Raw genomic sequence first — 111,771 nt, 5'->3', positions numbered from 1 at the left:
CAGCACGATCTCTGTCATCGGCGCCACGTCACCGATCCCGATCCTGACGCAGAGGAATTCGGGATGCGTGTCGCCGCGCTGCCACATCTGTCGGGTGCCGACGAGCGGCCAGAGCGCATCCGGGTCGGGATGGTGGCGGTACATCCACCTGTGCTGGGTGGCGGCACCGCTGTGCACGGCGGCATCGACGGTGTCGAGATAGCGCAGATAATCTGCGCGCTGGGCGTTGATCTCCGCGGTGCGGGCGCCGCCGCGACCGCCGTGGACCAGCATGCCGATCAGCGAGACCAGCATCATGGCGGGTAGCACCAGGAACATCGGGCTGCGCGACGTCGATGCGCCCGACCGCAGGTACAGCGCGCTCATGCCCACCATGGCGACGATCATCGCGACCGGCATCAACCGCGCCACCGGGTTGACCGGTGTCGCCTCGGGCAGCGGCGGTGGCGCCTCGAGCGCGATCCGGCCGCCCGGTCGGCGCAGGGATTCCATGTAGAAGCAGACGCACCAGCACGCGCTGCGGTTCCCTCGGACGCCGGAGAATTTCGGTGCGCTCACCCCTCTGGTGTGCGAGTTACGTTGCTGTGGTGATCGATACGGTGCGTCGAGTGGCTGTCCACCTACCTCGGCAGCAACGCAGCGCTGAGGTCGTGCTCCCCGCCGGGTGCCCGATCGCCGTCCTTCTGCCCTCGCTGGTGGAGTTCGCGCTGGGCGACGACACACACGAAGTGGAGCCCATCCGGTGGGTTCTCGGCCCGGCCGTCGGAATGCCGTTCGACCCGGCGAAGAGTCTGCACGACAACGGGGTTCGCGACGGTGATCTGCTACTCCTGACCGACGAGCCGATGCCACCGCCCCGAATCCGCGCGGGCACACCCATCACCGCGGTCATCACCGCGGGGCGCGAGTCCACTGCGCGTACCGACGGATGGGACGTCGCGGTCACAGTCATCGTGGCGTTGGCGCTTGCCGCGGTACTCGGGTGGGCCGGGCGCGCGACCGGACATGACGCGGCCCTGTGGGTGAGCGCGGCGATCGCAGCGGGTGCCGCGGTGGCCGCTGTCGCGGGCTGGGTCACGCCGCCACTGACCGATGCCCTGGGCATGGGCGCGGTCGGTCACGCCGCAGTCACCGGAGCGCTGGCCGCAGCGGACTTGTCCGGGGCGGCCGTCGCGGTCTTCGCGTCGGGGGCGGCCGTCGCGATGGCGGTGTGCCTGTCGATGTCTTCGAGCCGCACCGCAGTCGGCGTGAGGCCTGCGATGATCGCGTGCGCCGCGGCGAGCGGCGCGGCCACAGCGGCCGCGGTCATCGGTGCGCTGTCGGATCTGGGCGTCGGGGCGGTCGGTGCGCTGGCGACGTGTATAGCGCTCGCCGGACTCGGGGCCGCCGCTCCACTGGCGGCGGCCATATCCGGCATCGGGCCGACACGACACATGGTCGGTCCACACCGCGCACAGGCGGCGCACCGACTGCTCACGGGTATGACGGCGGGCTGGTCCGCGACTGCGGTCACCGGTCTCGCACTCGTCGCTGCCGACGCTGCCGAATCACGGCTCGCGGCAACCGTGTTCGCCGGTGTCGTCGGAGGCGTGCTGCTCCTGCGGCACCGCGTGCACTGCGATCCCGCCCGTCGGCTGATCCTGGGCGGGACCGGTCTCGCGGCGCTGGCGATCGCACTTCTCGTCGCGGTCACGGCCCGCCCGCTCATGGCGCCATGGTGGTGTTGCGGCGTCGCTGCCACCGGAGCAGCTATGATCCGCCTGCGAGGTTGGCATCCGAACCCGTTGCTGCACAGCGCCCTTCGCGCCACCGACTATGTCGCCATCGCCGCCGTCCTGCCGCTGGGCGCCTGGCTCGTCGGGGTGTACGACGCGGCACGCGCAGTGAACCTGCCGTGAGGAGCATCGGTCGTGTCCTCGCAGTCACCGCGCTCACCATGGGTTTGGCGCCGCCGGCGCCGGCGAGCGCGTCGGTCTCTCCCCCGCCGATCGACGACACCCTGCTCCCTCCCTCGGGATCAGCGCGGCCACCGCTGCCCACCGAACAGCGGGTCGACTGCGTGGCCGTGCGCGCCGCGACGACACGCGGCCACCTCCTCGACGACGTGTCGCTGGTGTGGCCGCTGACCCGTGGCGCCGGGCAGACGGTCGCAGTCATCGACACCGGGGTGGCCCGCCATCGCCGCCTTCCGCACGTCATCCCGGGCGGCGACTTCGTCAGCACCGGGGACGGGACCGCGGATTGTGACGGCCACGGCACGATCGTCGCCGGACTCATCGGAGCGAGCCAGGACCCGTCGGATGGCTTCGCCGGCGTGGCGCCCGATGCATCACTGCTGGCGATTCGCCAGTCCAGCAACAAGTTCGACGTCGCCGGCGGCTCGACGGGGTCCGGCGTAGGGGACGTCGAGACCCTGGCCGCGGCGGTCCGGCTCGCGGCGGACCGAGGCGCGACGGTCATCAACATCTCGTCGGTGGCGTGCCTGCCCGCCGATGCCGGCCTCGACGATCGCGCCCTCGGCGCAGCCCTGGCCTACGCCGTCGACGTCGCGAACGCCGTCGTCGTCAGCGCGGCGGGCAACGTGGGCGGCACCGGCCAGTGCCCCCAGCAGAACGGCCGTGACGCGACGGTGGTCGCCAGCCCCGCCTGGTACGACGACTACGTGCTGACCGTCGGATCGTCCCGCGCGGACGGCGCCGCCTCCGACTTCAGCCTCGCCGGGCCGTGGGTGGACGTCGCCGCACCCGGCGAGAACGTCTTGTCCCTGGCAGCCGCCGCCGACGGTGTCGTGGATTCGTCGGTGAGCGGAGCACCGTTGTCCGGCACCAGCTTCGCGGCGCCGTTGGTCTCGGGGCTCGCCGCCCTCGTGCGGTCGCGGCATCCGGAGCTCACCGCGCGCCAGGTGATGGCCCGCATCGAGGACACCGCGCGCCATCCGGCGGCCGGCTGGTCCCCGACGGTCGGGCACGGCGTCGTCGACGTCCTGGCCGCGGTCGGCGACGTGGCTCCGCCGTCGGCGCCACGCGCGGCGACGTCGGTCTCCGGCATGCCGACCCAGGAGCGTCCGCATGAGCCGGTGTCGCCGATGCGCGCGGTGCTGCTGTGCGGCGGGCTCGTCGGCGCGGTGGCTGTCACCGGTGCGGCACTGCGCCGGTCACGGCCCCGCGACGAGGACGTCGCGGGCGACTGACGCGGCCCGCACGCTCAGGTCTGGCCCCCGGGGCAGTCCCGCCAGGAAGACCCAGGGAATCGGTGATTCTGGCGGCGTGAGTCCCAATCGTTGTGCAGTGTCGGTGTTCTCGACGCCGAACACCGCACCGGAGTCGGCCAGCAGGAAGAGCGGCCCCGTATCGGTCTCGCCGCCCAGTGCTACCGAACGCACCAACAGTGCACCGCCACCGGACATCGCGAACGCGTCGACGGCAGGGCCGGCATCATCGGCCTGCGCCAGCGCGACGCCGGATTCCGGTGTCGCGTCGGCGATCACGACGGCACTGTGCACACCGGATTCGTCGGGTCCCGGCTGCCAGCGGGCGCACACCACCCGCGCGGATGTCATGCCGGCACGGTCGGGATACGTGGTGACCGGCAACGTTTCCACCACTGGAAGCGTGCCGAGGACATCGGGCGCCACCGTCGACTCCGTCGCGTCGACCCGACCATCGGTGTAGCGGATCAGATCCGCGGTGACGGGGCTGACCCGCTGCAGACCTCCGCGCAGGACCACGAACTGCGCATCGCTACCGGCGACGTCGATCACTGTTCCCACCGGATGGTCGCGCAGCGGGCCCGGTCCCGGCGCCCCGCGGTCCGGGATCTGTGGGGCCACGACGCGGGGCGCCTCGGGTAGCGCAGCCAGTACGGCCTCGGAGATCGGGCGCGGCGTGACACCGTCGAGGCGCAATGCGCGAACGACGGCAGGGTGGCGCAGGTCGACCCGGGCCTTCGCGGCGCCGTAGAGCAGATAGGTCAAAGCGGGGTTGGCCCCACGGGGCGTCACCAGGATGGGCTGCTGCGGCACTGCGACAGCGGGCTCCGACGCTGCGACGATCACCGTGGTCCGGCCGTCCTCGTCGCACACCATCACCGAATCGGGGGTCGATGCCGGCGAAAGATGATGCGGTGCTCCGGGTATGCCCATCACCGCACCGCGGGCATGAGCGTCGACAGCTGTCTGCGACACCACCCGCGGCGCATCTGAGCGGCCCGTGATCAGCCGCGCCGAGGCCAGATTGAACACCGGGTGCAGGGTGTCGTCGACCTGCACGTAGAGCGCGCCGGTCTCCCGGACCACGACGACCGGCGCGTCCCCGATATCGGTCGCCGGCCCGAGCACTGCGATGACGGCGCACGCGGCGACCCCGGCAACCGCAAGCACTGCGCCGGTGGTGAGCGAAAGCGACTGTGCGCGAAGCGGATCGTCGAGCATCCTGGCGTCTCCGCGGACCAGCGCGTGGGCCATGCGGCGCATCAGGAATCGGTGGCCGCTGACCTGCAGCCGTGTCGTCGGTTGACGCATGACACCCCCGTGGGTCAGCGTAACGGTGCACCGACGGGGGTCAGATCACTTGTTGGAGCGCCGTTCCCGATATGCGGCGACGTGTTGACGGTTGCCGCAGTTGCCGGTGTCGCAGAACTTGCCCGAGCGATTGCGCGAGAGGTCGACCAGCACGGCCTCACAATCCGGTGCCGCACAGATCTTGAGGCGGCGTAGGTCGCCCGCGCGGATCAGGTCCGCCAGCGCCATCGCGAACTCCGCGCCCATGCGCTGCCACAGCGGGTCGTGCACGGAGGCCAGATGCAGGTGCCACTCGGGCATCTCCGGATGTCGAGTCAGCCACGGCGCTGCGCGCGTGTCGGCGAGCAAGGCGTTCACCTGACCCACCGCTCGGGCCTCGTCGTCGGCGATCTCCCAGATCCCGCCCAGCCTGGCGCGCAGCCGATGCACCGACTCCAGCTCGGCGGCGTCGCGATCCCGCCGCCCGGTCCAGCCGAAGCTGTCCAGGTACTCGTCGAGGGCATGCAGGTCGACGAGCTGCTCGCCGTCGACCCGATCGGTGTTGATCAGCACCGCCGCTGCCCGCAGGGTCAGCTCGGTGTCATGACTGAAAATCATTTGACTCGTGACTCCTTCCGGCAGTAGCGTCACGACCAAAGTTCAGTTTACTCATGTCGCCGCAGATCAGACTTGTGGAGGTGCACCCATGGCCGTGCTCACGCCGAGCTCGCAGTTCCGTAGCGGCCTCCTCTTCGCGGTTGCCTCGGCGTTCGCCTTCGGTTGCTCGGGTCCGTTCGGCAAGGCCCTGATGACCGCCGGCTGGAGCCCGACCGCCGCGGTGACCGCCCGACTGGCCGGCGGCGCGCTGGCGATGGCCGTGTTCGCCACCGTTGCACATCCGGGGTGGTTGCGCGAGGCGCGCCACCACGTGCGCACGGTCGTGGCCTACGGGCTCGTCCCCATCGCCGGTGCGCAGCTGTTCTACTACAACGCCGTCGCCCACCTCGCGGTCGGCGTCGCACTGCTGCTCGAGTACACCGCGCCGATCCTGGTCGTGGGCTGGCTGTGGGCGACCACACGGCGGCGGCCCAGCGCGCTGACGCTGTCCGGCGTGGTGTTGGCGATCGCCGGCATCACCGCCGTGCTCGGACTGGTCGGCCCGCACGGCTTCTCCCCGGTCGACTTCGATCTCGTCGGCGTCGCCTTCGGCCTCGCCGCCGCGGTGTGCGCGGCCTGCTACTTCCTGATGTCGGAGAAGGTGTCGGGCCCTGACAGCGAGGCAGGTACACCGCAGAATCCGAGGCTGCACCCGATCACCCTGGCGACGGCCGGTCTGTTCGTCGGCGCCGTGGCGGTGGCCGCGATCGGCGTCACCGGCGTGATGCCGATGACGTTCACCGCCAACGACACCGTGGTCGCCGGCATGACCACATCCTGGGTGCTGCCGGTCGTCGCCCTGGCCCTGTTCCCCACCGCGATCGCCTACACCTTGGGCATCGTCAGCATCGCCCGCCTCAAGCCGCGGTTCGCCTCGCTGGTCGGCCTGTCCGAAGTCATGTTCGCCGTCCTCGCTGCGTGGGTCTTGGTCGGCGAGGCCGTCACCGCGATGCAGGCCGTGGGCGGGGCCATCGTCCTCGCCGGATTGGCGCTGGCCCGTCAGGGTGACCGCGGCGACCTCGCAGAGGTGAATGCCGCGACCTGGCCGGATGCTCCGCTAGGTGAGCTAACATCACCTAGATGATGATCGATCTTGATGCGCGCCGGGTAGCGGCACTTGCTGCGACCGCTCTCACGGTCGCCGCGATGGTCGCGACACCCGCCCTCACCGCGCCCACGGCCGCGGCCCAGGGCTGCCCCGACATCGAAGTCGTCTTCGCCCGCGGCACCGACGAGCCGCCCGGTCTCGGCCGCGTCGGAGGCGCCTTCGTCAATTCCCTCGAGGGACGGGTGGGGGGCCGCTCGGTCGGGTCCTACGCCGTGAACTACCCGGCGTCGTTCGACTTCCTCCAAGTCGCGGCGGGCGCCAACGACGCCAGCGGCCACATCCAGTACATGATCGACAACTGCCCGAACACCCGATTGGTGTTGGGCGGCTACTCCCAGGGCGCCGCCGTGATCGACGTCATCGCCGCCGTTCCCGTGCCGGGCGCCGGCTTCACCGCGCCGCTGTCGCCGAACGCTCCCGACCACGTGGCGGCGATCGCCGTGTTCGGCAATCCCTCGGCGAAGATCGGGCTCCCGCTGACGTCGAGCCCCGTCTGGGGTGGCCGATCCATCGACCTGTGCGCGCCCAACGATCCGGTCTGCTCGGGCGGCGACGACGTCCCCGCGCACAGCACCTACGCGTCGTCCGGGATGACCGACCAGGCTGCCGGATTCGTCGCGGCACTTTTGTAGCTCAGCTATACGTTACGGTGCATTGTGCGATCTGACCGACTGCGCCGCCTCGCTGCGGCCGTTGCCGCCGCGGCCCTGCCCGTCGCCGGCTCCGTTCTCCAGCCTGCGGTACCGACCGCCTCGGCTCAGCCCTGCTCGGACGTCGAGGTGATCTTCGCCCGCGGCACCAGCGAGCCGCCCGGCATCGGGCGCGTGGGGCAGGCCTTGACCGATGCGCTGAGCACGCAGCTCGGCGGACGCTCGATCAGCACCTACGGCGTCAACTACCCGGCCAGCTACGACTTCCTCAACACCGCGGTGGGTGCCACCGACGCCGCGGGCCGGATCGCTACGCTGGCCGCGCAGTGCCCCGGCACGAGGATCGTGCTGGGCGGGTACTCGCAGGGCGCCGCGGTGGTCGACATGCTCGCCGGCGTCCCGCCGCTGGGCAACAAGATCGGCGAAATAGGCTCGGCCCCTCCGCTGGCCGGCGGCCTCGTCAACAACGTCGACGCCGTTGCGGTGTTCGGTAACCCGGCGACGAAGTTCGGCAACCCGGTCTCCGCGGCCGGTTCGTTCGCCGGCAAGGCGATCGACCTGTGCGCCGACGGCGACCCGATCTGCTCGGACGGTCGAAACCCGTTCGCGCACACCCATTACGAGTCATCGCCGTTCATCGCCCAAGCCGCAGGGTTCGCTGCGGGCCGAGTCTGACCTATCATCGGCATGGTGACCGTCTCGCTGCGCCGTGCCGCTACATGGGTGGTGGCCGCGCTGGTCACGGGGCTCGTCCTGCCGGTGGCTCCCACCGCGTCAGCGGAGTCCTGTCCGCAGGCTGAGCTGATCTTCGCGCGCGGACGTCTCGAGCAGCCGGGGGCCGGTCAGATAGGCAACGCCCTGGTGTCGGCGGTGCGGAACAAGACCGGCAAGGACGTCCGCCTCTACGCGGTGAAGTACCCCGCCGACACCGAGGTCGACATCGGCGCCAACGACATGAGCGGGCGCGTCTCGTACATGACGGGCACGTGCCCCGACACCCGGCTGGTGCTGGGCGGTTACTCGCTCGGTGCCGCTGTCACCGACGTCGTGGTGGCCGTTCCGATCGCCGCCTTCGGCTTCAAGAACCCGATGCCCGACGGGGCGGACTCGCACATCGCGGCGATCACGTTGTTCGGCAACGGCAGTCAGTGGGTGGGCCCGATCGCCAATTTCACGAATCCGGCGCTGCGCGACAAGGTCATCGAGCTGTGCCACGGCGACGACCCGATCTGCAACCCCACCGACCCGAACAACTGGCAGGACTACTGGCCCGATCACCTCGCCCCGGCCTACATCAAGGCCGGCATGGTGAATCAGGCCGCCGACTTCGTGGCCGGCCGGATCTAACCCACCTCGTCGGCGGTGCGGACGTCCCGGGTGATCAGGGTGCGCGCGGCGAGTTCCTCGTCCGGCGGGTAGTCCACGCCCACGAGCGTCAACCCGCGCGCCGGCGCCGCCGCGAAATCGCTCGACCGCCGCGTCTCGGACAGCAAGTCCGCACACCACGTCGCGTCGCGCCGGTGCTCACCGACAGCGAGCAGCGCACCGACCAGTGACCGCACCATGTTCCAGCAGAACGCATCGGCGCTGACGTGGATCGCGATGTCGTCTCCAGTGCGCACCACGTCGAGCCGCTGCAGGTCGCGGATCGTGGTTGCTCCGTCGCGGTGTCGACAGAACGCCGCGAAGTCACGCAGCCCCAACAGCTCTCGCGCCGCGGCCGCCATCGCGTCGACATCCAGCGGACGCGGCCATGCCGTGACGAAGCGTGCCTGTGCGGGCAGCACACCCCACGGCGCCGTCGACAACCGATAGACGTAGTGGCGCCGCAGCGCCGAGAACCGCGCGTCGAATCCCGGTGCGGCACGGTCGATGTCCATCACGCGGACATCGACCGGAAGGAGCCGGCCGAGTCGGCGCACCAGCGGCCCGAATTCGGGCTCGCCCGCCCGCAGGGTGCGTGGATACGCGTGCGGGACGGCGTCAGCGGGGATGTCGACGTGTGCGACCTGACCGGTGGCGTGCACGCCGGCGTCCGTGCGCCCTGCAGCGCGGGTCTGCACCGGGGTGCGGAACACCGTCGTCAGCGCCTCGTCGAGGACGCCGGCCACGGTGCGCTGCCCGGCCTGGGTCGCCCACCCTGCGAATTCTGTTCCGTCGTAGGCGATGCCGAGACGCAGACGAACGAGCCCGCCATCGGAATCGATGACGGGCTCGTTCATGGGAGTGCTGTTACTTGGCCCCGTCAGATTCTTCGTCAGACTCCTCAGCCTTGGCCTCCTGGGCCTCCGCCTCGACGTCGGACTCGTCGGCGATCGGCGTCTCCTCCACGGCCTCGACCTCGTCGGCGCTGGGACCTTCGGCCTCTTCGGGTACGACGGCGGCCTGCGGAGCGGCGGCAGCCGCCACCTTCTGCGCACCGTCGGCGCGGCGGGCACGGTTGGCCTCCGACGTCACGGTCTTCTCCCGCACCAGCTCGATGACCGCCATGGGAGCGTTGTCGCCCTTGCGGTTCTCGACCTTGATGATGCGGGTGTAGCCGCCGGCGCGATCGGCGAAGAACGGCCCGATCTCGGCGAAGAGGACGTGCACGACGTCCTTGTCACGGATCTTCTTCATCACCTCACGCCGGTTGTGCAGCGTGCCCTTCTTGGCGTGGGTGATGAGCTTCTCCGCGTACGGACGCAACGCCCGAGCCTTGGGCTCCGTCGTCTTGATGCGGCCGTGCTCGAAGAGCGAGGTGGCCAGGTTGGCCAGGATCGCCTTCTGGTGCGACGACGAACCGCCGAGGCGGGGTCCCTTTGTGGGCTTGGGCATTGCGACTTCTCCTCGATGGGGCCGACCCCCGTATCAGGTAGGGCCGGGACTGTTCTGACTTAGAGCTGTTCGGTTTCGGCGTAGTCGGTGTTGTCGTCGGCCTCGTAGGACGACTCGTAACCGGCGTCGCTGTTCCAGGTGCCGGTGGCGACGTCGTAACCGGCGACCTCGGACGGATCGAAGCTGGCCGGGCTGTCCTTGAGCGACAGTCCGAGCTGGTGCAGCTTGATCTTCACCTCGTCGATGGACTTCTGGCCGAAGTTGCGGATGTCCAGCAGATCGGACTCCGTACGGGCCACCAGCTCGCCGACGGTGTGCACGCCTTCGCGCTTGAGGCAGTTGTACGAGCGCACCGTCAGGTCCAGGTCGTCGATCGGCAGCGCGAAGCTGGCGATGTGGTCGGCCTCGGCCGGCGACGGCCCGATCTCGATACCTTCGGCTTCGACGTTGAGTTCCCGTGCCAGACCGAACAATTCGACCAGCGTCTTGCCCGCCGAGGCGAGCGCGTCACGCGCGGTGATCGAGCTCTTGGTCTCGACGTCGAGGATCAGCTTGTCGAAGTCGGTGCGCTGCTCGACGCGGGTGGCCTCCACCTTGTAGGTGACCTTCAGCACCGGCGAGTAGATGGAATCGACCGGGATACGGCCGATTTCGGCACCCGAGGCCTTGTTCTGCACGGCGGGCACGTAGCCGCGGCCGCGCTCGACGACGAGCTCGACCTCGAGCTTGCCCTTCTCGTTGAGCGTCGCGATGTGCATGTCGGGGTTGTGCACGGTGACCCCGGCCGGCGGCACGATGTCGCCGGCGGTGACCGCACCCGGGCCCTGCTTGCGCAGGTACATGGTGACCGGCTCGTCCTCCTCCGAGGACACGACCAGGCCCTTGAGGTTCAGGATGATGTCGGTGACGTCTTCCTTGACCCCGGGGACGGTGGTGAACTCGTGCAGCACACCGTCGATGCGGATGCTCGTGACCGCTGCGCCCGGGATGGACGACAGCAGCGTGCGACGCAGCGAATTGCCGAGGGTGTAACCGAATCCGGGCTCCAGCGGTTCGATGACGAACTGGGACCGGTTCTCGGCGATGACCTCTTCGCTGAGCGTGGGGCGCTGAGAAATCAGCATGGTGTTTCTGTTCTCCTTCTCGGCAACCGCTATTTGATGCCGTTAGGTGATTCGCGGTCGGGTTCGACCGTGAACTGTTACTTCGAGTAGAGCTCGACGATCAGCTGCTCGGTGAGCGGGACGTCGATCTGCGCGCGCTCGGGCAGCTGATGCACGAGGATGCGCTGACGCTCGCCGACGACCTGCAGCCAACCCGGGATCGGACGCTCGCCGGCGGTGGACCGGGCGATCTCGAAGGGCAGTGTGTTGATCGACTTGTCCTTGATGTCGACGATGTCGTACTGCGACACCCGGTAGCTGGGCACGTCGACCTTCACACCGTTGACGGTGAAGTGGCCGTGGCTGACCAGCTGACGCGCCATGCGGCGGGTGCGGGCCAGGCCGGCCCGGTAGACGACGTTGTCCAGCCGGCTCTCGAGGATGCGCAGCAGGTTGTCACCGGTCTTGCCGGGCTGACGCACTGCTTCCTCGTAGTAGCGACGGAACTGCTTCTCCATGACGCCGTAGGTGAAGCGGGCCTTCTGCTTCTCCTGCAGCTGGGTGCGGTATTCGCTCTCCTTGATCCGCGCGCGGCCGTGCTGGCCGGGCGGGTAGGGACGCTTCTCGAAGGACTGATCTCCACCGACCAGGTCGACGCCGAGGCGGCGCGACTTGCGGGTGACGGGTCCGGTGTAACGAGCCATTTTCTAGTTCTCCCTGTTCCCTAGACCCGGCGCCGCTTGGGCGGACGGCAACCGTTGTGCGGCTGAGGGGTGACGTCGGAAATCGCGCCCACCTCCAGGCCGGCGGCCTGCAGCGAGCGGATGGCGGTCTCGCGGCCCGAGCCCGGGCCCTTGACGAACACGTCGACCTTCTTGACGCCGTGCTCCTGCGCCTTGCGGGCAGCGTTCTCGGCGGCGAGCTGGGCGGCGAACGGCGTCGACTTACGCGAGCCCTTGAAGCCCACGTGACCCGAGCTGGCCCACGCGATGACGTTGCCCTGCGGATCGGTGATCGACACGATCGTGTTGTTGAACGTGCTCTTGATGTGCGCGGCGCCGTGCGGGACGTTCTTCTTCTCCCGGCGGCGGGTCTTGGCGGCACCCTTCTTGGGCGCGCCCTTCTTGGCTTGTGCCATCTCGGGTTACCTGGCCTTCTTCTTGCCGGCGATGGTGCGCTTCGGGCCCTTGCGGGTGCGCGCGTTGGTCTTGGTCCGCTGGCCGCGCACCGGCAGGCCGCGACGGTGCCGCAGGCCCTGGTAGCAGCCGATCTCGATCTTGCGGCGGATGTCGGCCTGCACCTCGCGGCGCAGATCACCTTCCACCTTGAGGTTGCCCTCGATGTAGTCGCGCAGCTGGGTCACCTGGTCGTCGGTGAGGTCCTTGGTGCGCTGGTCCCGGCTGATGCCGGTCGCCTCCAGGATCTCCTGGCTGCGGGTACGGCCGATGCCGTAGATGTAGGTCAGCGCGATCTCCATGCGCTTGTCGCGCGGCAGATCGACGCCCATGAGACGTGCCACAGGGGTGTTTCCTTCTCTATGCGGAGGTCTGGTCCCAGTCCGTTCCCGCACTCTTGGCGGGGTCCGGCCTCCGTGCCGGACGTGGTCGAAGGCCGTATGCCTTCAGTGGTACTGGGAGTTCGTCATTCAGTTGTGGTGCGGGCTTGACCGTCGAGGTCAGCCCTGCCGCTGCTTGTGGCGGGGATCGGAGCAGATCACCATGACCCGCCCATGCCGGCGGATCACCCTGCACTTGTCGCAGATCGGCTTGACGCTCGGGTTCACCTTCACGGCTGTCGTCGATCCTTCTTCTCGTCGGTTGCGGTTACTTGTAGCGGTACACGATGCGGCCACGGGACAGGTCGTAGGGAGAGAGCTCCACCACGACGCGGTCCTCAGGGAGGATGCGGATGTAGTGCTGCCGCATCTTGCCGCTGATGTGGGCGAGGACCTTGTGTCCGTTCTCCAGCTCAATGCGGAACATCGCATTGGGTAGAGGTTCGACAACGCGGCCTTCGACCTCGATGGCACCGTCTTTCTTGGCCATACTGGTTAGCGATCCTTGCTTTTCGTTTCGTATGGGGGCGTGCTGGCCTGGGTTGGTACAGCTCAGGTCCGACTAGCAACGTGGGCCGGAGCTCGGGAATTCCCGACAGGACACGCAAGAAGTCGGCGCGCAAACCGCACCGTCGGTCCATGCTACCTGCTCGGCAGGCAGCCCCAAAATCGCCGAATCGCGCAGCGTGCTAGGCCCAACTGGTCGGAGCCTGACCGGTGCGGCGGTCGAGCCGCGAGACGAACGCCGCCGCCTGGGTGCGCCGCTCCATACCGAGCTTCGCCAGCAGCCGCGACACGTAGTTCTTCACCGTCTTCTCGGCCAGGAACATCCGCGCCGCGATCTGCTTGTTGGTCAGCCCCTCCCCCAGCAGATCCAGCAGTACTTTTTCCTGGTCGCTGAGCCCTGCGAGCGGATCGGAGTGGTCGGCGGCACTGCGCAACTTGGCCATCAGCGCGGCGGCCGCGCGGTTGTCGAGCAGCGAACGCCCGGCGCCCACGTCCTTGACGGCCTTCGCCAGCTCCATGCCCTTGATGTCCTTGATGACGTAGCCGCTGGCGCCGGCCAGGATCGCGTCCAGCATGGCTTCGTCGGAGGTGAACGACGTCAGCATCAGGCAGCGCAGGTTCGGCAACCGGGACAGCAGGTCACGGCACAGCTCGACGCCGTTGCCGTCAGGCAGTCGCACGTCGAGGACCGCCACGTCGGGCTGCACGGCCGGGATGCGGGCCAGCGCCTCGGCCACCGTGCCCGCCTCGCCGATGACCTCGAGTTCCTCGTCGGCGCCGAGCAGGTCGATCAGCCCGCGGCGCACCACCTCGTGATCGTCGACCAGGAACACGCGGACCATCGATCCAGTATGGCCCGATGACCCTGGCGCAAGGCAGCCCCGCGCGGCGATAGTTGGGGCATGAGCGCCCCCGCCCAGCAGCACGCAGCCCCCGTCGTCGTCGGAGTCGACGGGTCCGCGTCGTCGCAGGAGGCGCTGGCGTGGGCCGCCCGTGAGGCCGTCCTGCACGGCGCGGACCTGACGGTTCTGCACGCCGCGCCCCCTCCGCTCGGCGCGTGGCCTGCCGGGCGAGCCCCGGTCGGGGTGCCGCAGTGGCAGCGGGAGTTGGGCAGGCAGCTGCTCGACGACGCCGCCCGGACGGCCCGCGGGCTGACCGGCGGGATGGTCGAGGTGCGGACCGAGTTCGCGTCGACGTCACCCACGACGAGCCTCGTCGACGCGTCGCGGGCCGCGCGCCTCGTGGTGGTCGGGTCGCGAGGACGCGGCGCGCTCTCGCGCACCGTGCTCGGGAGCGTCAGCACGGGGTTGGTGCACCGCGCGCACGGTCCGGTCGCGGTCATCCACGAGGGAGCGTCGACGCGGGATCAGGGACCTGTCGTGGTCGGCGTGGACAGTTCGACGGCCTCCGATCTGGCCCTCGACGCCGCGTTCGGCGAGGCGGCCCTGCGTGAGGTGCCGCTGGTCGTGCTGCACGCGTGGTGGTCGCCCGGCGCCTTCGACTTTCCCGGGTTCGAGTTCGACGAGATACGAGCGGGAGTGGACGCCGAGGTGACCGACCGGCTGTCGGGTTGGCGGCAGCGCCACCCGGAGGTGCGCGTGGAGGTCGCCGTGGTGCCGGATGAGCCGGCGCGTCGGCTCGTCGAACGCGCGGAGTCGGCGCAACTGCTGGTGGTCGGCAGCCACCGCGACGGCGCCGTCGCGAGCGCGCTGCTGGGGTCGGTCAGCAGCGCGGTCGTGCAGGCCGCTCGCGTTCCGGTGATCGTCGCCCGATCGAGCTGACGGCGATCAGACGAGCAGGACCGCGGCGCCGGCGATACGCCCCGAACTCAGATCGGTCAGCGCGGCGTCGGCCTGATCCAAGCGGTAGCGCGGGGTCGTCACCTCGATGCGATGACGTCCGGCGAACGCCAGGAACTCGCGCGCGTCGGCCCGCGTGTTGGAGGTGACCGAGCGCAGCTGGCGTTCCTGGAACAGATGCGCGTGATAGTTCAGCGACGGGATGTCGCTCAGGTGGATTCCGGCGACGGCCAGGGTGCCGCCGCGGTCGAGCGCCTCGAGGGCAGGCAGCACGAGCTCACCCACCGGCGCGAACAGAATCGCCGCATCCAGGGGTACCGGCGGACGGTCGGAGGCGCCCTGCACCGAGGCCGCCCCGAGCGTCACCGCCAGCTCACGCGCCTCGGCGCCGCGCGTCATCACGTGCACCTCGGCGCCTTGGGCCAGCGCCACCTGGGCGGTGATGTGCGCACTGCCCCCGAACCCGTAGATCCCGAGCCGACCACCGGCCGGCAGCTCGGCACGCATCAGCGAGCGGTAGCCGATGATGCCGGCACACAGAAGCGGCGCCACTTCGTCGTCGGTGTATCCGTCGGGCAGCCGATGTACGAAATCGGCTGGCGCCGTGACGTATTCGGCGTAGCCGCCGTCGGCATCCCAACCTGTGTACCGGGACTGCGGGCACAGGTTCTCCTGCCCGCGCACGCAGAAGCGACAGTGACCGCACGTGTGCCGCAGCCACGCCACCCCCACCCGGTCACCGGGCCGCAAGTCGCTCACGGTGTCCGGGCCGAGCGCGACGACCTCGCCGACCACCTCGTGGCCCGGGGTCACCCGGGGGCGGTGCACGGGCAGATCACCCTCGGCGACGTGCAGATCGGTGCGGCACACGCCGCACGCCGCGACGGCGACGAGGACGTCACCGACGGCCGGTTCCGGGACCGGCGCGGTGACCAGTTCGAGCGGATGGGTGGGCATCGCTCCCGGCGCGCGGACCTGCCAGGCCCGCATGGTGGCCGACGTCATGCGGCCCAGTCTGCGCGCTCGGCCAATCGAAGTGCAGACATATCGGCTGGACACCGGGCGCATAATTGGAGTCGATGACAGGCCCGGCCGCTGCGCCCCGTAAACCCGTGATTCTGACAGTCGACGACGATCCCGCGGTCTCCCGCGCGGTGGCTCGCGACCTGCGTCGCCACTATGGCGAGAAGTTCCGCATCGTGCGGGCCGAGTCCGGCCCCGACGCACTGGAAACCCTCAATGAACTGAAGCTGCGCGGCGAGACCGTCGCCGTGTTCGTCGCTGATTACCGCATGCCGCAGATGAGCGGCATCGAGTTCCTCGAAGCGGCGATGGACATCTTCCCGATGGCGCGTCGCGTGCTGCTCACCGCGTACGCCGACACTCACGCCGCGATCGACGCGATCAACGTCGTCGACCTGGACCACTATCTGCTCAAGCCGTGGGATCCGCCGGAAGAGAAGCTCTACCCGGTGATCGACGCGCTGATCGAGGCGTGGCGGGCGACCGGTGAGCGGGCCATCCCGCACACCAAGATCATCGGCCACCCGTGGAACGCCCGGTCGTCGGAGGTGCGCGAGTTCCTCGCCCGCAACCGGCTCTACTACAGCTGGTTCCGGTCCGACGAACCGAAAGGTGCCGCGCTGCTCGAGGCAGCGGGTCAGGACGGGATGACGCTGCCGGTCGTCGTCACCGAGCAGGGCGAGACGCTGGTCGACCCGACCGATGCCGAACTGGCCGCCACCCTGGGGTTGACCACCACGCCGTCCGGCGACTTCTACGACCTCGTGGTCATCGGCGGCGGCCCCGCCGGCCTCGCGGCCGCGGTCTACGGCGCCTCCGAAGGTCTCAAGACCGTGCTGATCGAACGTACCGCCACCGGCGGGCAGGCCGGACAGAGTTCACGCATCGAGAACTACCTCGGATTCCCCGACGGGCTGTCCGGCGCACAACTCGCCGAGCGCGCCCGCAGGCAGGCCGAGAAGTTCGAGGCTGAGCTGATCACCGCCGCCGAGGTCGTGGCGCTCGAGGTGGACGGCAACGCCCGCACCGTGCACCTGTCCGACGGCCGGGCCATCGGGACCCGCGCCGTCATTCTGGCGATGGGCGTGGAGTACCGGCAGCTGACCGCCGAAGGATGCGAGACGTTGACCGGGGCAGGCGTCTACTACGGCGCGACGACGTCGGTGGCATCGGAATGCGACGACGACGAGGTGTACGTCATCGGCGGCGCGAACTCGGCCGGGCAGGCGGCGATGTACCTGTCGCGGACCGCGAAGTCGGTGACCATCGTCTCCCGTCGCACCCTCGAAGACTCCATGTCGCATTACCTGATCCAGCAGATCAGGGCGCAGGACAACATCAAGGAGATGCCGAACACCGTGGTGCACGCGGCCAAGGGCGACGGACACCTGGAAGGCATCTGCCTCGAGCATCGCGACACCGGTGAGCGCGAGGAGTTCGCCTGCGGCCGGATGTTCATCTTCATCGGCGCCGAACCCCGCACCGAGTGGCTCGACGGCGTCGTCGTGCGCGACGACCACGGGTTCATCGTCGCCGGCCCGGACCTGCGCGATATCAGCGGCTGGACGTTGGATCGCCCGCCGCATCACCTCGAATCGAGCGTGCCGGGGGTGTTCGTCGCCGGCGACGTGCGCTCGGACTCGGCGAAGCGCGTCGCCGCGGCCGTCGGCGAAGGGTCGATGGCGGTCATGCTGGTGCACCGCTACCTGGCCGAGACGTAGGCACACATGGCGTCCCCGTCCTGCGACCCCTCCTGCGACATAGGCGAGCTCCGGGATCTGTTCATCTTCGAGGGCCTCACCGACGAGCAGTTGACGACGCTGTGCGCCGGGGGCCGGATCGCGACGTTCCCCACCGGTGAGCTGTGCCGCGAGGGCGAACCCGCCCAGTTCTTCTACGTGCTGCTCGACGGCGAGATCGCGCTGTCGAAACGATCCGGTGCGCGCGACATCCCGATCTGGCGGGCCTGCACCCCCGGCTCGTACTGCGGCGCCTGGTCGGCGTTCCTGCTCGACGAAGAGACCACCTACGAGAACACCGCGACGCTGACCCGACCGTCGCGTCTGTTCGAGCTCGACGCCACCACCCTCGGCACGTTCCTGACGTCGCAGTTCCCGATGCCCACCCATCTGCTCGTCGGACACTCGCACGGCCGGTATCACCAGCACCGCATCCTCGGCCCGCACGATCGGCTCGTGCAGCTGGTGCAGATGACGGCCGGGTTGACCCACGAGCTGAACAACCCTGCCGCCGCCGCGGTACGTGCCGCACGGGGGTTGCGCACCCAGATCGCGGGGATGCGGCACCGCCGGGCCGAACTGCCCGAGCGCTCGCTTCCGCCCGAAGCCATGGCGTCGCTCGTCGAGCTGCAGGACCGGGTCGCCGAGGTCGCGGGCAAGCCGCACGACCTGACCTCGGTGCAGAAGGCCGATCTGGAGGAGGCGCTCGGCGACTGGCTGCAACGCCGCCTGGTGCCCGACGCGTGGGCGTACGCCGCGATTTTCGCCGAGGCCGGCCTGGACATCGACTGGATGGAACGGATCTCGGCGGCGCCGTGCTGCGGCACGCCGAACTCTCTGACGCCGGTGATCCGCTGGCTGGCCAGCACCGCGGAGACCGAGCTGCTGTTGACCGAGATCACCGATGCGACCACCCGGATCTCCACGCTGGTCGACCAGGCCAAGCAGTTCACCCAGCTGGACCGGGCGCCATCCGATGTCGTCGACGTGCACGGGCTGCTGGAGTCGACATTGGCGATGCGCGCGCACCGACTGGCGCCGCACATCACCGTCGTGCGGGAGTTCGACACGAGCCTGCCTCCGCTGCCGTGCTACCCGGCCGAGCTGAACCAGGTGTGGACCCACCTGATCGACAACGCGCTCGACGCTATCGGCGCCTCCCCCGGCACGCTGACGCTGCGTACACGGCGTGACCTGGACCGCATCCGCGTCGAGGTCTGCGACACCGGCCCCGGCATGTCCGACGACGTGCTCGCCCGCATCTTCGACCCGTTCTTCACGACCAAGCCGTTCGGTGAGGGCACGGGATTGAGCCTCGACATCGCCGCCCGCATCGTCGACGGACATTCCGGCAGCCTGTGGGCGGAATCAACTCCGGGCAACACGCGTTTTATTACTTCACTGCCGATCGGGACACCAGGAGGAACCTGACATGGGCGAAAAGTGCCTTCCCGAGGAGTTGCGCACGTTGTTCCTGTTCGAGGCGCTCGACGACGAGCAACTCGCGACGCTGTGCGCCAACGGACACATCGCGACCTTCGAGCCGGGTCCGATCCACGCCGAGGGCGACCCGGCGACCTGTTTCTACGTCCTCATCGAGGGTGAACTCGTGATGTCGAAACGCTCGGGCGGGGTCGACATCGAGACGAACCGGACCTCGCAGCGCGGGGTGTATTGCGGCGCCTGGTCGGCGTACATCCCCGGCGAGGAGCACGTCTATCAGGCGTCGGTGCGGGTCACCCGTCCGTCGAAGTTCTTCGTGCTCGACGCCAACGCGTTCGCCGAGTTCATGCAGAAGGAATTCCCGATGGCCGTGCACCTGCTCGAGGGGCACATGGTCGGTGGCCTGCGGCAGCGCCAGATCCTCGGGCAGCGGGAGAAGCTGCTGGCACTGGGCCAGCTGTCAGCGGGGCTGACCCATCAGCTCAACAATCCGGCGGGGGCGACGGCCCGCGCGGTGGCCGATCTGCGTGAGGGTGTCGGCAAGATGCGGCACAAGCTCGCGATGCTCGCCGACGGCAAGTTCACCCCGGCCGCGCTCAAGGTCCTGATCAGCATCCAGGACGAGGTCGCCGAGCAGGTGGCCAAGTCCAAGTCCCAGGAGCTCACGGCGCTGGAGACCTCGGATCGCGAAGACCAGATCGGTGACTGGCTCGACGAGCACGGCATCGCCAGCGCGTGGGACTACGCGCCGACGTTCGTGGAGGCAGGTCTGGACGTCGATTGGCTGGAGCGGGTGGAGGCCACCATCGACGACGTGGACTGCTCGGCGACGCTGCCCGGCGCGATCGGCTGGCTGAAGTACACGATCGACACCGAGCTGCTGATGAACCAGATCGCCGAGGCGAGCAAGCGCATCTCCGCGCTGTTGGCCGGCGCCAAGCAGTACTCGCAGATGGATCGTGCCGAATACCAGAGCGTCAACATCCACGAGCTGCTGTTCAGCACGGTCAAGACGATCTTCGGCGACAAACTGGGCGGCAAGGACAAGCCGGTCGAGCTGCACTGGGACAAGGACAAGACCCTGCCCGAGCTGCTGTGCTACCCGGGCGATCTGAACCAGGTGTGGACCAACATCATCGACAACGCGATCCAGGCGATGAGCGGGCACGGCAATCTCACGATCCGGACGATGCGCGAGAACGAGTCGACGGTGCGCGTGGAGATCTGCGACGACGGCCCCGGCATCCCCGAGGAGATAGTCGACCGGATCTTCACCCCGTTCTTCACCACCAAGCCGTTCGGCGAGGGCACCGGTCTGGGCCTGGACCTGGCCTGGCGCATCGTCGTCGAGAAGCACCACGGCAACCTGTCGGTGCAATCGCAGCCCGGCGACACGCGGTTCATCGTGTGTTTGCCGCTGGAGGCCCCGGCGCCGGCCGAAACTGCGGCCAGCGCGTGACGCCACAGCTGGGCCGGTTCGGATCATTCGGCCGCGGCGTCACCCCGGCCCAGGCGGCGGAGATCGAGGCGCTCGGCTACGGCGCGGTCTGGGTGGGTGGATCACCGCCCGCCGAGCTCGACTGGGTCGAGCCTCTGCTCGAGGCCACCACCACGCTTGCGGTCGCGACCGGCATCGTCAACATCTGGACGGCCGGGCCCGGCCCGGTCGCCGAGTCCTTCCACCGCATCCAGGCCGCGCATCCGGACCGCTTCGTGCTCGGAATCGGCGTCGGCCACCCCGAGGCACACCAGGAGTACCGCACGCCGATCGAGGCACTGACCGACTACCTCGACAAGCTGGACGAGTACGGCGTGCCACGCGGCCGTAGGGTCGTCGCCGCGCTCGGACCGAAGGTGCTGCAGCTGTCGGCGGACCGCTCGGCCGGAGCGCACCCCTACCTGACCACCCCCGAGCACACCGCCCGCGCCCGCGAGTTGATCGGGCCCGAGGCGCTGCTGGCACCCGAGCACAAGGTGGTCCTGACGACCGACGCCGAGCGGGCCCGCGCGATCGGGCGTGAGGCGCTGGAGATCTATCTCGACCTGACGAACTACCTGAACAACTGGAAGCGGCTCGGATTCAGTGATCACGACGTGGCCAAACCGGGTAGTGACCGTCTGGTGGATGCCGTGGTCGCCTACGGCACCCCCGACCAGATCGCCGCACGTCTGACCGAACACCTCGACGCCGGCGCCGACCACGTGCCCGTCCAGGTGCTGACCTCATCCGACAAGGTTGTGTCAGCGCTGACCGACCTGGCTGGCCCGCTGGGGCTGCGCTGACCACGACTGAAGGGGACTCATGACCAACAGCGAAGGCCCGTCACTGAAGCCCGCACTGGGTCGATACGGGGTGTGGACCGGCCAGCCGGTCACACCCGAGCAGGCCGCCGACATCGAGAAGCTCGGCTACGGCACCGTCTGGGTGGGAGCGTCACCGGCCGCAGATCTGGAGTTCGTCGAACCGATCCTGGAGAAGACCCAGACGCTGCAGGTCGCGACCGGCATCGTCAACATCTGGACGGCCGACGCCAACGAGGTGGCCGAGTCCTACCACCGCATCGAGAAAGCGTTCCCCGGGCGGTTCGTGCTGGGCGTCGGTGTCGGACATCCCGAACATCAGCAGGAGTACGCCAAGCCGTACGAGGCGCTGGTCGACTATCTCGACGTGCTCGACGCCGCGAAGGTACCCACGAGCCGCCGTCTGCTCGCCGCGCTCGGACCGAAGGTGCTGAAGCTGGCTGCCCAGCGCAGCGCCGGCGCGCACCCCTACCTGACCACCCCCGTGCACACCGGGCAGTCCCGCGAATTGCTCGGTCCGACGGTGTGTATCGCGCCGGAGCACAAGGTCGTCCTGACCGACGACGCGGCCAAGGCCCGCGAGATCGGCCGGCAGACCGCCGACTTCTATCTGGGGTTGAGCAACTACGTCAACAACCTGAAGCGGCTTGGCTTCACCGACGACGACCTGGAGCGGCCGGGCAGCGACCGCTTCATCGACGCGGTGGTCGCCTACGGCTCACCGGACCAGATCGCGGCGCGGCTCGACGAGCACCTGCAGGCCGGTGCGGACCACGTGGCGATCCAGGTGCTCGGCGGAGACGACGAGCTGATGTCGACGCTCGAGGAGTTGTCCCGACCGCTGGGCCTCAGCCAGGGCTAGGTGTCGATGGTCGTCTGCTCGTCGATGACGCGCATCGCGTCCATCAGTGCGGGCTGCTGATCCAGCGGCCCCTGCGCATCGAGAGCCAGCAGATACAGGGCTTGCGGCGCGGTGATCACGACGGTCTTGCGGGCGACGAACGTCGGCGCCCCATTCAAGGTGGCAGTGCCCGCGATCTGCACGGCGTCGAATCCGCCCAGGGTGCTGGGCCCGCCGGTGGTGGGGCCGTCCCAGCCGGGGGCTCGAGTCACGGCGTTGGGCGCGTACTCGAGCAGCTTGGCCGTGTCGGCGCTGCCGTTGACGCGGGCCATCCGCGCGATGATCGCCGGCGGATTGGCCGCCTGTTTGGCCGCTTCGAGATAGATCGCGCCGTAGGCGTCCTCGGGGGTGTCGGCGCCGACGTCCGCCCAGCCGGGCGGGATCGGCAGGTTCAGTTGGGGCACGCCGGGTTGGCCGCGGGTGACCATCGTCTGGGTGATGTTGTTCTGCTTGAGGTACTCGGCAATGGTGGGCGCGCCTGCGCTGGGTCCGGCCGGCGCCGGCGAAGACGGTGCTGACGCCTGTGCTGACGTGGACGGTGAGGGTGAGGGCGAGTCCGCGGTGTTCTCCGAGCCGCAGCCGGTGACACCGATCATCACCGCCGCGCATGCGCAGATCAGGGCTGGTATCCGCAAGGCGTTCCTCCTTCGTCCTGCGCATCAGGGAAGCACACCTGCCGGCAGGTCAAGATCGATTACGGCAGATAGAGTCGGTAGCCATGCGATTGCTGGTCACCGGGGGAGCCGGCTTCATCGGCGCGAATTTCGTCCACGCCACGGTGCGTGAGCGAGACGACGTGCGCGTCACCGTGCTCGACGCTTTCACCTATGCGGGGAGCCGCGAGTCACTGGACCCGGTGGCCGGCGACGTCCGCCTGGTCGAGGGCGACATCACCGATGCCGACCTGGTCGGCCGCTTGGTGGCCGAGTCCGATGCAGTGGTGCACTTCGCCGCCGAAACCCATGTCGACAACGCGTTGGCAGATCCGGCGCCGTTCGTGCACACCAACGTGTTGGGGACGTTCACGATCCTCGAAGCAGTTCGCGCCAATGATGTTCGGCTGCACCACATCTCGACCGACGAGGTGTACGGCGACCTGCCGCTGGGCGATCCGGTGCGGTTCACCGAGGCCACGCCCTACAACCCGTCGAGCCCGTACTCGTCGACCAAGGCCGCCTCGGACATGCTGGTGCGCGCCTGGGTGCGGTCGTACGACGTGGCGGCGACGCTGTCGAACTGCTCCAACAACTACGGCCCCTATCAGCACGTCGAGAAGTTCATCCCGCGGCAGATCACCAACATCCTGACCGGACGGCGGCCGCGACTCTACGGCGCCGGAGCCAATGTGCGGGACTGGATCCACGTCGAAGACCACAACAGCGCGGTGTGGCGCATCCTGACCGACGGGGACATCGGCCGGACCTATCTGATCGGGGCGAACGGAGAGCGCGACAACCTCACGGTGCTGCGCACGATCCTGCGGCTGATGGATCGCGCCCCCGACGATTTCGACCACGTCGTCGATCGTGCGGGCCACGACCTGCGATACGCCATCGATCCGGGACCGCTGCGCGACGAATTGGGTTGGGCGCCACGGCACACCGACTTCGAGGAGGGGCTGCGCGAGACGATCGCGTGGTATCGCGACAACGAGTCGTGGTGGGCGCCGCTGAAAGACGCGGTCGAAGCGCGCTATCTGGTACGCGAAGGATGAAGGTTCGCGAGCTCGCGGTTCCCGGTGCGTGGGAGCTGACGCCGACGGTGCACGGCGACTCGCGGGGCGCGTTCTTCGAGTGGTTCACCGACACGTCGTTCACAGCGATGACGGGCCATTCGCTCGATCTGCGGCAGGCGAACTGCTCGGTGTCCTCGGCCGGGGTGCTGCGTGGCCTGCACTTCGCGCAGCTGCCGCCGAGCCAGGCCAAGTACGTGACGTGCATGCGTGGCGCCGTCGTCGATGTCATCGTCGACATCAGGGTCGGCTCGCCGACCTACGGCAGCTGGGACGCGGTGACGCTGGACGACGAGACACATCGCGCGGTGTACCTGTCCGAAGGCCTGGGCCACGCTTTCCTTGCGCTGCAGGACAACTCGATCGTCACCTATCTGTGTTCGGCCGGCTACGATCCCGCGCGCGAGCACACCATCGACCCTCTCGACCCGGAGATCGGCATCGACTGGGCTGCCTGGTTCCCCACGGACGGGTTGGTCCTGTCGGACCGGGACCGGGCGGCACCGTCGCTGGCCGACATGCGTGATCGCGGCATGCTTCCCACCTGGGAAGAGTGCCTGAAGTTCGCCCAAACTCAGCGCGGCTAAGGCCCCTGATCGTCCTCGGGCAGGAGGTGGCGTTCGGGGTGGTGGTAGCCGTTGGTTCGGCGTTGGCCGGTGTCGAGGTCGGGTGGAGGTAGCCATTCTGTCTGGCCCCTGCTGTTGATGCGGGTGGTCCAGCCGGTCTGTTCGACCATCCTGTTGTCGGGGCCGCAGGCGAGGGTGAGGTTGGTGATGTCGGTGGCGCCGCCGGTCTTCCAGTCGTCGATGTGGTGGACCTGGGTCCAGTAGCCGGGCACCGTGCAGCCGGGTCGGGTGCAGCCCCGGGCCGAGGAGTGCAGCATGATCCGCTGCGCCGGGGACGCCAGACGCTTCGACCGACCCAAATACAGCGGCTCATTGGTGTGGCGGTCGAACACCGCCAAGTAATGGTGGGCGTGGCTGGCCATCCGGATCAGATCGGCCATCGGCAACAGCGACCCGCCGCCGGTGACCGCCACCCCCGCACCCTTCTCCAACTCCTGCAGGGTCGTCGACACGATCACTGTCACGGGGAACCCGTTGTGCGAGCCAAGCTCTCGGGAGGACAGCGCCATGCGTCCGACGGCCAGCCACGCATCATGGTTGCGCTGCGCCGCACTACGGGTGTCGCTGCGGCGCTGATCCTCCGACGGCTCACTCTCGACACAGGGCTGCTCGTCGTCGGGATTGCACATCCCCGGCGCCGCTAGCTTGGCTTGGATGGCTTCGTAGTGGGCGCGGGCTTCGGGGGTGAGCCACCCGGTCAGTCGGCTCATCCCGTCGGCCTGCTGGGCGCCGAGCTTGATGCCGCGGCGGCGGGCGCGGTCGGCGTCGGTGGGTTCGGGACCATCCTGGTCGATCATCGCCGCCAACCGATCCGCCGCCTTCTTCAAATCCTCCGGCGTCAGTCCCGCGCCCAGCGACGCCAACTGACGGTCGGAGGCGGCGCGGGTGTCGACATCCACCCACACCGGCAACCCAGCATGGAATTTCGCAATCACTGCGACATGCTCGGCATCCAACGCCCCAGAAGCCTGCGCCGCGGCGGTCGCCTCCCACACCGGCGCCAACGCCTCCCCGGTCAGGGCCTGCCGAGGCCCCAACGCCGCAGCATCGGCCAGGCGGCGATTGGCGTCCTTCTCCGATACCCGCAGTGTGGTGGTCAACACCTTCTTCCACGACGCTTCCCCGAGCCGACGCGGCTCCGTCTCGCTGGTCAGCCGGGCCAGGATCTGATGCTCCAAGACCGGGACCGACCGCACGAACGACGTCACCTCGGCCATCAACGCCACCAGCTCACGATGCGACAGGGAGTCGGAGGCGTCGCGCAGGATCGCCAACTGACCCCGCATCACCTCGATCGCGTCCGCCACCACATCCACATATCGAACACTAGTTCGATGGTCCGACAAGAACAGGGCGCTTGTCACCCCCGCCGAGAATTACTAGGATATCCAAGTATCGACCAGGCGGAAGGCTCCCCATGACCACGCGTATCCCCCACTTCATCGACGGCAAGCGCAGCGAGCTCGCCTCCACGCGGACAGCGGACGTGATGAATCCCAGCACCGGTGAGGTGCAGGCTCAGGTCCTGCTCGCCAGCACGGCCGACGTCGACACCGCGGTCGCCTCGGCTGTCGAAGCACAGAGGGAATGGGCGGCGTGGAACCCGCAGCGCCGGGCGCGGGTGATGATGAAGTTCATCGAGCTGGTCAACGCCAACACCGACGAGCTCGCCGAACTTCTGAGCATCGAGCACGGCAAAACCGTCGCCGACTCCAAAGGCGACATCCAGCGCGGCATCGAGGTCATCGAGTTCGCGATCGGCATCCCCCATCTACTCAAGGGAGAGTTCACCGAGGGCGCCGGCGGCGGCATCGACGTCTACTCCATCCGCCAACCCCTCGGCGTGGTCGCGGGCATCACCCCATTCAACTTCCCCGCGATGATCCCGCTGTGGAAAGCCGGCCCCGCGCTGGCATGCGGAAACGCCTTCATCCTCAAGCCTTCCGAGCGCGACCCGTCGGTCCCGCTGCGGCTTGCCGAGCTGTTCCTCGAAGCCGGCCTGCCCGCCGGGGTCTTCCAGGTAGTCCAGGGCGACAAGGAAGCCGTCGACGCGATCCTGCACCACCCCGACATCCAAGCCGTCGGCTTCGTCGGCAGCTCCGACATCGCGCAGTACATCTACTCCACCGCCGCCGCCAACGGTAAGCGCTCCCAGTGCTTCGGCGGCGCCAAGAACCACATGATCGTGATGCCCGACGCCGATCTCGACCAGGCCGTCGACGCGCTCATCGGCGCCGGGTACGGCAGCGCCGGTGAGCGTTGCATGGCGATCAGCGTCGCCGTCCCGGTCGGCGAAGAGACCGCGAACCGGCTGCGAAACCGCTTGGTGGAGAGGGTCAATCAGCTCCGCGTGGGCCACAGCCTCGATCCGAAAGCCGACTACGGGCCGCTGGTCACCGCCGCCGCGCTCGAGCGCGTGAAGAGCTACATCGCCCAGGGCGTCGAGGCCGGCGCGGACCTGGTGGTCGACGGCCGCGAACGCGCCACCGACGAACTCTCGTTCGACGACCAGAGCCTCGAGCAGGGGTACTTCATCGGCCCCACGCTCTTCGACAACGTGACCACCGACATGAGCATCTACACCGACGAGATCTTCGGACCCGTGCTGTGCATCGTGCGCGCCCACGATTACGAAGAGGCCCTGGCCCTTCCGAGCACGCACGAGTACGGCAACGGCGTCGCGATCTTCACCCGTGACGGAGATGCCGCCCGCGACTTCGTCTCCCGCGTGCAGGTCGGCATGGTCGGCGTCAACGTGCCGATCCCGGTTCCGGTGGCCTACCACACCTTCGGCGGCTGGAAACGGTCCGGTTTCGGCGATCTCAACCAGCACGGCCCGGCGTCGATCCAGTTCTACACCAAGGTCAAGACCGTCACCGAGCGCTGGCCATCGGGCATCAAGGATGGCGCCGAATTCGTCATCCCGACCATGAAGTAGCGACGTGGACTTCTTCAGCCTCGGCGATGACGACCGCGTGATCGCCGAGACGGCTGCGGCGTTCGCCGACAAGCGCATGGCCCCATACGCCGTGGAGTGGGACGAGACGCACCACTTCCCCACCGACGTGCTGCGGGAGGCGGCGGATCTCGGCATGGCCGCGATCTACTGCCGGGACGACGTCGGCGGCAGCGGGCTGCGACGCATCGATGCGGTGCGGATCTTCGAGCAGCTCGCCACCGCCGACCCGACCGTGGCCGCGTTCCTGTCGATCCACAACATGTGCGCATGGATGATCGACACTTTCGGCACCGACGAGCAGCGCAAGACGTGGGTGCCTCGGCTGGCGTCGATGGACGCGATCGCCAGCTATTGCCTGACCGAGCCGGGCGCCGGTTCCGACGCGGCTGCCCTGCGCACCAAGGCCGTTCGCGACGGTGACGGGTGGGTGCTCGACGGCGTCAAGCAGTTCATCTCCGGGGCGGGCAGCTCCGACGTCTACGTCGTGATGGCGCGCACCGGTGCCGACGGACCGAAGGGCATCTCGGCTTTCATCGTCGGGAAAAACACGGCGGGGCTGAGTTTCGGCGCCGACGAGCAGAAGATGGGCTGGAACGCCCAACCCACCCGGCAGGTCGTCCTCGACGGCGCCCGGGTTCCCGCCGACGCACTTCTCGGCGGCGAGGAGGGCACCGGCTTCGGCATCGCGATGAAGGGGCTCAACGGCGGCCGCATCAACATCGCGGCCTGCTCGCTGGGCGGCGCACAGGCGGCCTACGACAAGGCCGCGTCCTACCTCAAGGACCGGCAGGCATTCGGCGGAACGCTGATCGACGAGCCCACGATCCGGTTCACTCTCGCCGACATGGCCACCGCGCTGGAGACGTCACGAATGATGCTGTGGCGGGCGGCAACTGCTCTCGATGAGGACCACCCCGACCGAGTCGAGCTGTGTGCGATGGCCAAGCGGTACGTCACCGACGCCTGCTTCGACGTCGCCGACTCCGCTCTGCAGCTGCACGGCGGCTACGGCTATCTGCGCGAATACGGCTTGGAGAAGATCGTCCGCGATCTGCGGGTGCATCGAATCCTGGAGGGCACCAACGAAATCATGCGCGTAATGGTCGGGCGGGCAGCCGCCGCCCGGGCCCGCGCCTCGTGAGGAGAGAGCTGTCATGACGACGATCGCGTTCCTGGGACTGGGTCACATGGGCGGGCCGATGGCCGCGAACCTGGTGGCTGCCGGGCACACCGTGCGCGGCTTCGACCCGGTGGCCGGCCTGCGTGACGCCGCCGAGGAGAAGGGCGCGGCGGTGTTCCACAGCGGCGCAGAGGCGGTCGGCGGCGCCGAGGTCGTGATCACGTCGCTACCCAACGGCGGCATCGTCAGAGCCGTCTACGACGAAGTGCTGCCCGCCGCGACCAGTTCTGCGCTCCTGATCGACACCTCCACGATCTCGGTCGACGACGCCCGCGCCATCCACACCCAGGCCGTCGAACGTGGTCTCGCTCAGATCGACGCACCGGTGTCGGGCGGTATCAAGGGAGCGACCGCAGGGACCCTGGCGTTCATGCTCGGTGGCGAGACCGACGCCGTCGAGCGGGCCCGCCCGGTGCTGGAACCGATGGCGGGCAAGATCATCCACTGCGGCGACTCGGGCGCCGGACAGGCTGCCAAACTCTGCAACAACATGGTGCTCGCGGTGCAGCAGATCGCGATCGGTGAGGCGTTCGTGCTCGCCGAGAAGCTCGGCCTACCGGCTCAGTCGCTGTTCGATGTGATCACCGGCGCGACGGGAAACTGCTGGGCGGTGCACACCAATTGCCCTGTGCCCGGACCTGTTCCGACGTCGCCGGCGAACAACGACTTCACGCCGGGATTCGCCACCGCTCTGATGAACAAGGACCTCGGTCTGGCCATGGCAGCGGTGGAGTCGACCGGGTCGCAGGCGCCACTGGGCACCCATGCCGCCGAGATCTACGCACAGTTCAACGAGGCCCACGCCGACAAGGACTTCAGCGCTGTGATCGAGTTGCTGCGCGGCTAGACAGGCCCCAGCAGGATCTGCCGAATCACCGGGCGGGCGAAGCGGATCAGCTCGTCGCGGCTCATGTCGGCAACCGCGGGGTTGGCCATCACGTAGCGGGTGGTGGCAAGGCCGATCACGAACGCGCCCATCATGCCGGCCCGCTGAGCGGGATGGTCGGGGGTGATCACCGCCAGCGCCGGGCCGACCTGGGTGGCGAACACCCGCCGCATCGCGTCGACGGCGGACTCACTCGTCATCGCCGCCCGCAGCAGCGCGAGGAACGTGCTGTCGTACTCCCAGATCGTGAAGAACCGGGACAGCAGGACATCGGCGATCTCCTCGGGGGGAACCGCCGTGAGATCGGGGAGATCGAGCGTGAAATCGGCCGCCTCGGCGAACAATTCCTGCTTGCTGCCGAAGTACCGGTTGATCAACGCCGGGTCGACGCCGACGTCAGCAGCCACCGCGCGCATCGTGGTGGCCTGGTATCCCTCGGAGCCGAACCGCGCTCGCGCCGCGGCCAGGATGTCGGCGCGCGTCTTCGAGGCATTGCGTGATCGGGTCGTGCTCACCCGCGCCAGGATAAATCCCGACGTCTCCCCGTGCCGCTAGGCAGCGGTCGGGGTGGGATGAGTGTCGCGCCAGGAGTCGTGGGCCTGCCGGCACTCGGCGACCCGGTGCAGCGCGCCCGCGCCCTCGGAGCTGACCGGGATCGTCGCCATCCCGGTGCCCGTCGCGGATTTACAGCTCGCCGGCGACCCCGCGAACGCCAGAGAACATCGGGCCGACACACCCAGTTCCGCCAACGCTGCCCTGAACAGATCCGCGCCCGGCACGTCCTCGGCGGTGACGATCGCGGTCACCACGCCGTCGCCGACGAGCTGCCGGACCAGCGGCGCCACCCAGGAATGCGAGCCGGAGCTGACGACGGCGACGCTGATGCCGGCCGCGTAGGCCTCGGTGATGAGATCGGCCAGGCCGTCGCGCGCGGTGATGTCCGCGTCGAGGATCGTCTCGGCGAGGATCCGGTTCTTGCGCGCACAGATGTCGTTCACCAGGAGTTCGGCGAGCACGTCGCACTCGGAGCTGATGCCCCTCTTGCGCAGTTCGGCTGCGACCCGGCGGCGCTCGTCGCTCAGCGCCAGCAGCTGCCGATACCTGGCCTCGGACCAGGTGATGCCCAGGCCGAGTTCGGCGAACGCCGCGTTGAATGCGAGGCGGTGGCCGGCGCAGTCGATGTCGGCGATCGCGTCGAGGTCGAAGATCACCGCCTGCAGAGACGGCTGAAGGGTCGGGGTCACGCTGCCGCCGGGACCGGCCGAGTCCCACCAGAACCGACCGGCTCGCCATGCTTTCTGGTGTGAGGTCTCCATGCTCGCAATGGTGGCCCAGGTCACATCGTGGCCGCCTCCCCCATTAGGGGGATTCGTCGGGGATTCCGGCTTCCGCCTCTAAGGTGAGGGCCATGCCCAGCCCGCCGGAGCGCACCGAACCGGTACGAATAGTGCTGGTCGACGACCACGAGATGGTCATCGAGGGTCTCAAGGCGATGCTCACGGCGTTCGCCAGCAGGGTCACCGTCGTGGGGCAGGCAGTCGGGGCGGAGAAGGCCTGGGACGTGATCGCCGAGCTGGACCCCGACATCGTGCTGTGCGACGTCCGCATGCAGGGGTCCAGCGGCCTGGATCTGTGCCAGCGGCTTCGCGAACGCGACCCGGGCCGGCGGGTGGTGATGCTGTCGGTCTACGACGACGAGCAGTACCTGTTCCAGGCGTTGCGCGTCGGGGCGGCCGGCTACCTTCTCAAGAGCATCAGCAGCGAGGAGTTGGTGCGCCAGCTCGAGTTCGTGCACACCGGGGCGACGGCGATCGATCCGGTGATGGCGGCGCGCGCGGTGGACACCGCCGCCCGCCTGCAGCGCGACGAATTCTGGCCCGGTGCGCGCCACGGTCTCACCCAGCGCGAGAGCGAGATCCTGGCGCTGGTGGTCAACGGCCTGTCCAACCGGGCCATCGCGGCCAAGCTGGTGATCGGCGACGAAACCGTGAAGACCCACCTCAGCTCGCTCTACCGCAAGCTCGGGGTCAGCGACCGCACCGGTGCGGTCGCCACCGCGCTGCGCGAAGGCATCTACCAGTGAGCGCGCGGCCGGTCCTGACCGCCGACCGGGAACTCGCGCTGCTGCGCGAACTGATCCAGGCGGCCTCGCGCGGGCCCGGTGTGGAACCTCTGGCAGCCGCAGCGGCCCGGATGATCACCGCAGCCACCGACAGCGACGTCTGCTTCGTCCACGTGCTCGACGACACCGAGCGATCGCTGACGCTGGCCGGCGCCACGCCCCCGTTCGACAGCGAGGTCGGAAAGATCAGACTGCCTCTGGGACAAGGCATCTCGGGCTGGGTGGCCAGCCACCTGGAACCGGTGATCATCCGCCGGGACAAAGAGTCGGACCCCCGCTATCTGCCGTTCCAGTCGTTGCGCGGACGCGATTTCACCTCGATGGTGTCGGTGCCGATGGAGTCGACCCCCGGCGGGCTGGTCGGCGTTCTCAACGTGCACACCGTGGCCGAGCGCGAGTTCGGGGACCGCGACGTCGAGCTTCTGTTGGTGATCGGCCGGCTCATCGCCGGGGCCATGCACCAGGCCCGGTTGCACCGCCAGCTGGTGGCCCGCGAACGTGCCCACGAGAACTTCGTCGAGCAGGTCATCGAGGCCCAGGAGATCGAGCGGCGCCGGCTGGCCGGCGACATCCACGACGGCATCTCGCAGCGGCTGGTCACGCTGTCCTACCGGCTCGACGCGGCCGCGCAGGCCGCCCGCTCCCCCGACGACCGCGCCGCGCTGACCGAACAGCTGGACCGTGCTCGCGAGCTTGCGGACCTGACGCTGCAGGAGGCGCGCGCCGCCATCAGCGGTCTGCGCCCGCCGGTGCTCGACGACCTGGGGCTGTCCGGCGGGCTGGCCAGCCTCGCCAGATCCATCCCGCAGATCGCGATCGACACCGATCTCGCCGACACCCGGTTGCCCGACCACATCGAGCTCGCGCTCTACCGGATCGCCCAGGAGTGCCTGCAGAACGTCGTCAAACACGCGCGGGCGACGGTGGCTCGGCTGACGTTCGGGATCGACGAGCAGACGGCCCGGCTCGAGATCGCCGACGACGGCGTCGGTTTCGACACCCTGGAGCGCCCGCTCGGTAGCGACGAGATGGGCGGCTACGGGCTGCTGTCGATGGCCGAACGCGCCGAGATCGTCGGTGGCCGGCTCAACATCCGGTCCCGCCCCGGCGCGGGCACCACGGTCACCGCGACGATCCCGCTGCCCAGCCGTTAGAAATCGCCGGCCCCGCGGCGCAACGTCTCGATCGCCGACGCCAGCGCCCGTGACTGCTCGCCGGTGATACCGAGATCGGCGAACACCTCGGTGTTCAACGTGACGGTGGCGTCCTCGACCGTGGAGCGACCGAGATCGGTGAGCCGCACCAGGGTGGTGCGCCCGTCGGTGGGATGCGGGACGCGCTCCACCAGACCATCGGCCTCCAGCCGGCGGATCGCATGCGTGACGCTGGTGACGTGCACCTGCAACCGGTCGGAGGCCTTGGTGATCGGCAGCGCCCCGGTCCGGCTGAACGCCAGCAGCCGCAGCAGCTCGAAGCGCGAGAAGCTCAGGTCGTAGGGCCGCAGCGCAGCCTCGACGCGAGCCAGCAGAATCTGGTGGGCACGCATCACCGACGTCACCGCGACCATGCCGTCGGCGACCTCGCCCCACCCCGAGGCCTCCCAGTTGGCGCGGGCGGCAGCGATCGGGTCACGGGGCACGCCTCTTCTTACCGCATCACAGCTGCTTCTCCAGCAGCACCTTTCCGTCGGTCATCGACACCATCTGGACCGCGGCGATGTCGTCGCGCTGCATCGGGGTCGTGCCGCTGGGCAGCGCGGTGGCCCCGGGAATCCCCAGCCACGTCGCGATCTGGGACCGGGTGCCGTCGCGGGCGATGACGACCATCCCGAGATCCTTGGGCGGCGCGGTGTTGTCGCCCCACTCGCCGTAGGAGCAGGACATGTCGATGCGGGTGCCCCAGCCGAAATCGGTCAGCGCGATGCTGGCGTTGATCGGCGTCGGAGCCATTTTGATCATGTCGACCATCTGCGCGGTGTTCTGGGTGTCGGGGGTGGAGCCGAGACCGACGATCGCGGGCCGGGCCACCAGCAGGATTCCCACCGCCAGCACCGCGGCGGCCAACCCGACGACGGCGGAGGTGACCCACCGGCTGCGGCGCCGACGCCACCGCACCTTGGCCAGCACGGAGTCGAGCACCTCGGGGCGCAGCGGCGGATCGGGCTGCTCTTCTTCGAGCGCGGCGAGGTCGTCGTCGGTGAGCAGGCCGAGCAGGCCTGGCATGCCGGACAGTTCGGCCACGGCATCGCGGCACTCGGCGCAGCGGGCCAGGTGGGCCTCGTACTCGAGGCGCTCGTCGCTGCTGAGCGAGCCCAGCACGTACGCGGCGTCCCAGGTCACGTAGCGGTCGTCGTGGTCGATCATCGGGTCACTCCCATCTCCTGGAGTCCCAATCTCAGGGCCCGCATGGCGTAGTGCAGCCGGGATTTCACCGTGCCTTCGGCGATACCGAGGTCGGCGGAGATCTGCGCGGTTGTCCAGCCCTGGTAGTAGGCGCGCCGGACGACGGCGCGGTGTTCCTCGGTCAGCTGGGCCAGCGCGGTGCCGAGCAGGATGCGATTCAGCGCGGTGTCCACCTCGTCAGACGACGCACGATCGGCGACCTCATCGGGTACCGGTCCGGCGGCCTCGTTGCGGAACCGGGCGCTGCGCCGCTCGTCAATGATCATGTTGCGCGCGACGGTGAACAGCCAGGCCCGCGCGGAGCGCTCGGCATCGGCGGTGACCGACGGGTGTCGCCACGCCTTCAGCAGCGTCTCCTGCACCACGTCTTCGGCGCGCGCCCGGTCACCGGTCAATCGCAGCGCATAGCGCCACAGCGCATCGCCGTGTTCGTCGTAGAGCACGCGCATCATGGCGGCCTCCGGATCGTCCATTCCCAACCTCCGTGTACTACACGGTGTCGGCGGCGTTCCGGTTCACTCGCGCACGAATGTCAGAGAGTGAGAATTCTCGGACCGTCGTCGGTGACCGCAACGGTGTGCTCCCAGTGTGCGGCCCGGGAACCGTCCGTGGTGACCACGGTCCACTCGTCGTCGAGGATGCGCGTCTTGGCCGTTCCCAGCGTGAGCATCGGTTCGATCGCGAGCACCGAACCCGGCGCCAGGTGGGGCCCACGCCCGGGAGCGCCCTCGTTGGGCAGGAACGGGTCCATGTGCATCTCGCGGCCGATGCCGTGGCCGCCGTAGCCGGCGACGATGCCGAAGCGCCGGTCGTAGCGCTTCTCGGCGGCCCGGGTGCCGGCTTCGATGGCGTGCGAGACGTCGGTGAGCCGATTTCCCGGCACCATCGCGGCGATCCCGGCCTCCATCGACTCGCGGGTCGCGGCGGAGAGGTTCGCGTCCGCCTCGATGAGGTCGCCGATCCCGAAGGTGAACGCGGAGTCGCCGTGCCAGCCGTCGAGGATCGCGCCGCAGTCGATCGACACCAGGTCACCGGCGGCCAGCGTCTCCGTCGCCGACGGGATGCCGTGCACCACACGGTCGTTGACCGACGAGCAGATCGTGGCCGGGAACCCGTGGTAGCCCAGGAAGGACGGCACTCCGCCTCCGTCGCGGATCACCGCTTCGGCGACGCGGTCCAGGTCGAGCGTCGACATCCCGGGTGCGGCCGCCTCGCGGACCGCCCGCAGCGCCGCCGCCACCAGCGCGCCGGCAGCTGCCATCGCGTCGAGTTCCCCCGCGGTCCGCTGGGGAACGACTTTGCGGCTGCGCAGCCCGGGTAGCGACACCATGTCTAGCGGCCGAGCGCCTTCAGCGCGCGGGCGAACACCTCGTCGAGGTCACCGACCGCGTCGACGGTGGTCAGCGAGTCGCTGTAGTGGTCGAGTAGCGGGGCGGTCTCCTCGCGGTACACCTTGAAGCGGTTGCGGATCACGTCTTCGGTGTCGTCGGCGCGGCCGCGGCCCTGCAGGCGGGACACCAGTTCCTCTTCGGGCACCTTGAACTCGACGACGGCGTCCAGCGAGAGGTTGCGCTTGGCGAGCATCTGGTCCAGGGCCTCGGCCTGCTCCACGGAGCGCGGATACCCGTCGAGGATGAAGCCGGCCTGGGCGTCCTCGTCGTCGAGCCGGTCGTCGACCAGCGCATTGGTCAGAGAGGCCGGAACGAGGTCGCCGGCGTCGAGGTACTTCTTGGCTTCCACACCGAGCTCGGTGTTGTTGCTGATGTTGTACCGGAACAGGTCGCCGGTGGACACGTGCGGGACGCCGAGCTTGTCGGCCAGCTTCTGAGCCTGGGTTCCCTTGCCCGCGCCGGGCGGTCCCAACAACACGATTCTCACTTCAGGAACCCTTCGTAGTTGCGCTGCATGAGCTGGCTTTCGATTTGCTTGATGGTGTCCAGGGCGACGCCGATCGCGATCAGCACGGCGGTACCGCCGAACGGCAGGTTCTGTACCGACCCGGTGTTGCCGATCTCCAGGAAAAGGTTCGGCAGCACCGCGATGACACCCAGGTAGATCGAGCCGGGCAGCGTGATGCGGGAGAGCACGAACCGCAGATAGTCCGCGGTCGGCTTGCCCGGCCGGATGCCCGGGATGAAGCCGCCGTACTTCTTCATCTCGTCGGCACGTTCGTCGGGGTTGAACGTGACCGAGACGTAGAAGTAGGTGAAGAACACGATCAGGCCGAAGTACAGGGCGATGTAGACCGGATCAGCCGGGTTGGTCAGGTAGTCGGCGACGAATGTCTGCCACCAGCCGTTGCCGGGGTTGTCGCTGGCGCTCTGGATCAGCTGGGTGATCAGGTGCGGGATGTAGATCAGCGACGACGCGAAGATCACCGGGATGACGCCCGCCTGGTTCACCTTCAGCGGCAGGTAGGTCGACGTGCCGCCGTACATCTTGCGGCCGACCATGCGCTTGGCGTACTGCACCGGGATTCGGCGCTGGCCCTGCTCGACGAACACGACGCCGACGATGATGATCAGCGCGGCGACGCAGACGAGGGTGAAGACCATGCCGCCACGGCTGTCGAGGATGGTCTTGCCCTCGCTGGGGATACGGGCGGCGATGCCGGCGAAGATCAGCAGCGACATGCCGTTGCCGACGCCACGCTCGGTGACCAGTTCGCCCATCCACATCACCAGCGCGGAACCGGCCGTCATCACCAGCACGATGATGACCAGGCGGAACAGGTTCATGCCCTCGCTCTGGCCGACGATGATGTCGAGGGTGCAGCCCTGCAGCAGCCCGCCGTTGGCGGCCAGCGCGACGATCGAGGTGGACTGCAGGATCGCCAGCGCGATCGCGAGGTAGCGGGTGTACTGGGTGAGCTTGGCCTGGCCCGCCTGGCCTTCTTTGCGCAGCTGTTCGAAGCGTGGGATCACCACGCCGAGCAGCTGCACAATGATGCTCGCCGTGATGTACGGCATGACGCCGACGGCGAACACCGACAGCTGCAGGAGTGCGCCGCCGGAGAACAGGTTGATCAGGGAGTAGATCTGTGCGGAGTCGCCGCCACTGACCTGCGCGATGCACTGCTGCACGTTCGGGTAGTTCACCCCGGGAGACGGGACCGTGGCACCCACCCGATAGAGGATCACGACGCCCAGCGTGAACAGGATCTTTCGCCTCAGATCAGCTGTCCGCAGTGATGAGATGAAAGCCGAGAGCACTCTTTCCTCCTGCACGGCCAGCTGTGGTTCGTGGCGTGCTCATGTGGCTGGCGTGACCCAGCGTCGGTTAAGTCTTGTGCGCGACTGTCCCGGGCAGGCGAAACGGCCTGCGCAGGTCACGCGTTGGAACAGTCTACGAGACTAACAGTTGCATCTTGGTTGCCCCGAATCTGACAGCCCCTCGTGGACCCGACGGATCCTCTCAGTTTCGGGGAATACAGTGCTGACAGAACTTCGTTAACCGAACTAGCTAAATCAGACGACCTCGTTCCCGACGACAGAGGAGGCCTCCGTGGCACGCACCGACAACGACACCTGGGACTTGGCGTCCAGCGTGGGAGCGACCGCGACGATGGTCGCCGCCGCCCGAGCCGTGGCCAGCCGCGCCGGCGAGCCCGTGATCAACGATCCGTTCGCCGAGCCCCTGGTGCGCGCCGTGGGCGTCGACTTCTTCACCAAACTCGCCACCGGCGAGCTGACCGCCGATGATCTCGACGTCGAGGGCCCGAACCCCGTCGGTGTCACCAACTTCGCCGACATGATGGCCGGCCGCACCAAGTTCTTCGACGACTTCTTCACTGCCGCGGCGGCCGCCGGAGTCCGCCAGGCCGTCATCCTGGCCTCCGGCCTCGACGCCCGCGGATACCGCTTGAACTGGCCGGCCGACATGGTGGTCTTCGAGATCGACCAGCCGGACGTGATCGCGTTCAAACGGCAGACACTGGCCGGACTCGGCGCGGAGCCCACCGCCGATCTGAGGACCGTCGCGATCGATCTGCGTCAGGACTGGCCGCGGGCGCTGGCCGAGGCAGGCTTCGACGCGGGCCGCCCCACCGCGTGGATCGCCGAGGGACTGATGGGCTATCTGCCGCCCGACGCGCAGGACCGGCTGCTGGATCAGATCAGCGAGCTGAGCGCGCCGGGCAGCCGGGTGGCCGTCGAGGCGGTGCCCTCGCAGCAGCAGGCCGATCAGGAGGAGATGCGTGAGCGCATGCAGGCCTCCACCGATCAGTGGCGCGAACACGGCTTCGACCTGGAATTCTCCGATCTGGTGTTCTTCGGTGAGCGCGCCGACGTCGCCGAGTACCTCACCGCTCACGGCTGGACTGCGCACGGAACCCCGGCCAACGACCTGCTGCGCAAGCACGGGCTGACTCCCATCGACGCGGATCAGGGTTTCGTCGACGTCTCCTACGTCAGCGCCGAGAAGTAGGACGGCCGGGATGGCGAGCGGCGCGAGGACCGGCGCGAGGACTGACAATGATCAGTGGGACCTGGCGTCGAGCGTCGGCGCCACCGCGACCATGGTCGCGGCCGCCCGCGCCGTCGCCAGCCGGGAACCCGATCCGCTGATCGACGATCCGTTCGCCGCTCCGCTGGTACGGGCGGTGGGTATCGACTTCTTCACCAAACTCGTCGACGGCGAGGTCGAGTTGGCCGACGGCGACCATTCCGGGGTCGCCCAGGTGATGACCGACGTGATGGCCGTGCGGACGAAGTTCTTCGACGACTTCTTCACCGACGCGGCGGCCGCCGGCATCCGGCAGGCCGTGATCCTGGCCTCCGGTCTGGACTCGCGCGCCTACCGGCTGGACTGGCCCGACGGCGCGGTCGTGTTCGAGATCGACCAGCCGCAGGTTCTCGAGTTCAAGGACGCCACGTTGGCGGCGATCGGGGCCCGCCCGTCTGCCGACCGGCGCGCGGTCGCCGTCGACCTGCGCGACGACTGGCCCGCGGCGCTACGCGACCACGGCTTCGACCCGTCGGAGCCGACGGCGTGGACCGCTGAAGGTCTGCTCGTCTACCTCCCACCCGAGGCACAGGACCGGCTGTTCGACGCGATCACCGACCTGTCGGCACCGGGCAGCCGTCTGGCCACCGAATACCACCCCGACGCAGGCGCATCGCTGGGGCAGCGTTCCCGGGCGCTGCGGGAACAGTGGAAGGCGCACGACAAGGACGGCAAGATCCCCGACCTCGGGGACCTCTTCTATCCGGGTGAGCGCACTCCCCCGGCCGACTACCTCGCCGGACTGGGCTGGGCGGTCAGCACCCGGACTCGCCCCGACGTGTTCGCCGCCTACGGGCGCACGTTCGGCAGCGGGGAGGCGTTCGAGACGCTGAAGAACTCGCTGGCACTGACGGCGGTGAAATCGTGAGCCGCACCGACGGTGACAGCTGGGACCTCGCGACGAGCGTCGGCGCGACCGCGACATCGGTGGCGGCGTCGCGCGCGGCCGCCTCCCGCGGTCCCGAGCCGTTGATCGACGACCCGTATGCCCAGCTGCTCGTCGACGCCGTCGGCATGCCCGAATTCACCGCGATGTCTCGCGGTGACGCCGAAGCACTCGACGGTGCCCGCGAATACATCGCCGTCCGGACGCGGTTCTTCGACGATGCGCTCACAGACGCTGCCGCGGCCGGCGTGCGCCAGATCGTGATCCTGGCCTCCGGTCTGGACACCCGGGCCTACCGGCTGGCATGGCCGGCCGGCACGACGGTGTTCGAACTCGACCAGCCGCAGGTCGTCGAGTTCAAGACCCGCGTTCTCTCCGACGCCGGGGTGACACCGTCTGCACAACGCGTCGCCATCGGTGTCGACCTGCGCGACGACTGGCCGCAGGCGTTGCGGGACAACGGTTTCGATGCGACCCAGCCGAGCGCGTGGATCGCCGAGGGTCTGCTGATCTATCTACCACCCGACGCGCAGGACCGGCTGCTCGACAACATCGGCGAGCTGTCCGCGCCGGGCAGCGTGCTGGCCACCGAACACATGGACACCGGCGCGATGACCGCGGAGTGGGCCAAGGAGTTCACCGAGCGGAGTCGCCGACGGGGCAGCACCATCGATCTCTCCGAACTGCTCTACGTCGGCGAGCGCACACCGGCGGGCGATCATCTGGCCCGAGCCGGCTGGCAGATTTCGGTGCTGGCGAACGCCGACGCGTATGCCGCCCACGGCTTCACCCCGCCCACCGACAACCTGCTCGCCATGCTCGGAGACTCCGGGTATCTGACGGCGCGACGCCAGGAACGCCGGTGACACGCAGCGGCAGACAGGACCGGGACTCGTGGGATCTCGCCTCGAGCGTGGGGACGACGGCGACGCTGGTCGCCGCCGGCCGGGCGATGGCCAGCGCCGCGCCCGACCCCCTGATCGACGATCCGTTCGCCGCTCCGCTGGTACGCGCGGTCGGCGTCGAGTTCTTCTCCGCGATGGTCGAGGGCCGGCTGGACATGGCAGCCGCGAGCGCACTGGACCCGGCACGGGCCGAGGCGATGATCGACGGGATGGCGGTCCGTACCAAGTTCTTCGACGACTGCGTGCTCGCGGCGACCGACAAGGGCATCCGCCAGGTGGTGATCCTCGCCTCCGGTCTCGACGCCCGCGCCTACCGGCTCCCCTGGCCCGCACAGACCACCGTGTTCGAGCTCGACCAGCCCGAGGTGATCGCGTTCAAGTCCTCGACGCTGGCCGCACTCGACGCCGAACCCACGGCACAGAGGCGCGCGATCGCCGTCGACCTGCGCGACGACTGGCCGAAGATCCTGCGCGACAACGGTTTCGACACAGGCGTCCGCACCGCGTGGCTGGCCGAAGGCCTGCTGATCTATCTGCCGCCCGAGGCGCAGGACCAGCTCTTCGACCGCATCACGTCGTTGTCGGCGCCAGGCAGCACGATCACCACCGAATACGTGCCCGGCATCGTGGACCTCGACGAGGAGAAGGCCCGTGCGGCCTCGGCGGCGCTGCGCGAACACGGTCTCGACATCGACATGCCCTCGCTGGTGTACACCGGTCCGCGGACCCCGGTCCCGGACTACCTGCAGTCGGCGGGCTGGCACGTCACCGCGGCACCGCGCGACGAGTTGTTCGCCCGGTACGGCAGAGCGCTGCCCGCGGTGGGTGACGCCGGCGATCCGCTCGGCGAGATCATCTACGTGAGCGCAGAACTCAGTAGCGAGACGCCCCCAGCCACAGCACGTTGACGCCGGTCAGCGACCGCTGAGACTGGTCGACCACCTCGGTCAGCGAGCGCATGGCCACCGCACTGAACAGCTCCGGCAGCGACGCCGCCGCGGGCTGTGAAGATGCCTTGGGCCGCAACATGTCCCGCAGTGACGATCCCGGCAGCTGCGTGACGGGGACCTTGGCGCCCTCGGCGATACCGGCCAGAGCCTTGGCCCGGGTGATCGCCGTGCGTAGACCGCCGAGCTCGTCGACAAGACCACGCTCGAGCGCGTCGGCGCCCGTCCACACCCGGCCGCGGGCCACCGCGTCCACCGCTTCGGGGGTCATGCCACGCCCATCGGCGACGCGGTGCACGAAATCGGTGTAGAACAGGTCGGCCTCGGCTTCCACGTGCGCCTGCTGCTCATCGGTGAAGGGCGCGTTGCTCGACCACGCGTCGGCGTTGGCGTTGGTGCGGACGGTGCCGGACCCGACGCCGAGCCGGTCCTTGAGCTCACGGGCCACCAACTTGCCGGTCACGACCCCGATCGAGCCGGTGATCGTCGCGGCGTTGGCGACGATCGCGTCAGCAGCCATCGACACGTAGTAGCCGCCCGAGGCCGCCACCGCGCCCATCGAGGCCACGACCGGCTTGCCCTGCTCACGCAGCCGAACCACCTCACGCCAGATGGTCTCCGACCCGGTGACCGAGCCCCCGGGGCTGTCCACGCGCAGCACGACCGCCGCCACGTCGTCGTCGGCGCCGGCTTGACGCAGCGCGGCGGCGATGGTGTCGCCGCCGGCGCTCGCACCGCCCAGCGGCGAGACCGGACGACCCTTGCCGCTGACGATCGGCCCGGCCAAAGTCACCACGGCGATTCCGCGCCGGCTCCGGCCCGGCAGCGGCGGGGTCGGCATCGAGGGCCGGTTGGTGCGAGCGTAGCGGGACAGGAACAGCCGGGGCGCGGCCTCGCTGTCCTCGGCCGGCGCACCGGCCATCTCGGCGATGCGGGTGTACGCCTCGTCACGGAACCCGATGCGGTCCACCAGCTTCGCGGTCACCGCGTCATCGCGCAGCAGCGGCGCCCGGTCGGCCAGGTCGTCGAGGGCGTCGGTGTCGATGCCCCGCGATGCCGCGACCGCCTCCCACACCTGCGCGCGCAGGCTGTTGACCAGAGCGGTGTCGGCCTCGCGGTGCGCCTCGGTGTACCCGTCCTGGGTGAAAAGGTTTGCCGCGGACTTGTATTCACCGCGCGCGGTGAACTGCGCCTCCACGCCGAGCTTGTCCAGCGCGTCACGCAGGAACAGCGCACTGGTCGCGAAACCGACCAGCCCGACGGTCCCCGACGGCTGCATCCACACCTCGCCGAACGCCGACGCCAGGTAATACGACAGCGTGCCCGGGTAGGTTTCCGCCCACGCCAGCGACGGCTTGCGTTCGGTGAAGGCCGCGATCGCCGCGCGCAGCTCCTGTACGGGTCCCGGTGGGGCGGCGTCGATCTGGACGCGCGCGATCAGACCGGAGACGCGCGGATCCTCGGCGGCGCGGTGGATCGCGGCGACGGTTTCGCGCAGTAGGAGGGGGCGACTCGAGCCGAGGATGCCCGACACCATCGCGATGGGGTCGAACCCGGCCGTCTCCGGCGGCGCCTGCTGCAGATCGATCTCCAGGATGGCGCCGTCGGGCACCCCTTGGTGACGGGCGGTGTCGACCTTACGAACCAACTCGCGGACGTCGTCGAACCCGGGAACGCCGGAAAGCACAGAAGCCATGGGTCCGAGCGTACCGACGCCCGGCGCGACGCTCAGCGCCCGACGAAGCGGGCCTGCTGCGGGCAGTACGCCTGCACCGACAACTTCAGCAGGCTGCCGGCCTGGCCGCGATCGAGGCCCCGGCTGGACAGTTGGCTGACCACTCCGCGCACCGCGGGCACCGGGTTCACGCTGTTGGCTGCCAGGCTCGAGGTCAGCAGCTCGCACACCTGCTTGCCCACCGCGGGCAGGTCGGTGTTGGGCGCGAACGGGATGCCCAGCTTGGTCACCGCGGCGGTGAACGCCTCGTCGGTGGTCTGGGCCGCAGCGGGTGCCGCCATGCCGAGGGCGATCCCGCCGGCGACGATCGCCGCGACTACGCGCCGGTGATTCATTGTCGAGCTGCTCCTTTGGTCTCCCCGTCGGTGACTCCATCGCCCCTGGCCGCCACGACGTTACCGTCCACCAACCAAAAACCCCCGCCGGAGCGGGGGTCATTGGCTGTGTATCGCCTTACAGTTCGGTCGCGCTGCCGCCGGCGGCGGTGATCGCCTCGCGGGCGCTGCCGCTGAACTTGTGGGCGGTGACGTCGACCTTGGCCGACAGCTTGCCGTCGCCGAGAACCTTCACCAGAACGTTCTTGCGGACCAGGCCCTTGGCCACCAGCTCGTCGACACCGATGGTGCCGCCGTCGGGGAACGCCTTGGCGATGTCGCCGACGTTGACCACGCCGTACTCGGTACGGAAGCGGTTACGGAAGCCCTTGAGCTTCGGCAGGCGCATGTGGATCGGCATCTGGCCGCCCTCGAAGCCCACCGGGACGTTCTTGCGAGCGCCGGTGCCCTTGGTGCCGCGGCCCGCGGTCTTGCCCTTCGAGCCTTCACCGCGACCCACGCGGGTCTTCGGCGTCTTCTCCCCGGGAGCCGGCCGCAGGTCGTGCAGCTTGATCGGAGCCATGGGTTAAACCTCCTCCACCGTGACGAGGTGGTGCACGGTCTTGATCAGTCCGCGTGTCTGCGCGTTATCCTCGCGCACCACGGACTGGCGGATCTTGCGCAACCCGAGGGTGCGCAGGGTTTCCCGCTGCTTCCAGCGCGAACCGATGGTGCTGCGCACCTGGGTGATCTTGAGTTCTGCCATGTTCTTAAGCCGTTCCCTCACGCGCGGCGCCTGCAGCTGCAGCCTCGGCCTCACGACGAGCCCGGAGCATGCCGGCGGGCGCCACATCTTCGATCGGCAGGCCGCGGCGGGCCGCGACCTCTTCGGGGCGCTGCAACAGCTTCAGCGCGGCGACGGTCGCGTGCACCACGTTGATCGCATTGTCGCTGCCCAGCGACTTGGCCAGCACGTCGTGCACGCCGGCGCATTCCAGCACCGCGCGGCACGCGCCACCGGCGATGACACCGGTACCGGGGCTGGCCGGACGCAGCATCACGACACCGGCCGCAGCCTCACCCTGCACGGGATGGGTCACGGTGCCGCCGATCAGCGGGACGCGGAAGAAGTTCTTGCGTGCTTCCTCGACACCCTTGGCGATCGCGGCAGGCACCTCTTTGGCCTTGCCGTAGCCGACGCCCACCATGCCCTTGCCGTCGCCGACGATCACCAGCGCGGTGAAGCTGAACCGGCGACCACCCTTGACGACCTTCGAGACGCGGTTGATCGCGACGACGCGCTCCAGGTACTGGCTCTTCTCGCGGTCGTCGCGTCCGCCCCGGCCACCGCGATCATCGCGGCGGCCCCGGCCACCGTCACGGCCGCCGCCGCGATTGTCCTGCGCCGAACCGGCGCCAGCCTGCTCGGCCATCATGCAGTCCTCTCGTTGTACGTCATCAGAACTTCAACCCGCCTTCGCGCGCCGCGTCGGCCAGTGCCGCGATCCGTCCGCCATAGGTGTTGCCACCGCGGTCGAACACGACCTGATCGATGCCGGCGGCCTTGGCGCGCTCGGCGATCAGCTGGCCCACCCGAGTGCTGGCCGCCTTCTTGTCACCCTCGAGAGCACGCACGTCGGCCTCGATGGAGGAGGCCGCCGCCAGCGTGACGCCCTGGGCGTCGTCGACCAGCTGCACATGGATGTGCCGCGACGAGCGGTTGATCACCAGGCGCGGCCGCTCGGCGGTGCCGGCGACCTTCTTGCGCAGCCGCGCATGCCGGCGCGTACGCGCCGTACGGCGGATCTGGGACACGTTCTTGCCAACCGGGGTGTGCCCGGTCGCTGCTGGGGTTTTGGTGTTGGTAGCCATCTACTACTTACCTGTCTTTCCGACCTTGCGGCGGATCTGCTCACCTTCGTAGCGGATGCCCTTGCCCTTGTAGGGATCGCTCTTACGGAGGCGACGGATGTTCGCCGCGATCTGGCCGACGGCCTGCTTGTCGATGCCGGAGATCGAGAACTTCGTGGGCGTCTCGACCGCGAAGGTCACGCCTTCGGGCGCGTTGATCAGCACCGGGTGGCTGTAGCCCAGGGCGAACTCGAGGTCGCTGCCCTTGGCCACCACGCGGTAACCGACGCCGAAGATCTCCATCTTGGTGGTGTAGCCCTGCGTCACGCCGGTCACCAGGTTGGCGATCAGCGTGCGGGACAGTCCGTGCAGCGAGCGGTTGCGCCGCTCGTCGTTGGGCCGGGTCACCACGATGGCGCCGTCGTCGCCGCGTGACACCTCGATCGGCTCGGCCACGTCCAGGGTCAGGGTGCCCTTGGGGCCCTTGACCTCGACGTTGCGTCCGTTGATGGTGACGTCGACACCGGCGGGAACCGGGACCGGCTGCTTTCCAATGCGAGACATGTGACTAGTCCTCCCTCACCACACGTAGGCGAGGACTTCGCCGCCGACGCCCTCGCGGGAGGCCTGGCGATCGGTCCTCAGACCGGACGACGTGGAAATGATGGCCACACCGAGCCCACCGAGCACGCGCGGCAGGTTGGTGGACTTGGCGTACACGCGCAGACCGGGCTTGCTCACCCGGCGCAGGCCGGCGATGCTGCGTTCCCGGCTGGGCCCGTACTTGAGCTGCACGACGAGGGACTTGCCCACGCGGGCGTCCTCGGTGCGGTAGTCGCTGATGTACCCCTCGGACTTCAGGATCTCGGCGATGTTCGCCTTGATCTTGCTGTGCGGCAGGGTCACTTCATCGTGGTACGCCGAGTTGGCGTTGCGCAGACGTGTCAGGAAGTCTGCGATCGGATCCGTCATGGTCATGACAGCCGGTTCACCTTTCTCGCGGCGGTTCCCCTCTTGAATGACTCAAGCGGGGCCTGCCGCAACATGTTCTGGTTGGGTCTGGGGTTACCAGCTGGACTTCTGGACGCCGGGCAGTTCGCCGGCGTGCGCCATCTCGCGAAGGCAGATGCGGCACAGGCCGAACTTGCGGAACACCGCGTGCGGGCGACCGCAACGGTTGCAGCGCGTGTAGCCCCGCACCTTGAACTTGGGCTTCTTGTTGGCCTTGTTGACCAGAGCCTTCTTTGCCATTGCTCAGTTCTCCTTGAACGGGAAGCCCAGCGCACGCAGCAGCGCCCGACCTTCGTCGTCGTTGGTCGCCGTGGTGACGACGGTGATGTCCATGCCGCGCGGGCGGTCGATGCTGTCCACGTCGATCTCGTGGAACACCGACTGCTCGGTCAACCCGAAGGTGTAGTTGCCGGTGCCGTCGAACTGCTTGCCGTTGAGTCCGCGGAAGTCGCGGATACGGGGCAGCGAGATCGAGATGAGCCGGTCCAGGAACTCCCACATGCGGTCGCCGCGCAGCGTGACGCGGGCGCCGATGGGCATACCCTCGCGCAGCTTGAACTGGGCGATGGACTTGCGGGCCCGGCGGATCTCGGGCTTCTGGCCCGTGATCAGCGCGAGGTCGTTGACCGCGCCGTTGATCAGCTTGGCGTCGCGGGCGGCGTCACCGACACCCATGTTGACGACGACCTTGACCACGCCCGGGATCTGCATCACGTTGGCGTAGCCGAATTCCTTCTGCAGCGCCTCGCGGATCTCTTCGCGGTAGCGCTGCTTCAGGCGGGGCAGGGTCTTCTCTGCGTTCTCTACAGTGGTCATCTCGCTCAGATGTCCTTGCCGTTGGTCTTGGCGATGCGGACCTTCTTGCCGGTCTCGTCATCGATGCGGTAGCCGACGCGGGTCGGCTTGCCGTCGGAATCGAGCAGCATCACGTTGGACACCGCGATCGCGGCTTCCTGGGTGACGATGCCGCCGGAGGAGGCGCCCCGCTCGTTGGCGGACTGCGCGGTGTGCTTCTTGATCCGGTTCACGCCCTCGACCAGGACCTTGTTGCGCTCGGGGTAGGCCACGAGGACCTTGCCCTTGGCGCCCTTGTCCTTGCCCGAGATGACGAGCACCGTGTCGCCCTTGCGAACCTTCATCACAACACCTCCGGGGCGAGCGAAACGATCTTCATGAACTTCTTCTCGCGCAGTTCGCGACCGACCGGCCCGAAGATGCGCGTGCCGCGCGGGTCGTTGTCGGCCTTGATGATGACGGCGGCGTTCTCGTCGAACTTGATGTAGCTGCCGTCGGCGCGGCGGCGCTCCTTGACGGTGCGCACGACGACGGCCTTGACGACGTCGCCGCGCTTGACGTTGCCGCCGGGGATGGCGTCTTTGACGGTGGCCACGATGACATCACCGATGCCTGCGTAGCGCCGCGACGAGCCACCGAGAACGCGGATGCACAAGATCTCCTTGGCGCCCGTGTTGTCGGCGACCTTGAGCCGCGATTCCTGCTGAATCACTCGATCTCCTCGACCTGGGTTTTCGTATGCACGCAGGATTACCGACCCTGACGTGCGCGGTCTGTGTCACCTAAAGAGCACGCAGGGTTTTCTCTGGCGCGAGTGAACCCGCGAGATAACCGAGGTCTGCCCTAGGCAACCCCTACATACTAGGTGAGCTCGGCGAATGCACCAAATCGCTGGTCAGGCGGGGCGGTCAGTCCCTGTTGAACGCCCGCGCGAAGTCACGCTCGAGGTCGGTGTACGGCGCGCCGGACACGTCGATCTTCACCTGGGCGATGGTGCCGCCGGTGAAGGGGAACGGCGCGTCGTACGCGCGCGTCACCGGTGAGCCGGTGTTGGCCCCGACACTCAAACTGGCGGCGGCCAGACCGAAGGTGCCCGGGTGCACGTGCATGTCGCCGTAGTCGCCCACCTGGGTGTCGTCGACGTAGAGCGCTGCGTCGCCGACGGGGGTGTGGCTGCCTTCAGCGGTCCCGGTCCGGGTGAACGCGAATCCCAGGACGTGCTGCCCGGGTGTCAGCGGATCGGCTGACGACAGGGTCTGCTCCTGCTCGCCGAGGAAGTTGTAGCTGAAGTGCAGCCGGCCGCCCTGGACGTACATCACGTAACCGCCGTGTGCGCCACCGTGTTTGACGACGACACCGGCAGCTCCGTCTGCCCCGACGGTCACCTCCGCCATCACCGCGAACGAGCGGCCACGCAGCTCCACGACGGCACCCATCCCGACGTCGGCGGTCCCGGGATAGTAGACATAGGACTCTCGTTCACCGGCGATGTACGGTCGCCACCGCGTCATGGTCTCGATCATGTTCAGATCGCTCAGCGGCAGCCCGTTGTATTTCGCCGCCTCGGCAAACCACAGATCGACCATCTCCGAGAGCTTCTCGGGGTGTTCTGCGGCCAGGTCCCGGCACTGGCTGCGGTCGGCCTCGATGTGGAAGAGCTCCCAGCGGTCGGCGTCGAAGTGTGACCATCCGGCCGGCGACGCGGCGTGCACCGTGTTGGCGAACCAGCCCTTGTGCCAGACGCCGCGCGTGCCCAGCATCGTGTAGAACTGGGTCTCCTTGCCCGTGGGAGCGTGCGGATTCTCCAGTGCCACCTTGAAACTCACGCCATCGAGTGGTTTCTGCGGCACCCCGCGCACGATCGCGGGCGGGGTGATGTCGAGCAGGTCGTAGACGGTGGGCGTGATGTCGGAGACGTTGACGTAGTTGTCCCGCACCTCCCCGTGCGCGGCAATACCTTTGGGCCAGGACACGATCGCGGTGTCGGCGATCCCGCCCTCATGGGAGGCGTAGCGCTTGTAGAGCTTGTACGGGGTATTGAACGCCATCGCCCAGCCGATCGGGTAATGGTTGTAGGTCTGCGGCCCGCCCAGATCGTCGAAGTGCTTGAGGCTCTCCTCGACGGAGTCGATGTAACCGTTGAAGAACTTGACCTCGTTGACCGATCCGTTGGGTCCGCCTTCACCGCTGGCGCCGTTGTCGGAGATCACGACGACGATCGTGTTGTCCAACTGGCCCGATTCCTCGAGATAATCGAGGACGCGCCCGATCTGGTCGTCGGTGTAGGACAGGAAGCCGGCGAACACCTCGGCCATCCGGCTGAACAACCGCTTCTCGTCGTCGTCGAGGTCGTCCCACGGCCGCACGGTGTCCTGCGCCGGCCACGCCTCACCGTTCGGGCCCGTCACGTCCGAATACGGGTTCATCGGCGAGAGTTCGGTGTCGGGTGGCACGATGCCGAGTCTCTTCTGGTTCTCCAGCACGATCTCGCGGTAGCGCTCGTAGCCCATGTCGAACGCACCGGCGTAACGGTCTGCCCATTCGGCGAACACGTGGTGTGGCGCATGCCCGGCGCCCGGACACAGGTAGGTGAACCACGGCTTGTCCGGGGCGATCACCTTCGCGTCCCTGATGAACTCGATCGTCTTGTCGGCCAGGTCTTTCGACAGGTGGTAGCCGTCTTCCGGCGTCGCCGGCGGCGGGACCGGATGATTGTCGTAGACCAGCTCGGGATACCACTGGTCGGTCTCCCCGCCCATGAACCCGTAGAACCGTTCGAACCCCCGGCCCAACGGCCAATGACGTTTGGTCGACGCGAGATTGGATTCTTCGAGCGGGGTGAGGTGCCACTTGCCGACGCAGTAGGTGTTGTAGCCGTTCTCGGCGAGCACCTCGGGAAGCAGCGCGGTGTCGAACGGGATTCGACCGTTGCAGTTGGGGAAACCGTCGGTGAACTCCTCGATGGTGGCCATTCCCACCGTCGTGGCGTTGCGACCGGTCAGCAGCGAAGCGCGCGTCGGGCTGCACAGCGCGGTGGTGTGAAATTGACTGAGCCGCACTCCCCGTTCGGCGATGCGGCTCATCGCGGGCATGTTCACCAGCCCGCCGAAGCAGTCCCACGTGGCGATGCCGGTGTCGTCCCAGACGAGGTAGAGGACATTGGGTGCCTCCGGCTGAGCGACCGGCGCCGCGTACGGAGCCCAATCGGGTTCGGAATCCCGGATGTCGAGTTCGATCTTGCCGTTGAATTCCGAGGCCATAGCGCCGGAGAGTACACCCAGCGAAGTGCCCCAGCAGGCAAAACCCCCGCCGCCTGATGGCGTGCGGGGGTTTTGACAGGTCGTGCCGCTTTGCGTTACTTGGCCTTTTCGAGGACCTCGACGAGGCGCCAGCGCTTGGTCGCCGACGTCGGCCGGGTCTCCATCAGCGAGACGCGGTCGCCGACACCGGCATCACCGTTCTCGTCGTGCGCCTTGACCTTGGTCGTGGTGCGAATGATCTTGCCGTACAACGGGTGCGACTTGCGGGACTCGAGCTCGACCACGATGGTCTTCTGCATCTTGTCCGACACCACGTAACCGATGGCGGTCTTGCGACGACCGCGCGGCTCTTCGGTGCGAGGGGTGTGCTTGTCACCCTTCGTTTCTGCCATCAGGAATCCTCACCTCCGGGTCCGGCGGCCAGACCCAACTCACGTTCGCGCAGCACGGTGTACACCCGTGCGATCTCCTGCCGGACGACACGCAGCCGGCGGTTGTTGGCAAGCTGGCCGGTCGCCATCTGGAAGCGCAGGTTGAACAGCTCTTCCTTCGACTCGCGCAGCTTGTCGGTCAGTTCGTCGTCGGTGAGCTCACGAAGCTCTCCTGTCGATACTCCTACAGCCATCAGAAGGTCTCCTCTCTGGTGACGATGCGAGCCTTGATCGGCAGCTTGTGGATGGCGCGGGTCAGAGCGTCCCGGGCGATCTTCTCGTCGGGGTAGCTCAGCTCGAACAGCACGCGGCCCGGCTTGACGTTGGCCACCCACCACTCCGGCGAACCCTTACCGGAACCCATGCGGGTCTCGGCGGGCTTCTTGGTCAGCGGACGGTCGGGGAAGATGTTGATCCACACCTTGCCGCCACGCTTGATGTGCCGGTTGATGGCGATACGAGCGGACTCGATCTGCCGGTTGGTGATGTAGGCGTGCTCCAGGGCCTGGATGCCGTAGTCACCGAAGCTGACGGTGGTGCCGCCGCTGGCGACGCCGCGCTGCCGCGGGTGGTGCTGCTTGCGGTGCTTGACCTTGCGGGGAATCAGCATGACTAGCTCTCCGTGCTTTCCGGGGCAGGTGCGCCCGCGGTCGCTTCCACGGCTGCGGGTGCTTCTGCCGGGCTCTCGGTGGCGGCCCGGCCGGCGTCGGTGCTCGTCGCCGTGGTGCCCGACGCGCCGCTGCGGCGCGGACGGGTACCCGACGGACGCTCGCGACGCGGGCGGTCCGCGGACGGTGCGGCGGCGGTCAGCTCACGCTTGCCACCGACGATGTCGCCCTTGTAGATCCAGACCTTCACGCCGATCCGGCCGAAGGTGGTCTTCGCCTCGTAGAGGCCGTAGTCGATGTCCGCGCGCAGCGTGTGCAGCGGGACGCGACCTTCGCGGTAGAACTCCGAGCGGCTCATCTCGGCGCCACCCAGGCGGCCCGAGCACTGCACCCGGATGCCCTTGACGTTGGGCTGGCGCATCGCCGACTGGATCGCCTTGCGCATCGCACGGCGGAACGCCACGCGGTTGCTCAGCTGCTCGGCCACACCCTGGGCGACCAGCTGCGCCACCGACTCGGGGTTCTTGACCTCGAGGATGTTCAGCTGCACCTGCTTCTTGGTGAGCTTCTCCAGGTCGGCGCGGATGCGGTCGGCCTCGGTGCCGCGGCGGCCGATGACGATGCCGGGGCGCGCGGTGTGGATGTCGACCCGCACGCGGTCACGCGTGCGCTCGATCTCGACGTCGGCGATGCCGGCGCGCTCCAGGCCCGTGGCCAGCAGCTTGCGGATCGCGACATCTTCCTTGATGTAGTCCGCGTACTGCTTGTCGGCGAACCACCGCGACTTCCACTCGGTGGTGATGCCGAGACGGAAACCGTGCGGATTGATCTTCTGACCCACTACTCCGAGCCTCCCTTGTTGCTGGCGGCCTTGCTGGCCTGCGCGCGGCGGGCGCGTGCTGCGGACGCACCCTGCCTGCCTGCGTTCTTGGCCGGCCGGCTCTCCACGATCACGGTGATGTGGCTGGTGCGCTTCCGGATCCGGTACGCACGACCCTGCGCGCGCGGCCGGATGCGCTTGGCCGTCGGTCCCTCGTCGGCCATGATGGCCGCGACCACCAGCGTGCTCGGGTCGAGCCCGTCGTTGTTCTGCGCGTTGGCGGCAGCGCTCGCGATCACCTTGGCGACCGGCTCGCTGGCGGCCTGCGGCGCCCAGCGGAGGATGTCGAGGGCCTCCTCGACGCTCTTCCCGCGGACCAGGTCGATGACGCGGCGGGCCTTGGTGGCCGAGACGCGCACGAAGCGCGCCTTCGCCGACGCGGACGGATATTCGATGGCTGTAGTCATGATTAGCGCCTCTTGGCCTTCCGGTCATCCTTGATGTGACCCTTGAAGGTGCGGGTGGGGGCGAATTCGCCCAGCTTGTGCCCGACCATCGACTCGGTGACGAACACCGGCACGTGCTTGCGACCGTCGTGGACGGCGAAGGTGTGGCCGATGAAGTCCGGGATGATGGTGGACCGGCGCGACCAGGTCTTGATGACCTGCTTGGTGTTCTTCTCGTTCTGCACGTCGACCTTCTTGAGCAGATGGTCGTCGACGAACGGGCCCTTCTTCAGGCTGCGTGGCATCGCTTTACTCCCTAGCGCTTATTCTTGCCGGTGCGCCGGCGACGGACGATGAGCTTGTCGCTCGCCTTGTTCGGCTTGCGGGTGCGGCCTTCGGGCTTGCCCCACGGGCTGACCGGGTGGCGGCCGCCGGAGGTCTTGCCTTCACCACCGCCGTGCGGGTGGTCGACCGGGTTCATCACGACACCACGGACGGTGGGGCGCTTACCCTTCCAGCGCATACGGCCGGCCTTGCCCCAGTTGATGTTGGCCTGCTCGGCGTTGCCGACCTCGCCGACGGTGGCGCGGCAGCGCACGTCGACGCGGCGGATCTCACCGCTGGGCATACGCAGCGAGGCGTAGGTGCCTTCCTTGCCGAGCAGCTGGATGCTGACACCGGCCGAGCGGGCGAGCTTCGCGCCGCCGCCGGGCCGCAGCTCCACAGCGTGGATCACGGTGCCGGCGGGGATGTTGCGCAGCGGCAGGTTGTTGCCGGGCTTGATGTCGGCGTTGGCGCCCGACTCGATGACGGCACCCTGCTTCAGACCCTGCGGCGCGATGATGTAGCGCTTCTCGCCGTCCAGGTAGTGCAGCAGCGCGATGTTGGCCGTGCGGTTCGGGTCGTACTCGATGTGGGCGACCTTGGCGTTGACGCCGTCCTTGTCGTGGCGACGGAAGTCGATGACGCGGTAGGCGCGCTTGTGGCCACCACCCTTGTGGCGAGTGGTGATACGACCGTGTGCGTTGCGACCGCCCTTGCCGTGCAGCGGACGAACCAGCGACTTCTCCGGATGGTCACGCGTGATCTCGGCGAAGTCGGAGACGCTCGACCCGCGGCGACCGGGGGTCGTCGGCTTGTACTTGCGAATTGCCATGATTCTCTAGTTCTCCCTGCCGGCTAGGCCGGCGCTCCGAACAGGTCGATGGGCTTGCTGCCCGCGGCGAGCGTCACGATCGCGCGCTTGGTGTCCTTGCGCTTGCCGAAGCCGGTGCGGGTGCGCTTGCGCTTGCCCTGCCGGTTGGCCGTGTTCACCGAGGAGACCTTGACGTTGAAGATCTTCTCGATGGCGATCTTGATCTGCGTCTTGTTCGAGTCCGGGTGCACGACGAACGTGTACACGTTGTCCTCGATGAGCCCGTAGGACTTCTCCGAGATCACCGGGGACAGGATGATGTCGCGGGGATCGGTCACGTTAGCCATCAGGCCGACACCTCCTCAGTCTTCTTCGTCGCGCCTGCGATGTAGGCGTTGAGCGCCTCGACGCTGAAGACCACGTCGTCGGCCTTGAGCACGTCGTAGGTGTTCAGCTGATCCGGCGAGATCACATGCACGCCAGGCAGATTGCGCACGCTCAGCGCACTGGTCTCGTCAGTGCGGCCGATCACGACCAGGACCTGCTTGCGATCGGTCAGTGTCGCCAGGAACGACTTCGCGCTCTTGGTCGACGGCGCCTGGCCTTCGACGATCTCGGTGATCGCGTGGATCCGGTCGTTGCGCGCCCGGTCCGACAGCGCGCTGCGCAGAGCAGCCGCGATCATCTTCTTCGGGGTGCGCTGGCTGTAGTCGCGCGGCTGCGGGCCGTGCACGACACCGCCACCGGTGAACTGCGGCGCACGGGTCGAACCCTGGCGGGCGCGACCGGTGCCCTTCTGGCGGTACGGCTTCTTGCCGCCGCCGGAGACCTGTCCGCGCGTCTTGGTCGCGTGGGTGCCCTGGCGCTTGGCGGCGAGCTGCGCCGTCACCACCTGGTGCATCAGCGCGATGTTGGGCTCGACGTCGAACAGCTCTGCGGGCAGCTCGATCGAGCCGTCCTTCTTGCCGGCCGGAGTCTGAACATCAATTTTGAGTGTCATGCCTTCTCGCCTCGCTTGATTGCGCTGCGGACAACGACCAGTCCACCGTTACGCCCGGGGACGGCACCTTTGATCAGCAGCACGCCGTTCTCGGCGTCCACCTTGTGCACCTTCAGGTTCTGCGTGGTCACGCGGTCGCTACCCATGCGGCCCGACATGCGCGTGCCCTTGAACACACGGCCCGGGGTGGCACAGCCACCGATCGAGCCCGGCCGACGGTGCACGGCCTGCGCGCCGTGAGACGCACCTTGGCCCTTGAAGCCGTGGCGCTTCATGGTGCCCGCGAAGCCCTTGCCCTTGCTGGTGCCGGTCACGTCGACGTACGCGCCGTCGGCGAAGATCTCGGCGGTCAGTTCCTGGCCCACCTCGTACTCGGCGGCCGCGGCCTCGTCCTCGAGCCGCAGCTCGGCGAGGTGCCGGCGCGGGTTGACGCCCGCGGCGGCGAACTGACCGGTCACCGGCTTGGTGACCTTGCGGGGGCTGATCTCGCCGTAGGCGAGCTGCACGGCGCTGTAGCCGTCGCGCTCCGGGGTGCGGATGCGCGTCACGACGTTGGGCCCGGCCTTGACGACCGTTACCGGCACGACCTTGTTGTTCTCGTCGAACACCTGCGTCATGCCCAGCTTGGTGCCCAGAATGCCTTGTCTAGCCATTGCTCTGGAATTCCTTTACTGGATGTTGACGTCGACGCTGGCCGGCAGGTCGATACGCATGAGCGCGTCGACCGTCTTCGGCGTGGGGTCGAGGATGTCGATCAACCGCTTGTGGGTGCGCATCTCGAAGTGCTCCCGCGAGTCCTTGTACTTGTGCGGGGACCGAATGACGCAGTACACGTTCTTCTCGGTCGGCAGCGGCACCGGGCCGACCACACTCGCGCCCGTCCGGGTGACCGTCTCGACGATCTTGCGCGCCGAGGCATCGATGGCCTCATGGTCGTAGGCCTTGAGCCTGATGCGGATCTTTTGTCCCGCCACGCTTCTCCTACCTCACTACTAACGGGCCCTCGAAAGGGCCTGGCTGTGCCGCCGCTGTTTACCTGTCTGTGGTTCACCGGTCCACGCGGTCGGGTGTGTCGCCCGTAAACCTGGTGGGACCGGACGCGCCCCGCAAGGGGCGCCAGTCGCATGCCAAGGCCAGGCGAACCCGGCTCAAGGCAACCCGAACAGTATGCCTCAGATCGGCGCGTGCTCCAAATCCCTGGTCAGACCGAACTTACCGGCGAGTAAGGTTTTCGTGATGACCACTTCTGCGACCTATCGCGCATGGCAGCGACTCGATCGTGTGCCCGGCGGTTCCAGGATTTTCTCACTGGCCGCGATGGCCAGAGTGCCGTACTTCGCATCGATCCTCCCTCATGTCCGACGCATGGAGCCCGGCGTGGCCGAGGTGTCGGTCCCCAAGTGGTTCTACCTCTACAACCACCTCGGCACGGTGCACGCGATCGCATCCTGCAATGCGGCCGAGGCCGCAATGGGGATGCTGATGGAGGCGACGGTGCCGACGACGCACCGCTGGATTCCCAAGTCGATGAACGTCGCCTACCTGCAGAAGGCGACGACGTCACTGCGGGCGACGGCGCGATTGGAACCGCCGGACTTCACCCAGATCACCGAGGGCGCGGAACTCGTGATCCCGGTGAGCGTCGTCGACGACAACGGCACCGAGGTCGTCCACGCCGACATCACCTGCTGGGTGACGCCCGCCTAGTCAGGCGAGGCTGTCCCAGAAGTCGCACTGATGGACGGCGCGGAAGTCGCCGGACATGCGGCTGCCGTCGGGCTGCAGCGACATCACCCGGTTACCGTCACCGAATGCGTCCCACCGGGGTTGGCCGTCGGTGTTCGGCGAGGCCGTCTTCACGAACGAGGCCCAGTAGTCGATCATCTGGTCGGCGAGCTTCTGCTGTGCGGGGTCGAGCGGTAGCGCGGGCCCCACGTCGAACAGGTAGCGCAGTTCCAGGGAGTGGCTCGCGCCGACGGGGAACGGCAGGGTCTTGAGCGGTTCCGGCGCCGGCGCCCCGCGGTCGTCGAACTCGTAGAAGTAGACGGGCTCGTCGCGGATCGCGCGGGCCATCCGGTCACCGAGACAGGAGAAGACGCCGTCGGTGACGGCTGCGGAATAGGCGAGCGGGACGTCCGGGTAGGCCGAGAGCGGGTAACGCTCCTCGACCGCGCGGGCGTTGGGCCCGAACGCGCCGGTCAGCAGCCGCGGGTAATCCTGCGGGCCGTAACGCACCCCATCACGTAGGTACTGCATGCCGACGAACAGGGTGAACTCGTCGCGGGTGGTGCCGATCAGCACCGGGACCCGCTGCGCGTCGGGGCCGCCGATCACCCGTACGGGGTCCACGGGAAGCGCGGCCGAGCCGGTGACCGGTCCGCTGAGCTGGTCATCGCCGATGCCGTAGAGCCACACCGGCTCCCGCAGCTTGTCGGCGGGAAGCGACCTCAGGCACTGGGCCGCGGCGGCCGGATCGGCGCAGCCCGTATCGGCGGCGTAGGCCAGCGAGCGCTCCTGGCCGACGGGGAGCGTCGCCTGCGCCTGGCACGGCCCGCTCTGGATGATCGCCGCGGAGAACAGGCCCCGCGAGCCGGGCGCGACGAGGTGATCGCAGACCGACATTCCGCCGGCGGACTCCCCCGCGACGGTAACGCGGTCGGGGTCACCGCCGAAGGCGGCGATGTTGTCGCGGACCCACCGCAGCGCTGCCTGCTGGTCGGCCAGCCCGTAGTTGCCGACCTGCCCCGGCGGGCCGAGTGCCGGGTGGGCGAGGAAGCCGAGGGCACCGAGCCGGTAGTTGAGGGTGACGACGACGATGTCGCCGCGCGATGCGAGCCGGTGCGCGTCGTAGATGCGTCCGCTGCCGTTGACGAATGCGCCGCCGTGAATCCACACCATCACCGCACGCGGCTGCGACGTCTGCCGCGCGGGGGTCCAGACGTTGAGGCTCAAACAGTCTTCGGCGGTCTGCCGGCCCAGCTCGAGGTCGCCGCCGAGGCTCTGCATGCACCGCGGACCGAATGCCGTGGCGTCGCGCACCCCCTGCCACGGCGCCGGCGGCTGCGGATCGGCGAATCGCAACGGGCCGACGGGCGGGGCGGCGTAGGGCACATCGGCGAAGAGCCGATGATCCGGCGCGACGACGCCGCGCAGAGTGCCCGACGAGGTCTGCACGAGGGCGGGATCGGTGGGCTGCGGCGCCGCGGCGGGCTGTCCGTCGCTGCGGACGCAGCCGGCCACCAGCATCATCGTCGCCAGGAAGGCTGTCAGGCAGGCCGGCAGCCGCGTCCATCGCACAGTCGCGAGCCTACTGGCGCCGGTAAAGTGCGCCGCGTGACGAAGGACGGCCGCCGGGAGGCCGATCTCGGCGTGATGGCGGGCCGCCTGCTGTTCGCGACCCAGGGCGAACTGTTCCGCCGGCTGCACGACAAGGGATTCGACGACATCGCCCCGCGGCACGGCGTCGTGTTGGCCTATCTGCGGGACGAGGGTGTCCGGGCCACCGACCTCGCTCGCCGCTCCGGTCAGCTCAAGCAGGTGGTGGGTGTGATCGTCGACGATCTCCAGCGACTGGGCTATGTGGAACGCGAGCCCGACCCCGCCGACCGCCGGGCCAAATTGATCGTCCCGACCGAGCGGGGTCGTCGGCAGATGGCGGCCGCGACGGCAATCATGGCCGACATCATGGACCGGCATGCCGAGCATCTCGGCGCGAAGGAGTTCGACCGTTTCATGCGTGATTTCGCGAAGGTCGTCGAGCATCAGCGCGACGCCAAAGACGCTGACTAGCAACTGATCTCATTATGAACCAGATATCAGCGCTTGACACCGTCGTGGACCCGAAGTAGTAATTATCACTGATAGTCATTAATAGTTACTATTTTAGCAGGAGGCCGCCGTGCCCGACACCCGTCGTACACCCTTCACGCAGACCAACACCGCCGTCCTGCTGATCGACCATCAGGTCGGCCTGTTCACGGGCGTGCGCGATATCGACGTCAACGAGCTCAAACACAACGTGGTGGGCCTGGCCCGCGCCGCGCAGGCCCTCGACCTCCCGATCGTGGCCGTCACGACCGCCCGCGACAGCATGTGGGGACCGACCATCCCGGAGCTCCGCGATGCGCTCGATGGGCAGGAGATCCTGGACCGGTCCACCGTGAATGCCTGGGACGACGAGAGATTCGTCGCGCTCGTGGAGCGGACCGCGCGCGATCACCTCGTGATCGCGGGCCTGTCCTTCGAAGTCTGCACCTCACTGCCCGCGATCTCCGCCCGGGACAGGGGCTTTCAGTCGGTGATCGCGCTGGACGCGTGCGGCACGTTCTCCACCCACAAACGCGAGGCGGGTCTGGCACGGCTGACGACGCTGGGTATCGAGGTGTCCGACTACGCCACCATGATGGTCGAGATCATGGGCGACAACGCCGATCCGCGGGCTGCCGCCGTCTACGCCGCACTCGACATGCCGTTCGCGACGCTGATGGGTCAGGTGGCCGGTGCCCTCGTATGACGTGATCTGCGAATAGCGCCGTCAGGCGTTGGCGCCGCCGTCGACCAGGAATCCCGCCCCGGTGATCTGCGCGGCGTCGGGCCCGGCGAGGAACGCCACCATCGCGGCGACCCCCTCGGGCCGTCCGAATCGGCCCAGCGCCGTCTTCTGCACGCGCGCTTGTGCATTCGGCCCGTCGGCGGGGTTCATGTCGGTGTCGGTGGATCCCGGGTGCACGAGGTTCACCGTGACACCACGGGGTCCGAGATCGCGCGCGAGGCCCTGGGTCCATCCGATCCTGGGTCAGGGACCCGGGTGGCCAGATTGCTTCCCGTGGAAATGATTCGACCGCCCGCACCGAGGTGCGGCAGTGCCGCCAGCGTCGCGACCATGACCCCGCGGACGGACAACTGCTCGATCGGTCCACCGCGAAGCACGCCGGCGTTGTTGACGAGGATGTCGAGCCCGCCCAGTGCTGTGACCGCATCGTCCACCGCCTGCCGGACTGACGCGGTCTCCCCCGCCGACATGCGCACGGCGACAGCGCGTCCGCCGTCGCGCGTGATGTCGGAGACGACAGCCTGTGCCGCGTCTGCCGACCGTTCGTAGGTGAGCGCGACCGCAGCACCGTCACCGGCCAGGCGCCGGGCGATCGCCGCTCCGATTCCGCGGCTCGCGCCGGTGACCACCGCCTTCTTGCCGTCGAGTGATCCCATGATTGCCCCCTAGCCAGGATAGTAACTATTGTTTACCAAATGCGAGACGGCACGCTTCCTGTTCCCCTCGACCCCGACGACATCGCGCCCGGGCGCGCTCTCCGGATGTCCTTCGCGCGCTTCTGGTCCACCGAGACCGGCGAACCGCGCGAGGTGTACGACCGGTTCGTCGCTGCGACCCCGGTGGCGGACGGCGTCGCCGTCACCCCGGCCGACGGAGTGCCCGGCCACGGCATCTGGGTGCGGCCTGCCGACGCCAATTCCGAAGGCGCTCTGCTGTTCCTGCACGGCGGCGGCTACGGCCTCGGCAGCGCCGACGCCTACGCGGGATTCGTCAGCCAGCTTGTTGCCCTCACGAAGGTGCCGGCGTTCGTCCTCGACTACCCGCTGGCGCCGGAGGCATCCCTGCCCACGGCGCTCGAGCTGGCCGTCGCGACGCTCCGCCGGCTGCGCCGCAGCCACCCCGCGGTCGCCGTCGTCGGCGACTCCGCGGGCGGCGGCCTCACGCTGGCCACGGTCACCGAGGCAGTCCGGCACGCAGGCATCGACGTGGCGGCCGCCGCGGTCTTCTCGCCGTGGACGGATTCGGGTCTGAGTGGGGACAGCGTCTGGGCCAACGCGATCTCGGATCCGCTGCTCGATCCGGAGTATCTACGCCAGTCAGCTGCGGCCTACCTCGGCGATGTCCCCGCCGACGATCCGCGGGCCTCGCCACTGTTCGGCGCATCGGGCGATCTGCCGCCCGTGTTGATCCAGGTAGGCACCGACGAGATCCTGCTCGATGACTCCGTCCGCTATGCCGACGCCGTACGCGCCGCGGGCGGACCGGTGCAGCTCGAGGTCTACCAGGGCATGCATCACGTGTTCCAGCTCAACGTCGAGCAACTCCGTACCGCCCGCCGCGCGGTGACTTCGGCCGCGGGCTTCCTCGCCGCCCGTCTGCGGGAGAGGATCTCCGCATGACGGCGCGGCACCTGCAGGCAGACCTTGTCACCATCGGCTTCGGCAAGGCGGCCAAGACCCTGGCCGCCGCACTCGGTGCGCAGGGTCGACGCGTCGTGATGATCGAGCACTCCGAGACCATGTACGGCGGCACCTGCATCAACATCGGCTGCGTGCCCACCAAATCGCTGGTGTTCCAGGCAGAGCACGCCGAAGGCGATCCGCCCGATCCGCGGATCTACACCCATGCGGTGCGCGCGACGGCCGACCTGACCGCCGATCTGCGCGCCAAGAACTTCGCGATGCTGGACAGTCTGGCGACCGTCGACGTGCTCACCGGATTCGCCGCGTTCACCGACCCCCACACCGTCACGGTGCAGACCGCCGACGGGGAGGTCACGGTCACCGGCGAGCACATCGTCATCGGCACGGGATCGGAACCCGTCGTGCCGGACATCCCCGGCCTGCACGGCAACGATCGCATGGTCACGAGCACCGACCTGCTCACGACCGAGGACCTTCCGCGGCAGCTCGTGGTTCTCGGCGGCGGTTACGTGGGGCTGGAGTTCGCCGCGATGTACGCCCGCTACGGCGCGGAAGTCACTGTGCTGGAACGTCATTCGGCCATCCTCGGCCAGGAGGACGACGACGTCGCGACGATGGCCGCAGCCCTTCTGGCCGCCGCGGGCGTCCGGATCGTGACATCGGCCACCCTGACGGCCGTCGACGGCGCAACCGTGCACTACGAGGTCGACGGGACATCCGCGTCGGTCCAGGGTGAGCGCATCCTCGTCGCGCTGGGCCGCCGGCCCGTCACCGCAGGCCTGCAGTTGGACAGGGCCGGGGTCGAGACCCGCGCGGATGGCTCCGTCGTCGTCGACGAGCACCTGCGCACGAACCAGCCCCACGTCTTCGCCGTCGGCGACGTCAACGGCGGGCCCCAGTTCACCTACATCTCCCTCGACGACTACCGCGTGGTGCTCGACCAGCTGACCGGGACGGGCCGGCGTAGCACCGCCGATCGGGTGGCGGTGCCCTACGTGCTGTTCATGACGCCGCCGCTGGCCCGGGTGGGCCTGACCGAACGCGCCGCCCGCGCCGACGGCCGCACCGTGAAAGTCGCCGCCCTGCCGGTGGCGAAGATGGCCACGGTGCCGCGCGCGCGGATCGTCGGACACCCCGAGGGGATGATGAAGGTCGTCGTCGACGCCGACACCGACGAGATCCTGGGTGCGGCACTGCTCAGCCATGACTCGCACGAGGTGATCAACACCGTCGCGCTCGCGATCCGCCACCGCATCACCGCGACGCAGTTGCGCGACGAGATCTACACACATCCGTCGATGACCGAGGCGTTCAACCAACTCCTCGGGGCTCTGGCAGAGTCGAGGGTGGCGCCCGTCACATGAACTGCTAAATTGACATGCGTCAAGTAGCCCCCTCGAGGAGATGCGAATGAGCGAGCCCCGCACGATGGACGATGCCGCGAAAGTCCTGGCCGACCCGTCGGCGTACGCCGACGACGCCCGACTGCACGAGGCACTGAAACATCTGCGCGCCAACGAGCCGGTGGCGTGGGTCGACAACGCTCCCTACCGGCCGTTCTGGGCGATCACCAAGCACGCCGACATCATGGCCATCGAGCGCGCCAACGACCTGTGGCTCTCCGAGCCGCGTCCCCTGCTGGCCACCGCGGCCGCCGACGACTACATGGCCCAGCAGATGGAAGCCGGCATCGGCCTGCGCACGCTGATCCACATGGACGATCCGCACCACCGCAAGGTGCGCTCGATCGGCGCAGACTGGTTCCGCCCCAAGGCGATGCGCGACCTCAAGGTGCGCGTCGACGAGCTGGCCAAGCGGTATGTCGACCGGATGCGCGACAGCGGCGGCGAATGCGACTTCGTCACCGACATCGCGGTGCAGTTTCCGCTGTACGTGATCATGTCGCTGCTCGGGTTACCCGAGGAGGACTACGGCCGCATGCATGCGCTGACCCAGGAGATGTTCGGCGGCGACGACGACGAGTACAAGCGCGGCGTCAGCCCCGAGGAGCAGATGGCCGTGCTGCTCGACTTCTTCACCTATTTCTCCTCGCTGACCGCGTCCCGCCGGGAGACCCCGACCGACGACCTCGCCTCGGCGATCGCCAACGGGCGCATCGACGGCGAGCCCCTCTCCGACATCGACACCGCCTCCTACTACGTGATCGTGGCCAGCGCCGGCCACGACACCACCAAGGACGCCATCTCGGGCGGACTGCTCGCGCTCATCGAGAACCCCGACGAGCTCGCCCGGCTGCGCGACAACATGGACCTGATGCCGACCGCGGTCGAGGAGATGATCCGCTGGACCACCCCGGTCAAGGAGTTCATGCGGACCGCCGCGGAGGACACCGAGGTGCGTGGTGTGCCGATCGCCAAGGGTGAATCGGTGTATCTGGCCTACGTGTCGGGCAATCGGGACGACGAGGTCTTCGACGAGCCGTTCCGCTTCGACATCTCCCGCGACCCCAACCGGCACGTGTCGTTCGGCTACGGCGTGCACTTCTGTCTCGGCGCCGCACTGGCTCGCATGGAGATGAACAGCCTGTTCACCGAGCTGGTGCCCCGGCTGGAGTCGATCGAGCTGGCCGGCGAGCCGGAACTGGCCGCGACCACGTTCGTCGGCGGACTCAAGCACCTGCCGATCCGCTATTCCGTGCGCTGACCGCAAGGAAGCCGTCCACTGCCGCGACAGCTGTTGCGCGGTAATCGAATTCAGTCAGTGTGCTGATCCGACCGAACACCAGCGGGCCAATCAGCAGAGCGAACGTGGTCGTCCTGTCGACGCGTCCGAGAGTCTCTACCGCGTCGGGGTGCTCGAAGATCGCGTCGAACGGCGCCGAATACTGCTCGGCGATCCGCTCCCGCAGCGTGCCCACGACACCGCCGGCGGTCGGCACTTCGGCGATATCGGGCCCCAGCGACAGCCACGCCATCGCTGTCAGCAGGGTCGGGGCGTCGGCGATGGCGTCGGCCCACTCCCCCACGACGGCGATCAGTCGATCCCGCAGCGTGCCGTCCTTCGGCGGCATCGGCGGCGGCGGGATGAGGCTCATGAATGCCGCTGCGACAAGATCATTGGAGCTCGGGAAGTGCCGGTAGAGGGTTGCGCGCGCGACGTTGGCGTGCCGGGTCACCGCGTCGATCGTCACCGCACCCGGACCGCCCGCGCGGAGCAACGTCGTCGCGGCCTCCAGCAGTCGCGCGCGCGAGCGGGCCGGTCTCGGATCACCACCGCCGGCCGTCATGGTGTGCCCTTTCTCGTCGACGGGTACAGGGGACGGATATAGAGACTATCGGTCTTGCACCGAGACTGTTAGTCTCGAAATCCCGGTGAGAGAGAATCCATGACCGATACCCGCACGTCGTCCGATCAGGATATCGACGCCGAGATCGCCGCACTGTCTCCGCGCGGTCGGCGCTGGCTGCTCACCGTCGCCAGCCTGGCGCTGCTCCTGGTGATCTCCTCGATGGTCGCCCTCAACGCCGCACTGCCCGACATCGCTCTCGAGACGACGGCGACGCAGGCACAGCTGACGTGGATCGTCGACGCCTACACGCTGGCGATGGCCTGCCTCCTGCTCCCAGCCGGTGCTCTCGGTGACCGCTACGGCCGCCGGGGCGCCCTGCTCGTCGGACTGGTGATCTTCGGGGTGGCGTCGGCGGCCCCCATCGTGTTCGACACACCCACCCAGCTCATCGCCGCCCGGGCGCTCACCGGTGTCGGCGCAGCGTTCGTGATGCCGGCAACGCTCTCGCTGCTCACCGCGGCGTTCCCGAAATCCGAACGCCACAAGGCAATCGGTATCTGGGCGGGGGTCGCAGGCTCCGGTGCGATCGTCGGATTCCTCGGTACCGGCCTGCTGCTGCAACACAATCCGTGGCAGTCGGTGTTCATCGCGCTGTCCGCGGAAGCGGTGCTGGTGTTCGCGCTCGCCGCCACGATCGGCAGCTCGCGCGATCCTGAGGCGACGCCGATCGACTGGCTGGGCGCCGCGCTGATCGGGACTGCGCTCGCGATGTTCGTCGTGGCAGTCGTCGAGGCGCCGATGCGCGGCTGGACCGATCCGCTGGTGCTCGCCGGGCTGGCCGGCGGCATCGTGCTCGCGGTCGCCTTCACGGTCGTCCAGTTGCGCCGTCGCCACCCCCTGCTCGACGTACGACTGTTCGGCAGGCCCGATTTCGCCACCGGCGCCATCGGCGTCACGATGCTCTTCCTGGCCAACTTCGGGTTCTTCTACCTCGCCATGCAATTCCTGCAGCTGGTCATGGGCTACTCGGCGCTGGGCACGGCGTTCGCGCTCGCGCCCCTGGTGGTGCCGGTGATGGTGCTCAGCGTGACGGTGCACCTCGTCCTGCCGAAGATCGGCTTCCGATGGACGGTCACCGTCGGGCTGCTGCTGATCGCCACCGGCTTGTACTGCATGCGGTTCGCCGACGCGGACGCGGTGTATCTGGACGTCATGTGGCCGATGTTGATCATCGCCAGCGGCGTCGGACTCTGCACCGCCCCGACGACGTCAGCCATCATGAACGCCGTCCCGGACGAGAAGCAGGGCGTGGCATCGGCGGTCAACGACGCGACGCGCGAACTCGGCGCCGCGGTCGGCATCGCCGTGGCCGGATCGATCCTCGCCGCCACCTACCGCTCCTCGTTGGCCCCGCAGCTGTCCGCGTTTCCGCCGCCGGTGCGCGACACCGCCACCGACTCCCTGGCCTACGCGCTGTCCCTTTCCGATCGGATGGGCCCGCAGGGTGAAGCGCTGCGCGAGGCGGCTCGCTCGGCGTTCGTGCAGGCCTCCGATCACGCGATGCTGGCACTCGCCGGAATCGTCCTGGCTGCAGCAGTTCTCGTCGCGGCATGGGCACCGGGCCGCGACGGCAAGCAGCTGTTCAGGAAATGAACTCGGCCGCGCGGTGTGCGGCCATCACGATCGTCGCGTGCGGCCCCCGGCTGGGGATGGCCGGCAGGATCGATCCGTCGACCACCCACAGGCCGTCCACACCGAGCACCCGGCACCGACTGTCGAGGACAGCCGTCGGGTCATCGTCGCGCCCCATCCTGGCGGTGCCGCACAGGTGCTGCGACGTCGCCCACGACGGTCTCGATTGCACTGTGCCCCCGGCGATCTCGACGGCGATCTCCGCCCCTTGCGCCAGCAGCTCCACGTCGGCGGGCGCCGTGTCGTAGCGCTGCTCGATCAACGGGTCGACGAGCGGGTCGGCCGACACCAGCGTGACCCGACCGCGGGAGGCCGGTCGCATCAGCGTTACCCCCAGGTGCGGTTGGTCGGTCGGATCGTCGCGCCGGTCGCTCGTCATGGCACCGAAACCCGCAGTGTAGGGCCGGATCTCGATACCCTCGGCTGTCGTCAGCACCGCCTCCAGTGGAGGTAGTCCATGGGTGGCGGGCCAGCTGACGGGAAGCACCCACTCCGGGTGGTCGACCGTGTCGACCCCCACCGGCAGATCGGCCACCACCGGCACCCCGAGTCGACTCGACGCCGACGCGGGTCCGATGCCCGAGAGCATCAACAGGTGCGCCGATCCGATCGCTCCCGCGCTGACCACCACCCGGTCGGCGTGCAGCACCACGGGTCCGTCGGGCCCGACGCACTCGGCGCCGACCGCGCGCCCTCCGTCGAAGAGCAGGCGCACCACCCGGGTGTCGGTGAGCACCGTGAGGTTGGGCCGCTGCATCGCCGGCTCCAGGAAGGCGCCGCCCGGCCCGACCCGGGTACCCCGATCGATGTTCAGGGGCACCGCGCCCACCCCCGGCGGCACCGGCGCCTGCGGCGTCGACCCGTTCAGATCGTCCACCCGCGCAAATCCGGCGTCGAGCGCCGATCGCACGAAAGAGGCTGTGCACCCGTCGAATTCGGCCACCCGCCGCACCGTGATGGGTCCGCTGTCACCGTGCAGTTCCCCGGTGAAGTCCAGGTCCCGCTCGATCGCGACGAAGTGGCCCAGCACGTCAGTCCACGCCCATCCGGACAAGGCCCACCCGTCGATGTCGGATGGCAGCGCGCGGCAGAAATACCCGCCGTTGACCGCGCCCGACCCTCCCACCACGGCGCCCCGCATGATCTCGGCGATGCGGCGCGGCGCCTCGGTGAGCACGGCCGAGTACCGCCGCACCACCCCGCTGGCCTCGCCGAGCGGCAGCCGTAGCGCATCGGTGATCTGGCGACGCACCCGCGGATCGCCGGGCGACGGACCCGCCTCGACGACGGTGACCGAGCAACTCTCGTCGGCGGAGAGTCGCTCCGCCAGAACGGAACCGGCGCTGCCGGCCCCGATGATCAGCACATCATCCACGGCGGCGGCCAACGCGGCGTCAGGTTCTGATCTGCGGCTTGAGCGCCCCGGCGTGGCGTTCGCGGATCACCCCGGTCCACAGGCCGAGGCCGTACGCGATGTCGTCGAGGCGCTTGAGCAGCAGGAAGGTGACGATGCCGACCCGCTTGGTGTCGTCGTCGATGCCGCTGTGGCTGCGGGTGGCCCAGTCGAACACGCCGTCGAGGACGGCGGCCACCAGGACCACCTGTCGGCAACGCCGGGAGCACACGGCGGCCACCAGGGCCACCGGCCAGTAGTGCCGGCAGATCGCAGAGGCCAGCTGCAACGCAGCCGACCACAGCCCGTGTGCGGCGACGACCGCGACCTCCATCGGTTCGGTGCGCACACTCGCCAGTGACCTGGCGAGCCGGCGGCCGGTGAACACCGCCACCGCCACCGAACCCAGGTAACCGAGGCGCGATCCGAGGGCGACCAGCAGCCAGACCACCAGCGTCCACCCCGAGATCACCAGCGGCGCCGTCTTCCCGGGGTGCCGGATGGACAGCGGCGCCGCCGATCCGCCGTAGAAAGACTTGCGCGCGAACCACTTTCGCAGTTCGACCCGGTGGTCGTGGGCCACCAGCGCGATCGGTTCATAGCGCAACCGGGCGCCGGCCTCGTTGAGTCGCCAGCACAGGTCGACGTCCTCGCCGGAGGTCAACGTCTCGTCGAAGCCACCCACGTCGAGCAGCGCGCTCCGGCGGCAGATGATCGCGGCACTGGGCACGTAGGAGACGGTGCCGAACGGCACCACCGGCGCCTCCCGCAATCCGAGGTCCAGAGACGACCGAACCGCCTCGTAGCGCGCCACCACGCTGTCGGAGGGCTGCAGCGCGACGATGCGCGGCGCGGCAAGAGCGACCGCGGGGTCACAGAAATGCCCGAGCAGTGCCTCCAGCCAGCCGCGCCGCGGCACGACGTCGGAGTCCAGGAACGCCACGAAGTCGGTGCCGCACGCCTTGAGCCCGGCGTTACGCGCCGCAGCGGGACCGCGATTGCGCTCCAACCGGAGCAGGCGAACATCGCCGTGGACATCGCAGAAATCGTTGTCGCGCAATGGAATCGTGGAGCCGTCGTCGACGACCACGACCTTCAGCCCGCGCACGGCGCCGAGCAGACGGACCAGTCCGGACGGGTTGTCGCGCACCGGGATCACCACGGTGACGTCGCGGTGCGACGGTCCGCTCAGCGGTCGCGGGTGAGCGACCATGGCGTCGAGCAGGGTGCGCGCCAGCTGCGCACTGACGGCGTCGTGCACCTCGAGCCGCCCGCCGTTGAGCATGGTCTGGGCTGCGGGCGCCAACCGCAGCAGGCGCGTCGGCGAGCCGCCGAGAAGCGCTGCCCCCTCCCCGAGGACGCGCACACGTCGATCGACTTGAACGGCGAAACCATCGGGCAACCGCTGTCCCGTCACCTCAACATCCCCTGGCCGTCAGGCGCCCAGCGGGTGATCCGGTCAACCCCGGTGTCGACCATCCCAGCAAAGATCCTGCCCCCTTCTGCCGCCGTCGCCGTCGTCGGATCTCCGAGGATACCCAGCGAACTCACGGCGGCGACTCCCCCTCGGCGCATCTGCGGCATCAACTCCGCCAGCGACCCCTGATTACCCGGAACCCTCAGATTCTCACGAACCGCACCGGGCGAAATATGTAGCAATACAGACGTTTCGGTGTGACCGGCGTGGGCGTCGCCGCCGGGGGCGACGCACGAGCACCATGCGACGTCGCGCGCCTCGTAACGCAGCAGCGACACCGCCTCGCGCAGCGCGGCGACATTGCCACCATGGCCGTTGACGAACACGACCCGCGAGGCCCACCGACACGCCGAACGGGCGAATTCCACCAGAAGTTTTGACACAGCCGGTGTGCCAATGGAGATGGTTCCGGCGAATCCCTCGTGCTCACCGCTGGCGCCGTAGGCGATCGCGGGAGCAACCAGCCACTGACCCGTCAGGCGATTGACGAGAGCGTCAGCCACGGCGGTGGCGATGCGGGTGTCGGTGTCCAACGGCAGATGAGGTCCGTGCTGCTCGGTGGATCCGACGGGAACGATGAGCGCGGACGCGCAATCCTGCAGCTGTCTCGACGTCGAGTTCCCGAGCTCGTGGGGTGAAGCCACGCGAGCATGGTAGGCCGAATTCACCTGCCGTGCGCCAGTTGTTGGCGCATGCGTGGCAAGAGATTTCCCGTGCCGGTCAGCCCGTCACCTCGCGCCCCGTCCGTCACACCCCCAGCGTGCGGGTGAAGCCGTCGGGAATCAGGACGTCGTCGCGGGTCAGATCGTGGATCGACGATTTCCCCATTCCCATCAGCGCGGAGTCGATGCCGCCGCGCATGATGTCGAGGACGTTCTCCACACCCGCCTGCCCGTTGGCCGCCAGACCCCACAGGTAGGCACGCCCGATCATGACGGCGCGGGCACCCAGAGCAACCGCCTTGACGACGTCGCTGCCCCGCCGCACGCCGCCGTCCAGCAAAACCTCGACCTGGTCGCCGACGGCGTCGGCGATCGCGGGGAGGCAGCGGATCGCCGCGGGAGTGCCGTCGAGGTTGTTGCCACCGTGATTGGACACCGTGATGGCCGAAACACCAGCGTCCACAGCACGTTTGGCGTCATCGACACGCACGGTGCCCTTGAGCAGGAACGGGCCGCCCCACTGTTCGCGCAGCCAGGCCACGTCCTCCCAGGTCGGCGGCGGAGTGCCCATCCACTGCCCGTAGGCCTCGAAGAACGTCGGGCCGGTCTCGCCGCGTCGACCCTGGTTCGGAACCCGCAGGTCAGGCGGGCGCAGATGCTTGGCGAAGCTGTAGAACCAGCGGGGCTTGGTGACGACCTCCGGGGACATCCGGATCATCGTCTTCAGATCCATCCGCTCCGGGATCTTCGGGCTGCCCCAGTCGCGGCCGTGCGCGAAACTCCAGTCGGTGGTCAAGATCAGGCCCTTGGCGCCGGCGGCGCGGGCCCGCTCCATCCGGGCGAGGATCTCGTCGCGGCTGCCGAGCCAGTAGATCTGGAAGAAGATCTTGTCGTTGACCGCGGTGACCTCTTCCATGGGCTTGCTCGCGAACGACGACAGACCCATCGCGGTTCCGCGGGCAGCGGCAGCGCGCGCCACGGCCACCTCGCCGTCGGGATCGATCGCCTGCACGCCCGTCGGGGAGATGATGACGGGCAGCGAAATGTCCTGCCCCATCACGGTTGTCGCCATGTCACGCTTTTCGGTGGCACCGATGACGTGGGGGGCGAAGCCGAGCTCGGAGAAGGACTCGACGTTGGCGCCGACCGTCACCCCCTTCTCACTGGCGGAGATCAGCGACGAGTACGCCGATTTCGGCAGGCGCTTCTTGGCGCGCTGCTGGGCGATGGCGACGGTTTCGAACCAGGTATCACGGGCCATGATGGGCTATACCGGACTTTCGTTGCAGAACTTCTTCGGAGGGGCGCTGAGCAGGGTGAGCGGAACGGGACCCTTGGAGGTGCGGCCGCCGCTGCGGGAGTGGTCGACGCTGGACTTGGGCTTGTTCCGGTCGGCGGCCAGGGCGGGTTCGCCGTAGCCCTGCACGCATTCGGGGTCGGGACCGTCGAGCGGCAGACCGGTGAAGAACTTCGCCGCCATGCAGCCACCGCGGCACGCGTCGTAGTGTCCGCAGCTGCCGCACGCGCCGGCCGACTGCGGCTCTCGGAGCTCGCGGAACAGCTCGGAGTTCTGCCACACGCTCTGGAAACCAGTCCCAAACCCATTGTCGGTCAGTATGTTTCCGGCCAGGAACTGGTCGTGGATGGCGAACGGGCAGGCGTAGACGTCGCCGACCGGGTCGATCAGGCAGACCACCCGGCCCGCGCCGCAGAGGTTGAGTCCAGCCAGTGCGCCGGGCTCGCCGAGACCGGACAGGTGGAAGAACGAATCACCGGTGAGCACGCGCTCGCCATGCGCGACGAGCCAGTCGTAGAGCTGGACCTGCTGCGCGGCGGTGGGGTGCAGTTCGTCCCAGACATCGGCGCCGCGGCCCGAGGGGCGCAGCCGGGTGATGCGCAGGGTGGCGCCGTAGCTGTCGGCCAGGGCCTTGAATTCGTCGAGCTGGTCGACGTTGTGGCGGGTGACGACGACGGAGATCTTCGCATCCTTGAAGCCCGCGGCGCGCAGGTTCTCCAGCGCGCGGGTGGCCATCGCGAAGCTGCCGGGGCCGCGAACCGCGTCGTTGACCTCGGCGGTGGCACCGTCGAGGGAGATCTGCACGTCGACGTAGTCGCTGGCCGCGAGCTTCGCGGCGACCTCTTCGGTGATGCGTACGCCGTTGGTGGAGAACTTGACCCCGACGTGGTGGGCGGTCGCGTAGTCGACGAGCTCCCAGAAGTCCGAGCGCACGGTCGGCTCGCCGCCGCCGATGTTGACGTAGAACACCTGCATGCGCTCGAGCTCGTCGATGATGTCCTTGCACTGCTGGGTCGTCAGCTCGCGCGGATCACGCTTACCCGAGGAGGACAGGCAGTGCACGCAGGACAGGTTGCACGCGTAGGTGAGCTCCCACGTCAGGCAGATCGGGGCGTCGAGGCCGCGTTCGAACTGGTCGACGAGCCGGGGCACGGGGGCGGTGACGGTCATCGGTCCTCTCCTGAGATGAGCATGTTCGACGAGACCAGCACACCCATCGCGTGCAGGTACGGCGTCAGTTGATCGTCTTCGAGTCCTGCTGCGCGGCAGGCGGATCGAACGTCGGGGTGATCAGACAGCGAGTTGATCACCTCGACGATCGTCCGGTTCTTCAGGAACGACAGCTTGCGGGTCCCGAAGTGGTAGAGCAGCGCGCCGAACGGCTCGGGCCGGACGGCCACCTGCGGATGCAGCCGCCAGCGCTGGTCCGGATCGAAAGTCGGCGCGGTCATGATCAGTAGACCCCGCACATCCCGTCGATGGACACCTCTTCGACCAGACTCTCGGTGACGAGCTCGTCGTTCTCGGTGTGCTGACTCGGCTCCATGGCACTGCCTTTCTGTTCGGTGGGGCTCGACATTTGTGACGCAGATCGCAACAATAAGGCACTGGGTGCCTAAATGGAAGGGGGACGTCGATGCAACCCGCCAAGGCACGAGTCGGGCGCCGTCGGTCGACCAGCTGGGAGCACATCAGCGCGGTCGCGATCGACCTGTTCACCGAGCGCGGGTTCGACGACGTCAGCGTCGACGACGTCGCGACGGCCGCGGGCATCGCCCGCCGGACGCTGTTCCGCTACTACCCGTCGAAGAATGCGCTGCCGTGGGGAGATTTCGACGCCCATCTGGGTCGGATGAAGGGGCTGCTGGCCGCCACCGATCCGGCAGCGCCAATTCACGAGGCGCTGCGGACCGCATTGTTGGCATTCAACGATTTCGACGACGCCGACCGACACCGTCAGCGCATGCGGCTCATTCTGGAAACCGAAGCGCTGCAAGCATATTCGATGACCATGTATGCGGGCTGGCGGGCTGTGGTCGCCGCCTACGTCGCGCGCCGCCTCGAGGTCTCCCCCGACGACCTGATCCCGCAGACGGTCGCGTGGACGATGCTGGCGGTGGCGCTGACGGCGTATGGGCAGTGGCTCGCCGACGAGTCGGTGTCCCTGGCCGCCGCGCTCGGCGGAGCCTTCGATCTGTTGGCCGGCGGGCTGGCCGGCCTGGACGCTCAGAACGGGGCGTGACCGGCGCTGCCATCGCCCGCGCCCGCAGCCGCGATCACCGCGGCGCGGAGCTCACGGTTCTGCGCACGTTCGGCCTTCACCCGCGCGGCGACCTCAGCGCTCCGTAGGCGGCGTCTGCGCGGAACCGTGACTCTCTTCGCCGCGGCGTCGGGCGGCACGGGCGGTGGCGGTGGCAGGTCGGCGGTGGCCACAGCGAAGCGTGGGAAGAACAGCGTGCTGCCCGGCCTGGTGGTGTAGCTGCGGCCGTCGGGGGCCGTGAACGTCACTGTGCCATCGGCTGATTGCACCTCGGTCCAACCGTCGACATCGAAGCAGAAGGTCTTCATGAGGTGATGAGTTCTGCACTTGGCGTTGAGGTTCGACGCGTGTGTGGGACCGTACGGCCACGGCACGCAATGGTCGATGTCGCACCGATCGGCGGGCACATCGCAGCCGGGGAACCGGCAGAACATGTCGCGGAGTCGAACGAACTGCGCCAGCTTGGCCGAGGGCCGGTAGTTCGGTTCCGGATCTGGCCCGGGTATCCACAGCGGCCCGACCTTCGCGCCGCCGGCGATGGCGTCGGCCAGCGCAACAGCCGGCATGACCTTCAGCCCGGGCAGCAGCGCCACTCCGGTATCAACTAAAGATGTCGGCGCACAATCGGTTTCAGGATCAGGACCATGCTCTACCGTCAAGTCGCACTCTGCGGCGGCCGGTTTCCCGGCGGCCTGCTCCGTTGAGGCGGGCTTTGTCGCGGCGTCGACCGTCGCATCAGGACCATGCTCTACCGACTCGTCGCACTCAGCGGCGGCCGGCTTCTCGGCGGCCTGCTCCTTTGAGACGGGCTTTGTCGCGGCGTCGACCGTCGCATCGAGGCCAACGTCTGACTGCTCCCCGGCGGTCTGCTGCGGTGATGCGGACCGCTGAGGTGAGTCCTCCTTGGTCGCGGCCCCGACTGCCGCCTGGTCGGCGATCACGTGGATCACGACATTCGACGCAGGCGCCGGCACATCCGTCTTCGGGCAGTCCGGCGAGCCGCAGCGGCAGGGCATGTGCTCGCGGCCGTTGAGCAGCGCGCCGGCGGCATCGGAGCGGCGCTCGCCGACGCTGCGCGGATCGTTCTCGCACACTCCGTTGATCATCGCGAGGATGCGCCGTTCAGCAGCGATACCGTCGGCAGCCATCAACCTGCCCCACGCCGAGGTGGTCTCCGCGCCGTCCTCGCGGGCTCCGATCCGGAAGTCACGTTCCTGCTCGATGTCTTTGGTGAACCGCACCGCATCGGGGTCGTAGCGTTCTATCAGTGCGTTGACGGCCCCGGTCAGCTTCTCTTCCGAGAGGGCTCCCCAGGACACCGCACGCTCGGCGAGCGCGGCATCGATCTCTGCCAGCACTCGGTCGTCGTCGACCAGATGGGTACGCCACGTCAGTTCGCTGATCACACGCATGCTGATGCGGCCCTCGCAGAACAGCGCCGCCACCCGGGGCAGCCGGTCCCGCAGCGCCATCGCAATGCGCATCTGCGCCGATGCCCGCCGCTGACCGATGGTGAGCGCCGCGCCGATCCGCGCGGCGGTCAGGGCCCACGGGTCGAACGTCCAGTGCGCGCGCTCGTCGTCGTCATCGACGCTGCGCCGGGTCAATTCAGCGATGGCGGCCAGCCGCCGCGCGCACGCCTGGCCCTCCTCGACCGCCGCCTGTTCGATCGCGCCCACCAACGCCTCGTCGGCAACATCGGCGAACATGTGTTCGAACATGTTTCCGAGTATGCCGCTCCGCTCCGACGAACCAGCCTGCGAGAAGCGTCCCCGGCGGCCGCCTGTGGATGGAATCGGATGTGGGGATAACTACCGCGGCGAAGCTCAGCCCAGCAGGTCGCCGATCGGCGCACCCGCGGCGATCTTGGCCCGCACCTTCATGACCTTGCCGGGAAAGCCGCCGCCCACCACGCCGACCACGACCCCGTCGCGCTCGTAGTAGGCCAGGAACTTGCGCCCGTCGTCCTCGACCAGGTGCACGGTGTCGGTGGCCTCCGGCTCACCCAGGGCCTGGATCTTGACGTCGTACTGATCGCTCCAGAAGTACGGCACCGACACCGCCGCCGGCGCATCCTGGCCCAGCAGAGCAGGCACCAGCGCACGCGCCTGATCGGCGACATTGCTCCAGTGCTCTACGCGCACTTGACCTTTCACCTCGTCCCGCCAGGAAGCGACATCGCCGATGGCCCACACGTGAGGCTCGCTGGCGCGGCCGGCGTGATCGCACACCACTCCGTTGTCCACCGCGATGCCACTGCCGTCGAGCCAATCGGTGGCCGGATGGGACCCGATGCCCACCACGACGAGGTCGGCGTCGATCTGCTCACCGTCTGACAGGGTCACCGACTGCACCCGGCTGTTCCCGCTCACGGCGTCCACGCCGACGCCGCAGCGCACGTCCACTCCTTCGGCCTGGTGCAACCGCGTCACCAGGGCGCCGATCTGCTCACCCAGCACTGACGCCAGCGGCGCCGGCTGCGGTTCGACCAACACCACGTCGACGCCCTTGGCTCGCAGGCTCGCTGCCACCTCGCAGCCGATGAAGCCCGCGCCGATCACCACGGCGCGGCGCGCATCGGCCGACTCCTGGCGCAATGCCAGGCTCTCGTCGACGTTGCGCAGCACGTGAATGCCCGCCAGGTCAGGAAACGATCGAATCCGCTTGGGCACCAACCCGGTCGCGATCACAAGCTCGTCATAGCCGAGCTGCGACCCGTCGGCCAGCGTGATCGTCTGCGCCGCGGTGTCCACCGTGCGTGCAGCGTTACCGAGGACGAGCGTGATGTCCTTCTCGGCATAAAAGTCGGCCGGCTTCAGCGTCGTCTCGTCGAGCTCCGCGCGCAGCACCTCCTTGGACAGCGGCGGGCGGTCATAGGGCAGGTGCTCCTCGTCGCTGACGATGGTCACCGGTCCCGCGTACTCCGCGCGGCGCAGCTGTTCAGCCGTCCGCGCCGCCGCCAAACCGCCCCCGACGATCACGACACCAGAAGTGCTCATCTGGGTTTTCTACCGCATCGGCAGGCGTCGCCGAGCGCCACCCTCAGCTCAGGGCCCGCTCGATGATGTTCGACAACACCACGATGCTCTCGCTGCGCTCGATGTCGGCGCTCGACCGGATGCGTTCCAGCGCCTCCTCGAGGTGGCGCATGTCGCGAGCCAGGACGTGCAGCATCGCGTCTGCCGTGCCGGTCACGGTGGCGGCGCTGACCACCTCCGGGATGTCCTGCCACGCAGCACGCAGCTGATCCGGCGCGATCGTGCCGTGGCAGAACACCTGCACGTACGCCTCGGTGGTCCAGCCGAGTGCGGTCCGATCGACGACAGTCGTGAAGGTGCGGATCACCCCGTTGTCGAGCATCCGGTCGACGCGGCGTTTGACCGCAGGCGCCGAGAGATTCACGCGCTGCCCGATGTCGGCGAACGTCGCTCGAGCGTTGTCGGCCAACTCCGCGAGGATCAGTTCGTCGGTCTCGTCCAGCCGGTCGGCCACGTTTCGCCTCCTGTGCGCAACAAATCATCGGCAGAACCACTTTCGCACAACAAACCACGTATAGACACGCAACAAGCGAAGATTGATTGCGCGGGGCCCGACAAAATATCGTGCAGACATGACGATGGACATCGCCGCGACCGCCCTCCCCCGGCCTCGCACCCGGCCTCACGAGAAGGTCGACCGCACCGCCCGGCCGCGCCGCTTCGTGATGGTCCGCCCCACCCATTTCGCCGTCGACTACGTCATCAACCCCTGGATGGACCTGTCGACCCCCGTCGACACCTCACGTGCGCTCGCCCAGTGGGAAGCCTTGCGGCAGGTCTACATCGACCTCGGCCACACCGTCGACGAAGTCGGCTCACTCCCCGGTCTGCCCGACATGGTGTACGCGGCCAACGGCGCCATGGTGGTCAACGGCCGCGCGGTGGTGGCGCGCTTCGCCCACCCCGAACGCGCCGGCGAGGCACCGGCGCACGCGGACTGGCTCCTCGACCACGGCTTCGTCAGCGTCCACACCCGCCACACCAACGAAGGACAGGGCGATCTCCTGCTCGTCGGCTCGACGATCCTTGCCGGCTACGGTTTTCGCACCGACCGACGCGCGCACCAGGAGATCGCCGACCATCTCGACATGCCGCTGGTCGGCCTGGAGCTGGTCGACCCGCGGTTCTACCACCTCGACACCGCCCTGGCCGTTCTCGACGACACGACCATCGCCTACTACCCGCCCGCGTTCGCCGAGCACTCACTGGCCACGCTGCGGCAGATGTACCCGCAGGCCATCGAGGTCGCCAGCGCAGACGCCTACGTGTTGGGCCTCAACGTCGTCTCCGACGGTCTCAACGTCGTGATGCCCGCCGCGGCCACCGGTTTCGCCGAGCAGTTACACCACCATGGTTTCCGCCCGGTCGGAGTCGACCTGTCCGAGCTGCTCAAGGGCGGCGGCTCGGTGAAATGCTGCACCTTGGAGGTTCATTCATGACTGCGATGCAGGCCCCCACCCGCACCGAGGATGCCATCGCCCTCGACAGCCGCTGCGTCGCACACAATTACGCGCCGCTACCCGTCGTGGCCGCGCACGCCGACGGTGCCTGGATCACCGACGTGGAGGGCAGGCGCTATCTGGACTGCCTGGCCGCGTACTCCGCCGTGAACTTCGGCCACCGCCACCCGGCCATCATCGCCGCCGCCCACGCGCAATTGGACCGGGTGACGTTGGTGAGCCGCGCCTTTCACGCCGAACCGCTCGCACCGTTCTGCGCCGCACTGGCCGCGCTCGCCGGCAAGGACATGGTGCTGCCGATGAACAGTGGCGCCGAAGCTGTCGAGAGCGGTATCAAGGTGGCCCGCAAGTGGGGCCACGACGTCAAGCACGTGCCCGCCGGTGAGTCGAACATCATCGTGGCGCGCAACAACTTCCACGGCCGCACGACGACGATCATCAGCTTCTCCGACGACGAGACGGCCCGGCGCGGATTCGGCCCGTACACCCCAGGCTTCCGGTCGGTGCCCTTCGGTGACGCCGACGCACTGACTGCCGCGATCGACGACCACACCGTGGCGGTCCTGCTCGAACCGATCCAGGGTGAAGCCGGCATCATCGTGCCGCCCGACGACTACCTGCCGCGGGTGCGCGCCCTGTGCACCGAACGTGACGTGCTGATGATCGCCGACGAGATCCAGTCCGGCCTGGCCCGCACGGGTGCGACGTTCGCCTGCGACCACTGGGGCGTCGTCCCCGACATCTATCTGCTCGGCAAGGCGCTCGGTGGCGGGGTGGTGCCGCTGTCGGCCGTCGTGGCCGACCGCGACGTGCTCGGTGTGCTGAATCCGGGCGAGCACGGGTCGACGTTCGGCGGGAACCCGCTGGCCACCGCGATCGGCCACACCGTGGTCGACCTGCTGGCGACCGGCGAATTCCAACGCCGTGCAGTCGAACTCGGCGCCGTCCTGCACGCCCGGCTGACGGACCTCATCGGCCACGGCGTACTCAGCGTGCGCGGCAAGGGACTGTGGGCCGGGGTGGACATCGACCCGGTGCACGGTACCGGCAAGCAGATCAGCCTGCGCCTGGCCGAGCGCGGCGTACTCGTCAAGGACACCCACGGTTCGACGCTGCGCTTCGCTCCCCCGATCGTCGTCACTGCCGACGAGATCACCTGGGCTACCGAGCAATTGGCCGAGGTGCTGGCTTAGTACTTGGCCGTGCCCCGGTCGACGGCGATCTGCGAGCCGGAGATGGTGGCCGAACCGTCCCCGGCCAGCCACGCGACCACATCCGACACCTCCTCGGGAGTCATGAACTCCTTGAGGCCCTTCTTGCCCGCGTGATGCACCGGCTGATACGGCATCGGCGAAAAGCTGTGCAGGAACGCGGGATACTTGCCGAAGATCTCCATCATCGCCTCGGGCTGCACCATCGGCGTGTCGATGGAGTACGGATGGATGGAGTTCACCCGGATGCCGAACTCACCGGCCTCGATCGCGAGCGCGTTCGTCAACGCCACCAGACCGTGCTTGGACGCCGAGTAGTGGGCGTTGCCCGGGGTGGCTTTGGTCCCGGCCGACGAGCTGACGATGATGATCGATCCGCCGTTGCCCGCCTCGATCATCGCCGGCACCGCCGCCCTGATGGTGCGCCACGTCCCGTTGAGGTTGACGTCGATGACGGTGTCCCACTGCTCTTCCGACATCTCCCAGATCCGGCCCCAGCTCAAGATGCCGGCGTTGGCCACCACGATGTCGAGCCTGCCGAACTGCTCGATACTGTCGGCGACGAGCTGCTGCTGGGCCGCGAGGTCCCGGATGTCGACTTCGCGGGTGAGCACCTTGCGGCCGGCCTCTTCGACCAGCCGCGCCGTCTCGGCGAGATCCTCGGCGGTCGGCATCGGATAGGTGACGGTGTCGGTGACCGCCCTGCAGACGTCGATCGCGATGATGTCGGCGCCCTCGGCGGCCAATCTGACGGCATGCGCGCGGCCCTGCCCTCGCGCCGCCCCGGTGATCAGCGCGACGCGCCCTTCCAGTGATGTCACCGGCTCAGGCTAACAGCAGAACTAGAACGCGTTCTAGTCCCTAGAGTTCGGCGATGATCTGTTGCCGCTTGGCGGTGTACTCGGCTTCGCTGATGGTGCCGGTGGCCCGCAGCGTCTCGAGTTCCTGGAGTCGCTGCGCGACGGTCGGCGGGGCGGGGGTCATCGGCGGCGCGGTCGAGGCGACCGCGACGGGCGGCGGCGCCTGCTGCGCGGCTGCTCGCCGGACGATGGCCTGCACCTGCTGGCGTGCAGCGGGATTCGAGCGCAGATCGATCATGCTGTTGATGCTGATCCCATTCGCCTTGAGGACGTGCAAGATCTCCATCAGCGGCTCGACCTGACCGGTCAGGTCGTAGGTCCGGTTGTCTTCGGCCACCGAGAAGGTCGCCGGCATCAGCCCACTGATCAGGGAGCTTCGTTCCCAGTCGATCTGGTAGTCATTGGTCACCGGGTTGACCAGCGCGACCAGCTTGCGACTCATGATCATCGGCTGCCGTCCCATCGACGCGACGACCTTGTCCTGCGTCGAGAACGGTGTGATGCCCGGCCCCGAAATCTGCAGATCGAGCTTGACCAGGGGCTGGTCGTTGATCTGGGTGTTCGTCTCGTGAATCCCCACGACCTGCGCCAGCGCCAGCACGCCGCTGGCCTCCAACTCCTGCGTCTTCGCGGCCGCCTTGGCCCCGAAGCCGGTGATCCCCAGCGCGATCAGGATGTCGATCGCGGTGATGATCAGGCCACCCCAGAACAGCCAGCTCATCATCGGGTCGCGACCGCTCGCGAAGTAGATCACCAGGAAGATCGGCCCGACGATGCCGCACAGCAGAACGAACAGCTGGACCTTGATGTAGCGCCAGAGGGTCGACACGGGTCAGATTATGACCCGAACACTCAGGATACGGGCGGGACCTGCACAGGATTGGCGTCGGGAACCGGGACCGGACGCTGCTGGACCAGCTGGAACAGCGGCGCCACCCACTCGTCGGCGGACGACGGGGTCCGCGCGTAACTGGTGTGCACGGCGACCGCCGCCGGGTTCATGTCGTCCGCGGCGTCGGGGTCGTAGTCGCAGACCGCATCCCCGAGATCGCAGACGCTGATCGTGCGGGCACCCATCGCCGGAGTCAGCGCGGGCGGCGTGTGCGCCAGGATCGGCCAGTCCTGCGCGACGCCCTTGCCGCGCCCCGGAACGGCCGTGACCGAACCCAGGTTCAGCGTCGGGTCCGTCGGCAGACGGTCACCGTCGGCGACCAGGAGGGCGGCCGAGAGATTGGGGCTGGGTTCCAGCGCGGCGAGGTTGCGGTGCACCACCATTGCGCCCTGCGAGTAGCCGGCGAGCACCACCTGCGTCGTCGGGCACTGCGCCACGAACGCGGCGTACTGCGCGCCGAGAGCCGTCGCGCCGGTGTCGACGCTGCCCATGAAGCCCAGCCATTCCATCGCGCCGCCGTCGGGAGGCACAGGGACGGCCGGGTAGTTGACCGCTTCGGCGGTGATCGTGCGCCCGCTCTGATGTACCAACTGCGCGAAGTCGCGGTAGGAGGTGTTCACGACGCGGCCCATACCGTTGTCGGCGGCGATGTCGGCGGGCGTGCGCTCCCCGGAGCCGGCCGCACCGATCCAGTGCACGTCAGGGCACCCTGGTTGGGCGGCGGCCGTGCCGGCGGACAGACCGATCATGGCTGCACCACCGACGAGGGCGGCGGCCGCAGCTGCAGAGAACGAACGAAGACTCACGAAATCCCAACCTTTGACCAGATGAAAGCGGCGGACCCCTCGACCGCCGCCATGAAGTACATCGGCAGGAACTGCCGCGGCGTTACGTGCACAGACAAAAGTGGCGCCCACCCTTTCGGGTGAGCGCCACTTTCGTATGGCTGGATGCCTAGATCACTTGATGATCTTCGACACGCGGCCGGCGCCGACGGTACGGCCGCCCTCGCGGATCGCGAAGCGCAGGCCCTCGTCCATGGCGACGGGCTGGATCAGCTTGACGGAGATGTCGGTGTTGTCACCGGGCATCACCATCTCGGTGCCCTCGGGGAGGGTCACCACGCCGGTCACGTCCGTGGTCCGGAAGTAGAACTGCGGACGGTAGTTGTTGAAGAACGGCGTGTGGCGGCCACCCTCGTCCTTGGACAGGATGTAGACGCTGCCCTCGAACTCGGTGTGCGGGGTGGTCGTGCCGGGCTTGACGATGACCTGGCCGCGCTCGACGTCCTCGCGCTTGATGCCACGAACCAGCAGACCGACGTTGTCACCGGCCTGGCCCTGATCGAGCAGCTTGCGGAACATCTCGACACCGGTGACGGTGGTCTTGGTGACGCCCGGGCGGATGCCGACGATCTCGACTTCCTCGTTCACGTTGATCACGCCGCGCTCCACACGACCGGTGACCACGGTGCCGCGGCCGGTGATGGTGAAGACGTCCTCGACGGGCATCAGGAACGGCTTGTCGGTCTCGCGAACCGGGTCCGGGATGGACTCGTCGACGGCCGCCATGAGCTCCTGGACCGACTGGACCCACTTCTCGTCGCCCTCGAGCGCCTTGAGCGCCGAGACGCGCACGACCGGGGCGTCCTCGTCGAAGTCCTGGGCGGCCAGCAGTTCGCGGACCTCCATCTCGACGAGCTCGAGGAGCTCCTCGTCGTCGACCATGTCGGACTTGTTCAGCGCGACCAGGATGTAGGGCACGCCGACCTGACGGGCGAGCAGCACGTGCTCGCGGGTCTGCGGCATCGGGCCGTCGGTAGCGGCGACCACGAGGATGGCGCCGTCCATCTGGGCGGCACCGGTGATCATGTTCTTGATGTAGTCAGCGTGACCGGGGGCGTCGACGTGCGCGTAGTGACGCTTCTCGGTCTGGTACTCCACGTGGGAGATGTTGATCGTGATACCGCGCTGACGCTCCTCGGGCGCATTGTCGATCTGGTCGAATGCGCGCGACTCGTTCAAATCGGGGGTACTGGTCGTGCAGCACCTTGGTGATTGCTGCGGTCAGCGTGGTCTTGCCGTGGTCAACGTGACCGATGGTCCCGATGTTGACGTGCGGCTTCGTCCGCTCGAACTTCGCCTTCGCCACTTCTGTGTCCTCCTGGACTTGTTGGTGCTCTTACTTAAGCAGTTGATGTGTTCAGTTGTGCGGTCCTCGCGAGAGGCTACCGGTTACTGTCCGGTCGCCTTCGCTGACCCGGATTGCTCGCCTCCGGCTCAGCTCCGCTCCTCAGCGCTGGCGCGCCTCGATGCTCACTGACCCGTCGCCTTCGCGATGATCTCCTTCGACACGTTCGCCGGAACTTCGGCGTACGAGTCGAACACCATGGAGTAGTTGGCCCGGCCCTGGGTCTTCGACCGGAGGTCGCCGACGTAGCCGAACATCTCCGACAGCGGCACCTGCGCCTTGACGACACGCGCACCGCTGCGCTCCTCCATGGCCTGGATCTGACCACGGCGGGAGTTCAGGTCGCCGATCACGTCACCCATGTAGTCCTCGGGGGTGGTGACCTCGACGGCCATGATGGGCTCGAGAATGACGGGCTGCGCAGCCTGCGCGGCCTTCTTGAGCACCTGCGAGCCGGCCACCTTGAACGCCATTTCCGACGAGTCGACCTCGTGGAATGCGCCGTCGAGCAGGGTGACCTTGATGTTCACCAGCGGGTAGCCGGCTAGCACGCCGTACTGCATGGCGTCCTGCGCACCGGCATCCACCGACGGGATGTACTCGCGCGGGATGCGGCCACCGGTGACCTTGTTCTCGAACTCGTAGGTCGCACCGTCCTCGCCGCTGAACGGCTCGAGGTCGATGAGAACCTTCGCGAACTGGCCGGAGCCACCCGTCTGCTTCTTGTGGGTGAACTCGACCTTCTCCACCTTGCGGCGGATGGTCTCGCGGTAGGCCACCTGCGGCTTGCCGACGTTGGCCTCGACCTTGAACTCGCGACGCATCCGGTCGACGAGGATGTCGAGGTGGAGCTCACCCATACCGCCGATGACGGTCTGGCCGGTCTCCTGATCGAGGTGCACCTTGAAGGTGGGATCCTCTTCGGCGAGCTTCTGGATCGCGGTGCCCAGCTTCTCCTGGTCGCTCTTGGTCTTGGGCTCGATGGCGACCTCGATGACCGGATCCGGGAACGTCATCGACTCCAGGACGATCTGGTTGTTCGGGTCGCTCAGGGTGTCACCGGTGGTGGTGTCCTTGAGCCCGATCACGGCGTAGATGTGGCCTGCGGAAGCCGTCTCGACCGGATTCTCCTTATTGGAGTGCATCTGGAACAGCTTGCCCAGCCGCTCCTTCTTGCCCTTGGTCGAGTTGACGACCTGCGAGCCCGAGTCGACCTTGCCGGAGTACACGCGGACGTAGGTCAGCTTGCCGAAGAACGGGTGGGTGGCGACCTTGAACGCCAGACCCGAGAACGGCTCGTCGGCCGACGGCTTGCGCGAGATGACCTCGTCTTCCTTGCCGGGGACGTGTCCCTCGGCGGCCGGCACGTCCAGCGGGTTCGGCAGGTAGTCGATGACGGCGTCGAGCATGGGCTGCACACCCTTGTTCTTGAACGCCGAACCGCACAGCACCGGGTAGCCCTGGCTGGAGATGGTCAGCTTGCGCAGACCGCTCTTGATCTCGTCGACCGTGAGCTCTTCTCCGCCCAGGTACTTCTCCATGAGGTCGTCGTCGGTCTCGGCGACGGCCTCGATCATGGCGGTGCGGTACTCCTCGGCCTTCTCCTGCAGATCGGCCGGGATGTCGACGGTGTCGTACTTCTCGCCGAGCTTCGTCTCGCCGCGCCACACCTTGGCCTTCATCTCGACCAGGTCGACGACGCCCTCGAAGTCACCTTCGGAGCCGATCGGCAGCTGGATCGGGACGACGTTCGCGCCGAGGCGGTCCTTCATCGTCTGCACCGAGAAGTAGAAGTCGGCGCCCAGCTTGTCCATCTTGTTGACGAAGCAGATACGCGGGACGTCGTACTTGTCGGCCTGGCGCCACACCTGCTCGGACTGGGGCTCCACGCCCTCCTTGCCGTCGAACACGGCCACGGCACCGTCGAGCACGCGCAGCGAACGCTCCACCTCGACGGTGAAGTCGACGTGGCCGGGGGTGTCGATGATGTTGATCTGGTTGTCGTTCCAGAAGCAGGTGGTCGCGGCCGAGGTGATCGTGATACCCCGCTCCTGCTCCTGCTCCATCCAGTCCATCGTGGCCGCGCCGTCGTGCACCTCACCGATCTTGTAGCTGATACCGGTGTAGAAGAGGATGCGCTCGGTCGTCGTCGTCTTGCCGGCATCGATGTGCGCCATGATGCCGATGTTGCGGACCTTCGTGAGGTCGGTCAGCACGTCCTGTGCCACGGCTAGATTCCCACTCTTTCGCTTGCTCGGTTGCTGTCGTCTTGCACCACCCTCGGCACCACTGCCGGGGGTGCTAAATCACCAGCGGTAGTGCGCGAAGGCGCGGTTGGCCTCGGCCATCTTGTGGGTGTCCTCGCGGCGCTTGACCGCGGCACCCAGGCCGTTGCTGGCGTCGAGGATCTCGTTGGCCAGGCGCTCGATCATGGTCTTCTCGCGGCGAGCCTTCGAGAAGCTGACCAGCCAGCGCAGCGCCAGCGTCACCGAGCGGTCCGGGCGGACCTCGACGGGGACCTGGTAGGTGGCACCACCGACGCGGCGGCTACGCACCTCGAGCGAGGGCTTGACGTTGTCCATGGCCCGCTTGAGCGTGACCACCGGATCGGTGCCGGTCTTCTCGCGGGCCTGTTCGAGCGCACCATAAACAATGCGTTCGGCCAGCGATTTCTTCCCGTCCAACAGGACTTTGTTGACCAGCTGGGTGACCAGCTGCGACCCGTAGACCGGATCGTTGACCAACGGACGCTTGGGCGCGGGTCCCTTGCGCGGCATCAGCTCTTCTCCTTCTTCGCGCCGTAGCGGCTGCGGGCCTGCTTGCGGTTCTTGACGCCCTGGGTGTCAAGCGACCCACGGATGATCTTGTAGCGCACACCCGGGAGGTCCTTCACACGACCACCACGCACCAGCACCATCGAGTGCTCCTGCAGGTTGTGACCCTCACCGGGGATGTAGGCGGTGACCTCGACCGAGCTGGTGAGCCGGACGCGGGCGACCTTGCGCAGCGCGGAGTTCGGCTTCTTGGGGGTCGTGGTGTACACGCGAGTGCACACGCCGCGACGCTGGGGGCTCCCCTTCAGCGCCGCGGTCTTCACCTTGGCGACCTTGTCGTGGCGACCCTTGCGGACCAGCTGGTTGATCGTTGGCATGTACCGGCTTCCTGTGTTGCTTTCGTCTTCTTGAAGTTCATGTCGCGGGCTACCCCGCATCCGGGCGTGTCGCATGCGGCCGCCGCGTGATCTCGGAGTATTTTCCAAGCACCGCAGCACTAGACATGCGAAGTGGCCCGGCGCGCAGGTGTGCTTGCGACTCGATTTCAGCCGCAGGCGCCTAGTCTGCCAGGCACGACGGTCCACGATACCAGGGCGCGCGACCTCGACAAAACCCGCTGACCTGCGTAAGCGCTGTCACCGGTGGCGCATACCGGCGGCCAGCCGCATGACCATATCGCTGAACACCGCGTCGGTGTCGATGCCGCTCATCACCCCGGTCATCTCGAGAAGCACGAAGCCGTGCATGGCCGACCAGAACTCCAGCGCTGCGAAGAACGCCGATTCCTCGGTCAGCCCGTAGGTCGACAGAACAGAGATGACCGGGGCCGCGGCGGCGTGGGTGGCGTCGGTGAATTCCGGATCGTCACCGCCCAGCGGCATGCGGGGTGAACGCCGAGTAGCGGCCCGGGTGGTGGTGGGCGTAGCTGCGGTAGGCGCCGGCCATCACCATCACCGCATCGTCGGGGGTCCTGCCCTGTCCGACGGTGTTGAGCATCTCGATGATGTCGCCGACCACCCGCATCCGCACCGAGCGACGCAGGTCGTCGAGGCTGTGCACGTGGTTGTACAGCGACGGGCCCTTGGTGCCGAGCTGGTTGGCCAGGGCGTTGATGGTCAGCGCGTCCCAGCCTTCGCGGTCGAGGAAGGTCAGTGCGGCGTTGACGATGGCTTCACGGCTCAGCCTCGCCGTACGCGGCGGCCGAGTAGCCATCTCGTCGTTCCCCCTTCACAGCCCGTGCATCCGGGTAGACGAGAGACTCTAGTTCACGCGCTCCTGGCTGAGCTGGGCAAGCTGCCCGACGATGGTGCACAGGTCGGGCAGGGTCTCCGAGTTCAGGGTCTGGATGGACCAGGTGATGACGTCGCTCCCCTTGGCCACGTAGATGCTGCACGCCGAATCGTCGGACGCCTTGAAGCCCTTGTTTCCGTCCAGCGACATCTCGGTCAGGGTGCGGCCGGCCTGCTGCTCGAGTGCGCGCTCGGTGTCCATGTCGCTGCCGCGGTACCACCAGGTCGAGATGCCCATGCCGGCGCCGACGTCGCCGATCATCGTGTTCTCCTGCCAGAAGCACCCGGCGTCGCTGACGACGGCGCGGGTGAACAGGTTCACCCCGGCCGCCGCGGCGACGTCGGAGTCGGTGATGCCGTTGCAGTCGGCGCTGCGGAACCCGCCACCCGGGGCGGAGCCGGCACCGGTGGACGGCGTGGCAGGACCGGACGGCCCGCCACAGGCCGTCATCGAGATGCTCAGCGTCAGGCCCAGCCCGGCGATCATGCGCACGGTGCCCATGTCACATGTCCGAGCGCAGGGTCGCCGTCAGCAGCTTCACCGCGTCCGCGCAGGGGTCGCCTGCCTTCTGGTTGCGGTACTGCACCCACCAACTCAGCACTCCGGTGCCGGCGGCAGCGGTCGCCGAGCACGCCGCGCCGGTGACATCGCGGCGGGCCGAGAACGCCTGGTGCCGCTCGATCACCGTGTCCTTCACGACGGCGCCGCGCGCGACTGCCACCTCGTGTTCCCGTGCGAGAGAGCCGGTGTCGAACCAGGAGAACGTCACGTCGACGGTGACCGCCCCGGGCCGGGCCAGGATGTACTGGCACACCGCGCCGCTGTAGGGCCGGATCACGTCGTCGGCGCCGAGCGTCGCCTGCACCGTGCTGTCGTCGAGCAGACCGCACCGATCGTCGACGTATCCGTACGACCGGTCGGGGTCGGGAACCGACCCCTCCGCGCGCTGGGCGGTACCGCCCACCGTGTGCGCGCAACCCGCTGCCGTCGCCGTCGCGAGGACACCGGCGACAGCGACGGCGAGGGCATCCATCGCACGGTGGCTCACGGGTTGGCGCATCGCAGCTCACGGTACCCAGCGCAACTCGCTGTGGCGACTCGCTCGACGTCGTACGCTGCCGAGGTGACCTCTTCACCACGAGTGCTGGCCGCGGGCGTTCTCACGGTGTCCGCCGTGTTGATGGTCGCGCCGACCGCGCAGGCCAAGAACGGTGACACCCACATCACCGGGCAGGGCGTGAGCAGGACCATCGACTGCAACAACGCGACGCTGATCGTGGTGGGCACCGGGAATCAGATCAACGCGCTCGGAACCTGCTGGGCGGTGACCGTCCAGGGATCGAGCAACACGATCGTCGCCGACAACGTCATCAACGACATCACGGTGTACGGATACGACCAGGCGGTCTTCTACAAGAACGGATCGCCGGTGGTGTGGGATCGCGGACGCGAACTGGGGATGACAAATCGCGTCGATCGGGTACCCGCCTAGCCGTGAATCGACTTCTCCTCGGCGGTGCGGCGCTATGCGCGGCCGCGCTCGGAATCTCGGCATGCGGCTCCACCAGCTCCGACACCGATCAGCCCACAGCGACGGCCGGCTCGTCGGGCGCACAGATCGAGATCGGCAACACGATCAACTACGGCTCACTGGGTACGACGGCCGATTTGGATTGCGCGGACGGCAAGTCGCTGAACGTCGGAGGGTCGAACAACACCCTCACGATCGCAGGAACCTGCGCGAACGTGAACATCGGCGGGGCCGACAACAAGATCACCTTCGACAAGGTCGACAAGGAACTGTCGGTGGTCGGCATCAACAACACCGTCACCTACCGCGACGGCGACCCGAAGGTCAACGACACCGGCAGCAACAACACCATCAGCAAGGGCTGACGCCGGCTCAGGTCGCGCTGGCTCCGTGCCTGCCCGCGCCGGCGGCGAAACGTGCCGCGCCGTCGAGGGATTCGGCGGCGACCCGGGACATGCTGCCGAACTCCACGTCCATCGCGTCGGCCTCGGAGAGCCCCCACTGGTGCAGCGCCGAGAGCCGGTCGCTGCGCATGCACTGCTGCGGGAGGCGGGCGAGCTCGGCGGCCAGCCCCTCGGCCGCGGCGCGGGCCTGTCCCGTCGGCACCACGCGGTTGGCCAGCCCGATCGCCAGCGCCTCATCGGCATCGACTGCCCGCCCGGTCAGGATCAGATCCATCGCCCGGCTCTGGCCGATCAGCCGGGGCAGCCGCACCGTGCCGCCGTCGATGAGCGGCACCCCCCAGCGACGGCAGAACACGCCCATCACCGCGTCCTGTTCGACCACCCGCAGATCGCACCACAGCGCCAGCTCCAGTCCCCCGGCCACCGCGTAACCGCTCACGGCGGCGATCACCGGCTTGGACAACACCATCCGGCTCGGGCCCATCGGCCCGGGCCCGCTGCGGTGCACGGCGTTGGCCTCCGGGGTGCCGAAAGCCTTGAGATCGGCTCCGGCACAGAAGGTTCCGTTGTCGCCCCACAGCACAGCCACCGCAGCGTCGTCGTCGCGGTCGAACTCGTCGAAGGCGGCGTGCAGCGCGGCCGCCGCCGGCCCGTTGACCGCGTTGCGGGCCTGCGGGCGGTTCATGATCACCGTGGTCACCGGGCCGCTCTTCTCGACCCGAACTCCGTGTTCGCTCACCGTGCCTCCATGATCTCGTCGTCACGCCGCGCCGCCAGTTCCGCGGCGAAGTCCTGGTAGACCGCCCGCAACGCCGCACCGGGCCAGCCCGCCGGCATCAGCTCCCCGGGCAGCACGGGGTCGGCGCGCAGGTGCCGAACGATGCCCGCGGCCGCAGCGAAACGGCCGGGAACATCAGCGGCTCCGGCCATCTCGGCCAGCAATTCAGTGCCGGCGGCCATCCATGCCGGCAGATCCCACAGCGCCGTCGCGAGTCCGGCCGGATCGTCGTCGTGCACCCGCAGCACCCGGATGTGCGGGTGCACGTCATCCGGCAGCGTGATGTCGAGGTTGGCCGGACGCAGCCACAACCCCTCGCGGAGTTCACCGAACCTGCTGTCGTGCAACGCTGTTCGCATCGTCGATCGAGTGCGGGCGCCGTTGCCGACGCTGGTCACCGCAACCCCGATCCAGGAACCGTCCCACGGCACGGTGCGGGGGTCGATCGCGTCGTCCTGGCGGCGCTGCCGCGCCAGCAGTCGGTCGGACAGACGGTAGCCGTCGCGGGAACGCACCAGGTCACCCGCACTCACCATCCTCGTCAACGCGACTCGAACCGTGGGCTCCTTGAGGTCGAAATCCGCTGTCAGACGCAGCAATTCACTCGCGGTGGCCCAGGCCGGATGCGCACCCAGCAGCACGCTCAGCACCACCGAGCGGGCCGTCATCCGCCTCACCGGCTGCGGCATTCACACCCCCGAGGTGGCGCGCCCGTAGTCGCCGAACGGTTCGTCGCGGCCGCGTACCGCCTCCCGGAACCCGTGCTCGCGGGCCTCCGCCACGAAGGCATGGCCCTCCGGGGTGTGCCGAGCAATGCCGTCGAACACCGTCGAGACCATCGCACTGGTGGCGACGCCCTGGTTGATCAGCGCGCTGTTCATCGCGAGCTTGATCATGATGAGCTGGTTGACCGGCATCGCGGCGATCCGCTCGACCAGGCGTTCGGTGCGCTCGTCGAGGTCCTCGAGCGCGGGCGCCTCCACCGCGAGTCCCCACTCCGCGGCCTGCGCGCCGGTGATGCAATCTCCGGTCAGCAGAAGCCTTTTCGCGCGCTGGTCACCGAGGCGGTGCGCCCACAGGCCCGCCGCAGGCACACCCCAGACCCGGGTGGGCGGATAGCCGATCTTCGCGTCCGCCGCGGCGATCACCTGGTCGGCGTGCAGCGCGATGTCGGTGCCGCCCGCCACGCAGTAGCCGTGGATCTTCACCACGGTCGGCTTGTCGGCGTGCATCAGGGAGGCGAAGCCGCGCACGAACCGGCTCATCATCTGGTAGTCGATCATCGGATCCCACGGCTGATCCGGGAGATGGTTGATCGCCTGCGTCTTACCCGACAGCACGGTGTCGCGGTACGGGCTGCCGCCCCCGGCCGACGACGAGCCCTCGGCGTAGGCCGAGAGGTCGAAGCCGGCGCAGAATCCCTCGCCGCGGCCCGAGACCAGGATGACGTGGACATTCGGGTCGAGGTCGGCGCGTTCGACGAGTGCCGACAGCTCGAGCGGGGTGTCGGCGACGATCGCGTTGCCCTTTTCGGGGCGGTTGAACGTGATGCGCGCGACGCGGTCGGTGACTTCATAGGTCATCGTCTTCAGGTCGTCGAAGTCCACCGGCCTGATCGAATGGGTCATGCCTTGACCATCGCGCGCTCGAGGATCGGCGAGAGATCGAGCCCGGTGGGCAGCGTGCCGAACGCGCCGCCCCACTGCCCGCCCATCCGGGTGGCGAGGAACGCCTCGGCGACCGCGGGGTGGCCGTGGCGGACCAGCAGCGCGCCCTGAAGTGCGAGCGCGATGTTCTCCGCGACCTGCCGCGCGCGGTACTGGATCGTCTCGAGGTCACCGAGCTGCGGCCGCAACGCGTTCACGTGCGCGTCCAACCGCGGATCGTGCCCTGCCGTCGCGCCCAGCTCGTCGAACAGCACGTCGATGCACTCCGGCCGGGTCACCATGGCGCGCAACGTGTCCAGCGCGCTGACATTGCCCGAGCCCTCCCAGATGCCCATCAGCGGCGCCTCGCGGTAGAGCCGCGGCATGCCGGAATCCTCGACATAGCCGTTGCCGCCCAGGCACTCCATCGCCTCGGCGGCGTGCGGTGTCGCCCGCTTGCACACCCAGTACTTGGCGGCGGCCAGCCCGATTCGGCGTAGCAGCGTCTCGCGCTCGTCGCCCCGCACGGCGTGATCGGTGGCACCGGCCATCCGCATCGCCAGCATCGTCGCCGCCTCGGCCTCCACGGCCAGATCGGCCAGCACGTTGCGCATCAGGGGCTGGTCGATCAGGTAGTCGCCGAATGCCGAACGGTGCTGGGCGTGGTGGATGGCCCGCATCAGCCCGGTCCGCATGCTCGTGGCGCTGCCCAGCGTGCAGTCCAGCCGGGTGAGGTTGACCATCTCGATGATGGTCGGCACGCCGCGCCCCTCCTCGCCGACCAGCCACGCCGTCGCACCGTCGTACTCGACCTCGCTGGACGCGTTGGCGTGGTTGCCGAGCTTGTCCTTCAGCCGCTGCAGGAACATCCGGTTGCGGGTGCCGTCAGGCAGCACGCGCGGCAGCAGGAAGCAGCTCAAGCCGGCCGGAGCCTGAGCGAGCACCAGGAAGACGTCGCACATCGGCGCCGAAGTGAACCACTTGTGCCCGCGCAGCGAGTAGCTGCCGTCGCCGTTCGGCGTCGCTTCAGTGGTGCCGGCGCGGACATCGGAGCCGCCCTGCTTCTCCGTCATCGACATGCCGGCGGTGATGCCGGCCTTGGTGGTCGGCACCTTCAACTCCGGGTCGTAGGTGCGGCTGGTGAGCAGCGGCTCGTAGATCGCCGCCAGCTCGGGATTGTGCCGCAGCGCGGGCACGACGGCGTAGGTCATCGAGATCGGGCAGATGTGGCCGGGCTCGGGGGTCCACACCGACGTCTTGGCGGCACGCACCACGTGGGCGCCGGGCCGGTCGTCGGCCCACGGGGCGGCGTGCAGGCCGTGGCCGACGGCCACGGTCATCAGCTGGTGATAGGCGGGGTCGAACTCGATCTCGTCGACGCGATGGCCCACCCGATCATGGGTGTGCAGCACCGGCCGGTTGCGGTCGGCGAGCTCGCCCCAGCGCTGCGCCTGCGCGGAGCCGCCGAGAGCGCCCAGCTCGTGCACCTCGTCGATGCCCCACTGTCCGCCCTCCCGGATCAGCGCTTCGGCGAGGACGGGCGAGGCGGCGGGGTTGAAGTCCGTCAGGGGCGGGACCTGATTGGTGACGACGTGCGTGTCCATCCCCACACTGTTACATCTTTTCGACGGTCATACAAGATCTGTAACAGCGCGATGGCGCCGCCACGCGTCGTAGCGATGCAACGCGACCATCACCACCGCGGCCAGCGCCCACCCCAGCAGGAGGTCGACCACGTAGTGCTCGGCGCTGTACACCAGCGTGAACGCCATGACCAGCGGATACGCCACCAACAGGGGACGCCAACGCCGCTGCACCCGGGTCCACAGGAACGCGGCGAGTGCCGCCGACATCCCCGCGTGCAGCGACGGGATCGCGGCCACCAGGTTCACGCTGGCCTGCCCCTGGTCCAGCAGCGCGGTCGCCGAGTGGAGGTTCAGCTTGCCCCAGCCCCGCCCGACGATGCGCTCCACCCAGTCGTTGGCGCCGTCCTGGGTGAACTGCATCGAGCCGAGCAGACCGCCGTCGGGCACCCCGCGGGCCGGCCGGAACATGCACCCCGGCCCTGACGGCCCGCCGGACACATCACCTGGCGTGCACCGCGCCGCGGCCCAGGGTGGGGCGGCGGGCAGGAGCGCATAGATCAGCAGCGCGACCAGGTTCAAGCCGACGAACAGCCGGACGAACGCCTTCCACTCCTGGCGGTCACGCAGCCACAACACCGCCGCGATCACGTACGGGAGGATGAAGAACGACATGTAGACGCCGCTGATCACGACCTCCCACCAGGGCGGGGTGGGCATCTTGAGGCGTTCCTGCAGCCACACCGTCGGCATCGCGCCGTCGAACATCGCACGGTCGGCGTCGGCCTGCCAATGCCACAGTGTGGGCCGGCCGATCAGCGTGGCCGCCCCCCGGCTCAGGTCGTAGGCGATGAGCACCAGCGCGAACGGCAACCAGTCGCGGATCACCGCGATCATCCGCCGGCCCTGACCGATGCTCGCCGCCAGCAGTCCGGTGCAGATGTAGACCAGCAGCAGTTCGCGATTGAACGCAAGACCGTCGGTCACCGTCCGGTAGGCCACGACGGCGGCCCAGACGGCGACGGCGATCCACCGCAAAATGCGGAGCCGGCTGATCCGGCGCCGCGGCGGGACACCGGGCGCGGGCGCGACCGCAATCGACGACTGTTCGATTGCGGACACATGAGCCTTTCGACACGGGAAGGGCAAGGATTCCCGGCGTCAGACTAATTAACCTCGCGGCCAGCTGCCGTTCAACATGCGTTCGGCTACGAAGTTGTGACCGTGTCAGAGGTTGTCGGGCAGGTTGTCGCGCAGGAACGCGATGTCGTCCTTGCGGCCCTCGTCGGCGGTCTCGCAGATCACCGGCGCGCCGGCCGCGGACACGACCGCGACCAGCAGCTGCGGGTCGATCTGCCCCGTGCCGAAATTCGCATGCCGGTCCGCGCCGGAACCGGCGGCGTCGCGGGAGTCGTTGCAGTGCACCAGGTCGATGCGGCCGGTGATGGACTTGATCCGCTCCACGGCATCGACCAGCGCCTCGCCGGCCGCCCAGGCGTGGCAGGTGTCGAGGCAGAAGCCGATGCCCGTGTCCCCGATGCGGTCCCACAACCGGCCGATGGTGTCGAAGTGGCGGGCCATCGCATGGTCACCGCCGGCGGTGTTCTCCAGATACACGGGCACCTCGGTCTCGAGATAGTCCAGGGCCTTCACCCACCGCTCGAAGCCGGCGTCCATGTCGTTGTCGTCGGCGTGCCCGCCGTGCACGATCACCGCGGTGGCACCGACGTCGGCGGCCGCGTCGCAGGTGTCCTGCAGGATCTTGCGCGACGGGATGCGCACCCGGTTGTTGGCCGACGCCACGTTGATCAGGTACGGCGCGTGCACGTAGATGGGTGTGCTCGCGGCCCGCAGCACCGCGGCGTCCTCCCGCGGTTTCGGCTTCTTCCAGCTCTGCGGATTGCCGAGGAAGAACTGGACGACGTCGGCGCCGTCAGCGGCCGCCGCGGCCAGGGGGTCGTCACCGTGAACGTGGGATCCGATCAGCACGCCGCCGAGTCTAAACGCGGCGTCAGACAGGGGTGCGAAGCGACGAAATGGGGAAAGGTAGGGGCATGGCGTCGCAGACGGAATACGACCTGGTGGTCATCGGCTCGGGCCCGGGAGGGCAGAAGGCCGCGGTGGCCGCGTCCAAACTCGGCAAGTCCGTCGCCGTCATCGAGCGGGGCTGGATGCTGGGTGGGGTGTGTGTCAACACGGGCACGATCCCGTCGAAGACACTGCGCGAGGCCGTCATCTACCTGACCGGCATGAACCAGCGCGAGCTGTACGGCACCAGCTACCGGGTCAAGGACCACATCACGACCGAAGACCTGCACATGCGCACCTCCCACGTCGTCACCCGGGAGATCGACGTGGTCCGCTCGCAACTGATCCGCAACCGCATCGACCTGTTCACCGGGCACGGTCGGTTCGTCGACCCGCACACCGTCATCGTGGAGAACGACAACGACAGCGAGCACATCACCGTCACCGGCGAGAACATCGTGATCGCGACCGGCACCAAGCCCGCCCGGCCCGACGACATCGAGTTCGACGACGAGAAGGTGCTGGACTCCGACGGGATCCTCGGGCTGAAGAAGGTGCCGCTGTCCATGGTGGTGGTCGGCGCCGGAGTCATCGGCATCGAGTACGCCTCGATCTTCGCTGCGCTGGGCACCAAGGTGACCGTCATCGAGAAGCGGCCCTCGATGCTGGAGTTCGTCGACTCCGAGATCGTCGAAGCACTCACCTTCCATCTGCGCGACCTCGCGGTGACGTTCCGGTTCGGCGAGGAGGTCACCGGGGTCGAGATCGGCGAGGACACCACGCTGACGACGCTCGCCTCGGGCAAGCGCATCGCCGCCGACACCGTCATGTACTCCGCCGGCCGGCAAGGGCTCACCGAAGGTCTTGACCTGAAAACGGCGGGCCTGGAGGCCGACAAGCGGGGACGTCTGGAGGTCGATGACGACTTCCGCACGTCGGTCGACCACATCTTCGCCGTCGGCGATGTCATCGGCTTCCCCGCCCTGGCCGCCACGTCGATGGACCAGGGGCGGCTGGCGGCCTACCACGCGTTCGACGAGCCGGCCAACGACATGACTGCCTTGCAGCCGATCGGGATCTACACGATCCCCGAGGTGTCCTTCGTCGGCGCCACCGAGGCCGAGCTGACCGAGAAAGCCGTGCCGTACGAGTTCGGGGTGGCCCGCTACCGCGAGCTGGCCCGCGGTCAGATCGCCGGCGACTCCCACGGCATGCTCAAGCTGCTGGTCTCCACCGAGGACCGAAAGCTGTTGGGAATCCACATCTTCGGCAGCAATGCCACCGAATTGATTCACATCGGGCAGGCCGTGATGGGGTGCGGCGGCACGGTCGACTACCTCGTCGACGCGGTCCTGAACTATCCGACGTTCTCCGAGGCCTACAAGATTGCCGCGCTCGACGTCACCAACAAGCTGCGCGCCGTCGAGGAGTTCCAGAAATAGAAAGAACCCCCACCCTCTGTCGAGAGTGGGGGTTCTTCTCTGTCTGACTAACGGTCAGCGCTACCGGTAATCCGAGTAGCCGTAATCGTCCAGCGGCACCGCGGCACCGGTGGCCTGGCCGAAGTCCGGGCTGTAGTACTGATCCTCGTAGGACGGGATCGTGTACGCCGCAGCGCGGGCCTCCTCGGTCGGCTGAACCTGGATGTTGCGGTACCGGTTGATGCCGGTACCGGCCGGGATCAGCTTGCCGATGATCACGTTCTCCTTCAGACCCTGCAGCTTGTCGCTGCGGCAGTTGATCGCCGCATCGGTCAGCACGCGAGTGGTCTCCTGGAACGACGCCGCCGACAGCCACGAATCCGTGGCCAGCGATGCCTTCGTGATGCCCATCAGCACCGGACGGCCCGCCGCGGGCTCGTTGCCCTCGGCGACGACCCGACGGTTCTCCGTCTCGAACTCGCCACGCTCGGTCAGCGAGCCGGGCAGGAACTCCGTCGCACCCGAATCGATGATCGTGACGCGACGCAGCATCTGCCGGACGATGACCTCGATGTGCTTGTCGTGGATCGACACACCCTGCGCGCGGTACACCTCCTGGACCTCCTTGACGAGGTGGATCTGCACCTCGCGGGGACCCTGGACGCGCAGCACCTCGTGCGGGTCGGCCGAGCCTTCCATCAGCTGCTGGCCGACCTCGACGTGGTCGCCGTCGGTCAGCAGACGCTCGGAGCCGTCGTCGTGCTTGAACACCTTCAGGCGCTGACGCCGCGAGAGCTTGTCGTACACGACCTCTTCGCCCCCGTCATCGGGAACGATGGTGATCTTGTAGAACTTGTCGCTCTCCTCCAGGCGAATCCGCCCGGTGACGTCGGCGATCGGGGCGCGGTTGCGGGGCACGCGGGCCTCGAACAGCTCCTGCACGCGGGGCAGACCACCGACGATGTCCTGCCCGCCGGTGACACCACCCTGGTGGAAGGTACGCATCGTCAGCTGCGTGCCGGGCTCACCGATCGACTGCGCGGCCACGATACCGACGGCCTCGCCGATGTCGACCAGCTTGCCGGTCGCCATCGAACGGCCGTAGCACATCGCGCACACGCCGGTGCCCGTCGTGCACGTCAGCACCGACCGCACCTTGACCTCGGTGATGCCCGCGGCCAGCAGTGCGTCGATCGCCGGGTCGCCCAGGTCGTGACCACGCTCCACGACGACGTTGCCGTCGGCGTCGACCGCGTCGGTCGCCAGGGTGCGGGCGTAGGCCGACGTCTCGATGTGCTGATCGCGCACCAAGGTACCGTCGTCCTGCTTCTCGGCCAGCGTGACGTTGATGCCACGCTCGGTTTCGCAGTCGTTCTCGCGAACGATGACGTCCTGCGACACGTCCACCAGACGGCGGGTCAGGTACCCCGAGTCGGCGGTACGCAGCGCGGTGTCGGCCAGACCCTTACGAGCACCGTGGGTGTTGATGAAGTACTCCAGCACCGTCAGGCCCTCGCGGAACGAAGACTTGATCGGACGCGGGATGAACTCACCCTTGGGGTTCGTCACCAGGCCTTTCATGCCGGCCAGAGTGCGGGTCTGCGTGAGGTTACCCGTCGCGCCGGACTTCACGATCGTGATGATCGGGTTGTCCTCGGGGTAGTAGTCCTCCAGCGCCTTACCGACCTCTTCGGTCGCGTCCTGCCAGATCTTGACCAGGGCCTCGTTGCGCTCGTCGCGGTTGAGCGCGCCGCGCTGGTACTTCTTCTCGATCCCGTCGGCTTCGCCTTCGTAGCGATCGAGGATGGCCGCCTTCTGCGGCGGCACCAGCACGTCGGCCATCGAGACCGTCACCCCGGAACGCGTGGCCCAGTAGAAGCCGGCGTCCTTGAGCTTGTCGACGGTCTGCGCGACCACGATCATCGGGTAGCGCTCGGCCAGATCGTTGATGATCCGGGCCTGCACCTTCTTGTGCATCTGCTCGTTGATGAACGGATAGCCCTTGGGCAGCAGCTCGTTGAACAGCACGCGGCCCAGCGTCGTGTCGGCGGTCCAGGCATCGCCCGGCGTCCAGCCGTTCTCGAACAGTTGCGCCTCCAGATCGGCCGGCGGACGCTGCTGCGTCAACCGGACGCGGATCTTCGCGCGCACCGACAGCGCACCGCGGTCGAGGGCCATGATGGCCTCGGCCGGGCTGCTGTACACACCGGACTCCGGCTGATCCTTGGCGGCCGGCGTGTACTCGCCGGTGTCGCCCTCGATCTCGGTGGTCAGGAAGTACAGGCCGGTCACCATGTCCAGACGCGGCATGGCCAGCGGGCGGCCCGACGCGGGAGACAGGATGTTGTTCGACGACAGCATCAGGATGCGCGCCTCAGCCTGCGCCTCCGCACTCAGCGGGAGGTGCACGGCCATCTGGTCACCGTCGAAGTCGGCGTTGAAGGCCTCACACACCAGCGGGTGCAGCTGGATGGCCTTGCCCTCGACCAGCTGCGGCTCGAAGGCCTGGATGCCCAGGCGATGCAGCGTAGGTGCGCGGTTCAGCAGCACGGGGTGCTCGCCGATGACCTCTTCGAGGACGTCCCACACCTGCGGACGCTGACGCTCCACCATCCGCTTGGCGCTCTTGATGTTCTGCGCGTGGTTCAGGTCGACGAGACGCTTCATCACGAACGGCTTGAACAGTTCGAGAGCCATCAGCTTCGGCAGACCGCACTGGTGCAGCTTGAGTTGCGGACCGACCACGATGACCGAACGGCCCGAGTAGTCGACACGCTTGCCGAGCAGGTTCTGGCGGAACCGGCCCTGCTTGCCCTTGAGCAGATCGGACAGCGACTTGAGCGGACGGTTGCCCGGTCCGGTGACCGGACGGCCGCGGCGGCCGTTGTCGAACAGCGCGTCCACCGACTCCTGGAGCATGCGCTTCTCGTTGTTGACGATGATCTCGGGTGCGCCGAGGTCGATCAGCCTCTTGAGCCGGTTGTTGCGGTTGATGACGCGGCGGTACAGATCGTTGAGATCCGAGGTCGCGAAGCGGCCACCGTCGAGCTGCACCATCGGGCGCAGCTCCGGCGGGATCACCGGCACCGCGTCGAGGACCATGCCCATCGGCGAGTTCCGGTTCGTCTGGAACGCCGCGACGACCTTGAGCCGCTTGAGCGCACGCAGCTTCTTCTGGCCCTTGCCGTTCTTGATCGTGTCGCGCAGCGACTCGGCCTCGGCGTCGATGTCGAAGGTCTCGATGAGCTTCTTGATCGACTCGGCACCCATGGCGCCTTCGAAGTACTCGCCGTAGCGGTCCTGCAGCTCGCGGTAGAGCTGCTCGTCGACGATCAGCTGCTTGGGAGCCAGCTTGGTGAACGTCGTCCAGATCTCCTCGAGCCGGTCCAACTCGCGCTGGGCCCGGTCGCGCAGCTGACGCATCTCGCGCTCGCCGCCGTCGCGGACCTTGCGCTTGACGTCGGACTTGGCGCCCTCGTCCTCGAGCTCCTTCATGTCGGCTTCGAGCTTCTGCGCCCGGGCCTCGAGGTCGGCGTCGCGCTGATCCTCGAGCGCCTTGCGCTCGACGGCCATCTCGGCCTCGAGCGTGGACAGCTCGTTGTGCCGCATCTCGTCGTCGACCGCGGTGATGACGTACGCCGCGAAGTAGATGATCTTCTCGAGATCCTTCGGGGCGAGGTCGAGCAGGTAGCCCAACCGCGACGGCACACCCTTGAAGTACCAGATGTGCGTGACGGGCGCGGCCAGCTCGATGTGGCCCATCCGCTCACGGCGCACCTTGGCGCGGGTCACCTCGACGCCGCAGCGCTCGCAGATGATGCCCTTGAAGCGCACGCGCTTGTACTTGCCGCAGTAGCACTCCCAGTCGCGAGTCGGTCCGAAGATCTTCTCGCAGAACAGGCCGTCCTTTTCCGGCTTGAGCGTGCGGTAGTTGATGGTCTCCGGCTTCTTGACCTCACCGAACGACCAGTTGCGGATGTCGTCCGCGGTCGCGAGACCGATGCGGAGTTCATCGAAGAAGTTGACGTCTAACACGTAACTCCCTTTCCCCTTTCGGGACTAGAAATCTTAAGCAAGATCTTCGACAGAGGCGGATTCGTTGCGCGACAGGTTGATTCCGAGGTTGGCAGCAGCGCGCTCCAGGTCCTCGTCGTCGCCGTCACGCATTTCGATCGCCGCGCCGTCCGAAGACAGCACCTCGACGTTCAGGCAGAGCGACTGCAGCTCCTTGAGAAGCACCTTGAACGACTCCGGAATGCCCGGCTCGGGGATGTTCTCGCCCTTGACGATCGCCTCGTAGACCTTGACGCGACCGACCGTGTCGTCGGACTTGATCGTCAAGAGCTCCTGCAGCGTGTACGCCGCGCCGTAGGCCTGCATGGCCCAGCACTCCATCTCACCGAAGCGCTGACCACCGAACTGCGCCTTACCACCGAGCGGCTGCTGGGTGATCATCGAGTACGGACCGGTCGAGCGGGCGTGGATCTTGTCGTCGACGAGGTGGTGCAGCTTCAGGATGTACATGTAGCCGACCGTCACCGGGTACGGGAACGGTTCACCACTGCGGCCGTCGAACAGCTCGGCCTTGCCTTCGGCGTTGACCATGACATCGCCATCGCGGTTGGGCAGCGTCGAGCCGAGCAGGCCTTCGAGCTCCTTCTCCTGCGCACCGTCGAACACCGGGGTGGCCACGATGGAATCGGCCGGAGCCGACTGCATGCCCTCGGGCAGCTTCGCCGCCCACTCGGGTGCACCCTCGATGTTCCAGCCGGCCTTGGCGACCCACCCGAGGTGGGTCTCCAGGATCTGGCCGATGTTCATACGACGCGGCACACCGTGGGTGTTCAGGATGATGTCCACCGGGGTGCCGTCAGGCATGAACGGCATGTCCTCGACAGGCAGGATCTTGCCGATGACGCCCTTGTTGCCGTGGCGTCCGGCGAGCTTGTCGCCGTCGGAGATCTTGCGCTTCTGGGCCACGTAGACGCGGACCAGCTCGTTGACACCGGCCGGCAGCTCGTCGTCGTCCTCACGGGAGAACACGCGGATGCCGATGACCTTGCCGGACTCACCGTGGGGCACCTTGAGCGACGTGTCGCGAACCTCGCGGGCCTTCTCACCGAAGATGGCACGCAGCAGGCGCTCTTCCGGGGTCAGCTCGGTCTCGCCCTTCGGGGTGACCTTGCCGACCAGGATGTCGCCGTCGCGGACCTCGGCGCCGATGCGGATGATGCCGCGCTCGTCGAGATCGGCCAGCACCTCATCGGAGACGTTCGGGATGTCCCGGGTGATCTCCTCGGCGCCCAGCTTGGTGTCGCGGGCATCGATCTCGTGCTCCTCGATGTGGATCGAGGTCAGCACGTCCTCTTCAACCAGACGGTTGGAGAGGATGATCGCGTCTTCGTAGTTGTGCCCTTCCCACGGCATGACGGCGACGAGCAGGTTCTTGCCCAGCGCCATCTCACCGTTCTCGGTGCACGGACCGTCAGCCAGCACCTGGCCGGACTCGACGCGCTGCCCGGCGTCCACGATCGGGCGCTGGTTGGCGCACGTGCCGTGGTTGGAGCGGGCGAACTTGCGCATCCGGTAGGTGTGCCGGGAACCGTCGTCGGCCATCACGGTGATGTAGTCGGCCGACACCTCTTCGATGACGCCCGCCTTCTCCGCGACGATGACGTCGCCGGCGTCGATGGCGGCACGCAACTCCATGCCGGTGCCGACCAGCGGGGCCTCGCTGCGGACCAGCGGAACGGCCTGGCGCTGCATGTTGGCACCCATCAGGGCACGGTTGGCGTCGTCGTGCTCGAGGAACGGGATCATCGCCGTCGCGACCGACACCATCTGGCGCGGCGAGACGTCCATGTAGTCGACCTCGGCCGCCGAGACGAACTCGACCTCGCCGCCCTTGCGTCGGACCAGGATCTTCGCCTCGGTGAAGCGACCGTCATCGTCGAGCGGCGAGTTGGCCTGCGCCACGACGTGGCGGTCCTCCTCGTCGGCGGTCAGGTAATCGATCTGGTCGGAAACCTGGCCGTCGATGACCTTGCGGTACGGCGTCTCGATGAAGCCGAACGGGTTGACCCGCGCGTACACCGACAGCGAACCGATCAGGCCGATGTTCGGGCCTTCCGGGGTCTCGATCGGGCACATGCGGCCGTAGTGGCTGGAGTGCACGTCGCGGACCTCGAGGCCGGCGCGCTCACGGGACAGACCGCCGGGGCCCAGCGCCGACAGGCGGCGCTTGTGGGTCAGACCCGACAGCGGGTTGTTCTGGTCCATGAACTGGCTCAGCTGCGACGTGCCGAAGAACTCCTTGATCGCCGCCACGACGGGACGGATGTTGATCAGGGTCTGCGGCGTGATCGCCTCGACGTCCTGGGTCGTCATGCGCTCACGCACGACGCGCTCCATACGCGACAGGCCGACCCGGATTTGGTTCTGGATCAGCTCGCCGACGGTGCGCAGGCGACGGTTGCCGAAGTGGTCGATGTCGTCCACCTCGACCGGCACCTCGACACCGCCGGGCACCGTCATCGCGGTCTGGCCGTCGTGCAGACGGACCAAGTACTCGATGGTCGCGACGACGTCCTCTTCGGTCAGCGTCGAGCTGGTGATCGGCTGGCCGGCGTTGAGGCCCAGCTTCTTGTTGACCTTGTAGCGGCCCACGCGGGCCAGGTCGTAGCGCTTCTCCTTGAAGAACAGGTTCTCCAGCAGGGTCTGCGCGGACTCCTTGGTCGGGGGCTCGCCCGGCCGCAGTTTGCGGTAGATGTCGAGCAGCGCCTCGTCGGTGCCGGCGGTGTTGTCCTTCTCCAGCGTGCCCATCATGATCTCGGAGAAGCCGAAGCGCTCGGTGATCTGCTCGTTGGTCCAGCCCAGCGCCTTCAGCAGCACGGTGACGGGCTGGCGGCGCTTGCGGTCGATACGCACACCGACGGTGTCGCGCTTGTCGACGTCGAACTCCAGCCACGCACCGCGGCCGGGGATCACCTTGACGCTGTGCAGCGTCTTCTCGGTGGACTTGTCGATCGTCTCGTCGAAGTACACGCCCGGCGAGCGGACCAGCTGGCTCACCACGACACGCTCGGTGCCGTTGATGATGAAGGTGCCCTTCTCCGTCATCATCGGGAAGTCACCCATGAACACCGTCTGGCTCTTGATCTCGCCGGTGTTGTTGTTGATGAACTCGGCCGTGACGAACAGCGGAGCCGCGTACGTCATGTCCTTGTCTTTGCACTCGTCGACGGGCGCCTTGACCTCGTCGAAGCGGGGGTCGGAGAAGGACAGCGACATCGACCCCGAGAAGTCCTCGATCGGGGACAGCTCCTCGAGAACCTCCTGCAGACCACCCTTGGGGTCCACGTCGCCGCGGTCGACGGCCCGCTGGAACCAGTCCTGCGCGCCGACCAACCACTCGAACGATTCGGTTTGGACGTCGAGGAGTCCGGGAACCTCGAGGGGCTCATGGAGTTTCGCGAAAGAAATCCTGTTTGGTGCTCCGGGAACGGAGTTGTTGGTTACTGACTCGATCTGGCGGGACCCTGCCAAGATGCATCCTTCCAGCACCTCATGCGACCGTGGAGACCGGAGGAGACCGGACCATCGTGCCGCGATTCTGCGTCGGTTCGGCTGGCTCCACGAGCCGCCCCCGGCGCACGGCACGCGTCGAGATCGCTGAGCAGAACTCAGGCTTCGACTACGTGGGCGGTGCGGATGAGGTGGGCAGGATGCAGCCAGCGCAACGTCCAACGATAGCGCAGGACGGGCTATTCCTCAACATCCAGGCACAGATCGCATGCCGTGAAGGCTTGGTCGCTGGCTGGCGTCCTCATCCCGTGCAAACATGCTGGCCAATAGATTGGCCCGGTTTCGCTGTTCCGTCAAGAGACAACGCGGTGTTTGGGAGTAATTGGAACATCAGGTCGGCTCAGACGCGCGTCAGAGAGTCACGGTGCGCACGCGCCGAGGCGATGACGAGGTCAGCTGATCCCACCACCAGCCGGTGACGACGCTCCACGCCGAGGCGTCGCTGTCGTAGAGCCGGTCGGTGTGCGTGCCGTCGAGCATGTCGTTGATCCAGCCCGCGGCCAGCACCTTGTTCGCCATCACATCCAGCGGCGACGAATGCCCCATCGCCATGTAAGCGAAGTACTGCACGATCGGCGCCGTCGTCTGCATGCCGTCGGCGTGCGATCCGTCCCGGAAGGTGACGCCGGTGAACATGCCCGGCCGGACGGAGCTGAGCTTGCGGTTGGTGTCGCCGTACCAGTTCCAGGAGCTCGGCCCCGCCGCGATGTTGTACACCGGGATCGACGTCGGGATGGCCGCGATGTCCTGACTCATGAAGCTGAGCGTGCCGACCCCGTCGAACATGATCAGTCCAGCGAGATCGTCAGCGTTACCCGTCTCGACCATGTATCTGCCGACCATGGCCACCAGGCCGCCGCCGGCCGAGTGCCCGGCCAGCACGACCCGTTCGGGCAGCACCCCGTCGTATCCGGCGGCGCGCGCGCTGGCCGTCAGAGCCGCACGGTCACCGGCGAACAGCGCCGCGATCGCCCGGCCGGTGCTCGGCCACTCGAGCGGGTAATTCTCGACGTCGAACGGATTCCACGTCAGCGACGGCACCACGACGATGCTGTCGGTCTTCTCGGCCAGGTACGCCGCGGTCGCGCTGTAGAACGAGGCGTTGGCCAGGAAGCCGTGCTGCAGGTAGATCAACCCGGCGGGGGTGTCGGTGTCGGGGAAGTACCAGTCGGCAGGGACGTCCTTGTGGCCGCCGATGGTCAGCGTCGACGACTCGACCCGCACGGTGCTTCCGAACGGCACACGCACCGGGCCCGCGAAGAACTGCATGGTGTCGGTGTAGAAGTCGTAGAACTTCTTGCCGATGGTGTTGAGGACGTCGAGCAGGGTCGTCGTCTGCGCCGGCGGCGCCTCGGCTGCGGCCAGCCGCATGACCATGGCCCCGTCCGGCGCTCCGAGATCGGTCTCGATGCCGGTGGCGAAGGTGCTCGGACGCACGAGGCGACGGGGTTGCGCGACGGTCTCGGACGACGACGACGGTGCCACGACGGGCGTCTCGGCTACAGCCGTCTCGGTGGGCGTCTCGATGGGCTCGGCGGCTTGTCCTGCCGTGTCCTCGGCCTCGGAGCGTGCGTCGGGCTCCGGCGCACGGTGCTTACCGCCGCCGAACAGGTCCCGCAGCGGTGTGCGCACCGGCTTGTCGGTCACGGACTCCGTCGTGTCGGGTGAGGACTCCGTCGCCTCGGGCGGGGTCACCTCTGGCTGCGACACCTCGGGCTCGGGGGTGTCCGACCCGGACTCGTCCTGGTCCGGTGTGTTCGACCGGTGCGGCTTCAGCCCGAACGGGCGATCCCGCTTGGTCGCTATTTTCGGGGTCTCCGCTTCGGAGGTCTCGGTCTTCGAGGTCTCGGTCTTCGAGGTCTCCGCTTTCGACGTCTCGGTCTTCGACGTCGTCGCATCGTCGTTGCCACCACGGGCGGTCGACGACGCCTGGGTGTCCGCACCGGACGACGATCCGTCGTCAGCTGCTGCGACACCTGCACTCGTCAGCATCGCAGCTGACATTCCCCCCGCTAGTACGCCTGCCCCAACCCAGACCCGATAGCGGTCGACCATTATTCTCCTGTTTCAGAAAGCCTAGAGAAACCGCATTTCCATGCCCTAAGTGCGCTTTTCCGCACGGCAACGCGATTCTGGCAAACTGTATAGCCACCGAGGCGGGCCCGCAAGAGAACGAACGGTGAAAACTTGACGGGCGCCACAAAGGGGCGCTGAACAGGCCTTTTCAGAGCACGCGAAAGCGACTCATATCAGGATGAGGGTGCGCCCGCGGAGCGGGCGGTAAATCAGCGGTCGCCGCCGACGGGGATGCGCCCGGTGGGCGCGTCATCCTCGTCACGACGCGAGGACGACTCCGCGTCGTAATCGCGGGCAGAGCCGTTGTTCGAGCCATCCAGATCGGCCCGGATGGCTTCTTGCGCGGCCGGGGGCAGCGTGTGCATGATCTCGCGCACACGGGCCTGACGACGACCCACGGCCTTGCGCTCCGGCATACCGGGAGTCGCCATGACCTGCGGCGGCACGCCCTCGATCTCCTCGGTGCCACCGTCGTGGTGACCCGCGTCGACCATGGCCTGCTCTTCGGCCATCGTCGACTCGTCCTTCTCCTCCGACATACCGATCGGCCCGATCCGGCGGCCGTTGAGGAACTGCTTGACCACCGGCTCGTCGCTGGTCAGCAGCACCTCGCGGGGACCGAACATCACCAGGTGCTTGCGGAACAGCATGCCCATGTTGTCGGGGACGGTGCGGGCGATGTTGATGTTGTGCGTCACGATCAGGATCGTGCAGTCGATCTGGGCGTTGATGTCGATCAGCAGCTGCGACAGGTAGGCCGTACGCACCGGGTCCAGACCCGAGTCGGGCTCGTCGCAGAGGATGATCTGCGGGTCCAGCACCAGCGACCGGGCCAGCCCGGCGCGCTTGCGCATACCACCGGAGATCTCACCGGGGAACTTGTCCTCGTCGCCGCCCAGACCCACCAGGTCGAGCTTCTCCATCACGATCTGACGGATCTCGGATTCCTTCTTCTTCGTGTGCTCACGAAGCGGGAACGCCGTGTTGTCGTACAGGCTCATCGAGCCGAACAGCGCGCCGTCCTGGAACATCACGCCGAACAGCGTGCGGATCTCGTAGAGCTCCTTGGCCGAGCACTCGATGATGTTGGTGCCGTCGACGATGATCTTGCCGCGCTCCGGACGCAACAGACCGATCAGCGACTTGAGGAACACCGACTTACCGGTACCCGACGGGCCCAGCAGAACGCTCACCTCACCGGCGGGCAGATCGAACGTGACGTCTTCCCAGATTCGCTGCGAGCCGAAGGACTTCGTCAACCCCTCGACCTGGATACCAATACCCACGCGAATTCCTCTCGCCAATCCAGCATCTGCTCACCACTCACCACGGGTCCCCGCCTGTGGTTTGAGTCACTGTAACCTACCCGATCACGCCGCCGGGGCCGGACCGGACCTGAACGTAGCGTGGGGCTGGTCTGTTTGCCAGACCAGCCCCACGACTGACGCTGCCGTCAGATCGACGGCTACGCGACTACTACTTGACCGACACCGATGCGCCGGCGGCCTCGAGCTTGGCCTTGGCGTCCTCGGCAGCCTCCTTGGTGACCTTCTCGAGCAGCGGCTTGGGGGCGCTGTCGACCAGATCCTTGGCTTCCTTGAGGCCCAGGCCGGAGACGATCTCGCGGACGACCTTGATGACGCCGATCTTCTTCTCGCCGGCGCCTTCGAGGATGACGTCGAACTCCGACTGCTCCTCGGCGGCCTCGGCGGGGGCACCGCCGGCGGGGCCGGCAGCGGCGACGGCGACCGGAGCCGCAGCGGTGACCTCGAAGGTCTCCTCGAACGCCTTCACGAACTCGCTCAGCTCGAGCAGGGTGAGCTCCTTGAACGCGTCGAGCAGCTCTTCAGTGGACAGCTTGGCCATGATGGTCCTTCCTTCGTTACTTCGTGGATGTCGATGGGTGTGTGCAGAACGTGCGGGAGCCGCTATGCGGCTTCCTCAGCGGCCTTCTTCTCTTGCAGCGCGGCAGCCAGACGTGCGACCTGCGACGCCGGAGCGTTGAACAGGCCGGCAGCCTTGGTCAGATTGCCCTTCATCGCGCCGGCCAGCTTGGCCAGCAGCACCTCGCGCGACTCGAGGTCCGCGATGCGGTTGACCTCGTCGACGGACAGCGCGCGGCCGTCCATGTAGCCGCCCTTGATGACCAGCGCCTTGTTGTCCTTGGCGAAGGTCTTGATCGCTTTGGCGGCGTCGACGGCCTCTCCCGTGACGAACGCGATCGCGGTGGGACCGGCGAACAGTTCGTCGAGACCTTCGATGCCTGCCTCTGCCGCCGCACGCTTGACCAAGGTGTTCTTGGCAACGGTGTAGGTGGCGGAGTCGCCGAGCGAACGGCGCAGCTGCGCGAGGTTGGCGACCGTCAGTCCGCGGTATTCGGTGACGAGCGTCGCCGTCGCCTCCTTGAACTGTTCGGCGATGTCGGCGACCGCGGTGGCCTTGTCAGCCTTGGCCATGCATGCCTCCTCGTGGTGGGTGTACGGATGTCCCGTCGAGGAGCGCCGGCCGGACGCAGGAGAGAAGGTCTTATATGTCGTGAAACGACGAACGCCCCGACGCAGACAGGTCGGGGGCGCACTCATGTGAGGTACGTGCCTCGTCCTCCTGCGTGGGCCGCCGGGTGAAACCCGGACCTTCAACCATGTGACTGGTGACCGACGGTCTTCGGTGGAACGCCAGCAAGAATAGCCTGCTGCGCCCCGATCAGCCAAAACGGCCGAGGGGCGGCGGCGCCGATCAGTCCGGCGTCACCTCCCAGGCGGGCCGGCACGACCTGCAGGCCGCGCAGGAAACTCAGCCCCGCGTACCGGTGCAGCGCGGTCCGCAGCGGGTCGAACAGCAGCTCCCCCGCGCGGGAAACACCGCCGCCGATGACCACGCGGTCCAGGTCACAGACCGCGCCGACGGAGGCGATCATCCGGGCCAGCGCGTCGGCGCCGCGGCCGAATGCCTGCAACGCCACCGGGGTCGCCCAGGCGCGCGTCCGCGGCCAACTCCTTGGCGCCGGCCTCGAGCGGGGCCTGCCATCCGTGCTCGCGCGCCCATCGCGCAAGCCACGGACCGGCGGCCACTGTCTCCACGCAGCCGTGCCCGCCGCACGTGCACGGCGCACCGCCGGGTTCCACCACCACGTGACCGACGTGGCCGGCGTTACCCGTCCGTCCGTGACTCGGGCGCGCCGTCGAGAACGAGGCCACCGCCGACACCGGTCGAGACCACCATCCCGAGCAGGAACCGGGCGCCGACGGCCGCGCCGCGCCACTGTTCCCCCAACGCCATGCACAACCCGTCGCCGCCCAGTCGCACGGCGGAGCCCGTGCGTTCGGCCACTCGCTCCACAAGTGGAAAGTGTTTGCCAGCCAACGATATTGATCGGACTCACGGTCCCCGCGGGGACGTCGATGGGTCCGGCTCGACGCGATGCCGGCGGCATCCACAGCGCCACCGGCGGCGGCCAGAGCGTCGACGAGCAGAGTGTCGGCCACGGCCCACACCGACTCGGCGTCGGCGCGCGGGGTCGGCAGTTCGGCGCGGTAGCGCAGCGCACCGGCGTCGTCGACCAGTCCGACCGCCAGCTTTGGTACCGCCGACGTCGAGGGCGAGCGTGACCATCACGTCATTCTCGCGTGTGGTGTGGCGCGCCGCAGCCGCTCGCCCATCACGGCCATCGCATCGGCCAGTTCGGCGGACTCCAGGATCTCGAAGTCTGCGTCGACCATCGACAGCCAGGGGACCATCTGCCGGGGATCGTCGGCGCCGGCGGTGACGATGGTGGCGTCTGGGCCGTCGGCTTCGATGTCCCACCGCGCCGGGCGGGAAGTACGGGGCGACGGTGTCGATGGGAGCGTGGTACCGAACCCGGGCCACGTACCGGTAAGGCGACGTGCTGATGGATCGGCGCACGTAGGCGGCCGCGTCGGGAGCGTCGCGGGCGGGTGAACGTGGTGCCGACGGCCTCGACGTCGGACATCCGGTCCAGCCGCAGGCTTCGCCAGTCCTTCCGGTCGCGGTCGTAGGCCAGCAGGTACCAGCGGCGTCCCGTCGTCACCAGCTGGTAGGGCTCCAAGCGGCCCGTCGCGTCGCGGTGCCGCCCCGGTCCACGTATCCGGCGGTGACGTGTTCCCGGTCCCGGCTGGCCCCGCGCGAGTGTCATCAGCACCTCGGGGCTCGACGACGGATTGGGAGGGCGCCCGAGGTCAACGTGACCGTGGCCTCGTGGACGGCGGAGACCTGGGAGCGCAGCCGGCCGCGGCATCACCTGGTCGAGCTTGCTGAGCGCCCTCAGCGCCGATTCGCCGACCCCGGCGACGCTGCCGCCCGCGGCGAGCCGCAGGCAGACCGCCATCGCGACGGCCTCGTCCGGGTCGAGGAGCAGCGGCGGCAGGGCGGCGCCGGCGCCCAGCTGATAGCCGCCGCCGTGACCTCTGCTGGCGGCGACGGGGTAGCCGAGCTCGCGCAGCCGTTCGACGTCGCGGCGCACGCTGCGGGTCGTGACGCCCAACCGGGGCGGCCAGCTCCTCCCCCGACCAGACCCGTCGTGACTGCAGCAGGCCGAGAAGCTGCAGCACGCGGCTCGTCGTCTCGGACACCTCGTCAGGGTGACACAGTCTTAGGACAGGAATTGTCCTATCGCGGAGTGGCGTCGGCGACTGCGCGCCAGATGATCTGGCAGGTTCGACTGGTGTCGCCGATCGCCTCGGCGGAGATCTTCGACGCCTGGTAGAAGTTGCGTTCGATCATCCAGCAGAGCGCGCGGGCGAGTGCCTCGGCGCCGTCCCGGACCGTCATGAGACGGGACATCGCAGCGCTGGAGGACCTGGGCGATCACGTCGATGGATTCCTCGGCCGCCGCGGACCACATCTGCCCGATGTCGGGCACGGTCGTACCAAGGTCGACGGCCATTCTCATCACCGGGCCGTGGGGCGAGCCACAGCGCTGCCGTGCGCTCGACCGCGCCCGCGATCACCTCGTCGACCGACCCGCTGTCGGTGCGGGCCAGACCGGCCTCCTCGGTCAGGACCTGCGCCGTGCGGGCCACCAGCGCCGCGAGGACGTCGTGTTTGGAGCCGAAGTAGAAGTACAGCGCCGCTCGGGTGAGCCCGGCGGCCTGCGCGATGTCTCCGACGGTCATGGCGGCGTAACCGACCGTGGACAGCAGGTCCTCGGCGGAGTCGAGGATCTGCCTGCTCGCGCAGATCGCCCTTGCGCACAGTTGGCGCCGCCCGCCTGGACTGCCACGGCTTGCTCATACGGCCGGACCCACGGACATGGCCGAACGCTACCGTAGCCACATGGCGAGCGAGCGCGGCAAGTCGAGCGACGCGGGCGCCCGGATCCGGCCCGTCGTGCTGTCCCATGCCGCCGATCTGTTCGCCGAACGGGGGCCGGCAGCCACCAGCCTGCGGGATATCGCCGATCGCTCAAAAGTCAACGCGGGACTTATCTTTCGCCACATCGGCAACAAAGAGGCCGTCGTGGCCGCAGTCTTGGAGCATCTCGCCGATCAGCTCGAGGCGGCCCGGTCCACTGCAGCGGCGCCCCGAAGACGTGGAAGCCCTGGCGCACCGCAACTGGACGGTGATCGCCCGCGCACTGCTCGACGGTTTCGACGTCGGCCGCCCCTTCAGCACCGATTCCCGAACGTGGAGCAGTTGGTCAGTGTCGCCCGGGACCGCCCTCGGCGACGAGGAGGCTGCGCGGGTGGCCACTGCCGACGCGTTGGCGCTCCAACTCGGGTGGCACCTTTTCGGTCCGTTCTTGCGAGCGGCGACGGGTCTCGACGACCACGTACTGACGGGACCCGCCGAGCGGTGGGGTGCTCACCGACCAGCTGACCGATCCCCGGGGCGGTCAGCGCCTGCGCCGTGCCGAGACCGCGAGCCAGCCCGCCGACAGGACGAAGTAGAGAGCGCCGAACGCGGCGTACGGCGCGATGTCGGCCACACTCGGCGATTGCGCACCGCCGGCCTTCACCAGGAACATCGCTCCGGCGGCCACGGATTGCGCTCCGCTGACCACCATGACCCACTGCCCACCGGCACGGGTACGGCGACGCAGTGCGGTCGCGAGTTTGCAGCGCGCCGGCCAGTGCAGCCCAGACGCCGAACACCGCAGAAGAACGGC

General features: G+C 68.1%; 118 protein-coding genes and 7 pseudogenes (1 of these 125 only partly in view). 37 read left to right on the top strand and 88 right to left on the bottom strand.

Annotation, left to right across the window (positions count from 1 at the left end; translation table 11 throughout):
• A protein-coding gene (gene eccCa, locus PGN37_RS16440; protein WP_335332114.1) for a type VII secretion protein EccCa crosses the window boundary here: on the bottom strand, positions 1–492 show its start. The gene continues 3,009 nt to the left of window position 1, outside the view; only the first 492 of its 3,501 coding nucleotides appear in the window; the start codon lies at positions 490–492; its stop codon lies beyond the left edge, outside the window.
• A gap of 116 nt (positions 493–608) precedes the next feature.
• Between eccCa and eccD the strand changes: the two genes are divergently transcribed.
• Positions 609–1,898: a type VII secretion integral membrane protein EccD gene (eccD, locus tag PGN37_RS16435; protein WP_335332066.1), complete on the top strand. Its 1,290-nt coding sequence runs from the start codon at positions 609–611 to the stop codon at positions 1,896–1,898.
• 38 nt (positions 1,899–1,936) lie between these two features.
• Positions 1,937–3,190: a type VII secretion-associated serine protease mycosin gene (mycP, locus tag PGN37_RS16430; protein WP_335332113.1), complete on the top strand. Its 1,254-nt coding sequence runs from the start codon at positions 1,937–1,939 to the stop codon at positions 3,188–3,190.
• Here mycP and eccB read toward each other — a convergent pair.
• Positions 3,155–4,519 (bottom strand): type VII secretion protein EccB, encoded by a 1,365-nt coding sequence (gene eccB, locus PGN37_RS16425; RefSeq protein WP_335332065.1) that lies wholly within the window; start codon positions 4,517–4,519, stop codon positions 3,155–3,157. The genes mycP and eccB overlap by 36 nt on opposite strands.
• A 45-nt stretch (positions 4,520–4,564) precedes the next feature.
• A complete protein-coding gene (locus PGN37_RS16420) occupies positions 4,565–5,116 on the bottom strand; it encodes a CGNR zinc finger domain-containing protein (RefSeq protein ID WP_335332064.1) in 552 nt (183 codons plus the stop codon).
• Between the two features lie 88 nt (positions 5,117–5,204).
• Here PGN37_RS16420 and PGN37_RS16415 point away from each other — a divergent pair, with 88 nt between their 5' ends.
• Genes PGN37_RS16415 through PGN37_RS16400 form a run of 4 tightly spaced genes read left to right on the top strand, consistent with a single transcriptional unit; the run spans position 5,205 to position 8,260 of the window.
• Positions 5,205–6,239, top strand: coding sequence for an EamA family transporter (locus PGN37_RS16415; RefSeq protein WP_335332063.1), 1,035 nt, complete (start codon positions 5,205–5,207; stop codon positions 6,237–6,239).
• The gene (locus PGN37_RS16410) at positions 6,236–6,895 is read left to right on the top strand and encodes a cutinase family protein (protein ID WP_335332061.1); all 660 of its coding nucleotides are present in this window, start codon (positions 6,236–6,238) and stop codon (positions 6,893–6,895) included. Before PGN37_RS16415 ends, PGN37_RS16410 begins: the two co-directional genes overlap by 4 nt.
• Before the next feature lie 24 nt (positions 6,896–6,919).
• Entirely contained in the window at positions 6,920–7,588 is a 669-nt protein-coding gene (locus PGN37_RS16405; protein ID WP_442932942.1) for a cutinase family protein, read from the top strand.
• Between the two features lie 12 nt (positions 7,589–7,600).
• A complete protein-coding gene (locus PGN37_RS16400; protein WP_335332060.1) occupies positions 7,601–8,260 on the top strand; it encodes a cutinase family protein in 660 nt (219 codons plus the stop codon).
• On the opposite strand, the gene truA is transcribed toward PGN37_RS16400, so the two are convergent.
• The 9 genes from truA to dosR form a co-directional block, all read right to left on the bottom strand.
• On the bottom strand, positions 8,257–9,135 hold the full coding sequence (truA, locus tag PGN37_RS16395) for a tRNA pseudouridine(38-40) synthase TruA (protein WP_335332059.1): 879 nt from the start codon (positions 9,133–9,135) through the stop codon (positions 8,257–8,259). The two genes, PGN37_RS16400 and truA, sit on opposite strands and share 4 nt — an antisense overlap.
• A gap of 10 nt (positions 9,136–9,145) precedes the next feature.
• Complete coding sequence (gene rplQ, locus PGN37_RS16390; protein WP_335332058.1) at positions 9,146–9,730, bottom strand: 50S ribosomal protein L17; 585 nt, start codon at positions 9,728–9,730, stop codon at positions 9,146–9,148.
• 59 nt (positions 9,731–9,789) lie between these two features.
• A complete protein-coding gene (locus tag PGN37_RS16385; RefSeq protein WP_046362733.1) occupies positions 9,790–10,854 on the bottom strand; it encodes a DNA-directed RNA polymerase subunit alpha in 1,065 nt (354 codons plus the stop codon).
• Positions 10,855–10,931: 77 nt separating this feature from the next.
• Positions 10,932–11,537, bottom strand: a complete 606-nt coding sequence (gene rpsD, locus PGN37_RS16380; protein WP_335332057.1) for a 30S ribosomal protein S4 — start codon at positions 11,535–11,537, stop codon at positions 10,932–10,934.
• 20 nt (positions 11,538–11,557) lie between these two features.
• Complete coding sequence (gene rpsK / locus PGN37_RS16375; RefSeq protein ID WP_043405918.1) at positions 11,558–11,971, bottom strand: 30S ribosomal protein S11; 414 nt, start codon at positions 11,969–11,971, stop codon at positions 11,558–11,560.
• Positions 11,972–11,977: 6 nt separating this feature from the next.
• Entirely contained in the window at positions 11,978–12,352 is a 375-nt protein-coding gene (rpsM, locus tag PGN37_RS16370) for a 30S ribosomal protein S13 (RefSeq protein ID WP_014814332.1), read from the bottom strand.
• 156 nt (positions 12,353–12,508) lie between these two features.
• Positions 12,509–12,622 carry a 50S ribosomal protein L36 gene (gene rpmJ / locus PGN37_RS16365; RefSeq protein ID WP_003879483.1) on the bottom strand — a complete coding sequence of 38 codons (114 nt, stop codon included), beginning with the start codon at positions 12,620–12,622 and terminating at the stop codon, positions 12,509–12,511.
• A 34-nt stretch (positions 12,623–12,656) separates the two neighbouring features.
• Positions 12,657–12,878, bottom strand: a complete 222-nt coding sequence (gene infA / locus PGN37_RS16360; RefSeq protein ID WP_003418601.1) for a translation initiation factor IF-1 — start codon at positions 12,876–12,878, stop codon at positions 12,657–12,659.
• Positions 12,879–13,077: 199 nt separating this feature from the next.
• Complete coding sequence (gene dosR / locus PGN37_RS16355; RefSeq protein WP_335332056.1) at positions 13,078–13,737, bottom strand: hypoxia response regulator transcription factor DosR/DevR; 660 nt, start codon at positions 13,735–13,737, stop codon at positions 13,078–13,080.
• Between the two features lie 60 nt (positions 13,738–13,797).
• Between dosR and PGN37_RS16350 the strand changes: the two genes are divergently transcribed.
• Positions 13,798–14,676: a universal stress protein gene (locus tag PGN37_RS16350; protein ID WP_335332055.1), complete on the top strand. Its 879-nt coding sequence runs from the start codon at positions 13,798–13,800 to the stop codon at positions 14,674–14,676.
• Between the two features lie 6 nt (positions 14,677–14,682).
• Here PGN37_RS16350 and PGN37_RS16345 read toward each other — a convergent pair whose 3' ends face one another.
• Positions 14,683–15,699: a zinc-binding alcohol dehydrogenase family protein gene (locus tag PGN37_RS16345; protein WP_335332054.1), complete on the bottom strand. Its 1,017-nt coding sequence runs from the start codon at positions 15,697–15,699 to the stop codon at positions 14,683–14,685.
• Positions 15,700–15,773: 74 nt separating this feature from the next.
• On the opposite strand from PGN37_RS16345, the gene PGN37_RS16340 reads away from it, so the two are divergent.
• From PGN37_RS16340 to PGN37_RS16320, 5 genes are read left to right on the top strand one after another with little or no spacing between them, the layout of a single operon-like run.
• Positions 15,774–17,438 (top strand): FAD-dependent oxidoreductase, encoded by a 1,665-nt coding sequence (locus PGN37_RS16340; RefSeq protein WP_335332053.1) that lies wholly within the window; start codon positions 15,774–15,776, stop codon positions 17,436–17,438.
• A 6-nt stretch (positions 17,439–17,444) separates the two neighbouring features.
• Entirely contained in the window at positions 17,445–18,887 is a 1,443-nt protein-coding gene (locus tag PGN37_RS16335) for an ATP-binding protein (RefSeq protein ID WP_335332052.1), read from the top strand.
• A gap of 1 nt (position 18,888) precedes the next feature.
• The gene (locus PGN37_RS16330) at positions 18,889–20,358 is read left to right on the top strand and encodes an ATP-binding protein (RefSeq protein WP_335332051.1); all 1,470 of its coding nucleotides are present in this window, start codon (positions 18,889–18,891) and stop codon (positions 20,356–20,358) included.
• The gene (locus tag PGN37_RS16325) at positions 20,307–21,182 is read left to right on the top strand and encodes an LLM class F420-dependent oxidoreductase (RefSeq protein WP_442932941.1); all 876 of its coding nucleotides are present in this window, start codon (positions 20,307–20,309) and stop codon (positions 21,180–21,182) included. The genes PGN37_RS16330 and PGN37_RS16325 overlap by 52 nt, the downstream gene beginning before the upstream one ends.
• Positions 21,183–21,201: 19 nt before the next feature.
• Positions 21,202–22,062, top strand: coding sequence for an LLM class F420-dependent oxidoreductase (locus tag PGN37_RS16320; RefSeq protein WP_335332049.1), 861 nt, complete (start codon positions 21,202–21,204; stop codon positions 22,060–22,062).
• Here the strand turns inward: PGN37_RS16320 and PGN37_RS16315 are convergent.
• Positions 22,059–22,736 carry an LpqN/LpqT family lipoprotein gene (locus PGN37_RS16315; RefSeq protein ID WP_335332048.1) on the bottom strand — a complete coding sequence of 226 codons (678 nt, stop codon included), beginning with the start codon at positions 22,734–22,736 and terminating at the stop codon, positions 22,059–22,061. The genes PGN37_RS16320 and PGN37_RS16315 overlap by 4 nt on opposite strands.
• Before the next feature lie 83 nt (positions 22,737–22,819).
• Here PGN37_RS16315 and rfbB point away from each other — a divergent pair, with 83 nt between their 5' ends.
• Complete coding sequence (rfbB, locus tag PGN37_RS16310; protein WP_335332047.1) at positions 22,820–23,815, top strand: dTDP-glucose 4,6-dehydratase; 996 nt, start codon at positions 22,820–22,822, stop codon at positions 23,813–23,815.
• Entirely contained in the window at positions 23,812–24,420 is a 609-nt protein-coding gene (locus tag PGN37_RS16305; protein WP_335332046.1) for a dTDP-4-dehydrorhamnose 3,5-epimerase family protein, read from the top strand. The genes rfbB and PGN37_RS16305 overlap by 4 nt, the downstream gene beginning before the upstream one ends.
• On the opposite strand, the gene PGN37_RS16300 is transcribed toward PGN37_RS16305, so the two are convergent.
• A complete protein-coding gene (locus tag PGN37_RS16300) occupies positions 24,417–25,775 on the bottom strand; it encodes an HNH endonuclease signature motif containing protein (protein ID WP_335332045.1) in 1,359 nt (452 codons plus the stop codon). The two genes, PGN37_RS16305 and PGN37_RS16300, sit on opposite strands and share 4 nt — an antisense overlap.
• 101 nt (positions 25,776–25,876) lie before the next feature.
• Here PGN37_RS16300 and PGN37_RS16295 point away from each other — a divergent pair, with 101 nt between their 5' ends.
• From PGN37_RS16295 to mmsB, 3 genes are read left to right on the top strand one after another with little or no spacing between them, the layout of a single operon-like run.
• Positions 25,877–27,397: a CoA-acylating methylmalonate-semialdehyde dehydrogenase gene (locus tag PGN37_RS16295; protein WP_335332044.1), complete on the top strand. Its 1,521-nt coding sequence runs from the start codon at positions 25,877–25,879 to the stop codon at positions 27,395–27,397.
• A 4-nt stretch (positions 27,398–27,401) separates the two neighbouring features.
• The gene (locus PGN37_RS16290; protein WP_335332043.1) at positions 27,402–28,559 is read left to right on the top strand and encodes an acyl-CoA dehydrogenase family protein; all 1,158 of its coding nucleotides are present in this window, start codon (positions 27,402–27,404) and stop codon (positions 28,557–28,559) included.
• Between the two features lie 13 nt (positions 28,560–28,572).
• Positions 28,573–29,445 (top strand): 3-hydroxyisobutyrate dehydrogenase, encoded by an 873-nt coding sequence (gene mmsB, locus PGN37_RS16285; protein ID WP_335332042.1) that lies wholly within the window; start codon positions 28,573–28,575, stop codon positions 29,443–29,445.
• Here mmsB and PGN37_RS16280 read toward each other — a convergent pair.
• On the bottom strand, positions 29,442–29,999 hold the full coding sequence (locus tag PGN37_RS16280) for a TetR/AcrR family transcriptional regulator (RefSeq protein WP_335332041.1): 558 nt from the start codon (positions 29,997–29,999) through the stop codon (positions 29,442–29,444). The genes mmsB and PGN37_RS16280 overlap by 4 nt on opposite strands.
• 36 nt (positions 30,000–30,035) lie before the next feature.
• The gene (locus PGN37_RS16275; protein ID WP_335332040.1) at positions 30,036–30,800 is read right to left on the bottom strand and encodes an HAD family hydrolase; all 765 of its coding nucleotides are present in this window, start codon (positions 30,798–30,800) and stop codon (positions 30,036–30,038) included.
• 92 nt (positions 30,801–30,892) lie between these two features.
• Between PGN37_RS16275 and PGN37_RS16270 the strand changes: the two genes are divergently transcribed.
• Both PGN37_RS16270 and PGN37_RS16265 read left to right on the top strand, forming a co-directional pair.
• On the top strand, positions 30,893–31,567 hold the full coding sequence (locus PGN37_RS16270) for a response regulator transcription factor (RefSeq protein WP_335332039.1): 675 nt from the start codon (positions 30,893–30,895) through the stop codon (positions 31,565–31,567).
• A complete protein-coding gene (locus PGN37_RS16265) occupies positions 31,564–32,760 on the top strand; it encodes a GAF domain-containing sensor histidine kinase (protein WP_335332038.1) in 1,197 nt (398 codons plus the stop codon). The genes PGN37_RS16270 and PGN37_RS16265 overlap by 4 nt, the downstream gene beginning before the upstream one ends.
• Here PGN37_RS16265 and PGN37_RS16260 read toward each other — a convergent pair.
• The 6 genes from PGN37_RS16260 to secY are packed head-to-tail and all read right to left on the bottom strand — an operon-like array spanning position 32,757 to position 37,220.
• Positions 32,757–33,245, bottom strand: coding sequence for a MarR family transcriptional regulator (locus PGN37_RS16260; RefSeq protein WP_335332037.1), 489 nt, complete (start codon positions 33,243–33,245; stop codon positions 32,757–32,759). The two genes, PGN37_RS16265 and PGN37_RS16260, sit on opposite strands and share 4 nt — an antisense overlap.
• A 16-nt stretch (positions 33,246–33,261) precedes the next feature.
• Positions 33,262–33,969, bottom strand: coding sequence for a zf-HC2 domain-containing protein (locus PGN37_RS16255; RefSeq protein ID WP_335332036.1), 708 nt, complete (start codon positions 33,967–33,969; stop codon positions 33,262–33,264).
• Complete coding sequence (locus PGN37_RS16250) at positions 33,966–34,481, bottom strand: sigma-70 family RNA polymerase sigma factor (RefSeq protein ID WP_335332035.1); 516 nt, start codon at positions 34,479–34,481, stop codon at positions 33,966–33,968. The genes PGN37_RS16255 and PGN37_RS16250 overlap by 4 nt, the downstream gene beginning before the upstream one ends.
• A 59-nt stretch (positions 34,482–34,540) precedes the next feature.
• A complete protein-coding gene (gene map, locus PGN37_RS16245; protein WP_335332034.1) occupies positions 34,541–35,338 on the bottom strand; it encodes a type I methionyl aminopeptidase in 798 nt (265 codons plus the stop codon).
• A gap of 2 nt (positions 35,339–35,340) precedes the next feature.
• Complete coding sequence (locus PGN37_RS16240; RefSeq protein ID WP_335332033.1) at positions 35,341–35,886, bottom strand: adenylate kinase; 546 nt, start codon at positions 35,884–35,886, stop codon at positions 35,341–35,343.
• Positions 35,883–37,220: a preprotein translocase subunit SecY gene (gene secY, locus PGN37_RS16235; protein WP_335332032.1), complete on the bottom strand. Its 1,338-nt coding sequence runs from the start codon at positions 37,218–37,220 to the stop codon at positions 35,883–35,885. The genes PGN37_RS16240 and secY overlap by 4 nt, the downstream gene beginning before the upstream one ends.
• A gap of 292 nt (positions 37,221–37,512) precedes the next feature.
• Here secY and PGN37_RS16230 point away from each other — a divergent pair, with 292 nt between their 5' ends.
• The 4 genes and pseudogenes from PGN37_RS16230 (at position 37,513) to PGN37_RS16215 (ending at position 41,210) form a co-directional block, all read left to right on the top strand.
• A complete protein-coding gene (locus PGN37_RS16230; RefSeq protein WP_335332031.1) occupies positions 37,513–38,433 on the top strand; it encodes a class I SAM-dependent methyltransferase in 921 nt (306 codons plus the stop codon).
• Positions 38,434–38,443: 10 nt separating this feature from the next.
• A pseudogene (locus PGN37_RS16225) lies at positions 38,444–39,280 on the top strand (SAM-dependent methyltransferase); the annotation flags it as partial.
• A 95-nt stretch (positions 39,281–39,375) separates the two neighbouring features.
• A complete protein-coding gene (locus tag PGN37_RS16220) occupies positions 39,376–40,263 on the top strand; it encodes an SAM-dependent methyltransferase (protein ID WP_335332029.1) in 888 nt (295 codons plus the stop codon).
• Positions 40,260–41,210, top strand: a complete 951-nt coding sequence (locus PGN37_RS16215) for a class I SAM-dependent methyltransferase (protein WP_335332028.1) — start codon at positions 40,260–40,262, stop codon at positions 41,208–41,210. Before PGN37_RS16220 ends, PGN37_RS16215 begins: the two co-directional genes overlap by 4 nt.
• Here the strand turns inward: PGN37_RS16215 and sppA are convergent.
• The 24 genes from sppA to rpsJ form a co-directional block, all read right to left on the bottom strand.
• On the bottom strand, positions 41,176–42,945 hold the full coding sequence (sppA, locus tag PGN37_RS16210) for a signal peptide peptidase SppA (protein ID WP_335332027.1): 1,770 nt from the start codon (positions 42,943–42,945) through the stop codon (positions 41,176–41,178). The genes PGN37_RS16215 and sppA overlap by 35 nt on opposite strands.
• A gap of 32 nt (positions 42,946–42,977) precedes the next feature.
• A complete protein-coding gene (locus PGN37_RS16205) occupies positions 42,978–43,319 on the bottom strand; it encodes a DUF732 domain-containing protein (protein ID WP_335332026.1) in 342 nt (113 codons plus the stop codon).
• A 118-nt stretch (positions 43,320–43,437) separates the two neighbouring features.
• The gene (gene rplO / locus PGN37_RS16200; protein WP_335332025.1) at positions 43,438–43,881 is read right to left on the bottom strand and encodes a 50S ribosomal protein L15; all 444 of its coding nucleotides are present in this window, start codon (positions 43,879–43,881) and stop codon (positions 43,438–43,440) included.
• 3 nt (positions 43,882–43,884) lie between these two features.
• Positions 43,885–44,064 (bottom strand): 50S ribosomal protein L30, encoded by a 180-nt coding sequence (gene rpmD, locus PGN37_RS16195; RefSeq protein ID WP_046362692.1) that lies wholly within the window; start codon positions 44,062–44,064, stop codon positions 43,885–43,887.
• Between the two features lie 4 nt (positions 44,065–44,068).
• Positions 44,069–44,731: a 30S ribosomal protein S5 gene (rpsE, locus tag PGN37_RS16190; protein ID WP_048425044.1), complete on the bottom strand. Its 663-nt coding sequence runs from the start codon at positions 44,729–44,731 to the stop codon at positions 44,069–44,071.
• Positions 44,732–44,756: 25 nt separating this feature from the next.
• A complete protein-coding gene (gene rplR / locus PGN37_RS16185) occupies positions 44,757–45,170 on the bottom strand; it encodes a 50S ribosomal protein L18 (protein ID WP_335332024.1) in 414 nt (137 codons plus the stop codon).
• 3 nt (positions 45,171–45,173) lie between these two features.
• A complete protein-coding gene (gene rplF / locus PGN37_RS16180; protein WP_046362689.1) occupies positions 45,174–45,713 on the bottom strand; it encodes a 50S ribosomal protein L6 in 540 nt (179 codons plus the stop codon).
• Positions 45,714–45,728: 15 nt separating this feature from the next.
• Positions 45,729–46,127, bottom strand: coding sequence for a 30S ribosomal protein S8 (gene rpsH, locus PGN37_RS16175; protein WP_011895861.1), 399 nt, complete (start codon positions 46,125–46,127; stop codon positions 45,729–45,731).
• Positions 46,128–46,214: 87 nt separating this feature from the next.
• The gene (locus PGN37_RS16170) at positions 46,215–46,400 is read right to left on the bottom strand and encodes a type Z 30S ribosomal protein S14 (RefSeq protein WP_011778599.1); all 186 of its coding nucleotides are present in this window, start codon (positions 46,398–46,400) and stop codon (positions 46,215–46,217) included.
• 3 nt (positions 46,401–46,403) lie between these two features.
• Positions 46,404–46,976, bottom strand: a complete 573-nt coding sequence (gene rplE / locus PGN37_RS16165; protein ID WP_335332023.1) for a 50S ribosomal protein L5 — start codon at positions 46,974–46,976, stop codon at positions 46,404–46,406.
• A 5-nt stretch (positions 46,977–46,981) separates the two neighbouring features.
• Positions 46,982–47,299 (bottom strand): 50S ribosomal protein L24, encoded by a 318-nt coding sequence (rplX, locus tag PGN37_RS16160; RefSeq protein WP_143818580.1) that lies wholly within the window; start codon positions 47,297–47,299, stop codon positions 46,982–46,984.
• Positions 47,299–47,667 carry a 50S ribosomal protein L14 gene (gene rplN, locus PGN37_RS16155; RefSeq protein WP_024440402.1) on the bottom strand — a complete coding sequence of 123 codons (369 nt, stop codon included), beginning with the start codon at positions 47,665–47,667 and terminating at the stop codon, positions 47,299–47,301. The genes rplX and rplN overlap by 1 nt, the downstream gene beginning before the upstream one ends.
• 196 nt (positions 47,668–47,863) lie before the next feature.
• Entirely contained in the window at positions 47,864–50,215 is a 2,352-nt protein-coding gene (locus tag PGN37_RS16150) for an arylsulfatase (RefSeq protein WP_335332022.1), read from the bottom strand.
• Between the two features lie 95 nt (positions 50,216–50,310).
• Positions 50,311–50,607 (bottom strand): 30S ribosomal protein S17, encoded by a 297-nt coding sequence (rpsQ, locus tag PGN37_RS16145; protein ID WP_335332021.1) that lies wholly within the window; start codon positions 50,605–50,607, stop codon positions 50,311–50,313.
• Complete coding sequence (rpmC, locus tag PGN37_RS16140) at positions 50,607–50,840, bottom strand: 50S ribosomal protein L29 (RefSeq protein ID WP_046362683.1); 234 nt, start codon at positions 50,838–50,840, stop codon at positions 50,607–50,609. Before rpmC ends, rpsQ begins: the two co-directional genes overlap by 1 nt.
• Positions 50,840–51,256 (bottom strand): 50S ribosomal protein L16, encoded by a 417-nt coding sequence (rplP, locus tag PGN37_RS16135; protein ID WP_046362682.1) that lies wholly within the window; start codon positions 51,254–51,256, stop codon positions 50,840–50,842. Before rplP ends, rpmC begins: the two co-directional genes overlap by 1 nt.
• A gap of 2 nt (positions 51,257–51,258) precedes the next feature.
• Positions 51,259–52,095 carry a 30S ribosomal protein S3 gene (gene rpsC, locus PGN37_RS16130; protein ID WP_046362681.1) on the bottom strand — a complete coding sequence of 279 codons (837 nt, stop codon included), beginning with the start codon at positions 52,093–52,095 and terminating at the stop codon, positions 51,259–51,261.
• Positions 52,095–52,541 (bottom strand): 50S ribosomal protein L22, encoded by a 447-nt coding sequence (gene rplV / locus PGN37_RS16125; RefSeq protein WP_335332020.1) that lies wholly within the window; start codon positions 52,539–52,541, stop codon positions 52,095–52,097. The genes rpsC and rplV overlap by 1 nt, the downstream gene beginning before the upstream one ends.
• Before the next feature lie 2 nt (positions 52,542–52,543).
• A complete protein-coding gene (rpsS, locus tag PGN37_RS16120; protein WP_006245110.1) occupies positions 52,544–52,825 on the bottom strand; it encodes a 30S ribosomal protein S19 in 282 nt (93 codons plus the stop codon).
• Positions 52,826–52,836: 11 nt separating this feature from the next.
• Positions 52,837–53,676: a 50S ribosomal protein L2 gene (gene rplB, locus PGN37_RS16115; RefSeq protein ID WP_335332018.1), complete on the bottom strand. Its 840-nt coding sequence runs from the start codon at positions 53,674–53,676 to the stop codon at positions 52,837–52,839.
• 23 nt (positions 53,677–53,699) lie between these two features.
• A complete protein-coding gene (gene rplW, locus PGN37_RS16110) occupies positions 53,700–54,002 on the bottom strand; it encodes a 50S ribosomal protein L23 (protein WP_335332017.1) in 303 nt (100 codons plus the stop codon).
• Positions 54,002–54,655 (bottom strand): 50S ribosomal protein L4, encoded by a 654-nt coding sequence (rplD, locus tag PGN37_RS16105; protein ID WP_335332016.1) that lies wholly within the window; start codon positions 54,653–54,655, stop codon positions 54,002–54,004. The genes rplW and rplD overlap by 1 nt, the downstream gene beginning before the upstream one ends.
• A complete protein-coding gene (rplC, locus tag PGN37_RS16100) occupies positions 54,652–55,308 on the bottom strand; it encodes a 50S ribosomal protein L3 (RefSeq protein WP_335332015.1) in 657 nt (218 codons plus the stop codon). The genes rplD and rplC overlap by 4 nt, the downstream gene beginning before the upstream one ends.
• Before the next feature lie 15 nt (positions 55,309–55,323).
• Complete coding sequence (gene rpsJ, locus PGN37_RS16095; RefSeq protein WP_003883485.1) at positions 55,324–55,629, bottom strand: 30S ribosomal protein S10; 306 nt, start codon at positions 55,627–55,629, stop codon at positions 55,324–55,326.
• Positions 55,630–55,891: 262 nt separating this feature from the next.
• Here rpsJ and PGN37_RS16090 point away from each other — a divergent pair, with 262 nt between their 5' ends.
• Positions 55,892–56,362 (top strand): hotdog fold domain-containing protein, encoded by a 471-nt coding sequence (locus PGN37_RS16090; protein ID WP_335332014.1) that lies wholly within the window; start codon positions 55,892–55,894, stop codon positions 56,360–56,362.
• Here PGN37_RS16090 and PGN37_RS16085 read toward each other — a convergent pair whose 3' ends face one another.
• Positions 56,363–57,901, bottom strand: coding sequence for a carboxylesterase/lipase family protein (locus tag PGN37_RS16085; protein ID WP_335332111.1), 1,539 nt, complete (start codon positions 57,899–57,901; stop codon positions 56,363–56,365).
• Positions 57,902–57,988: 87 nt separating this feature from the next.
• Here PGN37_RS16085 and PGN37_RS16080 point away from each other — a divergent pair, with 87 nt between their 5' ends.
• Positions 57,989–58,444, top strand: a complete 456-nt coding sequence (locus PGN37_RS16080; RefSeq protein ID WP_335332013.1) for a MarR family winged helix-turn-helix transcriptional regulator — start codon at positions 57,989–57,991, stop codon at positions 58,442–58,444.
• A 109-nt stretch (positions 58,445–58,553) separates the two neighbouring features.
• Positions 58,554–59,168, top strand: coding sequence for an isochorismatase family protein (locus PGN37_RS16075; protein WP_335332012.1), 615 nt, complete (start codon positions 58,554–58,556; stop codon positions 59,166–59,168).
• A gap of 21 nt (positions 59,169–59,189) precedes the next feature.
• Here PGN37_RS16075 and PGN37_RS16070 read toward each other — a convergent pair whose 3' ends face one another.
• Together PGN37_RS16070 and PGN37_RS16065 are read right to left on the bottom strand one after the other, a co-directional pair.
• Positions 59,190–59,384 (bottom strand): SDR family oxidoreductase, encoded by a 195-nt coding sequence (locus PGN37_RS16070; protein ID WP_335332011.1) that lies wholly within the window; start codon positions 59,382–59,384, stop codon positions 59,190–59,192.
• A gap of 5 nt (positions 59,385–59,389) precedes the next feature.
• Positions 59,390–59,863, bottom strand: coding sequence for an SDR family NAD(P)-dependent oxidoreductase (locus tag PGN37_RS16065; RefSeq protein ID WP_335332010.1), 474 nt, complete (start codon positions 59,861–59,863; stop codon positions 59,390–59,392).
• A 39-nt stretch (positions 59,864–59,902) separates the two neighbouring features.
• On the opposite strand from PGN37_RS16065, the gene PGN37_RS16060 reads away from it, so the two are divergent.
• Genes PGN37_RS16060 through PGN37_RS16050 form a run of 3 tightly spaced genes read left to right on the top strand, consistent with a single transcriptional unit; the run spans position 59,903 to position 63,514 of the window.
• On the top strand, positions 59,903–60,826 hold the full coding sequence (locus PGN37_RS16060; protein WP_335332009.1) for an alpha/beta hydrolase: 924 nt from the start codon (positions 59,903–59,905) through the stop codon (positions 60,824–60,826).
• A complete protein-coding gene (locus PGN37_RS16055) occupies positions 60,823–62,214 on the top strand; it encodes an FAD-dependent oxidoreductase (protein WP_335332008.1) in 1,392 nt (463 codons plus the stop codon). Before PGN37_RS16060 ends, PGN37_RS16055 begins: the two co-directional genes overlap by 4 nt.
• Positions 62,215–62,260: 46 nt before the next feature.
• Positions 62,261–63,514: a cytochrome P450 gene (locus PGN37_RS16050; protein WP_335332007.1), complete on the top strand. Its 1,254-nt coding sequence runs from the start codon at positions 62,261–62,263 to the stop codon at positions 63,512–63,514.
• Here PGN37_RS16050 and PGN37_RS16045 read toward each other — a convergent pair.
• Positions 63,480–64,097 carry a TetR/AcrR family transcriptional regulator gene (locus PGN37_RS16045; protein WP_335332006.1) on the bottom strand — a complete coding sequence of 206 codons (618 nt, stop codon included), beginning with the start codon at positions 64,095–64,097 and terminating at the stop codon, positions 63,480–63,482. The genes PGN37_RS16050 and PGN37_RS16045 overlap by 35 nt on opposite strands.
• Positions 64,098–64,196: 99 nt before the next feature.
• On the opposite strand from PGN37_RS16045, the gene PGN37_RS16040 reads away from it, so the two are divergent.
• Complete coding sequence (locus PGN37_RS16040; protein WP_335332005.1) at positions 64,197–65,753, top strand: MFS transporter; 1,557 nt, start codon at positions 64,197–64,199, stop codon at positions 65,751–65,753.
• Here PGN37_RS16040 and mftG read toward each other — a convergent pair.
• The 7 genes from mftG to mftA all read right to left on the bottom strand — a co-directional run bounded on the left by mftG (position 65,743) and on the right by mftA (position 72,167).
• Positions 65,743–67,167, bottom strand: a complete 1,425-nt coding sequence (gene mftG / locus PGN37_RS16035; protein ID WP_335332004.1) for a mycofactocin dehydrogenase MftG — start codon at positions 67,165–67,167, stop codon at positions 65,743–65,745. The two genes, PGN37_RS16040 and mftG, sit on opposite strands and share 11 nt — an antisense overlap.
• A gap of 19 nt (positions 67,168–67,186) precedes the next feature.
• Positions 67,187–68,602: a mycofactocin biosynthesis glycosyltransferase MftF gene (gene mftF, locus PGN37_RS16030; RefSeq protein WP_335332003.1), complete on the bottom strand. Its 1,416-nt coding sequence runs from the start codon at positions 68,600–68,602 to the stop codon at positions 67,187–67,189.
• Positions 68,599–69,330, bottom strand: coding sequence for a mycofactocin biosynthesis peptidyl-dipeptidase MftE (mftE, locus tag PGN37_RS16025; RefSeq protein ID WP_335332002.1), 732 nt, complete (start codon positions 69,328–69,330; stop codon positions 68,599–68,601). Before mftE ends, mftF begins: the two co-directional genes overlap by 4 nt.
• Before the next feature lie 79 nt (positions 69,331–69,409).
• Complete coding sequence (mftD, locus tag PGN37_RS16020; RefSeq protein WP_335332001.1) at positions 69,410–70,585, bottom strand: pre-mycofactocin synthase MftD; 1,176 nt, start codon at positions 70,583–70,585, stop codon at positions 69,410–69,412.
• A gap of 6 nt (positions 70,586–70,591) precedes the next feature.
• Positions 70,592–71,791 (bottom strand): mycofactocin radical SAM maturase, encoded by a 1,200-nt coding sequence (gene mftC / locus PGN37_RS16015; protein WP_335332000.1) that lies wholly within the window; start codon positions 71,789–71,791, stop codon positions 70,592–70,594.
• Positions 71,788–72,072, bottom strand: a complete 285-nt coding sequence (gene mftB, locus PGN37_RS16010; RefSeq protein WP_335331999.1) for a mycofactocin biosynthesis chaperone MftB — start codon at positions 72,070–72,072, stop codon at positions 71,788–71,790. Before mftB ends, mftC begins: the two co-directional genes overlap by 4 nt.
• A gap of 2 nt (positions 72,073–72,074) precedes the next feature.
• The gene (gene mftA, locus PGN37_RS16005) at positions 72,075–72,167 is read right to left on the bottom strand and encodes a mycofactocin precursor MftA (RefSeq protein ID WP_073682527.1); all 93 of its coding nucleotides are present in this window, start codon (positions 72,165–72,167) and stop codon (positions 72,075–72,077) included.
• A gap of 90 nt (positions 72,168–72,257) precedes the next feature.
• Here mftA and mftR point away from each other — a divergent pair, with 90 nt between their 5' ends.
• Positions 72,258–72,863: a mycofactocin system transcriptional regulator gene (gene mftR, locus PGN37_RS16000; protein ID WP_335331998.1), complete on the top strand. Its 606-nt coding sequence runs from the start codon at positions 72,258–72,260 to the stop codon at positions 72,861–72,863.
• Here mftR and PGN37_RS15995 read toward each other — a convergent pair.
• The 3 genes from PGN37_RS15995 to PGN37_RS15985 form a co-directional block, all read right to left on the bottom strand.
• Positions 72,848–74,602: an HNH endonuclease signature motif containing protein gene (locus PGN37_RS15995; protein WP_335331997.1), complete on the bottom strand. Its 1,755-nt coding sequence runs from the start codon at positions 74,600–74,602 to the stop codon at positions 72,848–72,850. The two genes, mftR and PGN37_RS15995, sit on opposite strands and share 16 nt — an antisense overlap.
• Positions 74,603–74,707: 105 nt before the next feature.
• The gene (locus PGN37_RS15990) at positions 74,708–75,880 is read right to left on the bottom strand and encodes an NAD(P)/FAD-dependent oxidoreductase (protein WP_335331996.1); all 1,173 of its coding nucleotides are present in this window, start codon (positions 75,878–75,880) and stop codon (positions 74,708–74,710) included.
• 43 nt (positions 75,881–75,923) lie between these two features.
• The gene (locus PGN37_RS15985) at positions 75,924–76,373 is read right to left on the bottom strand and encodes an Lrp/AsnC family transcriptional regulator (protein WP_335331995.1); all 450 of its coding nucleotides are present in this window, start codon (positions 76,371–76,373) and stop codon (positions 75,924–75,926) included.
• 118 nt (positions 76,374–76,491) lie between these two features.
• On the opposite strand from PGN37_RS15985, the gene ddaH reads away from it, so the two are divergent.
• Together ddaH and rocD are read left to right on the top strand one after the other, a co-directional pair.
• A complete protein-coding gene (gene ddaH / locus PGN37_RS15980) occupies positions 76,492–77,358 on the top strand; it encodes a dimethylargininase (protein WP_442932940.1) in 867 nt (288 codons plus the stop codon).
• Positions 77,355–78,572: an ornithine--oxo-acid transaminase gene (rocD, locus tag PGN37_RS15975; protein ID WP_335331994.1), complete on the top strand. Its 1,218-nt coding sequence runs from the start codon at positions 77,355–77,357 to the stop codon at positions 78,570–78,572. The genes ddaH and rocD overlap by 4 nt, the downstream gene beginning before the upstream one ends.
• Here the strand turns inward: rocD and PGN37_RS15970 are convergent.
• From PGN37_RS15970 to PGN37_RS15925, 10 genes and pseudogenes are all read right to left on the bottom strand, one after another.
• On the bottom strand, positions 78,569–79,402 hold the full coding sequence (locus PGN37_RS15970; RefSeq protein WP_335332109.1) for a mycofactocin-coupled SDR family oxidoreductase: 834 nt from the start codon (positions 79,400–79,402) through the stop codon (positions 78,569–78,571). The two genes, rocD and PGN37_RS15970, sit on opposite strands and share 4 nt — an antisense overlap.
• A 49-nt stretch (positions 79,403–79,451) precedes the next feature.
• A complete protein-coding gene (locus PGN37_RS15965; RefSeq protein WP_335331993.1) occupies positions 79,452–80,279 on the bottom strand; it encodes an SHOCT domain-containing protein in 828 nt (275 codons plus the stop codon).
• 23 nt (positions 80,280–80,302) lie between these two features.
• Entirely contained in the window at positions 80,303–81,091 is a 789-nt protein-coding gene (locus PGN37_RS15960) for a cutinase family protein (protein WP_335332108.1), read from the bottom strand.
• Between the two features lie 210 nt (positions 81,092–81,301).
• Positions 81,302–82,493 (bottom strand): annotated as a pseudogene (gene tuf / locus PGN37_RS15955) (elongation factor Tu).
• A 164-nt stretch (positions 82,494–82,657) separates the two neighbouring features.
• A complete protein-coding gene (fusA, locus tag PGN37_RS15950; RefSeq protein WP_442932945.1) occupies positions 82,658–84,709 on the bottom strand; it encodes an elongation factor G in 2,052 nt (683 codons plus the stop codon).
• A gap of 129 nt (positions 84,710–84,838) precedes the next feature.
• Positions 84,839–85,309, bottom strand: coding sequence for a 30S ribosomal protein S7 (gene rpsG / locus PGN37_RS15945; protein ID WP_011895901.1), 471 nt, complete (start codon positions 85,307–85,309; stop codon positions 84,839–84,841).
• Complete coding sequence (gene rpsL / locus PGN37_RS15940; RefSeq protein ID WP_046361107.1) at positions 85,309–85,683, bottom strand: 30S ribosomal protein S12; 375 nt, start codon at positions 85,681–85,683, stop codon at positions 85,309–85,311. The genes rpsG and rpsL overlap by 1 nt, the downstream gene beginning before the upstream one ends.
• A 258-nt stretch (positions 85,684–85,941) precedes the next feature.
• Positions 85,942–86,518: pseudogene (locus PGN37_RS15935) on the bottom strand (TetR/AcrR family transcriptional regulator).
• Between the two features lie 48 nt (positions 86,519–86,566).
• On the bottom strand, positions 86,567–87,097 hold the full coding sequence (locus PGN37_RS15930; protein ID WP_335331991.1) for a DUF3558 domain-containing protein: 531 nt from the start codon (positions 87,095–87,097) through the stop codon (positions 86,567–86,569).
• A gap of 1 nt (position 87,098) precedes the next feature.
• Positions 87,099–87,629 (bottom strand): DUF3558 domain-containing protein, encoded by a 531-nt coding sequence (locus PGN37_RS15925; protein ID WP_442932944.1) that lies wholly within the window; start codon positions 87,627–87,629, stop codon positions 87,099–87,101.
• A gap of 147 nt (positions 87,630–87,776) precedes the next feature.
• On the opposite strand from PGN37_RS15925, the gene PGN37_RS15920 reads away from it, so the two are divergent.
• Positions 87,777–88,088, top strand: coding sequence for a DUF3060 domain-containing protein (locus tag PGN37_RS15920; RefSeq protein WP_335331176.1), 312 nt, complete (start codon positions 87,777–87,779; stop codon positions 88,086–88,088).
• A 2-nt stretch (positions 88,089–88,090) separates the two neighbouring features.
• The gene (locus PGN37_RS15915; protein ID WP_335331989.1) at positions 88,091–88,492 is read left to right on the top strand and encodes a DUF3060 domain-containing protein; all 402 of its coding nucleotides are present in this window, start codon (positions 88,091–88,093) and stop codon (positions 88,490–88,492) included.
• A gap of 7 nt (positions 88,493–88,499) precedes the next feature.
• Here the strand turns inward: PGN37_RS15915 and PGN37_RS15910 are convergent, their stop codons facing one another.
• The 6 genes from PGN37_RS15910 to PGN37_RS15885 form a co-directional block, all read right to left on the bottom strand.
• Positions 88,500–89,270, bottom strand: coding sequence for a crotonase/enoyl-CoA hydratase family protein (locus tag PGN37_RS15910; RefSeq protein ID WP_335331988.1), 771 nt, complete (start codon positions 89,268–89,270; stop codon positions 88,500–88,502).
• On the bottom strand, positions 89,267–89,977 hold the full coding sequence (locus PGN37_RS15905) for a PaaX family transcriptional regulator C-terminal domain-containing protein (RefSeq protein WP_335331987.1): 711 nt from the start codon (positions 89,975–89,977) through the stop codon (positions 89,267–89,269). The genes PGN37_RS15910 and PGN37_RS15905 overlap by 4 nt, the downstream gene beginning before the upstream one ends.
• A 21-nt stretch (positions 89,978–89,998) precedes the next feature.
• On the bottom strand, positions 89,999–90,937 hold the full coding sequence (locus tag PGN37_RS15900; RefSeq protein WP_335331986.1) for a crotonase/enoyl-CoA hydratase family protein: 939 nt from the start codon (positions 90,935–90,937) through the stop codon (positions 89,999–90,001).
• Positions 90,934–92,559, bottom strand: coding sequence for an acyl-CoA dehydrogenase family protein (locus tag PGN37_RS15895; RefSeq protein WP_335331985.1), 1,626 nt, complete (start codon positions 92,557–92,559; stop codon positions 90,934–90,936). The genes PGN37_RS15900 and PGN37_RS15895 overlap by 4 nt, the downstream gene beginning before the upstream one ends.
• Before the next feature lie 27 nt (positions 92,560–92,586).
• Positions 92,587–93,660: a phosphatase PAP2 family protein gene (locus PGN37_RS15890; RefSeq protein ID WP_335331984.1), complete on the bottom strand. Its 1,074-nt coding sequence runs from the start codon at positions 93,658–93,660 to the stop codon at positions 92,587–92,589.
• Between the two features lie 105 nt (positions 93,661–93,765).
• Positions 93,766–94,527: a deoxyribonuclease IV gene (locus PGN37_RS15885; protein WP_335330984.1), complete on the bottom strand. Its 762-nt coding sequence runs from the start codon at positions 94,525–94,527 to the stop codon at positions 93,766–93,768.
• A gap of 65 nt (positions 94,528–94,592) precedes the next feature.
• Here PGN37_RS15885 and sthA point away from each other — a divergent pair, with 65 nt between their 5' ends.
• The gene (gene sthA / locus PGN37_RS15880) at positions 94,593–96,008 is read left to right on the top strand and encodes a Si-specific NAD(P)(+) transhydrogenase (RefSeq protein ID WP_335331983.1); all 1,416 of its coding nucleotides are present in this window, start codon (positions 94,593–94,595) and stop codon (positions 96,006–96,008) included.
• 60 nt (positions 96,009–96,068) lie between these two features.
• On the opposite strand, the gene PGN37_RS15875 is transcribed toward sthA, so the two are convergent.
• The 10 genes and pseudogenes from PGN37_RS15875 to PGN37_RS15830 all read right to left on the bottom strand — a co-directional run bounded on the left by PGN37_RS15875 (position 96,069) and on the right by PGN37_RS15830 (position 110,779).
• Complete coding sequence (locus PGN37_RS15875) at positions 96,069–100,022, bottom strand: DNA-directed RNA polymerase subunit beta' (RefSeq protein WP_335331982.1); 3,954 nt, start codon at positions 100,020–100,022, stop codon at positions 96,069–96,071.
• 33 nt (positions 100,023–100,055) lie between these two features.
• Positions 100,056–103,550, bottom strand: coding sequence for a DNA-directed RNA polymerase subunit beta (gene rpoB / locus PGN37_RS15870; protein WP_335331981.1), 3,495 nt, complete (start codon positions 103,548–103,550; stop codon positions 100,056–100,058).
• A gap of 372 nt (positions 103,551–103,922) precedes the next feature.
• Positions 103,923–105,563, bottom strand: a complete 1,641-nt coding sequence (locus tag PGN37_RS15865; RefSeq protein ID WP_335331980.1) for an alpha/beta hydrolase — start codon at positions 105,561–105,563, stop codon at positions 103,923–103,925.
• Between the two features lie 293 nt (positions 105,564–105,856).
• Positions 105,857–106,933, bottom strand: coding sequence for an ABC transporter ATP-binding protein (locus PGN37_RS15860; RefSeq protein WP_335330988.1), 1,077 nt, complete (start codon positions 106,931–106,933; stop codon positions 105,857–105,859).
• A gap of 190 nt (positions 106,934–107,123) precedes the next feature.
• On the bottom strand, positions 107,124–107,513 hold the full coding sequence (gene rplL / locus PGN37_RS15855) for a 50S ribosomal protein L7/L12 (protein ID WP_046361092.1): 390 nt from the start codon (positions 107,511–107,513) through the stop codon (positions 107,124–107,126).
• Between the two features lie 62 nt (positions 107,514–107,575).
• Entirely contained in the window at positions 107,576–108,103 is a 528-nt protein-coding gene (gene rplJ / locus PGN37_RS15850; protein WP_046361091.1) for a 50S ribosomal protein L10, read from the bottom strand.
• Positions 108,104–108,282: 179 nt separating this feature from the next.
• Positions 108,283–109,259: pseudogene (locus PGN37_RS15845) on the bottom strand (ROK family protein).
• Positions 109,259–110,236: pseudogene (locus tag PGN37_RS15840) on the bottom strand (helix-turn-helix transcriptional regulator). Before PGN37_RS15840 ends, PGN37_RS15845 begins: the two co-directional pseudogenes overlap by 1 nt.
• A gap of 37 nt (positions 110,237–110,273) precedes the next feature.
• Positions 110,274–110,435: a hypothetical protein gene (locus tag PGN37_RS15835; RefSeq protein ID WP_335331979.1), complete on the bottom strand. Its 162-nt coding sequence runs from the start codon at positions 110,433–110,435 to the stop codon at positions 110,274–110,276.
• On the bottom strand, positions 110,432–110,779 hold the full coding sequence (locus PGN37_RS15830; protein WP_335331978.1) for a TetR/AcrR family transcriptional regulator: 348 nt from the start codon (positions 110,777–110,779) through the stop codon (positions 110,432–110,434). The genes PGN37_RS15835 and PGN37_RS15830 overlap by 4 nt, the downstream gene beginning before the upstream one ends.
• A gap of 160 nt (positions 110,780–110,939) precedes the next feature.
• Between PGN37_RS15830 and PGN37_RS27340 the strand changes: the two are divergent.
• Positions 110,940–111,447 (top strand): annotated as a pseudogene (locus PGN37_RS27340) (TetR/AcrR family transcriptional regulator); the annotation flags it as partial.
• 51 nt (positions 111,448–111,498) lie between these two features.
• On the opposite strand, the pseudogene PGN37_RS15815 reads toward PGN37_RS27340, so the two are convergent.
• Positions 111,499–111,771, bottom strand: a pseudogene (locus PGN37_RS15815) (hypothetical protein); the annotation flags it as partial.

The organism is Mycobacterium kyogaense (assembly GCF_036946525.1).
Taxonomy (GTDB): domain Bacteria; phylum Actinomycetota; class Actinomycetes; order Mycobacteriales; family Mycobacteriaceae; genus Mycobacterium; species Mycobacterium kyogaense_A.
The sequence above is the reverse complement of the archived record's forward strand: the minus strand, read 5'-3'. Positions and strand labels throughout refer to the sequence as shown.

Excerpts from the sequence above, each read along its gene's own strand:
- mycP (WP_335332113.1), top strand. The coding sequence starts at position 1,937 with ATGGGTTTGGCGCCGCCGGCGCCGGCGAGCGCGTCGGTCTCTCCCCCG.
- eccB (WP_335332065.1), bottom strand. The coding sequence starts at position 4,519 with ATGCGTCAACCGACGACACGGCTGCAGGTCAGCGGCCACCGATTCCTG.
- PGN37_RS16420 (WP_335332064.1), bottom strand. The coding sequence starts at position 5,116 with ATGATTTTCAGTCATGACACCGAGCTGACCCTGCGGGCAGCGGCGGTG.
- PGN37_RS16415 (WP_335332063.1), top strand. The coding sequence starts at position 5,205 with ATGGCCGTGCTCACGCCGAGCTCGCAGTTCCGTAGCGGCCTCCTCTTC.
- PGN37_RS16410 (WP_335332061.1), top strand. The coding sequence starts at position 6,236 with ATGATGATCGATCTTGATGCGCGCCGGGTAGCGGCACTTGCTGCGACC.
- PGN37_RS16400 (WP_335332060.1), top strand. The coding sequence starts at position 7,601 with ATGGTGACCGTCTCGCTGCGCCGTGCCGCTACATGGGTGGTGGCCGCG.
- truA (WP_335332059.1), bottom strand. The coding sequence starts at position 9,135 with ATGAACGAGCCCGTCATCGATTCCGATGGCGGGCTCGTTCGTCTGCGT.
- rplQ (WP_335332058.1), bottom strand. The coding sequence starts at position 9,730 with ATGCCCAAGCCCACAAAGGGACCCCGCCTCGGCGGTTCGTCGTCGCAC.
- PGN37_RS16385 (WP_046362733.1), bottom strand. The coding sequence starts at position 10,854 with ATGCTGATTTCTCAGCGCCCCACGCTCAGCGAAGAGGTCATCGCCGAG.
- rpsD (WP_335332057.1), bottom strand. The coding sequence starts at position 11,537 with ATGGCTCGTTACACCGGACCCGTCACCCGCAAGTCGCGCCGCCTCGGC.
- rpsK (WP_043405918.1), bottom strand. The coding sequence starts at position 11,971 with ATGGCACAAGCCAAGAAGGGCGCGCCCAAGAAGGGTGCCGCCAAGACC.
- infA (WP_003418601.1), bottom strand. The coding sequence starts at position 12,878 with ATGGCCAAGAAAGACGGTGCCATCGAGGTCGAAGGCCGCGTTGTCGAA.
- dosR (WP_335332056.1), bottom strand. The coding sequence starts at position 13,737 with ATGGTCCGCGTGTTCCTGGTCGACGATCACGAGGTGGTGCGCCGCGGG.
- PGN37_RS16350 (WP_335332055.1), top strand. The coding sequence starts at position 13,798 with ATGAGCGCCCCCGCCCAGCAGCACGCAGCCCCCGTCGTCGTCGGAGTC.
- PGN37_RS16345 (WP_335332054.1), bottom strand. The coding sequence starts at position 15,699 with ATGACGTCGGCCACCATGCGGGCCTGGCAGGTCCGCGCGCCGGGAGCG.
- PGN37_RS16340 (WP_335332053.1), top strand. The coding sequence starts at position 15,774 with ATGACAGGCCCGGCCGCTGCGCCCCGTAAACCCGTGATTCTGACAGTC.
- PGN37_RS16335 (WP_335332052.1), top strand. The coding sequence starts at position 17,445 with ATGGCGTCCCCGTCCTGCGACCCCTCCTGCGACATAGGCGAGCTCCGG.
- PGN37_RS16330 (WP_335332051.1), top strand. The coding sequence starts at position 18,889 with ATGGGCGAAAAGTGCCTTCCCGAGGAGTTGCGCACGTTGTTCCTGTTC.
- PGN37_RS16320 (WP_335332049.1), top strand. The coding sequence starts at position 21,202 with ATGACCAACAGCGAAGGCCCGTCACTGAAGCCCGCACTGGGTCGATAC.
- rfbB (WP_335332047.1), top strand. The coding sequence starts at position 22,820 with ATGCGATTGCTGGTCACCGGGGGAGCCGGCTTCATCGGCGCGAATTTC.
- PGN37_RS16305 (WP_335332046.1), top strand. The coding sequence starts at position 23,812 with ATGAAGGTTCGCGAGCTCGCGGTTCCCGGTGCGTGGGAGCTGACGCCG.
- PGN37_RS16295 (WP_335332044.1), top strand. The coding sequence starts at position 25,877 with ATGACCACGCGTATCCCCCACTTCATCGACGGCAAGCGCAGCGAGCTC.
- mmsB (WP_335332042.1), top strand. The coding sequence starts at position 28,573 with ATGACGACGATCGCGTTCCTGGGACTGGGTCACATGGGCGGGCCGATG.
- PGN37_RS16275 (WP_335332040.1), bottom strand. The coding sequence starts at position 30,800 with ATGGAGACCTCACACCAGAAAGCATGGCGAGCCGGTCGGTTCTGGTGG.
- PGN37_RS16270 (WP_335332039.1), top strand. The coding sequence starts at position 30,893 with ATGCCCAGCCCGCCGGAGCGCACCGAACCGGTACGAATAGTGCTGGTC.
- PGN37_RS16255 (WP_335332036.1), bottom strand. The coding sequence starts at position 33,969 with ATGATCGACCACGACGACCGCTACGTGACCTGGGACGCCGCGTACGTG.
- PGN37_RS16250 (WP_335332035.1), bottom strand. The coding sequence starts at position 34,481 with ATGGACGATCCGGAGGCCGCCATGATGCGCGTGCTCTACGACGAACAC.
- map (WP_335332034.1), bottom strand. The coding sequence starts at position 35,338 with ATGGTGTCGCTACCCGGGCTGCGCAGCCGCAAAGTCGTTCCCCAGCGG.
- sppA (WP_335332027.1), bottom strand. The coding sequence starts at position 42,945 with ATGGCTTCTGTGCTTTCCGGCGTTCCCGGGTTCGACGACGTCCGCGAG.
- PGN37_RS16205 (WP_335332026.1), bottom strand. The coding sequence starts at position 43,319 with ATGAATCACCGGCGCGTAGTCGCGGCGATCGTCGCCGGCGGGATCGCC.
- rplO (WP_335332025.1), bottom strand. The coding sequence starts at position 43,881 with ATGGCTCCGATCAAGCTGCACGACCTGCGGCCGGCTCCCGGGGAGAAG.
- rpmD (WP_046362692.1), bottom strand. The coding sequence starts at position 44,064 with ATGGCAGAACTCAAGATCACCCAGGTGCGCAGCACCATCGGTTCGCGC.
- rpsE (WP_048425044.1), bottom strand. The coding sequence starts at position 44,731 with ATGGCCGAGCAGGCTGGCGCCGGTTCGGCGCAGGACAATCGCGGCGGC.
- rplR (WP_335332024.1), bottom strand. The coding sequence starts at position 45,170 with ATGGCTACCAACACCAAAACCCCAGCAGCGACCGGGCACACCCCGGTT.
- rplF (WP_046362689.1), bottom strand. The coding sequence starts at position 45,713 with ATGTCTCGCATTGGAAAGCAGCCGGTCCCGGTTCCCGCCGGTGTCGAC.
- rpsH (WP_011895861.1), bottom strand. The coding sequence starts at position 46,127 with ATGACCATGACGGATCCGATCGCAGACTTCCTGACACGTCTGCGCAAC.
- PGN37_RS16170 (WP_011778599.1), bottom strand. The coding sequence starts at position 46,400 with ATGGCAAAGAAGGCTCTGGTCAACAAGGCCAACAAGAAGCCCAAGTTC.
- rplE (WP_335332023.1), bottom strand. The coding sequence starts at position 46,976 with ATGACCACTGTAGAGAACGCAGAGAAGACCCTGCCCCGCCTGAAGCAG.
- rplX (WP_143818580.1), bottom strand. The coding sequence starts at position 47,299 with ATGAAGGTTCGCAAGGGCGACACGGTGCTCGTCATCTCGGGCAAGGAC.
- PGN37_RS16150 (WP_335332022.1), bottom strand. The coding sequence starts at position 50,215 with ATGGCCTCGGAATTCAACGGCAAGATCGAACTCGACATCCGGGATTCC.
- rpsQ (WP_335332021.1), bottom strand. The coding sequence starts at position 50,607 with ATGGCAGAAACGAAGGGTGACAAGCACACCCCTCGCACCGAAGAGCCG.
- rpmC (WP_046362683.1), bottom strand. The coding sequence starts at position 50,840 with ATGGCTGTAGGAGTATCGACAGGAGAGCTTCGTGAGCTCACCGACGAC.
- rplP (WP_046362682.1), bottom strand. The coding sequence starts at position 51,256 with ATGCTGATTCCCCGCAAGGTCAAGCACCGCAAGCAGCACCACCCGCGG.
- rplV (WP_335332020.1), bottom strand. The coding sequence starts at position 52,541 with ATGACTACAGCCATCGAATATCCGTCCGCGTCGGCGAAGGCGCGCTTC.
- rpsS (WP_006245110.1), bottom strand. The coding sequence starts at position 52,825 with ATGCCACGCAGCCTGAAGAAGGGCCCGTTCGTCGACGACCATCTGCTC.
- rplB (WP_335332018.1), bottom strand. The coding sequence starts at position 53,676 with ATGGCAATTCGCAAGTACAAGCCGACGACCCCCGGTCGCCGCGGGTCG.
- rplW (WP_335332017.1), bottom strand. The coding sequence starts at position 54,002 with ATGGCTAACGTGACCGATCCCCGCGACATCATCCTGTCCCCGGTGATC.
- rplD (WP_335332016.1), bottom strand. The coding sequence starts at position 54,655 with ATGACACTCAAAATTGATGTTCAGACTCCGGCCGGCAAGAAGGACGGC.
- rplC (WP_335332015.1), bottom strand. The coding sequence starts at position 55,308 with ATGGCTAGACAAGGCATTCTGGGCACCAAGCTGGGCATGACGCAGGTG.
- PGN37_RS16090 (WP_335332014.1), top strand. The coding sequence starts at position 55,892 with ATGACCACTTCTGCGACCTATCGCGCATGGCAGCGACTCGATCGTGTG.
- PGN37_RS16085 (WP_335332111.1), bottom strand. The coding sequence starts at position 57,901 with ATGCTGGTGGCCGGCTGCGTCCGCAGCGACGGACAGCCCGCCGCGGCG.
- PGN37_RS16065 (WP_335332010.1), bottom strand. The coding sequence starts at position 59,863 with ATGGGATCACTCGACGGCAAGAAGGCGGTGGTCACCGGCGCGAGCCGC.
- PGN37_RS16060 (WP_335332009.1), top strand. The coding sequence starts at position 59,903 with ATGCGAGACGGCACGCTTCCTGTTCCCCTCGACCCCGACGACATCGCG.
- PGN37_RS16055 (WP_335332008.1), top strand. The coding sequence starts at position 60,823 with ATGACGGCGCGGCACCTGCAGGCAGACCTTGTCACCATCGGCTTCGGC.
- PGN37_RS16050 (WP_335332007.1), top strand. The coding sequence starts at position 62,261 with ATGAGCGAGCCCCGCACGATGGACGATGCCGCGAAAGTCCTGGCCGAC.
- PGN37_RS16045 (WP_335332006.1), bottom strand. The coding sequence starts at position 64,097 with ATGACGGCCGGCGGTGGTGATCCGAGACCGGCCCGCTCGCGCGCGCGA.
- PGN37_RS16040 (WP_335332005.1), top strand. The coding sequence starts at position 64,197 with ATGACCGATACCCGCACGTCGTCCGATCAGGATATCGACGCCGAGATC.
- mftD (WP_335332001.1), bottom strand. The coding sequence starts at position 70,585 with ATGGCCCGTGATACCTGGTTCGAAACCGTCGCCATCGCCCAGCAGCGC.
- mftC (WP_335332000.1), bottom strand. The coding sequence starts at position 71,791 with ATGACCGTCACCGCCCCCGTGCCCCGGCTCGTCGACCAGTTCGAACGC.
- mftB (WP_335331999.1), bottom strand. The coding sequence starts at position 72,072 with ATGACCGCGCCGACTTTCGATCCGGACCAGCGCTGGCGGCTGCATCCG.
- mftA (WP_073682527.1), bottom strand. The coding sequence starts at position 72,167 with ATGGAGCCGAGTCAGCACACCGAGAACGACGAGCTCGTCACCGAGAGT.
- mftR (WP_335331998.1), top strand. The coding sequence starts at position 72,258 with ATGCAACCCGCCAAGGCACGAGTCGGGCGCCGTCGGTCGACCAGCTGG.
- PGN37_RS15995 (WP_335331997.1), bottom strand. The coding sequence starts at position 74,602 with ATGTTCGAACACATGTTCGCCGATGTTGCCGACGAGGCGTTGGTGGGC.
- PGN37_RS15990 (WP_335331996.1), bottom strand. The coding sequence starts at position 75,880 with ATGAGCACTTCTGGTGTCGTGATCGTCGGGGGCGGTTTGGCGGCGGCG.
- ddaH (WP_442932940.1), top strand. The coding sequence starts at position 76,492 with ATGACGATGGACATCGCCGCGACCGCCCTCCCCCGGCCTCGCACCCGG.
- rocD (WP_335331994.1), top strand. The coding sequence starts at position 77,355 with ATGACTGCGATGCAGGCCCCCACCCGCACCGAGGATGCCATCGCCCTC.
- PGN37_RS15960 (WP_335332108.1), bottom strand. The coding sequence starts at position 81,091 with ATGATCGGTCTGTCCGCCGGCACGGCCGCCGCCCAACCAGGGTGCCCT.
- fusA (WP_442932945.1), bottom strand. The coding sequence starts at position 84,709 with ATGGCGCACATCGATGCCGGCAAGACGACGACGACCGAGCGCATCCTC.
- rpsG (WP_011895901.1), bottom strand. The coding sequence starts at position 85,309 with ATGCCGCGCAAGGGACCCGCGCCCAAGCGTCCGTTGGTCAACGATCCG.
- rpsL (WP_046361107.1), bottom strand. The coding sequence starts at position 85,683 with ATGCCAACGATCAACCAGCTGGTCCGCAAGGGTCGCCACGACAAGGTC.
- PGN37_RS15930 (WP_335331991.1), bottom strand. The coding sequence starts at position 87,097 with ATGGGCACCGTGCGCATGATCGCCGGGCTGGGCCTGACGCTGAGCATC.
- PGN37_RS15925 (WP_442932944.1), bottom strand. The coding sequence starts at position 87,629 with ATGGATGCCCTCGCCGTCGCTGTCGCCGGTGTCCTCGCGACGGCGACG.
- PGN37_RS15920 (WP_335331176.1), top strand. The coding sequence starts at position 87,777 with ATGGTCGCGCCGACCGCGCAGGCCAAGAACGGTGACACCCACATCACC.
- PGN37_RS15905 (WP_335331987.1), bottom strand. The coding sequence starts at position 89,977 with ATGACGGCCCGCTCGGTGGTGCTGAGCGTGCTGCTGGGTGCGCATCCG.
- PGN37_RS15900 (WP_335331986.1), bottom strand. The coding sequence starts at position 90,937 with ATGACCCATTCGATCAGGCCGGTGGACTTCGACGACCTGAAGACGATG.
- PGN37_RS15895 (WP_335331985.1), bottom strand. The coding sequence starts at position 92,559 with ATGGACACGCACGTCGTCACCAATCAGGTCCCGCCCCTGACGGACTTC.
- sthA (WP_335331983.1), top strand. The coding sequence starts at position 94,593 with ATGGCGTCGCAGACGGAATACGACCTGGTGGTCATCGGCTCGGGCCCG.
- PGN37_RS15865 (WP_335331980.1), bottom strand. The coding sequence starts at position 105,563 with ATGCTGACGAGTGCAGGTGTCGCAGCAGCTGACGACGGATCGTCGTCC.
- rplL (WP_046361092.1), bottom strand. The coding sequence starts at position 107,513 with ATGGCCAAGCTGTCCACTGAAGAGCTGCTCGACGCGTTCAAGGAGCTC.
- rplJ (WP_046361091.1), bottom strand. The coding sequence starts at position 108,103 with ATGGCCAAGGCTGACAAGGCCACCGCGGTCGCCGACATCGCCGAACAG.
- PGN37_RS15835 (WP_335331979.1), bottom strand. The coding sequence starts at position 110,435 with ATGACGGTCCGGGACGGCGCCGAGGCACTCGCCCGCGCGCTCTGCTGG.
- PGN37_RS15830 (WP_335331978.1), bottom strand. The coding sequence starts at position 110,779 with ATGACCGTCGGAGACATCGCGCAGGCCGCCGGGCTCACCCGAGCGGCG.